Origin of the sequence: Micromonospora nigra, assembly GCF_900091585.1 — a bacterium.
GTDB lineage: Bacteria > Actinomycetota > Actinomycetes > Mycobacteriales > Micromonosporaceae > Micromonospora > Micromonospora nigra.
The window spans coordinates 5,046,565-5,161,907 of record NZ_FMHT01000003.1; the positions used below are offsets into that span (position 1 = coordinate 5,046,565).

Here is a 115,343-nt window from a genome sequence, read left to right on the forward strand (position 1 = left end):
GAACTGATCAGCGCGCTCAGCGGGATCTCCGTCGTGCTCTGGCGGGTGCCGTGGCTGCTCGCCCTGCCGACACTGATCGGCCTGCTCTGCACCGTCGAGCTACCCGTCCGGTCCCGGACTCTGCGCGCCGCGACCGGTGGGCTCGTCGCGGCGGCGGCGGTGGCCGTCTTCGCGGTGTGGGCCACCCCGATGTGGTCGCCCCGCAGCTACGTCGAGGTGTACGACCGGCCGGTATGGAAGATGCCGCAACAGCGCCAGGCGATCGCCTTCTGGATCAAGCGCCAGGACCGCCCCGACGGGTTGTTGCTGGCCCCCTCCACCATCATGCGGGCTTCACTGATGGTGACCAGTGAGGTCCGGGTGGTGCTGCCCCGGGACTTCTACCTGGTGGAATACGACCTGGAGTCCCAGTTCGCCAAGGACCGTCTGCTGCTCGCCGCGTTCGCCGACGGCCGGGTGGAGGACATCTCCCACCGCAGCGACGTGGCGGCGGCTCTCGACCGCCTGGAGGTGGGCACCATCTGCGTCTACCGGGGCAACCGGTACGCCCGTGAACTGGTGCCGGAGCTCGGCTTCACCCAGTTCGCCGAGCGGGGGCGACCGGGCGCGATGGTCTGCTTCCGACGCGGCTGACGGGCCAGGCGCACCAGGCTCCGTGCCGGGTGCGCTCTGGCTGTGAGGATGCTCGACACCCGAGCACCGTTCGGGCGACCCCTCGCGTTAAGGTCGCAGACACGCGCGGACGGCCTGACACCGCGGAGATCCCCCTGATCGATCTCATAGGGAGACGTACTTCGTTGTTCGCCTCGTTGACTGGACGCATCGGTGTCGCCCCGCGCGGTGCCCTGCTGGTGCTGTCCTACCTGGTCATGCTCGCCGCGGGAGCCCTCGGCTGGGTCGGGTTGTTCGCCGTCGCCGGGTTGGCGGCCGTGGTCGGGGAGTTCGCCCTGGAACGCTGGTCGCCGGCCACAGCGGTCCTGCTCCACAAGGTCGGCCTCAACCTGGGGTACCGGCAGCTCACCCGCGACCTCGCCGCCGTCCTGCTGGTGGTCGCCGAGGTGCCGCTCACCGGCTCGCAGCTGAGCCTGCTGCTCCTCCTGCCGGCCGCGGTCTGGGTGGTCGCCGTGTTCTCCGGCGCGTTCGCCAAGATGATCGAGCGGCGCAACCCCACCTCGGCGCTGGTGCGCAACATCGACCTCGGCCGGCTGCGGTCCGCGCCCACCCCGCCCGGCTGGGCGAACGAACTGGCCGGTGACCGGCTGCCGCTGGTCAACGTGGTGCTGGTCGCCGGAGCGGTGATCGCCGTGCTGGGCGACGACGTCACGCCGGTGCTGTTCGCCGGGGGGATCGCCGTCGCGGTGGCGGCGGTGGTCGGCGGAGTCATCGCCCTGACCTGGCTGCGGGGGCGCGGCACCGGCCAGGGCCCGCAACTGCCGGCGGTTCAGCGCTGGTTGAACGACTACCGTCCCGAGGTGGCGCTCTACTTCGCCGCGTCCGCCAAGGACATCTACCAGGCCAACATGTGGCTCGCCCCCATCGAGGCGCTGGGCCAGCGGGCGGTGGTGCTGCTGCGCAGCAAGGACTCGCTGCAGGAACTGGCCGACACCCGGCTACCGGTGATCTGCGTGCCGGCCGGCCCGGACTTCATGAACCTCGACAAGAGCAGCATCCGGACCGCCCTGTACGCCGCGAACGTCGGCGCGAACATCCACATGCTCCGCGAGCCGGGCATGAAGCACGTCTTCGTCGGGCACGGCGACAGCGACAAGGCGGCCAGCGTCAACCCCTACAGCAAGGTGTACGACGAGGTCTGGGTCGCCGGACTCGCCGGCCGGGAGCGCTACGCCCGTGCGGGTGTCGGCGTGCTCGACGCCGACATCGTCGAGATCGGCCGGCCGCAACTCGCCGGGGTGCACACCTTCGGCTCGGAGGCAGCCCAGGCCGACCGGCCGTTCACCGTCCTCTACGCGCCCACCTGGGAGGGCTGGCTGGAGGACGACCCGTACCACACCTCGCTGATGCTGATGGGTGTGAAGATCGTGTCGGGTCTGCTGGCCATCCGCCCCGCCGTCCGGCTGGTATACAAGCCCCACCCGCTGACCGGATCCCGGTCCAAGCAGGCCAAGTCCGTCCACGACAGGATCGTCGAACTGATCCGCGCGGCCGGCGGCGACACCGACGCCCGCGACCTGGCCGGCCCACGCCACCGGGTGGTCACCGGCCGCACCCCGGCGTTGTTCGACTGCTTCAACCAGACCGACCTGCTGGTGAGCGACGTGTCCAGCGTGGTGTCCGACTTCGTGCAGAGCCAGCGCCCGTACGTGGTGGCGAACCCGAGCGGCATGCCGGAGGACGAGTTCCGCCGCGACTTCCCCACCTCCCGCGCCGCGTACCTGCTGACCGCCGACTGCGGTGAACTGGAGAAGATCGTCGCGGTGACCCGGGCCGGAAACGACCCCTTGACCGAGGCCCGCCGGGAGCTGAAGACCTACCTCCTCGGCCCCGCCGAGGCCAACCCGATGGACCGCTTCCAGGAGGAGATCAGCCGCCTCTGCGGTCGCTGACGCTCGCTGCCCGGCCAGCGCGAACGATGCAGGTCGGCAGGGCCTGCACCCCGTGAGCGCGGAGGTGGGCGGCAGCCCCGGACACTCCGGCGGAGAAGGCCGACCTGTGTGCCCGCCAACCGCGACGACCCGGCGTTGCGGGGGGTTCGGCGACGGCCGCCGCGATGCCACCGCCGCGGAGGTCTCCGGCTGCTGCGGCCACCCGCGCTCCCGCCCGGCCGGCTCTTCTGCCACCATTCGGGGGCAACGCAGGCGACGGACGGGAGGCCCAGGGTGCGCATCCTGCTGGTCGAGGACGACCGTCGGGTGGCCGCCGCACTGTCGTCCGCGCTGACCCGGCGGGGCTACCAGGTCGAGCACGCCGGCACGCGGGCCGCAGCGCTGGCCGCGGCCCCCTGTGACCTGGTGCTGCTCGACCTGACCCTGCCCGACGGCGACGGCACCGAGCTGTGTCGTGAACTGCGTCGACGCGACCCGCAGCTCGGCATCATCGCGGTCACCGCCCGGGGCGAGGAACGCGACCGGGTCAAGGGTCTGCGGGAGGGCGCGGACGACTACGTCGTGAAGCCGTTTTCCATGGCGGAACTCCAGGCCCGGATCGAGGCGGTGCTGCGCCGCGCGGCGTACACCATGCCCCGGCAGGACCTGGTCGTGGCCGGGCCGGTCCGCATCGACGTGACCGCCCGCACCGTCACCGTGGGCGATGACGAGGTCTCGCTGACCCGCAAGGAGTTCGACATCCTGCTGTCGCTGGCCCGCCAGCCCGGCGGTGTCGTCTCCCGCGACCGGATCCTGCTGGACGCCTGGGGCACAGTCCAGCACGAGCGGCACACCGTGGACGTGCACATCGGCTCGCTGCGCGGCAAACTCGGCGACCCCCGGCTGGTGGAGACCGTGCGCGGGGTCGGCTACCGGCTGCGCACCGAATGAGGGGGCCGGGGTGCGACGACGCCTGGTGATCAGTTACCTGCTGCTGATGGTGCTGGTCCTGGTGGCGTTGGAGACTCCGCTGGCGGCGACCCTCGCCACCCGGGAGACCGACCGGGTTCGCGCCGACCGGCTGGCCGACGCCACCCGCTTCGCGTCGCTGGCCGGACCCGCCCTGCGCGGCGGCACCCCCGGCCCCCTCGACGGGGAGCTGAGCAGCTACGACGCGCTGTACGGCATCAGCGCGGCCGTCATCGACCGCGACCGGCGTACCGTGGTGGCGTCCGCGGGCTGGCGTCCCGGCTCCGGGACCGACGCCGCCCTGGACACGGCGCTGGCCGGTCAGCAGTCCAGCGGTCCGGCCTCGGTGTGGCCCTGGGTGGACGCACCGATCGTGGTGGCCGTACCCATCAACGACGGCGGCGAGGTGCTCGGCGCGGTGGTCACCGCCACCCCGTCCGGGGACGTGCGGCGCACCGTCACCACCTGGTGGCTGCTGCTGGCCGCGCTGGGCCTGCTCGCCGTCCTGGCCTGCGTGCTCACCGCGTTCGGGCTGGCCGGTTGGGTGCTGCGTCCGGTCACCGAGCTGGACTCGGTCACCCACGACATCGCCGAGGGCGACCGGGGAGCCCGGGTGCAGCACAGCCTCGGCCCACCCGAGCTGCGCCGCCTCGCGGCCAGCTTCAACCACATGGCCGACGTGGTCTCCGACCTCGTGGAGCGGCAGCGCGCCTTCGTGGCGCACGCCAGCCACCAGCTACGCAACCCGCTGACCGCGCTGCGCCTGCGGGTGGAGGAACTCGGCCCGAGCCTGACCGACCTCGACGGCCGCGCCGAGCACCGACTCGCGCTGGAGGAGACCGACCGGTTGGCGCAGGTGCTCGACGCGCTGCTCACCCTGGCCCGCGCCGAGCGGCGGGACAACGAACTGGTCGTGGTGGACGTGGTGGCCGCCGCCGCGTCCCGGGTCGCCGCATGGGAACCCCTGGCCCGTCACCGTGCGGTCATCCTGCGCCTGGCGGCCCGCGACGGGCCCGTGTACGCCCGGACGGTGCCGACCGCCGTCGACCAGGCCCTCGACGCCCTGATCGACAACGCGGTGAAGTTCAGCGGGGCCGGTGGGGCGGTGACGGTGACCGTCGGTGTCGTCGACGACGGGACGGTGCTGGAGGTGAGCGACACCGGGCCGGGCATGACGCCGGACCAGTTGGGGCAGGCCACCGAACGGTTCTGGCGCGCCCCGGAGGTGCAGAACGTCGACGGGGCCGGGTTGGGCCTGACCATCACCGCCGTGCTGGTCGACGCCAGTGGGGGCCGACTGACGATGCGCCCGAACACCCCGCGCGGGTTGGTCGCCACCCTGTGGTTCCCGGCCCCCGACGGTGGCCGGACCTGACCGTCAGGGTTTGCTGGCCCGATACCAGTCGGCGGCCCCCGGGTGCAGCGGCAGCGGGGTGGTGACGATGGCCGCGCGGGCACTGATCCGGCCGGCGGCGGGGTGCGCGGCCGACAGCTCCGCCCGGCGCTCCATCAGCAGCCGGGTCACCTCGCGGATCAGCGACTCCGGCAGGTTGGCGCGCACCACCAGGTAGTTCGGGTTCGCCACGGTGGTGACCGGCTCGACGCCGTACACCGAACGGGGCACGTCCCGCGAGACGTACACCTCGGGGTTGCCCCGGCGCAGCGGTTCGGTCCACTCGCCCAGATCCACGATCCGGATCGGGGTGACCCGGGCGAGTTCCGCGACCGCGGACACCGGCAGGCCGCCGGAGAAGAAGAACGCGTCGATCCGCCCTTCGCGCAGCGCGACGACCGAGTCGTCCAGCCCGAGCCGGTCCCGGCGCACCCGGTCGAGCCCGGCGGCGGCCAGCAGCCGGTTCACCGTGATCTCCGTGCCCGAGCCCGGAGCGCCCACCGACACCCGCCGGCCGGGCAGGTCCGTCAGCGACCGCACCGGGGCGTCGGCCCTGGTGACCAGGTGCAGCAGGTCGTCGTACACCCGGGCCACCGCCACCACCGGCGGGTCCGGACCCGGGTCGGCCGCCAGCACGTCGGCCTGGGTGAAGCCCAGTTCGGCCTGGCCGGCGCCGACCAGCCGGACGTTCTCGGCGGAGGCGGCGGTGACCACCACCTCGGCCCGCACGCCCGGCAGTTCCCGGTTGAGGATGCCGGCCAGCGACTGCCCGATGGCGTGGTAGACCGCCGTCGGGCTGCCCGTGGCGATCCGGATGCGCACCGGCTCGCCCGGCGACTCGCGGCAGCCCACGAGGGTGGGCGCGGCGGCCACCAGGACGGCCAGCAGCGCCGCCACGGTGTGCTGCCACCGGCGTGTTGCGGCGGACCTGGTGCGGATCACGGCCTGCACTCTGCGCGTCCGGGGCGGTCGACCGCAACCCCCGGGCGGTCGGTGTGGGGCACCGGCGGTGCCGACCGTGCGGGACCGCCGCGCGAGCGCGGCCCTGACGACCGGATCAGCTGGCGGCTGCGTCCCGGTCCGTGGCGGGGGCGAGCGCCGCGTGCTGGAGGATGCGGTCCCGCTCCGGCCCGTTGGGCACGCTGACCAGGAAACACCCGGTGCCCGGCCGCAGCAGCGCCGGAACGTCCAGCAGCGCCGCGCCGCGCACCAGCACCGCGGCCAGCTCACGGTCGGTCAGCCGCACCCCGAGGATGTGCCGGCGCACGTGCCGTCCCCCGGCGAGCAGGGCGGCCCGCCAGGCCGCGGCTGCCAGTCGGGTACGCCACAACCGGCGGGCCGCCGAGGCCCCCGGCACCGGCCCGCCGAGCAGCTCGCGCCGGCCCTGCCGCCAGCCGGCCTCGACGATCGAGGCGTACGCGGGCCGGTGCTCGCCGGGCACGTGCAGCCGGTGCAGCTCGTAACGGCGGCGCAGCCCGCCGACGGCCCGTTCGTGCACCACGGGCACGTCGAGGCGGGCCAGGAGTTGACGCATGCGCTGCGCCGCGTCCTCCCGGTTGAACTCCACGGCGGCGGACCGGCGTGGCGGCGTGGCCTGCCGGGTTCCGGTGCCCGCCGGTGGCGGCATGCAGCGCAGCAGGCAGGCGGCCTCGAAGGCGTCGCCGAGGGTCAGCCAGTCCAGCGGCGGCGGGGTCGACGGCAGGCGGGGCCGGTCGAGCATGATCGGTTCGGCAACCAACTCAGCGCTCCTTGCGGCGTCGGGTGCCCCTACGGTGACCCCCTGCGCCCCGCCGCGAAACCGATCCGGCCCGACCTTGAGGAAATCTTGCGACTGTCCTACAGCTCGGTGACCACCACGTCGACCTGGCGTGGCCGACCGGCTGGCGCGGGCTGCTCCAGCACCGGGTACTTCAGGTCGCGCAGCGCCTGCACCAACGCGTCGGCGGTGCGCGGCCGGGCACCGGAGAGCAGCAGGTCGCGCACCAGCCGGCCCTTGGTCGCCTTGTTGAAGTGGCTGACCACCGACCGCACCGGCACCCCGTCGACGTCCCGTTCGTGCAGCACCCGCACGGTCACCGTCCGGGCCGCCGCCACATCCCGGGGGGTCCACGTCGCCGCGTACGCCCCGGAGCGCAGATCCAGCACCGGCCCGTCGCCGGCCGCCCCGGCCATCGCCGCCGGCAACGCCCGACGCCACCACGTCGACAGCGCCCCCACACCGGGCAGCCGCGCCCCGATCGGGCAGCGGTACGGCGGGATCCGGTCGGTCAGCCGCACCGCCCCCCACAGCCCCGAGGCGACCAGCACCTGCCGTCCGGCGGCCCGCTGGGCGGCCGGGGGCAGGGACGCCAGATCCAGCGCCGCGTACAGCACCCCCGTGTAGATCCGCCCGGCCGGAGCGCACGCCGCCTCCCGCAGCCGGACGTTGCGCCGCAGCTCGCCGCGCTGACCGGCGCCCAGCCCCAACGCGGCCAGGGCCGCCTCCTCGTCGCCGCTCAGCGTGACCAGCGCCGCCAGGATCTCCTCGCGGGCGGCGGTCAGCTCGGGCAGGCTGAGCCGGGACAGGTCGAGCCGCCGGCCGGCACCGGCGTCGGCCTTGCCCTCCGAGGGCGGCAACAGGATGAGCATGTGGTGACTCCTCGACCTCACCGACGCCCGCGCGTCGGATCCGGCCAGCGTACGACCCGGCCCTACCGCCACGGCCGGGGCGGCACCGCCGGGTGGTACACGCGATACCCGCCGATCTCGGCGCGCAGCGCCGCGTCGGCCTCCGCGCCGAGCAGGTCGCGCAGCCGGCGCTCGGCGGGGTCGTCAGCCACCAGGACGTACCCCGGTCGCTCGGCGCGGGCCAGCCGCCACCAGTACGCCGGGATGCGGTTGCGGCCGGGGGACAGGTCGTCGGCGAGCACCCCGCACACCACCTCCTCGGCGGTGTTGAACACCAGCCGGTTGCACGTCCAGTACTCGCCGTACACCTCGTGCAGTCCGGCGTCCCGCAGCGCGGCGGCCAACCGGCGGGCGTCGCGTTCCTCCACCCGCCCCGGCACGTATCCGCCGGTGGCGAACGCCACCGTCGCGGCCAGCGCCGTCGCGGCCAGCGCCGTCAGGGCCGCCCCGGCCAGCCCGCCGGTCACCCGGCGCACCGCCCCGGTGGTGCGCCGCCGGCCGGCGACCGCCGCCGACCAGAGCGGCCACAGCACCGCCGGCAGGGACAGGCTCAGCACCGACAGGTACCGCGCGTTGCCCAGCGGATCGGTGGCGGCGAGTGGGCTGCGCGCGTACGACAGCAGAGTCAACGCCGCCCCCGCGACCAGCGCGAGGTGCACGACCGGCCCGACCCGCCCACCCCGGCCGGCGGACTGCCGGTAGGCGACCACGGCGACCACGGCGGCGGCCAGCAGCAGCAGCGGGTACGCCAGGCCGAACCACCGTTGCCACCCGGAGCAGCCGTCGGCCGGGCACAGCCCGGTGGCCAGGGGGACCCCCTCCAGCAGGCTGCCGTCGAGCCGGCGCGACCACGACGGCACCGGCCCGTCCGTCGTGCTGATCTGCCGCAGCACCGACCACGAGTCCTGCCCGGGCGGGGCCACCAGGTTGTCCCGCACCATCGGGGCGACCCCCACGGCGAACCCGGCCACCAGCAGCGCACCCGCCCAGCCCAGCAGTTCCCGCCGCACCGCCCACAGCAGCGCCACCCCGGCCGTCGCCAGATAAGGCACGATCAGCCAGTCCGACCACAGGGCCAGGCCGGCGAGCAGCCCGAACAGCCCCACCGCGAGCCACCGGCGAGCGATCGTGCCGCGGGCCAACCCCACCACCACCAGCAGCATCAACGGCACCGCGACCTTGACCTCCGGCCGGCCCCCGACCGCCATCACCTGGTCGCGGACCACCCGTTCCGAACCCAGCGCCAGCAGGCCGACGACCAGTACGGCGAACCACGGCGAGCAGATCCGCCGGGTCAGCCGGTACATCAGCCAGAGGAAGACGGCGTACAACGCCAGCAGCGGCAGCCGCAGCACCGGCCAACTCGGCCCGGTGACCGCCAGCAGGGGGGCGGCGAGGTAAGACTCCAGCGTCCCCATGTACCGCTGCCCGTAGAGGAAGACGGGTAGCTCCCGACCCTGCGCGATGTGCAGCGCGGCCAGCCCGAAGGTGGCCTCGTCGCTGTTCGAGGCCGGCACCGTGTACCACGTCAGCACCAGCCGGTAGCCGACCCCGAGCACGCCGACGACCAGCGCCACCAGCGCCGGCCGGTCGAGCCGTGGACGCCGGAGTCCTCGTCGCCGCGCTGGTCGCGGCGTACCTGGTTGCGGCACGACCATCGCCCCCGTCGTCGTCCCGCCCGCAGTCTCGCACGCCCCGACAGACGGCCGGGGCCGATCGGCACAGCCGGACCGGTCGGCCGGTGGGCTGGGGGCCGGTCGGGCGTCCGGCTCGCGTGGCCGAGGTCGCCGACCTGTGGCAGGGTTGCAGCGTGCCACCCACTCCCGCAGGCCAGCTGGCCGTACCCACCCTGCACCGGGCCGCACGGATCGAGGACGCGGTCCACCAGTTGGTGGAGCGTCGGCTGCGGCGCACCGGCTGGCGGATGAACGTGATCGCCTACACCGGCTACGGCGCCCCGGGCTGGGTGCGGGTGATGTGCCGGGTGCTGCTGGGGCGGCCGGACACCCGCCAGAAGGGCCGGCTGGAGAAGGTACGCGGCTGGCGCAGCTTCACCACCCTGCCCGCCAAGCACGCCACCGTCACCATCGAGACGGGTGGCGTACGGTGCGAGGCGCGGGCCGACCGCAGCGGATTCGTGGACACCGTCGTGGAGGCACACCTGCCGCCCGGCTGGGGTTCGGTGCGGATCAGTGTGCCCGACGCCGAACCCGTCGAGGCCCCGGTGCGCATCCTCGACCCGAACGTCCGGTTCGGCGTCCTGTCCGACATCGACGACACCGTGATGGTCACCGCGCTGCCCCGGCCGCTGCTCGCCGCGTGGAACACCTTCGTGCTCGACGAGCACGCCCGCGCCGCCGTCCCCGGCATGGCCGTGCTGTACGAGCGGCTGGTCACCGCGCATCCCGGCGCGCCCGTGTTCTACCTCTCCACCGGCGCGTGGAACGTCGCACCCACCCTGACCCGGTTCCTGTCCCGGCACCTCTACCCGGCCGGGCCGCTGCTGCTGACCGACTGGGGTCCCACCCAGGACCGCTGGTTCCGCAGCGGGCGGGAACACAAGCGTGCCACCCTGGCCCGGCTGGCGAAGGAGTTCCCGGAGGTCAAGTGGCTGCTGGTCGGCGACGACGGGCAGCACGACCCGGAGATCTACCGCGAGTTCGTCGCCGACCACCCGGACAACGTGGCCGCGGTCGCGATCCGCAGACTCTCGCCTGCTCAGGCGGTTCTCGCGGGCAGCCTGCTGCCGCACGACAACCGCGAGGGGCCGGTGGGGCAGAAGTGGCTGTCCGCCCCGGACGGGGCAGGACTTTGGCGGTTGCTGCGGGACGCGGGCCTGGTCTGACGGACGACCCTCCGCTGTGCCCGGACACCATCGGACGCGGCGGGAGCGCCTTCGCCGGCCTCGGCCCGGGGTCGTGGTCTGATCGCCGGCGGCAATCTCTGAATCGTTCCTGACGTCCGTCAAGGGATCGCAAGTCGAGAGGATTCTCGAACGTGGGTGGGCCGAGCCTGGCGGCTCGACCCACCCGTCGTCAGCTCACCAGCCCGAGGCGATCTGCGTTCGCGAGTTCAACATCCCGCCCGACGCCCCCGGATACATCCAGAGGATGCCGGTGGAGTTCGACCGGGCGAGGACATCGACCTTGCCATCCCCGTCGAGGTCGGTCAGTCCGAATGATGTGAGGGTGGCCCAGCCATCGCCCACCAGGGTGATCGATCCGGCCGGGAAGTCGTACAGTCGCAGGTGGCCGGTGCTCGTCCGGCGAGCGTAGACGTCCGGCGTCGAGTCGCCCCTCACGTCGGCTGCGCCGTAGGGCACATAGTCGGTGGTCCAGCCGTCGCCGACATCGATGCGGGGCAGCGTGCCGCCCTGCAAGTCACCCGGATAGACCCATAGGTCGTTGGTCGCACCGGCGGTGATGACGTCCTGGTATCCATCCTGGTTGTAATCAGCGAGGCCGAAGGGACGGTTACTGCACCACTGGTTGCCGAGGGCGGTTGGCGTCGGGCTGAGATCGTCAGCCATTCCGAGGAAGACAAGGAGCTTGCAGGAGATGTTGTCCCTGACGACAAGGTCCGGGTAGCCGTCGTGATCCCAGTCCGCCACGCCGAACGCGGTGAACTGGTTCCAGCCGGTTCCGATCAACCGTGGCGCCTCGAGCGGATTCGACGGGAGCGGCGTTCCCGGAGCGAGGTTTCGCCTGCGGTGCGACCACAGGTTGCCGCTTCCGTCTGCGGCGTAGATCTCCGTTCGCGTGGTGCCGGTTCCTGGCGGCGTCCACGTGGTGGCTCCGAACGGAATGAGGGTGCCCGTCGTTTCGGCATTGGTGGCACCGATCTGGGTCGGCGTCAGCGCCCGCTTCCACACCTGCAGGTTGCTGACCATGCCGGCGTAGTGTGCCGTGGGCACCCCCTGATAGAGGTACCGCCCGACGACGAACTTCCCGCCGGTCGGCCAGGTCGGCGTCGCCGTGTACTGGGCACTGCCCTTGAGGGCTCCATCGACGTAGAGCGAGATCGTTCGGGTGTCGACGTTGTACGTGGCTACCAGATGCGTCCACACGCCGAGCGCCGTCCCAGCCGATGCGATGACCTGTGTGTAGGACCAGCCGCTGTCGGCGTTGCCGAGCCCGAACCGCCAGGTGTTGTCGCTCGCGTTGTTCCACAGCAGGAAGCGCGACGCGTTCGCCCCGTCCTCGCTGACGATGACACCACCGGCGGCGGTGGGCTTGGCCCACACCGAGATGCTGAAGGACTTCGAGGTGTCGACCAGCGGTTCATTGATCGACAGGGCACCCTGCTGAGACGTGTCCACGTCCGTCCCGGCCGCGTTCGTGTTCATGATCACGGCAGGGCTGTAGAGGTCTCCGGTACGCCAGATGACGTTGGAGTTCTCCACGGCGAGCGGCTTGTTGCCGGAGATGTCCCGGGCGGTGGCGACCGCTCCGTCACCCTGGTCGTCGAAAAGCCAGGTGTGGTCGGCGGTCAGCAGGGTCTGCTTCGGCTGCGCGCTGATGGTGCCGGTGCCGGTCTGCAGGTCACTCACCAGCCAGGTGGTGACGGCAGCCTGCGCTCCGACGGCCCACAGGTCCGGGATGCCGTCGTCGTCGGCGTCGCCGGCCCGCAGGCGTAGTGACGCGCCGGTGTTCCAACCGGAGGTGGCCAGCGTCCGTGCGGTGTAGCTGAGCTGGCTGCTTCCCTCGTCGTAGGAGAGCCCGGACCACAGATGCAGCGCCCCGGTGGTGCGGTTCCACAGGAACATGGCGGTGCCGTCGGCCAGCTGGGTGGTGGTGATGGTCCAGTTGTTCCAGTCGGTGCCGCCGGTGGGGGTGAGCGCTCCGGTCGAGGTGGCTCCGTAGTAGACCCCGATGATGTCGCCGTAGCTCGGGTAGTACGTCAGTTGGTAGCCGTTGGCGTCGCCGGTGATGCCGATGAGGTCGGGGTAGCTCACCGGGTCGAGACCGCGGCTGTTGCCGGCGTTGGCGAGCTGAAGTGCTGGTCGCGCCTGGTCGTCGAGGAGAAGCTCCGCCATGACGTCGTGTTGCATGCCGCTCTGGTCGGCCATCAGCCCGGAGCCGTCGCCGTTGCCGGCGAGAATGGCCGCAGTGCCGTCGTTCGGGTGGTAGACCAGGACGTCCTGAAGACCGCTGCCGGTGAACTGGCCGGTCACGACCTGGGTGTCGTCGAAGTCGGAGGGCGACGTCGTACCGCTGAACCCGTTGCCTCGGGTGCCGATGTTGGTGACCGCCGGATTGACGGTCCCGGTGCCGTCGTTGCGCCCCAGCCAGAGACCGGACGAGAGGTTGTGCGCCCCGCCCGGGATCAGCAGGTCGGCTGCGCCGTCGCCGGTGAGGTCGCCGTCGGGGGCCGGCGTCTGTGGCGCCGAGGCGGTGAACAGGACGGTCGAGGTCTCGCCGAAGTTCTGCCCGCCTCCCGTGACGCTGGTGACCGCGAGGGTGTTGCTGAATCGGGTGGGTGCCACCGTGATGGATGCGGTTCCGCCGCTGCCCGCCGTCACCGTCTGCGGTGAGCCGGAGTTCAGTTGGTAGGTGTAAGCGGTCGGCACCGGGCCGGAGGGCGGCGTGACGGTCACGGTGACCGGCTGGCCGATGACGGCCGGGCCTGAGGGCTCGGAGAGCACGGGCGGGCCGGCCCGGGTCGCGTCGAACGTGAAGCGGCAGGTCACCGACCAGCTGCTGGTGCGGTTGAAGTCGGTGGCCTGAACCTTCCACGCGAAGGTGGTCGGCACACCCTTGCTGGTTCCGACGACCCCGGCTGCCGTGGCAAGGACGCCGCGGGGGACCAGGAAGACCGCGGTGCTGCCGGACGGGTAGGTCAGCAGGTCGGGGTCGGAGGACGCGAGCGCGGTCTGCGTCGCGTCGTCGTCCTTCCACAGCGTGAAGCGGACGCCCAGCGTGCCCCTGTTCGGGTCGGAGACCGGCGCGAACAGCGTCACACCCGTGTCACCGACGATCGTCGGGGTGGCGGCGGGGCACGAGGTCGACGGTGAGGTCTTGAGCCCGGTCGGGGTGGCGGGGGTGTGGTTGTACCGGATGGTCAGGGTGGGGCTGGTCTCCAGGAACTCTTTCCAGCTCTGGGTGTCGCTGGCCTCGTTGGCGGCCACCATCCACAGGGTGCGGACGCTCCGCTTGGCGGCTACGTCATCCTTGATCCTGTTGGTGATGTTGAAGGACACGTCGTCGGCTGCGCAACCGCTGTAGCCGTACGCGAAGCTCTTGGAGGCGATCGCGCTGCCCTTGCTGACACCCTCCCAGTGGTTCCAGGTGGCGTTGGCGGCGGACAGCGTGGTGCCGGGACCGTAGACGTGGACGGTCCTGGGGGTGCAGTTCCACGATCTTGTGTTGGTGATCTTGAATATCGCGTCGTGGATGACGGCGCCGGTCAGGGTGCCGTGCGGGACCGCGAAGTTGATCAATGTGTTGGAGCGCTGCACGCCGGAGTTTCCGACCTGCATGCGGTCCAGCGGGTCCGGGGTGTTCTTCCAGTAGTTGGTGGACTGGTGCTGGTACGAGATGGTGGCCCAGCCGGACATCCTCGGCCCGACCGGTGTCCAGGTGAACGTCGGATCGATGTAGACCGGGTAGACGGTGTCCGCCGCGGTGAGCAACGTCCGGTCGGGCGTGAGGCCCAACTTCCCGCGACCCACCTTCACCTTGATCGGGGCGGTGCGGGCGGCGCGACCCGGTGCTGCCGTCGTCGACTCTGCCCGCTGACGGCCCGACGGGGCCGCTGCGGCGGTGGTGCTGGAATCCCACATGATCGGGGCCGGCGCGGTCAGGACCGTCCTCTTGAGCCGGTCACGGCCCGTGATGTTGCCGGCCGCGTCCGCCGCGAGGCTCACGCCCTTGGTGGTGGTCGTGAGGTCGAGGGTCGCGAGGGCGGGTTGCGTCGCGGCCTTGCGGGACTTCACCACGAACACGTGGGAGAACCCGCCCTCGGCAGTGACCCGGACGGTCAGGTCGACCCCGGGCAGGACCTCACGGTAGGTGGCGGTGGCGCCGTCCAGGGTCGGCGCGGGCAGCGGCATCGGCGCGGTGAAGCTCACGGCGCGGTCGCCGCTGGTCATCTCGGCGAGTGGGCCGGTGCCACCGGGGGAGACCCTGACCGGGTTGGCGGTCACGGCGGGGACGATGCTGCCGTCCGGTCGCCGGGTCAGCGTGGGGTCGAGGTCCTTCCACTTCCCGTCGACCCGGGTCCGGGTCGGCGTGGCGGACTGGGTCAGCTCGACGGTGCCGTCCGGTCGGGCCGTGACGACGGAGGTGGCGGTGCCGGCGGCGGTCGCTTCGACCGGCTTGCCGGTCCGCCGCGCCTCGGCCATCGCCGAGTCCACAGTGCCGGCCCGGGCTTTCGGCGCGGACGACGGCGTCGCCGGTGCTGCGCTGGCCGGCGTGGCGCCGAACGGCAGGCTGGCGGCCAGGACGACGGCCGCGGTGAGGCCGGCTCCAACGGCGCTCTGCTTGCGCGGATTTCGGAACGATCTGGATCTGGACATGCGAGGTGCCTCCCCCGTGTGTGGTGCCACCGAGCGCGGGTGTCGCGCCTTTCGGCGGCCACAGTGAAGCAGGGCGACCCGGCGGGAGGGAACGTCGCGGTGACTCCTGGTCGCCCCATTGGCACCCACTGCGACCGAATTGGACGGCAAGATCGTCGATCATCGTTACCTCGCCGTGACCTGAGTTGACGGCTGAACGTGAAAGATTGTCAGCGCCACGGGGGTGTGCAACCGAACACTGAGCGTGGTCTGTTGTCGATCATCGCTTGAGTGAGGTTGCATGAACAGGCACGGCCGATTGCGTCTGACCACTCTGGCGCGGGCGACGACCGCCGCACTCACCACCGGGGCGATGGCGGCGAGTCTCCTGACCGCCGTTCCGGCTCAGGCCCGACCAGCGGATTCGCCGGCACCGGCCCGCCCGTCACCGGGACCCTCGGTCAACGGCGTCAAGCCGCTGCCCACGAAGTTCGTGACGCCGCCGGACGCGGCCCGGGGCACCCACCGCCCCGACCGGACACGGTGGCCGAAGGCGGCCTCCTCCACGCTCGACCTCGCCGCCACGACGGCCCGAGCGGCCTCGCCCGCGAAGGCCCGCGACGCCGACAGTCCCGTGTGGGTGCAGCCCAGCGCCGGCTATCGGGGCCCGCAGCGCGTCGACGTGCAGGTGGCCGACCGTGCGACCACCGAGGCCGCCGGTGTGCAGGGTGTCCTGCTGTCGGTCCGGCCCGACGCGGCGGAGGCCGGCGGCACGGTCCGCGTCGGCGTGGACTACGCCGACTTCGCCGAGGCCTACGGTGGCAACTACGGTGCCCGCCTGCGGCTGGTGCGCCTGCCGGCCTGTGCGCTGAGCACGCCGAAGGCGGCGGCCTGCCGGACACCCGTCCCGCTGGTGTCGACGAACGACGTCGCGTCGAAGTCCGTGTCGGCGGAGGTGCCGCTGACCGCTACCGGCGCGACGCCGCGGTCGGCCGGGGGCACCACGCTGGTGCTCGCCGCCGTGGCGGGCGCCGGTGAGGAAGGCGGCGAGGGCGGCACCTACGCGGCCACCGACCTGAAGCCCTCCGGCTCCTGGTCCGGCGGCGGAAGCGCCGGGGCGTTCACCTACTCGTACCCGATCACCCTGCCGCCGGCGGCCTCGGGGCTGGCCCCCTCGGTGGCGCTGTCCTACGACTCGAGCAGCGTGGACGGCCAGACCGTGGCCACGAACGCGCAGGCGTCGTGGGTGGGCGACGGCTGGTCGTCGCCCCGCTCGTTCATCGAGCAGTCGTTCGCGTCCTGCCAGGACGACCCCGGGGGCACGGCATCGCCGGTCAAGACCTACGACCGTTGCTACGACGGCCCGGTGTTGACGATGTCGCTCGACGGGTCGTCCACCTCCCTGGTGTGGGACCAGGCGAAGTCCGTGTGGAAGCCGGAGTCGGACAACGGTGAGGTGGTCACCAAGGTGCCGACCGGCGCCAACGGCACCGGCACCGAGGACACCTACTACTGGCGGGTCAAGCTGCGCGACGGAACCGTCTACGAGTTCGGCCGCAACCGGCTGCCCGGTTGGGCGACCGGCAAGGCGGAGACCAAGTCGGTGGACACGGTTCCCGTGTACTCGCCGCACTCCGGCGACCCGTGCTACGACTCGGCGGGCTTCTCGGCGTCGGTCTGCACGATGGCGTACCGGTGGAACCTCGACCACGTCGTGGACGTGCACGGTAACGCGATGGCCTACTACTATGGTCAGGCGAGCAACCACTACGGCCGGAACAAGGGTGCCTCGGACGTGTCCTACGTGCGGGACAGTTGGTTGGCCCGCATCGACTACGGCTTCCGCGACGGCGGAGCGTACGGGACGGTGCCGAACCGGGTGCTGTTCCACACCGGCGATCGCTGCCTCGCGGGCACCTGCCAGCCGCTCAACTCGGCCAACAAGGCCAACTGGCCCGACGTGCCGTTCGACCTGATCTGCAACTCGGGCACGGACTGCGACGCCTGGAGCCCCTCCTTCTTCTCCACGGTGCGACTCACGTCGATCGAGACGCAGCAGTACGACACCGCGACGACGCAGCACGAGAAGGTCGACTCCTACGCCCTGGCCCACACGATGCCGGCCACCGGGGACGGCACCGCGCCGACCCTGTGGCTGTCGTCGATCACCCGTACCGGGCACGATCTGAGCGCCGGCGGGTCGACCGCGGCGATCAGCCTGCCGTCGGTGAGTTTCAGCGGCATCAAGCTGCCCAACCGGGTCGACGTCACCGGTGGTCTCCCGTCGTTCTACCGCCAACGCATCTCGGCCGTCACCACCGAGACCGGGTCGGTGATCGCACCGAGCTACGAGCTGCCCGTGCCGTGCACCGCGCCGGTGTCGGGGTCGCCCGCCTCGAACACGAAGTCGTGCTACCCCGTCTACTGGACGCCCGACGGCTTCACTGATCCCTTCCGGGACTGGTTCCACAAGTACGCCGTCACCCGGATCACCTCCACCGACCCCACCGGCGGCGCCCCCGCCGCCACCACCAGCTACAGCTACCTGGGCGGGGCCGCCTGGCGGTACGACGAGAACGAGGTCGTCAAGGCCAAGTACCGCACGTACGGCCAGTTCCGGGGCTACGGCAAGGTGCAGACCCTCACCGGCGACGGCGTCAACGACCGCCGCACCCTCTCCGAGGTCGCCTACTACCGGGGCATGTCGAAGAACAACAACACCACCGTCGTGAACGTCACCGACTCCGCTGGCGGGGTGCACGAGGACGTCGACGAGTTGGCCGGCCGGGAACTGGAGTCCACGGGGTACCTGGGCGAGGGTGGTCGCGTCGACTCCTCGACGATCACCTCGTACTGGGTGTCCGGGGCCACCGCCACCCGGTCGCGTACGGGCCTGCCGGCGATGACCGCGCAGTGGACGCAACCGGTGAAGACGTACACCCGGCAGGCGGTGACCAGCGGCGCGTCGCCGACGTGGCGCTACACCGCGACGGACCACAGCTACGACGCCGACACGGCCAGTGCCACCCTCGGCTCGCTGAAGCACACCTACAGCTACACGGTCCCGGTGAACGCGAGCCACGACCGGTGCACCAGCTACACGTTCGCCCCCGCCAACGCCAGCAAGAACCTCGTCGGCCTGGTCAGCCAGGTCGAGACCGTGGCGGTGGCCTGCGGAGGCTTCACCCAGGGCAGCCCGGCCTCGGAGCCGGGCAGCGTGAACACGCTGACGGCCCCGACGTCGGTGAACCGGCCGGCGCAGGTCGTCAGCGCCACCCGCACCCACTACGACGACCACGCCTTCGCCACGACGTTCCCGCAGCCGGCGCCCACGAAGGGCACCGTCACGATGACCCGCCAGGCCGCCGACCACACCTCCGGCAGCTACACCTGGCAGACCACCGCCCGCCGCACGTACGACTCCTACGGCCGGGTGGTCGACAGCTACGACGCCCGGGGCAACAAGTCGACGGCCGGCTACACGACCAACAGCGTGCACCTGGTGACCGGCACGTCGAGCACCAACGCGTTGCAGCAGTCCGCCTCGACCACGGTGAACCCGCGCCGAGGCAGCACGCTGACCAGCACCGACGCCAACAACGTGGTGACCCGTCAGCAGTACGACGCGTTGGGCCGCAGCACGAAGGTGTGGCTGCACTCCCGGCCGACGAGCAGCGCCGCCAACCAGGTGTTCGACTACACGGTGTCGAAGACCGGCGTCACCGGCGTCACCAGCCGGCAACTCAACAACTCCAACGGCTACCTGACGTCGGTCACCCTCTACGACGCGATGCTGCGCAGCCGGCAGACCCAGGCGATGACGCCCCAGGGCGGCCGGATGATCACCGACACGTTCTACGACACCCGGGGCTGGACCCGCGCGTCGTACAACGGCTGGTGGGACGACGGCACCCTGCCGACGGTGAGCGCGCCGGTGTCGGCGGCCAACCTCAACAAGCAGGTGCCGAACCAGACGTTCACCACGTACGACGGTCTCGGTCGGCCGATCGTCGTCGAGGCGGCGAAGAACGGGGTGACGGTGTCGAGCACGACCACCGTGCACCACGGCGACCGCACGACGGTCGTCCCGCCGGACGGCGGCATCGTCACCACCACCGTGACCGATGCCCTGGACCGCAAGACGCAGCTGGTCGAGTACAAGGCCCGGCCGACCGTCACCACCCCGGCGGACACGTTCACCGGCACGTTCACCGTGGCCGGCGGCGAGGGCGTGACCAGTTCCTACGGCTACGACACGCGCGGCAACCAGTCGACGCTGACCGACGCTCAGGACAACGTGTGGACCAGCACCTACAACCTGCTCGGCCGGGTGGAGGCGAAGTCGGACCCGGACGCGGGCGACAGCACGCTGGGCTACGACGCCAACGGCAACCTGGTGCAGGTCACCGACGGCAGCGGGAAGACCCTCTCCTTCACCTACGACGCGCTCAACCGCAAGACCGGTGAGTACGCCTCGACGGTGGCCAACCAGTCCGCCGCCAACCAGCGGGCCGCGTGGGTCTACGACAACAGCAACGGCGTCGCCGGTGTCACCAACCCGATCGGGCAGTTGACCACCACCGTTGCCTACCGGGGTGGGCAGTCGTTCACGACCCAGCAGAAGGCGTTCAACGTCTTCGGCAAGTCACTCGGGTCCACTGTGACGATCCCCGCCAGCGAGGGTGCCCTCGGCGGTTCGTACGTCTTCGGCCACTCCTACACCTCGGTGCTGGGCCTGCCGCTGATGGACACCTACCCGGCCAAGGGCAGCCTGCCCTCCGAGGTGGTGATCCACGGCTACCAGGGTGCCTTCGACCTGCCCAACCGCCTCGGCGGTGCCGCCGGCTACGCCCAGAACGTGACCTACGACGCGTGGGGCCGGGTCGTCGGGCAGCGCGTCGGCTCGTCGACCAGCTTCGCCACGGTCACCAACGTCTACGACCCCCACACCGGTCGGATCACCAACCAGGTGGTCGACCGCAACACGGGCACGCCGACCCGCGTCGACGAGCAGGAGTACCGCTACGACCTGTTCGGCAAGATCGACCGGAAGACCAGCACGCGGTACGGCACTGCCACGCCGGCCGAGACCCAGTGCTACGGCTACGATGGCCTGAACCGGCTGGCCGAGGCGTGGACCGCGACCGACGAGTGCGCCACGGCTCCGACCAGCAGCAACCGTGCCATGGTGGGCAACGCTGCGGGTGGCGGCAGCGCCTACTGGACGAGCTGGAAGGTCGACACGATCGGCAACCGCACGGAGCAGGTCGAGCGCAACCTGACCGGTGGCGCGGACATCACCACGGCCTACACCTACGACGGCAACGGCCAGGGGCAGCCGCACATCCTGACCTCCGCCACCAGGTCCGGCGGTGCCACCGGCACGACCAGCTACACGTACGACGCGGCGGGCAACATGACCGGGCGTGACGCCGCCGAGGGCAACCAGACCCTCGGCTGGGACGACGCCGGCAAGCTCGCCAGCGTCACCGGCGGCACGAGCGGAAACAACACCTTCGTGTACGACGTCACCGGTGACCTGCTGCTCCAGAAGGAACCCGGTAGGACGACGCTCTACCTGCCGGGGCAGCAGCTCACCCTGAACACCGCCACCGGTGTGATCGACGGTGACCGCTACTACGCGCTGCCCGGCGGCGGGACGTGCATCCGTTCCGGCAGCGGTGCCAACTACACGTTCGCCATCGCCGACCACCAGGGCACGCCCACGCTCTACCTCGACAACACGGCGCAGAACCCCACCTGGCGGCAGTACACGCCGTACGGCGGGCCGCGTGGCGCTGCCGTGACGGCTCCGGACAACCGTGGCTTCCTGAACAAGCCGATGAGCCCGACCGGGCTGACCATCATCGGAGCTCGTGCCTATGACCCGGTCATCGGTCGGTTCATCTCGGTCGACCCGATCATCGACAACAAGGACCCGCAGCAGTGGAACCCGTATTCGTACGGCCACAACAGCCCCATCCACTACAGCGACCCGACCGGCCTGAAGGACTGCGCGGACGACCAGTGCAGCACGTACTCCACCCCCAACTCCGACGGCGGCCGGACCATCCATGAGCCGGGCGGCAAGAAAACCGATTATGATGAAAATGGCAATAAGCGTGGGCAGCGGAGCCCGAAGAAGGGTAAGGGAGGAAACAAGCCGATTCCCGGAGCCTGCGGCACCGGAACCCCTGAGTACTGCCATGCTCCAGGTACACGCAGCGAGGGGCCGTACGACATCTTCCGCATGTGGCTTGAACTTCTCGCGACGGGCTACCTGGATCCGCAGAAGCGGAAGCTGTGTCAAATGTACGCCCCGGCCTGTAGGCACATCGAGTACTTCCGCGATGGAGACCGGATGACCCAGTTGCTACTGGCGACCGAGTCGTTTGCCATCGTGCAGAACGATGTAAGGCGGGAAATTGCAAGAGGTAGGCGCAGCGGAAGCGCGGACTGGCACTACTCGGATAAGGGGAATGCCTACTCCTACCAACAAATCATGAAAGACATGGGTGTTCATGGCCTGACTGTCCTGGGTGGAAGCCCCAGTGAGGCTGACCAGTGGACAGCGGTCACCGGATCCTATGACGTCAGCTGGGAATACATCGGCTGGGAGGCGAAGGGTAGGGGGCCCGTCATTGAATACAGGGTGCGAAACGCCACAACCATCTACTCTGGAACTCGTGTACCAGGAATTTCGCCGCCGCGCGGCGATGGGAGAGCGGGAAGTGGCGCAGATGCCCGCAAGGGCGAGCACTACCTGATCCAGAGCTACCGCTTCAGGGCCTATTCATGGTAGACGCAGTCAAGGCCACTGGGCCTACTCGTGCAATTAGCGGGGGTGGCCAGTAAATGCGGCGCCGATGGACGCTCGGAGCAGCCGCCGCAGGAGTTGCGTGTCTCGTGCTTATGGCGTCGGGCTATGCGGTCAGCGAGTTTTTTGAGGATAATCGTCCTGTCCTATCGAGCGAGATGGTGGAAGGCTCCTGGCGCGGCATGGGCGGCGGCTGTGAATTCACATTCAATAGTGATGGCACTTTCCACGGGACGCAGATTCCGGTCTCGCTCTTCAGTCCGCCGCAGACCGCGAATGCCACCCGTACCACGATCTCCGGAGCGGGGACTTGGGAGTTAACCGCAGCCTTGGGCGATAGTTCTGGCAGGACCACTCAAGTGAGGCTTGGCTTCGACTCATTAGAGGGAGGTGGGTTCAGAGCCCCCTTCTCGGCAAGACTGCGGTCGGACCGGGTGCGCGGGGAAGTGCTACTTTTCTGGTTCGTTGATGACCCAGACCTTAACCAGCGAGTGGTGCTCGAAAAACTCTGACGGCTTTCGCGTGCCGCCCGTCGCCATCAATCCCCAGATCTACACCGGTCCGCCGACCCGCTTTATCGACAGTACTGCGCAGGTCCTGAGTTCAGCCACATGTTTCGCGGTTGATCTTTCTGCTCTTCCTTAGAAGATCGTCGAATGACTCTGATAGGTGGCGGAGATGTCGCGATGTGGCGAGGCGTGGTGGGGATCCTGTGGGGGCGTCTTGCTGATTGCGGTCGGGTCAGCCCTTGCGGCTGACTATCGAAGAGTCGCGACGAAACACATCCATCTTGCTTCGCATCTGGTGCGCCCATTGAGCGCTGCCAAGAAGATGAGTTGGTCCAATGCTCGCCTCGTGAGGCGTCGCGCTCGATTCGTTGCCCTCGACCGGGCCTTCGGTCTCGTAGTTGTGTTGCTGGGCGCCGGATCGCTGATCACGGGCGGCCACCTCTCGGTGAATCGCTTCTGACGGGCAACCCGAGTCACAGTTAGGGTTTTGCGTTCGCTGCGGGCTTGGTCTGACCGCTGGCAGCCCGAACGTGGCCGCCCAGCGTGGCCGCTCGGCCGGTGGTGCGCCGGCCACCTCTTGAAGGTTACTTGCGCAGCGGCTCGACAGGGCTGAACATACCTTCATGCCCAGAGAGCTTGGTCGATTCCTCCCCGGCGTGGCGCTGACGGTGGCGCTGTTGCTCGGCGCGGCCGTCCCCACCTCCCGACCCGCCGCGCCGGACACCCACCCCGACACCCGACCGGACCCCGTGCCGGTGAGCGCCCAGGCGACCTGCGTGACCGATCCGGCCACCCCGAAACGACAGATCCGGGGCATGTGGATCGCCAGCGTGGCCAACATCGACTGGCCCAGCCGCACCGGGCTCACCCCGGCCGCCCAGCAGGCGGAGTACCGGGGCTGGCTCGACCTGGCCCAGCAGCGCCGGATGAACGCCGTGGTGGTGCAGATCCGGCCCGCCGCCGACGCGTTCTGGCCGTCGACGTATGAGCCGTGGTCGCAGTGGCTCACCGGCACCCAGGGCGGAAATCCCGGCTACGACCCGCTGGCCTTCATGGTTGCCGAGGCGCACGCCCGCAACCTGGAGTTCCACGCCTGGTTCAACCCGTACCGGGTGGCCAACCACACCGACCTGAGCAAGCTCGCGGCCAACCATCCGGCCCGCAGGAACCCGGGCTGGGCGGTCGCCTACGGCGGGCACCTCTACTACAACCCCGGCATTCCGGCCGTACGCGCCTTCGTGCAGGAGGCGATGATGGACGCCGTCCGGCGCTACGACATCGACGCCGTGCACTGGGACGACTACTTCTACCCGTACCCGCTCAGTGGGGTGGCCTTCCCCGACCAGGCCACCTACGCGCAGTACGGCGGTGGTTTCAGCAACATCGCCGACTGGCGGCGAAACAACGTCAACCTGCTGGTGCAGGAGATGCGGGCCAAGATCCGGGCGGCGAAGCCGTGGGTGAGGTTCGGCATCAGCCCGTTCGGCATCTGGCGCAACGCCGGCACCGACCCGCTCGGCTCACGCACCAACGGCCTCCAGTCGTACGACGCGATCTATGCCGACACCCGACGCTGGGTGCGCCAGGGCTGGGTCGACTACATCGCCCCGCAGATCTACTGGCACATCGGCCACTCCGCCGCCGACTACGCGGAGCTGGTCCGCTGGTGGTCGGAGACGGTGACCGGCACGAACGTGCACCTGCTCGTCGGGCAGGCCACCTACCGTGCCGGCGCGGCCGGGCAGGACGCCGCCTGGCAGGACCCGACCGAGCTGACCGACCACCTGACGCTGAACCGCAGCCACCCGCGCGTCGTCGGCGACATCCACTTCAGCGCCAAGGACGTCCGCGCCGACCGGATCGGCGCGGTCAGCCGGGTGGCGACCGACCACTACCGCCGGCCCGCGCTGGCACCGGCCGGCACCGGCGGCGCGGCACCGGCCGCCCCGAACCTCACCTCGGCGGTACGCGGCACCGGCGGCGTGACGCTGACCTGGCAGCGCGGCACCACCGGCAGCACGACCGCGTACGCGGTGTACCGGCTGCCCGGCAGCGGCACGGTCGACCCCTGCGACCTGGCCGACGCCCGGCACCTGCTCGGCACCGTGCGCGCCTCGGGCAGCGGCGGGACGTTCACCGACGCCACCGCCGCAGCCGGCTCGACCTACCGTTACCTGGTGACCGCCCTGGACCGGCGGCACCACGAGAGCCCGGCCAGCAACGTGCGGGTGGTCACCGGCAGCGGCGGCACATTCAGCGTGGTCGTGGACAACGCCACCACCGGAGGCTTCACCGCCGCCGCCACCTGGGGCACGTCGTCCTACCTGCCGACCCGGTACGGCGCCAACTACCGGTTCGCCCAGCCGCAGGCGATCAGCGACCCGGCCTGGTTCAGCGCGACGCTGCCCGCCACCGGCTCGTACCGGGTCGAGGTCTGGTACCCGTCCGACCCCGGCTACAACAGCGCCACGCCCTTCCTGGTGGCGACGGCTAACGGCACCGTGACGGCCACCGTCGACCAGCGCGTCGGCGGCGGGCAGTGGCGGGTGCTGGGCACCTACGACCTCGCCGCCGGCACCCGCCAGGTCGTCGGGGTCAGCCGCTGGACCAGCACCCAGGGGTACGTCATCGCCGACGCCGTCCGGATCACCCGCCTCTGAGGCCGCTGCTCCCCCGGGGCGGTTCGCTGCTCCCGGGGGAGTACGGCGCTGATCCCGTCTCCTCGGGTGTCTGCGCAGCAGCTCTCTGATACGGTACGGAACGTGTCGTATCCAAACCGGCCCGGTGCCTCGGATCCCCCTGCTGGTGCCCGTGGGGGACGTCCACGAGACGAGCGGCGGGAGCGCGAGATTCTCGCGGTCGTTGGTTCTCTGCTCGCGGAGTCGGGCTACGAAAGCGTCACCTTCGAGGAGGTCGCCCGGCGCGCGGGCGCGTCAAAAGCGACCCTTTACCGGCGCTGGAAATCCAAGCGAGACATGGTGATCGCCGCGCTCAAGGCAGGACCGGCGTACCGGGAGGGCCCGGACGAGATCGACACGGGCAGCCTGCGAGGCGATCTGTTGGCCCTGTGCCAGCGACTCGACCGGACCATGCGCTCTGCCGACGGCCAGACAGCGATGCTCCTGCTCCAGGCGGGCCTGGAGGACCCCGACCTGTGTGAGGAGATCGAGAGGTCGGTGGGGCCGACGGGTGCGCGACTACCCGCGAGCGTGGTCGAGGCAGCCGTCCGCAGAGGAGAGCTGCCTGAAGGTGTCGACCCCTTCCCCTACGAAGAGGTCACCGGCGCGGTGCTCCTGCTCCGTCGGGTCAACGGGCTGCAGGCCGACGACCACTACCTCGAAACGTTGATCGATGTCGTCCTGATTCCAGCCCTGCACGCCACGACGACCACCGGCCCCCCGATGCCAGCCGGCATCTTCTCCGGACGGCCCGCAACCCAGCCGATCCCCAGACACAGTGGAGGAACACCATGAAGCCGATGACCATCGAAGGATTCCGCTATCAGCTCCTCCCCGGGGAGCAAGGTGTCGCCATCAACGTCGCGGTCTCCGGTGACGGCCCCGCGGTCGTGCTGCTCCACGGGTTTCCCCAGACGCACTACATGTGGCGGCACGTCGCACGGGAACTCGCCGAGCGACACACCGTGATCGTGCCCGACCTGCGGGGCTACGGCGAGAGCGCCAAACCTGCCGCCGCCGGTCCCGAGACCTACTCGAAGCGGGCCATGGCCCGCGATGTGCTGGCCGTGGCGCGGGAGTTGGGACACGAGCAGTTCGGGCTCGTCGGGCACGACCGGGGCGCCCTCGTCGGGGTCCGAGCCGGCTTGGACCACCCGCAGGCCGTGGCATACCTCGGCGTCCTCGATGTGCTCCCCACTCTGGACACGTGGGCGGTCCTCCAGGGGGTGAACGCCAAGGTCGCCTGGCATCTCTACCTCATGGCGCAGCCAGCCGGCCTGCCGGAGAAGATGATCACCGCAGTGGCCCCGGAGTTCTTCAGCTCGTTCCTCGACGCGTGGGACACCGACGGCACGACCTTCACTCCTGAGGCGCGCCGGCACTACATCGACAGCTCGGTCAACGCCGTCGACTCCATCGTCGCCGACTACCGAGCCACTGCGGGCATAGACCTGGAGATGGATCAGGCCGACCGCGACGCAGGCAGGCGGTTGACCATGCCGGTCGGAGTCATCTCCCAGGACTGGGGCTCGCAGCTCGGGTTCGACGCAGCGTCACTCTGGGGAGCCTGGGCTCCCGACCTGACATACCAGGCGATCCAGGCTGGCCACTTCATGGCCGAGGAGAAGCCCGCAGAGATCGTCCGTTTCATCGCAGACCTCGCTGCCCGCGGCGACGCCTGACGTCGACCACCTGCGGGTACAGCGCACCCAGGCGTGCAGGAGGGTCAGGCGGGACGGAGCCAGAGAGCGCCCAGCGGCGGGACCTGAAGGGCGACCGAGGCCGGCAGGCCGTGCCACGGGACGCTCTCCGCGTGCACACCACCGAGGTTGCCCACCCCCGAACCGCCGTAGTGGTGGGCGTCGGTGTTGAGCACCTCCGCCCACGCGCCCCCGGCCGGCAGCCCGATCCGGTAGTCGTCCAGCGGCCGGGCCGAGAAGTTGACCACGCAGACCAGGGTGGCCCCGTCGGGCGCGATCCGGACGAACGAGATGGCGTTGTTGGCGACGTCGTCGCCGGCGAGCCAGCGGAACCCGGCGGGCGTGGTGTCCTGCGCCCACAGGGCGGGGGTGTCCCGGTAGACCCGGTTCAGGTCGCCGACGAGGCGCTGCACGCCGGCGCGGGCGGGGTCGTGCAGCAGGTGCCAGTCGAGGCCGCGTTCCTCGCTCCACTCCCGGTCGTCGGCCAGTTCGCAGCCCATGAACAGCAGTTGCTTGCCGGGGTGCGCCCACATGTACGCCAGCAGCGCCCGTACGGTGGCCAGCCGCTGCCACGTGTCGCCGGGCATCTTCGCCGCGAGGCTGCCCTTGCCGTGCACCACCTCGTCGTGGCTGATCGGCAGCACGTAGTTCTCGCTCCACGCGTACGCCAGCGAGAAGGTGAGCTGGTGGTGGTGGTGCTGCCGGTAGATCGGGTCCTTCGAGGTGTAGAGCAGGGTGTCGTGCATCCAGCCCATGTTCCACTTGAACCCGTAGCCGAGCCCGCCGTCGCTGGTGGGGCGGCTCACGCCCGGCCAGGCGGTGGACTCCTCGGCGATCATCACCACCCCGGCGTGCTGCTTGTAGACGGTGGCGTTGACCTCCTGCATGAAGGCGATGGCCTCCAGGTTCTCCCGGCCGCCGTGCACGTTCGGCTCCCACTGGCCGTCCTGCCGGGAGTAGTCCAGGTAGAGCATCGAGGCGACCGCGTCGACGCGCAGCCCGTCGACGTGGAACTGGTCGCACCAGTACAGCGCGTTGGCGACCAGGAAGTTGCGCACCTCGCGGCGGCCGAAGTCGAACACGTACGTGCCCCAGTCGGGGTGTTCGCCCCGGCGCGGGTCGGGATGCTCGTAGAGGGGGGTGCCGTCGAAGCGGGCCAGGGCCCACTCGTCCTTCGGGAAGTGCGCCGGCACCCAGTCGAGGATCACCCCGATCCCGGCGGCGTGCAGCCGGTCCACCAGGTACCGGAAGTCGTCGGGGTCACCGAACCGGGAGGTCGGCGCGTAGTAGCCGGTGACCTGGTAGCCCCAGGAACCGCCGAACGGGTGCTCCATCACCGGCAGGAACTCCACGTGCGTGAAGCCCAGCTCCGTGACGTATGCGGTGAGCTGCTCGGCCAGTTCCCGGTAGCCGAGGCCGGGCCGCCACGAACCGAGGTGCACCTCGTAGACGCTCATCGGCTCCTGGTGCACCTGCCGCTTCGCCCGGCCCGCCAGCCAGTCGGCGTCGCCCCACTCGTACGTCGAGTGGTGCACCACCGACGCGGTGGCCGGCGGCACCTCCGCGTACGCGGCCAGGGGGTCGGCCTTGTCCCGCCAGTGCCCGTCGGCGCCGAGGATGCGGTACTTGTAGCGGGCTCCGACCCGCGCGCCGGGCACGAAGATCTCCCACACGCCGCTGGAGCCCAGTGAGCGCATCGGCCAGCCGTCGTCGGGGGACCAGCCGGTGAAGTCGCCGACCACCCGCACCCCGCGCGCGTTGGGCGCCCACACCGTGAACGCGACGCCTTCGTCGAACACCCGCGCGCCGAGGGCCTCCCACAGCCGCTCGTGCCGGCCCTCGCCGATCAGGTGCAGGTCCAGCTCGCCGAGGGTGGGCGGATAGCGGTACGGGTCGTCGTGCGGCTGCCCGTCAACCTCCACCCGGTAGTTGAGCACCTCACCCGGCACGGTCGCCTCGAAGACGCCCACGTCGTGCACCCGCTTCATCGGGTGCCGTTCCCCGTCGACGAGGACGGCGACGTCCCGGGCTCCGCGGCGCAGCGTGCGGATCACCGTCTTCCCGTCGGCCGGGTGCGCGCCGAGCACGGCGTGCGGGTCGTGGTGGCGGCCGGCGATCAGCTGGTCCATCGGGTGTCGTCCTTCGAAGCGGGAGTGGTCGGGGCCGGCGGGGTCGCGCCCGGCCGGCGCACCGTGAACACGTGCGCCGGTTGCAGGTACGGGTCGAGGCGCACCGCGTTGTGCTGCCCCCAGTCGTAGCTGGCCCCGGTCAGCTCGTCGTGCACGGTGAACCGGTCGTGCCAGTCCATGCCCAGCGCCGGCATGTCGAGGGTGGTGTTGCCCCACTGCACGGTGTGGGAGTCGAACGTGCACACCACCAGCACCGTGTTGCCGGTGTCCGGGTCGTGCTTCGACCAGCACAGCAGCGCCGGGTTGTCGATGTCGTGGAAGACCAGGTTACGCAGCCGGTGCAGGGCCGGGTTGTCGCGGCGAACCCGGTTGAGGGTGGTGATGAACGGCGCGAGGCTGCGGCCCTGCGCCTGCGCGCCGGCCCAGTCACGGGGGCGCAGCTCGTACTTCTCGTTGTCGAGGTACTCCTCCGCGCCGGGGCGGGCGACGTGCTCGAACAGCTCGAAGCCCGCGTACATGCCCCAGGAGGGGGACAGCAGCGCCGCCAGCACCGCCCGGATCTTGAACATGGGCGGGCCGCCGTGCTGCAACGAGGAGTGCAGGATGTCGGGCGTGTTCGGCCAGAAGTTCGGCCGCATGTAGTCGGCCGCCGCCACCAGCTCCGCGCAGTACTCGCGCATCTCGGCGGGCGACGTGCGCCAGGTGAAATAGGTGTACGACTGGGTGAAGCCGACCTTGCCCAGCCCGTGCATCATCGCCGGCCGGGTGAACGCCTCGGCCAGGAACAGCACGTCCGGGTCGACCTTCTTCACCTCGCCGATCAGCCAGTGCCAGAAGTCGACCGGCTTGGTGTGCGGGTTGTCGACCCGGAAGATCTTCACGCCCTCGCCGACCCAGTGCAGCACCACCCGCAGCACCTCGGCGCGGATGCCCTCGGGGTCGTTGTCGAAGTTCAGCGGATAGATGTCCTGGTACTTCTTCGGCGGGTTCTCCGCGTACGCGATGCTGCCGTCGGCCCGGGTGGTGAACCACTCCGGGTGCTCGGTGACCCACGGGTGGTCCGGCGCGCACTGCAACGCCAGGTCGAGGGCCACTTCCAGGCCCTGCTCGGCGGCGGCGGCGAGGAAGTCGCGGAAGTCCTCCGGCGTACCCAGGTCGGGGTGGATGGCGTCGTGGCCGCCCTCGGCCGCGCCGATCGCCCACGGCGAACCCACGTCGTCGGGCCCGGCGGTCAGCGAGTTGTTGGGGCCCTTGCGGTTGACCCGACCGATCGGGTGGATCGGCGGCAGGTAGAGCACGTCGAAGCCCATCGCCGCCACGCCCGGCAGCCGCTCGGCGGCGGTGGCGAACGTGCCGGACCGGGCCGGCACGTCGGCGGTGGCCGGGATCGCGCCCTCGGATCGGGGGAAGAACTCGTACCAGGCGGAGAACAGGGCGCGCGGCCGGTCCACCCAGATCCGATACTGCTCGCCGGTGGTGACCAGCTCCCGCACCGGGTGGTCCCACAGCAGCTCGGCCAGCTCCAGCGCCGGGGCGACCCGCCGGGGCAGCTCCAGCTTGTCGTCCCGCAACGCGGCCACCGCCGCGCGCACCCGCGCGACCTCGGCCGCCGGCACCAGCTTGCGGGCGGCCTTGAGCACGCGTACGCCCTCAGCCAGGTCGTTCGCCAGCTCCTGCGGGCCCTGCCCGGCATCGATCTTCTTCGTGACCGCGTTCTGCCAGGTCAGGTACGGGTCGGAGAACGCCTCCACGGTGAACGCCCAGTCGCCGACCGCGTCGGGGCGGATCACCGTGTGCCAGCGGTCCTGCCCGGGTTCACCGGGCCGCATGCGGGTGAACGGGCGGGCCCGCCCGTCGGGGCCGAGCCACACCACGTTGCAGCCCAACGCGTCGTGGCCCTCCCGGTAGGCCCGCGCCGACACCGGCACCAACTCGCCGACCACCGCCTTCGCGGGGTAACGACCGCAGGAGACGGAGGGGGAGACGTCTTCGATCGGGATCCGTCCGCTCACCGGTCCAACCTACTGTGCGAGATCGCTCCGCGCGCGGTGAGTCAGGCGGGCGGCTCGGCCGCCACGAACGACCCCTTGCCCTGCCGGGTGACGATCCAGCCCCGCTCCTCCAAGATCCGTAGGGCGTAGCGAACCGGCCAGGCGCTCGACTGATACTGCTCGCGCATCTCCGCGATGGACGGCAGCTTGTCACCGGGCTTCAGCGTGCCAGCGCGGACCGTAGCCACGACGTCATTGATGATCCGTTCGTAGAGCGTTGTTCGCGACATGATGGCGGGCCTTCGCGCGATAGGTACGACTGCTGCTGTTCAGGGGGGCGGTTCCGTTGCGACGAACGACCCTTTGCCCTGGTGCACCTCGATCCAGCCCCGTTCGTCGAGGATCCAGAGGGCGCGCTTGATCGGGTTGTCGGATGAGTTGTACTGCCGGGCAAGTTCGGCGATCGTCGGGAGCTTCTCGCCGGGCTTGAGCGTCCCGCTGCGGATCGACGTGGTGATGTCGTCGACCACCTGTTCGTACACGGGCTTGCGGGGCATGTGACCACCTCTCGTCAGCCCCTCAAGATTCTCACCAACCGCGACACGGTGTGGATCCTGTGTTGACTCTGGCTACTTAGGGTCCTAAGTTCCCTCGTGTCAGTGGCCTCTCGTCAGCAGCGGAGTGCCTCCGACCGGGGCGGGGTGGTTCCCGTGCTGCCCCGCTCTGACCTGCACCTCCCTTCCCTCGCAAGGAGGCTTCGATGCGTGAGCGTCCGCATGACGGGCCGCTGCCGCAGGCGCACCCGTCGCCGGGGGCCGGGCCACGGCATCCCGACGGCGACCGGGTGCCCTGCCCGCCCCGGCCCGGTCGTGCAGGACCCACCCGGCGGCAGTACGCCTACGGGATCGTGGTCGCGGTGGTCGTACTCCTGCTGTTCGTGGCCGGGGTGTTCCGGTGAGCGCGAGGGGCCGGCGGTGAGCGCGCTGCCGGTGGGCCGGCGGGTCGCGCAGTGGCGGGTGCGGCGGAACCTCACCCAGCAGCAGTTCGCCGACCGGCTCGGCAAGTCCAAGAGCTGGGTCGACAAGGTCGAGCGCGGGGCGCGCCGGCTGGAACGCCTGTCCAGTCTGCGGGAGGTCGCCGACGCGCTGCGGATCGACGTGGCGACCCTGCTGCCGGAGCGGGCCGGGCCGCCGGCCCCCGCCGCCGGAGTGGAGCGGATCCGTGTCGCCCTGGCCCGCTACCACGTCGAGCCACCGAACCGGCCGCCGGATCTCGCGCGGGTGCGGGCCGGGCTCGACCACGCCGAGCAGACCTACCGGCATGCCCGGTACCCGGCGCTGCGCGACCTGCTGCCCGGCCTGCTCGACACCGTCCGGCGTGCGCAGGCCGCCCGCCCCGGCCGGGCCGCCGACGAACTGCTGGTGTCGGCGTACGGGCTGGTCGCCCTGGCGCTGGTGAAGGTCGGTCAGGGCGAGTCGGCGTGGCTGGCCGCCGACCGGGGGATCGCCGTCGCGCTGGCCGCAGCGGACGCGCGGCTGGCCGCCGCAGCCACCGTGCCGCTGAGCCAGGCGCTGCGGGCGGTGGGCCGGCGGCGGTCCGCGATGGAGGCGGCGATGCTGGCCGCGCAGCGCCTCGGGCCACCCAGGCGAGACGCCTCGGCCGACCCGCCACCCCGGAGCGGTCTCTCGGCCGACGTGCCATCACGGTGCGGCCTCGCGGCCGACGCGCCGCTGCGCGGGACGCTGCTGCTCCAGGCGGCGCTCGCGGCGGGCGGCCTCGGAGACCGTGACAGCGCCCTGGCGTTCCTCGACCAGGCCGATGCGGTCGACCACGACGTGCCGGGCGGCGCGCACGAACTGCCGGGCGGCGCGGGTTTCGGCCCCGCGTCGGTGGAGGCGGCCCGGGTGGTCGTCGAGGCGGCCCTCGGCGACGTGGCGCTGGCGACGGCACGACACGAGCAGTTGGTGGCCGGCGATCGGTGGCGGTGGCTGCCGGTCGAGCACCGGGCCGCGCACCTGCTCGACGTGGCCCGCGCCTGCGCCACGGCCGGCGACATGTCGCGGGCGGGCCGGGCGCTGCTCGACGCGGAACGCACCGCCCACGCCGAGATACACGACCGGCCGGTAGCCCGGGGCGTCGTCGGCGTCGTGGCCCGCGCGGCCACCGCCCCGGCCGACCTGCACCGCCTCGCCGCCACCCTCCACGTCACGTAAGGTCAACAGCCATGCGCGACGTGTCAGGAACCGGGAATCAGTCTGGCGGTGGCGAAACCAGGGGACAACGCCTGGTGCGGCACATGCGCGGTCGGGGCAGCGCGAAGCAGACCGAGGGCCTGTCCACCGATGAGCTGATGGAGTTGCTGCGGGGCTGAACAACAGCCGTTAGCCGGTCGCGCCCACCGATCGGTAGACGTCCAGGGTCTGGCGGGCGATGGCGTCCCAGGAGAAGTGTTCCACCGCGCGCTGGCGGCCCGCCGTGCCGAACCGGGCCGTACGCGCCGGGTCTGCCAGCAACTCGTTCAGCCGGGCCGACAGGTCGGCCTCGAACCGGGCCGGGTCCAGCGGGGTGCCCGAGCCGTCGGTGGCCTGCTCGATGGGCACCAGCAGCCCCGTCTCGCCGTCGGCCACCACCTCGGGGATGCCGCCGGTCGCGGTCGCGACCACCGCCGTCTCGCAGGCCATCGCCTCCAGGTTGACGATGCCCATCGGCTCGTACACCGACGGGCAGACGAACACCGTGGCATGCGTGAGCACCTGGATCACCTCGTGCTTGGGCAGCATCTCCGCCACCCACACCACCCCGGAACGGTTGGCCCGCAGCTCGCCGACCAGCCCCTCCACCTCGGCGGCGATGTCCGGCGTGTCGGGTGCCCCGGCCAGCAGCACGAGCTGGGTGTCGGCCGGCAGGTCCCGGGCGGCCCGCAGCAGGTAGGGCAGGCCCTTCTGCCGGGTGATCCGCCCGACGTAGACCACGCTGGGCAGCGCCGGATCGATCCCGAGCCGGTCGACGACGTCGGTGCCGTGATCGGGGGCGTACTGCGCGGTGTCGATGCCGTTGTAGACCACCCTCACCCGGTCGGGGTTCACCGCCGGGTACGCCGCCAGCACGTCGCGGCGCATCCCCTCGCTGACCGCGATCACCGCGTCGGCCGCCTCGAAGGCGGTGCGCTCGCACCACGACGACAGCGCGTACCCGCCGCCGAGCTGCTCGGCCTTCCACGGCCGCAACGGTTCCAGGCTGTGCGCGGTCGCCACGTGCGGCACCCCGTGCAGCAGCTTCGCGGTGTGCCCGGCCAGGTTCGCGTACCAGGTGTGGCTGTGCACCACGTCCGTGCCGGCGCAGCCCGCCGCCATCTCCAGGTCGACGGCCATCGTCCGCAGCGCGGCGTTCGCGCCGGTCAGGCTCTCCGGTTCGGAGTACGCGACGACGCCCGGCTCGGTGCGCGGCCCGCCGAAGCAGTGCACCCGCACGTCGGCGAGCCGACGCAGCTCACGGGCCAGATACTCGACGTGTACGCCGGCCCCGCCGTACACCTCCGGCGGGTACTCGCGGGTGAGCAGGTCGACGCGCAGGGGGGCGGAGTCGGTCATGCCCGGCACCCTAGTGCAAAGTGCCCGTACGAGTGGTGAAGTGGGACCGGGATGGATAGCGTCTGGTCATGGCTGCCAAGGTGCTCGCGATCGTTCTGGCCGGCGGAGAAGGCAAACGCCTCATGCCGCTCACCACGGACCGGGCCAAGCCGGCCGTCCCGTTCGGCGGGATGTACCGCATGGTCGACTTCGTGCTCTCCAACCTGGCCAACGCCGGCTATCTGAAGATCGTCGTGTTGACCCAGTACAAGTCCCACTCGTTGGACCGACACATCACCAAGACCTGGCGGATGTCGACCCTGCTGGGCAACTACGTCACACCGGTGCCGGCGCAGCAGCGCCGTGGCCCCTGGTGGTTCGCCGGTTCCGCCGACGCGATCTACCAGAGCTTCAACCTGATCAACGACGAGCAGCCGGACTATGTGATCGTCTTCGGTGCCGACCACATCTACCGCATGGACCCGCGCCAGATGGTGGAGGACCACATCGCCTCCGGCGCCGGGGTGACCGTGGCCGGCATCCGCCAGCCGCTGTCGAGCGCCGACCAGTTCGGGGTGATCGAGGTCGGCGAGGACGGCCGGCGCATCCGCGCGTTCCGGGAGAAGCCCACCGACGCCGTCGGCCTGCCCGACGCCCCCGACCAGATCTACGCCTCGATGGGCAACTACGTGTTCACCACGAAGGCGCTGTGCGAGGCGGTGGAGTGCGACGCCGAGGACCGCACCAGCAAGCACGACATGGGCGGCAGCATCATCCCCATGCTGGTCGAGCGCGGCGAGGCCAACGTCTACGACTTCCGCGACAACGAGGTGCCCGGCAGCACCGACCGCGACCGCGGCTACTGGCGGGACGTGGGGACGCTCGACTCGTTCTACGACGCCCACATGGATCTGATCAACGTCCACCCGGTGTTCAACCTCTACAACTTCGAGTGGCCCATCTACACCGAACAGCCGCCCTACCCGCCCGCCAAGTTCGTCCACCAGTGGGGGGAGCGGGTCGGGCGGGCGGTCGGCTCGATGATCTCGCCGGGCGCGGTGGTCTCCGGCTCCCTGGTGGAGAACTCGATCGTGTCACCGAAGGTGAAGGTCCACTCCTGGGCGCACGTCGACGGCGCGGTGCTCATGGAGGGCGTCGACATCGGGCGGCACGCCGTGGTGCGTCGGGCCATCATCGACAAGAACGTCCACGTGCCCGAGGGGGCAGAGATCGGCGTGGACCTGGAGAAGGACCGGCAGCGTTACACCGTCTCCGACAACGGCATCGTCGTCATCGGCAAGGGGCAGCGCGTCGAACCCTGAGCAGCGCGTCGAAGCCTGAGCAGCGCGTCGAACCCTGAGCCGGGTGTGACCCGACGCCCGCCGGGAAACAGTGCATCCACCCGTACCCGAGGAGGTTCCCGCAGTGGCCCACCCCCGTGCCGGCCAGCCCGCCGAGCCCGCCGACCTGGTCGACGTGCCGAGGCTGGTGACCGCCTACTACGCCGAGCACCCGGATCCGGCTGACCCGGCGCAGCAGGTGTCCTTCGGCACCTCCGGGCACCGGGGGTCGAGCCTGCGCAACGCCTTCAACTCCGACCACATTCTCGCGGTCACCCAGGCGCTGTGCGACTACCGCCGTGCGCAGGGCCTCGACGGCCCGCTGTTCCTCGGCCGGGACACCCACGCGCTGTCCGCGCCGGCCGCCGTGGACGCCCTGGAGGTCCTCGCCGCCAACGGGGTCACGGTGCTGCTGGACAGCCGGGACGGCTACACCCCGACCCCGGCGGTGTCGCACGCGATCCTCACCCACAACCGGGGCCGCACGTCCGGCCTCGCCGACGGGATCGTGATCACCCCCTCGCACAATCCGCCCGACGACGGCGGCTTCAAGTACAACCCCACCAACGGCGGGCCCGCCGACTCCGACGTCACCCGCTGGATCCAGGACCGGGCCAACGAGATCCTCGCGGCAGGGCTCACGCAGGTCGAACGCATCCCGTACGCGCGGGCCCGCGCCGCCGACACCACCGGCGCGTACGACTTCCTCGGCCGCTACGTCGACGACCTGCCGGCCGCGATCGACGTCGACGCGATCCGCGACGCCGGGGTGCGCATCGGTGCCGACCCGCTCGGTGGGGCCAGCGTGGCGTACTGGGGGGAGATCGCCGACCGGCACCGCCTCGACCTGACCGTGATCAACCCGACGGTCGACCCGACCTGGCGGTTCATGACCCTCGACGGCGACGGCAGGATCCGGATGGACTGCTCCTCGCCGAACGCGATGGCGTCGCTGATCGCCGCCCGCGCCGACTTCCAGGTCTCCACCGGCAACGACGCCGACGCCGACCGGCACGGCATCGTCACGCCCGACGGTGGGCTGATGAACCCGAACCACTTCCTGACCGTGGCCATCGCCCACCTGTTCCGTACCCGTGAGAAGTGGGGCCCGGCCGCCGCCGTCGGCAAGACCCTGGTCTCCTCCTCGATGATCGACCGGGTCGCCGCCGACCTGGGGCGACCGCTGCTGGAGGTGCCGGTCGGCTTCAAGTGGTTCGTGCCCGGACTCCTCGACGGCACGGTGGGCTTCGGCGGCGAGGAGAGCGCCGGTGCGTCGTTCCTGCGCCGCGACGGCGGCACCTGGACCACCGACAAGGACGGCATCCTGCTCTGCCTGCTCGCCGCCGAGATCATCGCCACGACGGAACGTACCCCCAGCGAGCACTGGGCCGAGCTGGCCGAGCGCTACGGCGCCCCCGCCTACGCCCGCATCGACGCCCCGGCCAGCCGCGACGAGAAGGCCGTGCTCGGCAAGCTCTCCCCGGAGCAGGTGACCGCCACCGAACTGGCCGGCGAGCCGATCACCGCGACGCTGACCACCGCGCCGGGCAACGACGCCTCGATCGGCGGGCTGAAGGTCACCACCGCCTCCGGCTGGTTCGCGGCCCGCCCGTCCGGCACCGAGGACGTCTACAAGATCTACGCCGAGTCGTTCCAGGGCCCCGACCACCTGGCCCGCATCCAGTCCGAGGCGCAGGACCTCGTCTCGGAGGTTCTCGGTAGTGCCGCGTCGTAGGTGGCCGACGGCGATCCGCCCGGCGGCACTGGACAAAACGCTCGCTAGGACGCGGGCACCCACACCGTCCTGTGGCGGCGCGTGAGCGGTACGGGTGACAGCGGGAACACCGGCGTGGGACATGCCGGTGGCATCGGGCCATGCCGGTTCAGCGGGGCGGAGGCAGATCTCGGCGGTCGAGTTGGCGACGCAGGTTCTCCGGTAGCAGCTCGCGTAGCTGCTCCGGCAGCAGGGGCAGGTCCAGCAGGCTCAGCTTGAGCTGGTTGCGTTCCTGGTAGCGCCGCGCGTCCAGACGGACCACCAGGCCGGCGTCGCGACGGTAGCGGATGTGCAGCTCGCCCTCCGTCGCCGCCTCCCGAATCACCATGCCGTCCATCTCCACGACCGCTGGCGCGGAGTCGGGGCGCAGCTCCAACCGGACCGCCTCGCCGGGGGAGAGCACCACCGACCGGGAGATCCCGGCCATCGGTGCCGAGGGCGTGACCACCACCGCCTGGGTGGCCGGGGACACCAGCGGCCCACCCGCCGCGTAGCTGTACGCCGTCGAGCCCATCGGCGTGCTCACCACCAGCGCGTCACACCGGTAGTAGCCGTACTGCTGGCCGTCCACGGCCAGGGTGGCGGCGACGAAGCCCTGCCCCGGCCGCCGCACGAGGGCGACGTCGTTGAACGCGACGATGTTGTCGCCGCACACGTCACAGGCCAGGCAACTGTGCGTCTCGACGGTGAAGTCCCCGGCGGCCAGCCGGTCCAGCGCCCCGGGCAGCTCCGGTGCCTGCACCTCCACCAGGAAGCCCAGCTTGCCCAGGTGTACGCCGAGCACCGGTTTCGGGTCGGCGACGGCCGAGCGCAGCGCCCCCAGCATCGTGCCGTCACCGCCGATGCTGATCAGCGCGTCGCAGGCCGCGGCCAGTGCTCCGGGCGGCAGCGCCTCGACGCCCGGCGGCACGCGGTGCCGGTCCTCGGCACGGACCGCCAGGGCCACCCCCTGCCGACCGGCCCAGTCGACGATGGTGTCCACCACCGGGGACACGTCCCGGGTGGGATGGAGCACCAGCCCGAGACGTCGATGGTCCATGCCTACAGCACACCACATCGCCCCGCCCCGTCAGGGGCGTACGCGAAGGTGCGCCGGCGGTGCGGACACCGCCGGCGCACCCGTGAGCACCACTACCGGCGCGGACCGCCGGAGAGGTGGGTCAGCGCCCGCGCGACCAGGTCGTCACGCGCCGCCGGAGCCAGCCCCTCCAACCCGAAGCCGAGGTAGACGGTGTCCTCGGTGACCACCACCGAACCCTCCTCGAACGCCTGCTGGCTGCGCGACCAGTCGACCGCCGCCGGGCTCGATCCGGTCGGCGGACCGGCCACCGTCCAACCACCGAGATCGTCCGACTCGAACGAGGTCTGCGTGACCGTCACCCCGTCGACGACCACCCGGGTGTCGTCCAGGAACACGCCCAGGCCCTGGGTGCTCCAGTCCGAGACGTACGAGATGGAGACCTCGACCTGCTTGCCGGCGTAGGCGGACAGGTCGACGACGAACTCCTTCCAGCCACCGGAGTTGCCGGTGGCCGCGTGCCACTGCCCGGTCGTGCCCGTGGGGGAGCAGTCCGCGCCCTGGTAGTGCGCCAGGAACGGGTGCAGCTGCGCCACCCAGCCCGACTCGCAACTGTCCCCGGTGACCTGGGTGGTCAGCCCGTTCGCGTCCGGCAGCGTGGTCCAGTCGTCGCTGCCCACCTCGTGCGCCTCGACCATCATGAAGTCCCAGTTCGCCTCGATGTCGAACGAGGTGTGGAACCGCAGTTCCCCGCTGTCGGCCCCGGTCAGGTCCACCGTCCGGGTGAGCCGCTTGTAGGTCTCGTCGGACTGCCCGCTGAACAGGTACCAGTCCCCGGTGCGCGGATCGTACGGCGCGCCGCCAGGGCGCACCCAGCCCGCCGGCGCCGAGCTGCTGAACTGCGGGAACTGGTCGACGGGCAGGAAACTCGACGTGGTCAGGAACGACGCCGTGTGGTCCTGGTTGCCCGCCGAGCCCGGCGCGTTCAGCTCACCGGCGAACCCGCCGAACGGGCCGTCGTCGCCCCGCACCCCGTACGGCTGCCCCTCGGGGGAGGTGCCGCCGTCGCTGACGTAGCCGTAGGCGCCCAGCCAGTACTGCTGGAAGTCGTTGAACAACGGCAGGCAGGTCGGGTCCGCCGCGTCCGTGCACTCCGGCGGGGCGTCGGGACGGTACCCGTAAGCGCCGTTGGCGGACTGGGCGAACAGGGCGTACTTGCCGCTGACCAGCAGCTTGCCGCCCTCGTTGAGGTAGTCCCGCACCGCCAGTTCGGTGTCCAGCGCGGCCTTCGCCACCGTGCCGGGCACCTGCCCGGGGGCGCGCATGATGATGTCGTCGCCGGTCTCCCAGACCACGGTGTCGTAGTGCGACAGCACCCCGAGGTGGTGCGGTGCGGTCCGGTCCATCGCGTCGACGTCGTACACGTCGCTGCTGTGCCCGGCGGCGGCCAGCGACGCCGCGATCTCGTCGGCGTACTTCGCGGTGGTCGCGTCCTGGGTGGGGCTCGGCCCGGTGACGTCCTCCACGGCGAGGACCAGCACGTCCCCACCGATGTCGTCGTGCACCCGGTAGGTGAAGTGCTCACTGGCCACCACCCCCGCGCCGCGCTTGCGGGCGGTGAACCACACCTCGACCCGGTCCCCGGGCCGGGTGCCGGTGACCTTGCCGCGCAGTTCGGCGTAGTAGTCGTTGTGGGTGTCGCCGTAGCGTTCACCGCCGCGCCACTGGCGGACCGACGTGGTCTTCGGCCGGGCACCGTTGACCGTGTAGTGCATCCGCACGTTCGTCAGCGACCTGCGGGCGATCGTGGCCACCTGCTGGCTGCGCCCGTACGAGGTGTCGAACGCATCGACCACGAAGTCGGCGGTGTCGCGCCCGACCACCGACGCCGGGTCGTCCGGGGTGCGCGCCGACGTCGCCACCGACAGGGCGAACGGCAGGTTCTTCGCCACCTCGGCGGCGATCAGCTTCTCGTCGTCGGGGAAGATGAAGCCGCTGACGCAGTCCTCCGGCAGCCACTCGTCGTCCGGGTCGGAGGCCGCCGCCGCCTGACAGGTGGACATCTCCGGGGTGAAGCCGAGCGTGCCGTGCCGGACGGTGGCGTGCGTGTCGGTGTCACCGTTGGTCGTGTACAGCTCGGCCGACAGGTCCGGGTCGTAGCCGGGCACCGCCGGGTTGGCGTCGTCACCGACCATCGCCTCGTAGATCACGTCGTCCGGGGTGGGGGTGGAGACCTGCCAGCCGACGCCGTAGAGCAGCAGCTGCGCCGCCGAGTGGTAGTTGACCAGGAACTCGAACCCGACCCGCTTGAACAGCCGGTTGAGCGCCTTCGTCTCCGGCTCGGAGTTCGGGCCCGGGCCCCGGTAGGTCTCGCTGACCGGATCCGGTGAGGAACCCTCGTTGTCGTAGCCCCACTTGTAGGCGAAGTTGCGGTTCAGGTCCACGCCGTCGCCGGAGGTGATCCGACCGTCGCCGTCGTTGTCCCGCAGGTTCTTGCGCCACAGCCGGTTGCCGGGGGTGAAGGTGTGGTCGTAGCCGTCCGGGTTGGCCACCGGCAGGAACCACAGCTCGGTGGTGTTGACCATGCGGGTGATCTCCGGATCGGTGCCGTAGCTGTCGAGCACGTGGTGCATCAACCGCCGCGTCATCTCCGTGGTGATCCACTCGCGGGCGTGCTGGGTGCTGGCGTAGAGCACGGCGGGGCGCTGGCCGTCCGGCACGTTCTTCGCGTTCCTGGTGACCTTGACGGCGAGGATCGGCTTGCCCTGCCACGACCTCCCGATGGTCTCCACCTTGGTCAGCTTCGGGTGCCGGGCCGCCGTCGCGGTGATCTCGTCGCGGATGCCGCCCGGCGCACTGTACGAGCGGAACGCCGTCCAGCCCGTCGCGGCCTGCTCCCGCAGCACCTGCGAGGCGGCCTTGCCGCGTACCTTCTTGACCTTCAGCTCGACGCCCGCGCGGCTCAGCTTCTCCGCCTGCCCCCGGCTGAGCACCGTCTCGATCTCGGTCCTGCCGGAGCTGTCGGTGCCGCCGTGGTCGTGACCGAGGTCGACGCCCACCCGGCGCAGCTCGTCGAGCTGCCCCGCGTCGACCGTGCCGACGTACACCTCCAGGTTGTCGCGGCCGCCCGGATCGGACGGTGGCCGGGCAGTCGCCGGTGTGGTCAGCGCCAACGCGCCGACGAGAGTGAACACGCCGGCGATCGCCAGCCGTGTGCGCCTCATTGCGCCCCCTTCGTGGAAGGACCTGTCGGCGCGAGCCTTCCGGGGGTGAGGCAAGCATGTCAATACGTTGATGAGCTGAACGTTTCGTCTGCCGCAGTCGTGCCCGCCCTCAGCCCGCGCCGACGAACCGGGCGATCACCTCGGCTATCCGGCTGCCGGCCCGACCGTCCCACAGTGGCGGTGTCGGCCAGCCCGCGGCGGGCCGTTGCGTCACCAGCAGCGCCCGGACCGCCTCCGCCAACTCCTCCCGGGTCACCAGGCGGTTCGTGCCGTGGCTGATGGTCACGGGACGCTCGGTCTCGGCGCGCAGGGTGAGGCACGGTACGCCCAGCACCGTCGTCTCCTCCTGGACACCGCCGGAGTCGGTGACCACGGCGCGGGCCCCGCGCACCAGGCTGAGAAACTCCACGTAGCCCTGCGGCTCGACGACCCGGATCCGCGGGTGGGGGAACAGCCCCGCGGCGGCCAGGCTGGCGCGGCCCCGGGGATGCAACGGCAGCACGATCAGAACCTGGTCGGCCACCGTGTGCAGCGCCTTGGTGAGTTCCGCCGCGTCGCCGGGATCGTCGACGTTCGCCGGCCGGTGCAGGGTGGCGACCACGTACCGCTCGGGCAGGGAGAGCTGCTGGCGGACGAGCGGGACGTCGAACAGGTGCAGGTTGGCGAGCAGCGTGTCGATCATCGGGTTCCCGACGAAGTGGACCCGTGCCGGGTCCACCCCCTCGTTGCCCAGGTGGACCAGCGCATCCGGACTCGTGGCGAACAGCAGCTCCGACACCCGGTCGGTGACCAGCCGGTTGATCTCCTCCGGCATCGACCGGTTGAAGCTGCGCAGACCCGCCTCGACGTGCGCCACCGGGATGCCGAGCTTCGTGGCCACCAGGGCGGCGGCCAGCGTGGAGTTCACGTCGCCGTAGACGACCACCAGGCCCGGGCGCGACGCCACGAAGAGCCGTTCGAGACCCACCATGACCTCGCCGGTCTGACCGGCGTGGCTGCCCGAGCCGACGGCGAGGTTCTCGTCGGGCTCCGGCAGGCCGAGCTGCCGGAAGAAGACGTCCGACATGCGTTCGTCGTAGTGCTGCCCGGTGTGGATCAGGCGCTGCCGCACCCCCCGGGCGCCGAGCGCCCGCACGACCGGCGCCGCCTTGGGGAAGTTGGGCCGGGCACCCGTGACGTGGACGACCTGGACCGGGACGTCGGAGTTCACAGCAGCCCCCTGGAGTGGCTCGAAGGAACCGGCGAGGACGGCTGCTCGCCGGCGGCGGTCAGGAGACGCTTCTGCAACACCGACGTCTCCGCCTCCCAGACGAACTCCGACCGGCCGGTCACGTAACAGTGCTCAGCCATCGCCCGCACGCCGGGAAGATCCGCCGCGAGTTCGCACAGCAGCGCACCCAGCGCGGCGGGCTCGACCGGGATCGACCAGCCGACCGCGAACCGTTCGATCAACGCCCGGTTCTCGGCCAGGTCACCGGCGATGACGGGACGCCCGGCGACCACCCCCTCGAACAGCTTGTTGGACAGCGAGTCGTTGGCCGGGTCCACCGCCTCGTACAGCGCCGTGGCGACGTGGGCGCGCTGGATGCGAGCGGCCACCTCGGTGGGCGGGCACGGCCCGGGCAGCGAGACGTACGCTTCGGCACCCGCGTCGCGGATCCGGTCCAGCAGGGCCGTCCGGTACTCCTGGCTCGCCGGGCCGGTGACCTCGAGGCGTACCGCAGCCCCGGCGGCCCGGGCGGTGACGGTGGCGTCGATCAGCGCCTCGATGCCGCGCCCGGGGTAGAGGGTGCCGACGCAGGCGACGACCAGGTCCGGCCCCGGTGGCGGGGGTACGAAATCCGGCGCGAACGCGGCGAGCGGGACGTTGCGGATGACGAGCACGTCGTCGAGGCCCAGCCTGCGGAACTGCGTCGCGTGACTCTCGCAGACCGCCACCACGGTCACCGGGGCGCGTCGGGCCACCAGCCGGAGCAGGACGGGTTCCACCCGCGAGAACCAGGTGGCGAGCGAGCCCCTGGTGCGGATGCCACCCGGGCGTTCGCGTCCGTTCAGGATCACCTGGCTGCCCCAGCGTCGACGGTGCGCCAGGCCGATCCAGAACAGCGCGATGTGCCCCACGAAGACCGTCCTGGCCCGGGTGGCGAGGACCCGCCGCCGCAGGTGCCACAGGGCGGGGAGGTAGACGGTGGCCAGGTTGCGGATCGAGGCGGTCAGCCGGCGTCGCTGGTCGATGCGACCCACCGGTAGCTGCTCCACCTCGATGCCGTCGATCCGTGACAGCCCGGGATCGTCGGCCGCGCCGTTGCGGCCGACCTGGGCGAGCGTGACCGCCCGCACGGTGCCGGGCAGGTGGGGCGCGGCCGTCACGGCGATCTTCCGCGTCCTGGTGGAGTGCCGGAAGGGGGAGAGGTCACACAAGATGAGACTTGTGTCGGTCGTCATGCGAGAACCTATTCTTCTGGGTCCGCCGCGCTGGTGTGCGCAGCGGCCGCACCGGTGGGGAACGGGGTCGGAAGGCGGTCGCGCGGCCAGCCGGGCCGGCGACGGGGGCCCCTGGCTCAACGAACCAGAGGGTCCCCGCGTTGCGTGCAGCCTCGCCCGGTGCGGCCGGCCGGCCGCCGGGGTGTCCGCAGCCATCGCGCTCACCGGCTGTGGGCGAGAGTCGGCGGCACGGGCTCGGGTTTCCGTGGCGGCCCGTGCCGGTGTGCCGTGGTGACGACGTGGAACGAGAGCAGCCAGGACACCCCGTAGGCGGCGGCGGCGGAGAGGCCGAAGGCCCACACCGCGGCCAGGGCCGAGCCGCCGGCCAGGGCGGTGGCCGTCACCGCCGCCGCGACCAGGATCATCCGTCCCACGTCCCAGGCGAGCTGAAGACCCTGCCTACCGAAGACGATCAGGGTCTGGGACAGCGGTGAGCCGACCAGTTGCGTCGCCGTGAAGACCGCCAGCGCCTGAACGTAGCTGCCGCTCGTGCTCCACTCGGGTCCGAACACCATCGCGAAGGCGGGTGGTGCGGCGAAGACGATGAGCAGCGCCCCGGCCGCGGCGACCATCCCCAGTTGCCGGCTGGCCTGGAGGAAGAGCGCCGCTGCCCGTCCGCTGCCGGTGCGCGCGGCCCGCGACAGCTCGGCCAGGTACACCTGCGCGACGGCCAGACCGAGCAGCGCGACGGGTATCGCGAGCACCCGCTGGGTCAGGCCGAACCATCCGGCCACCGCGCTTCCGTAGAAGTAGGCGATGAGCAGGACGGGCAGTTGCAGACCCAGCACGTTGATCAGCCCCGACGGGGCGAGCAGCAGGGGGAACCTACGGTGGTGCAGGGCCGTCCGCCACAGGCTGCGGCGGTGGGTGCCGGGATCCTCGTCCGCCCCCCGCCGGCGCATGCCGGGCAGCAGACTGAGCGCGCCCACGGCCTGGCCGACGCCCAACCCCAACGCCATGCCCCCGGAACGCAGTCCCACCAGGCCGGCGCCGAGCTGCGTCAGGAGGGTCGCACCGGCCTGGAGGAAGTTGCGTCGGCCGATCGCGGAGTACCGCCGGTACCGGATCGCCAACTGGTTGAGCACCTGGACGGCGGCCATCGCCGCCGCCGTCCACGGTGTCAGCCACAACCACGACGACAGTGCCGGCTGGTCGAACAGTGCCGCGATCCCGTCCCTGGCAACCAGGACCACGACCGTGCCGGCCAGCGCGGTGCCGAGGGCCGTCACCAGACCCACCGCCACCAGGTCGTGGGCCTCACGGTCCCGCTCCGGCAGCGGCACCGCGAGTTCGAAGCGGCCGGACGCCACCGCGCCGAGGGTGGCGGCGAGCGTGCCGAGCACGGCGAAGACCCCGAAGTCGGCCGGGCTGTACATGCGGGCGAGCACCGGTGCGGCGAGCAGCAGGAGCACCTGTCCCCCGGCGCTTCCGGCGGCGATGTTCAACACCCCCCGTCGGCTGCTGGCCACCCGACGGCGGTGGCGGGGGGCGGCCCGGTGCCGCCGGCGAGTCGTGTCGTCGGACGTCGTGTCGTTGCCGGTGTCGCTGCCCGACCGCGCTCGCATGCCGGTCAGACCCGCCCGGCGACCTGCTGTCCGGGTACCCGGTGCCCTGGCCGGCGGCCCTCGGGTAGCGGCCCCCAGGTGCGCGGGCCGGCCGGTAGCGCCGTGGCCGCCGCCGGGTCGGCGCGGACGACCGAGTGCCGCCCGGGGCCGCCCATCCGTCCGCCCCAGTACCACAGGCCGAGATAGCTGAACAGGCCGACGTTCATGGGCGTCTCGATGCCCCCGGCGATCCAGGTGCCGAGAACGACGGTGATCCCCGCGAACCCCACCAGTTGCAGCGAGTTGTACCGCCCCCTGCGCAGGGACCGCTGGGTGAGGATCTGGAGCAGGACACCGAACAGGACGGCCAGGAAGATCAGACCGACCGTGTCGAAGTTGTAGTGGATCGAGCCCCAGAGCGACGGCGGGGAGGTGCCCCGGGTGGACCAGTAGACCGTGTAGAAGATCTCGGAGCTGAGCGTGCTTCCCCGGTGGCCGGGCAGGATGCTGAGCAGCCCCTCCAACCACTCGCCGCCGTTGCGGACCGGCAGCATGGACGTGTAGTTGAACGCCGCGATACCCGATGCCTGGTTGTCGTGCACGAAGCGGTCGACGAGGTCGTTCGTCACCGCGCGCAGCGGACTGTCGGCCTGCCCGTCGCGCCGGGCCAGGACGTAGGTCGACAGCATGACCAGCGGCAGCCCCAACACGATCGGCAGGACGGCCGCCCGGGGCAGGCGGCGCCGGTTGTGCAGGTACGCGTAGACGATCGCGGTCGTCAGGAACACGACCATCGCGCCGCGTTGCCCGGTGCCCAGCAGCGCGACGGCCGACAGCGCGATGAGGACGATCGAGCCGGCCCGGGCGAAGAGACCGCCCCGGCTGAACGACCACACCGCCACCACGAGGGTCAGCGCGGGCAGGATCGCGTTCTTGAACTGGTTGACGAAGCCGGGGAACAGGTAGTCCTCGCCGGCGTACGAGTCCAGGCGCAGGTTGGCGATGTCCGCCGGTGCCCCGTCGAGTTGGCCCTGCAGGCCGAGGAAGAAGGCGCTGTAGCCGACGGCGGTGAAGTACGCGACCGTCACGACGGCCGAGACCGCGATGACGAACAGGATCGCACCGGTGGGTGCCACCAGGGTGACCGAGTAGTCGGAGTAGGCGGCCCGGACGCCACGTCGGCGCGAGGTGCGCTGCATGACCACACTGGTCGTCATGCTGGCGACGAGGTACAGGGCGACGGCGGCGGCCATCAGCCGTGCGTAGAACACCTCCGTGTCGGAGTCGGTGTCGACCAGGCGCACGGTGCCGTAGAGCATCAGCAGTTGGCAGACCACGAAGAGGCCGTCCGGGGTGAGCAGGCCGTACCGGCGCATCGCCACCGAGTAGTGGACGGCGGCCAGGACGAGGACCGGGAGGAACAGGGTGATCATCTGTGTCAGCTCCGCGATCGAGGTGCGGGGGGTGAACCGGATGGCCCGCCCGGTGACCGGGGGCGGTTGACGGCTCCCGGGTAGACGGGAGGGACGCCGCCGCGCGCCCACCGCGCCCGCGCCGCCACCAGCTGGGAGATCATTTCCGACCAGGACGGCGGCCGGTATCCGGTGGCCTGCGCCAGCGCCTCGGCCGACATCGAGCGGTCGCAGACGAAGCCGTCGTGGGGGACGATCCGCCCGGCCCACCCGTACGCGGTGGCGACCAGCTTCAGCAGCTCGTACTTCGAGATGGGTATCGCCGCGACGTGGTACAGGCCGGTGAGGTCCTCCCGGGACAGGACGACCGACCTCAGCAGCCGCGCGAACTCGACCGTCGTGACGCCGCTGTAGATCGCCTTGGTGTAGCCCGACACGATCGTGTCCTGGGACAGGAACCAGTCGACGAGGGACCGGTGGCCGGTCAGCTCGTGCCCGATGATCGAGGTACGCAGCGTCAGCGCCGGTGGGCGGTGGACCTCGCCGAGCAGTTTCGAGCGGCCGTACAGGTCCGGCGGGTCGGGGATGTCGGTCTCCACGTAGCCGCCCCGGTCGCCGGAGAAGACGCAGTCGGTGCTGACGTGCACGAGGCGGACGTCCCGGCGGGCGCACTCCTGCGCCAGCTGGTGGGGAAAGAGCGCGTTGACGGTGATCGTGTGCACCGCGTCCTGGACCTCGGGACGCTGCTTGATCACGCCGACGCAGTTCACCACCACCTCGGGCCGGACGTCGTCCACCAACCGGCCGACGCGCCCGGGGTCGCGCACGTCCACGCCGGTCGTGATCCGCTCCACCAGCTCCGGCGGCAGACCGGCCGCGCCGGTTCCGCGCACCGCGCCGTGCACGTCCAGGGCGGCGACGTCGTGCAGTTCCCGCATGAGGGTGTGCCCGAGCATGCCGGTGGCGCCCAGGACGAGTATCCGTCGGCTCATCGTTGCTCCCGGTTTCGGCGTGGTCTCCCGCGGCCCTTCGCCGCGGCCTCGGCCAGCAGGTCGGCGAGGAGCCTCGCGTTGGCTGACTCGCTCATGTGCAGCCGGTAGTGGTCGTGTCCGGCCCGGCCCATCGCCCGCAGCCGGGCGCGTGGGGTGGCGTGCGCGAGCCGGACGGTCTCGGCCAGCCGCGCCGGGTCGCCGGGCGGGGAGGTGAATCCGGCGTCGGCGTCGCGTACCGCCCGGGCCGCGTCCCCCGGCGCGCAGGACAGGACGGGCTGCCCGCAGGCGAAGATCGTCTGGACCTTGCTCGGCATGGTGATCCGGAACAGCGGCTCGTCGGCGAGACAGACGAGCTGGATGTCGGCGGCGGCCGACACGGCGACCATGCGTTCCGGGGTGACCTGGTCGACGAAGTGCACCGTCCGCAGGCCGAGCTGGTCGGCCCGGGAGCGCAGGGCGTTGCGGCTCACCCCGTCGCCGACCAGCACCAGGTGCACGTCGGGCAGGTCACGCAGGCCGTCCATGGCGTCGATCGCCACGTCGAGGCCCTGTGCCGGGCCGTGGTTGCCGCCGTACATGACCACGAAGTCGTCGGGGGTCAGGCCGAGGCGGGCCCGGAAACCGGGCTCGGGTTCGGCCGGCTGCATGATCTTCTCGTCGGCCCAGTTGTAGACGACCGACACCTTCCCGGCGGGCACACCGCGCGCGACGAGGGTGTCCCGCAGGCCGGGGGAGGGGACCGTGACGTGGTCGGCCCAGCGGTAGGTCAGGTCGGTGAACCGGCCCAGGGTTGCCTGTGCCGCCCGGCGGGCCGGGCCGTGGGTGAGGAATCCGGTGGCGAAGACCGAGTCGGGCCACAGGTCCATCACCATCAGCACGTACGGGGTACCCCAGCGCAGCCGCGCCGTCAGCGCCGCACAGGCCGCCGTCGCCGGGGAGGAGTAGACCAGCGCCACGTCCGCCGTGCGCAGCAGCGGCGAGCCCAGCAGGGTCGAGGACGCCGCCCAGCTCAGGTAGTTGGCGACCCGGCCGACCGTGGACCGGTCGTGGCTGGGGTGCAGCGGGGTACGGAGCACCCGGACGCCGTCGAGGCCGTCGACCGTCCGCCGCCGGTGCGAGTAGCCCGGGTGGACGGTCCCGGTGGGATAGTTGGGCACCCCGGTCAGCACGTCCACCGCGAACCCCAGCCGGCGCAGGCAGCGGGTCAGGCCCAGCGGGATGGGCACCGGTTCCGGCGGGAAGAACTGACTGACCAGGGTGACTCTGGTGGCTGCCGGGTCGCCGTCCCGGCTGGCCCCGCCGGGCCCGGTCACGCGCGACGGGTGGCGGTCGGCTGGCCGATCCCGTCGAGCTGCGCCCGGATCTCCGGCAGGGTCAGCAACAGCGACATGATCTCCGGTACGTCCAGCCGCCGGGCGTTGTGCGAGTGGTAGTCGGCGACGTGTTCCTGGCGGATGTCGCCCTCGTCGAAGTACAGGGCGTAGTTGAGGTCGCGGCTGTCGACCGGTACCCGCAGGAAGTCACCGAAGTCCTCGGCGCGGGCCAGGTCCTCCCGGCTGGCCAGGGTCTCGAACAGCTTCTCGCCGTGTCGGATGCCGAGGACGTCGAACTTGGCCGGCACCCCGAACAGGTTGCACAGGGCCGTCGCGAGGTCTCCGACCGTGCAGGCGTCGGCCTTGCGGATGAAGACGTCGCCGGGCTGGCCGTGCCGGAAGGCGTGTTCGACCAGGTCGACCGACTCGCCGAGGGACATCAGGAACCGGGTCATCGTCGGTTCGGTCACCGTCGGTGCCAGGCCGTTGCGGATCTGTTCGACGAACAGGGGGATGACCGAACCGCGGGAGCACATCACGTTGCCGTAGCGCACGCAGCAGACCCTCGTACGGGCCGCCGGGTTGTTGCGCGCGTGTGCCTGGGCGACCTTCTCCATGAGGGCCTTGGTCATGCCCATCGCGTTGACCGGGTAGACGGCCTTGTCCGTGCTGAGCAGCACGAGGGTCTCGACGCCGTTGCGTTCGCAGGCGTCGACCACGTTGGCGCTGCCGAGCACATTGGTGCGGACCGCTTCCAGCGGAAAGAACTCGCAGGAGGGAACCTGCTTGAGGGCCGCCGCGTGGAACACGAACTCGACGCCGCGGGCGGCCTTGAAGACGCTGTCGAGATCCCGGACGTCCCCCACGTAGTAGCGCACCCGGTCGTCGCGCAGCCGGTGGCGCATCATGTCCTGCTTCGATTCGTCCCGACTGAGGACGCGTACCTCGGCGGCACCGGCGTCGAGCAGCCGGGACACCATCGTCTGCCCGAAGGAACCCGTGCCGCCGGTGATCAGGAAACGTCGGCCCGAAAGTGAGGAAATCACGTCTCCTCCTGCCTTTCCCCACTGTTCCCAGGGGAGCTGTCGATTCACGTCGAATCGGACCATACAACTCGCCGGGTGACGGCGTACGGATAACACGGAAATGGGCCTGGTGGCTCTGGCGCGACAATTACTCGCACTTATCGGTGGCGTTACCGAGGTTCGCTCCGAATCGTTGGACCCTGGTCCGTTGCCGGCGCATCGTCGAAAGCCGGCCGTGTGAAGGGTGGGGCCATGACGCGGGTCATGACGGTGGTGGGAACGCGGCCGGAGATCATCCGGCTGTCCCGGATCACCGATCGACTGGACCGGACGGTCGAGCACGTGCTCGTCCACACCGGGCAGAACTGGGACCGGTCCCTGTCCGACGTCTTCTTCACCGAGATGCGCCTGCGGGAACCGGACCGCTTCCTGCGGGTCGACACGTCCTCACTCGGCCGGGTCCTCGGTGGTGTCCTCGTCGGTGTCGAGGAGGCCGTCCGCGACCTGCGACCGGACGCGCTGCTCGTGCTCGGGGACACCAACAGCGCCATCGCGGCGCTGATGGCCCGGCGGATGCGGGTGCCGGTCTACCACATGGAGGCGGGCAACCGGTGCTTCGACCTGAACGTGCCGGAGGAGACCAACCGCCGCCTGGTCGACCACGTCGCCGACTTCAACCTCGTCTACAGCGAACACGCCCGGCGCAACCTGCTCGCCGAGGGCCTGCACCCCCGGCGCATCCTGCACACCGGCTCACCGATGCGGGAGGTGATCGAGCACTACCGGCCCCAGATCGAGGCGTCGTCGGTCCTGCGCCAGGTGGAACTGGACGCCGGGAGCTACTTCGTGGTCAGCGCCCACCGGGAGGAGAACGTGGACCATCCGGCCCGGCTGCGGCGGCTGCTCGACTGCCTGCGCGCGGTCCGTGGCGAGTGGGGACTGCCGGTGCTGGTGTCGACCCACCCCCGCACCCGCAAGCGGCTGGAGTCGCTGACCGACGACGCCACCGACCTCGACGGCATCGCCTTCCACGAGCCCTTCGGCTTCTTCGACTACGTCCACCTGCAGACCCGGGCCCGGTGCGTGCTGTCCGACAGCGGCACCATCAGCGAGGAGGCGGCGATCCTCGGCTTCCCCGCGGTGACCCTGCGGGACTCGATGGAGCGGCCGGAGGCGCTCGACGCCGGCGGCATCATCATGACCGGCCTGGACCGGGACGGCGTCGTCGAGGCCGTCCGGGTGGCGATCGACCAGGTGGCCGTGGACGGTGTTCCCTGCCCGGCCGACTACCAGGTCACCGACACCTCCCGGCTGGTGGTCAACTTCATCCTGTCCACGGTGCGCCGGCATCACGACTGGGCCGGCATCCGCCGCTGAACAGCGCGACGGGCCGGTGACCCCGTGGCGGGGGCACCGGCCCGTGGGTCGCGGGGCGTCAGCGGGGCAGCGGCAGGCCGTCGGGGACGCTGTCGTCGACGTGGTCGACGGGCTGGGCGCAGATGCGGGCCAGCGCGGCGATGACCTTGGCCGGGTCGTCGAACGGGTCGAGACCGCTGACCTCCATCGGGTCGAGCGGGGGCACCGCGACGTGCGACACCAGCGGGTGCAGCGGGCGGACGTCGGTCTCACCGGTGCCGAGCAGGTCCTCGTGCAGCTTCTCGCCGGGGCGCAACCCGGTGTAGACGATCGGCACGGTGCTGGCGGCCTGCTCCACCATCTGCCGGGCCAGGTCGGCGATGCGTACCGGCTCGCCCATGTCGAGAACCAGCGCCTCGCCGTCGCGGCCGATCTCGGCGGCCTGGAGGACGAGTTGCACCGCCTCCTGCACGGTCATCAGATACCGGGTCACCTCGGGGTGGGTGACAGTCAACGGCTTGCCCATCTCGATCTGCCGCTGGAACGCGGTGACCACCGAGCCCCGGCTGCTCAGCACGTTGCCGAAGCGGACGCTGAGGAAGGTGCCCGGGAAACGCGAGGCGGTGTGGGCGGTCAACCGCTCCGTGATCCGCTTGGAGTAGCCGAGGACACTGGTCGGGTCGGCGGCCTTGTCGGTGGAGATGTTCACGAACTTCGCCACGTCGCGGCAGGCGTCCAGCACCGTCAGCGTGCCCCAGACATTGGTCTTGATGGCCTCGCCTGGGTGCCGTTCCAGCAGCGTGAGGTGCTTGAGTGCGGCGGCGTGGAAGATGATCTCAGGGCGGCGTTCCCGGACGATCCGCCGGATCGCCTCGTCGTCGCGCAGGTCGGCGAGAATCAGTTCGGGGCCGTCCAGCAACGCCCGGCCGTCGAGCGACATCTGCAACGCGTGCAGGGCAGACTCGTCGCGGTCGAGCATCATCAGCTCCCCGGGTTCGCCTTCATCACCTGCCGGCACAGCTCGGAGCCGATCGAGCCGCCGGCACCCGTGACCAGGACGCGCCGGCCGGTGAGGCTGTTCGTCCGCACCGCCATGTCGGCCACGACCTGCCGGCGGCCGAGCAGGTCGCTGATCTGGACGTCGCGTACGTCGGTGACCGTGATCCGATGGTCGACGAGGTCCCGCACCGGCGGCAGCACCTTGAACGCCGCCCCGGCGTTCAAGGTGCTCTCCCGGATCTGCCGGATGAGGGCGGCGTCGGCGTTGGCCACCGAGAAGATCACCGTGGCGGCGCCGGTGCGGCGCACCGCCTCGGCGACGTCGTCGCGCCCACCGAGCACCCGCACCCCGTCGACGGCGAGGTTGCGCTTGTCCGGGTCGTCGTCGAGGGCACCGACCGGCAGGTACCGGCCGCGCGGGTCGGTGAGCAGGGCGCGCAGCAGCCCTCGCCCCGCGCTACCCATGCCGAACAGCAGGACCGGGGTCGACGAGCGGACGTCCGGGCGCAGGCGCAGGTCCCGGTGGTGCCGGTAGGCGACCCGCACGACGAGCATGGACAGCAGGGCGAGCGCGCCGCCGACCAGGGGGGTGCTCGCCGGCACCGGCCGCTCGGTGACCGGAAGTACGCCGAGCAGCATCACCGCGGCAGTGGTGAGCGCGGTTCCCGCCAGCCCCTGCACCTCCTGGAGGCTGCCGAGCGGGTGGCGGCCGGAGCGCACCCGCCGCGCCGCCACCACCGCCACGTGCAGGCCGGCGGCGAGCAGGCCGCAGCCGGCCGCCCGGGTCAGCTGTGCGGTGGTCAGGGCGAACTCGTAGCGGGTCCAGGCGGCCCCGACGAACCCGCCGACCCAGGCCGTGGTGTCGAGGGCGAGGAACGCGAGGGCGCGGTACCGGGCCCTGGTTCGGCGTCGCCTCGGGTCGGCTCCTCGGGTGCTCTGTGTGTCCCGCGACATGTGCGGCTCCCTGTTCCGGTCGACCACCTCCGCCCGGGGCGAGCGAAAGGGGGAATTACACCTCTGTCCTTGTTACATGCTTTAGGGGCCTTATGTGCCGCTTTCACCATTGGTGGGAGGATTCGTGCTCCGTGCCGGGGTTGGGTAACCTCAACGGGCCGGAACGCCCTTGACCACGACGCCCTCGGGCACGTCCCGCACCACACACGCGCCCGCGCCGACGGTGGCGTCCCGGCCCACCCGCAGCCCCTGGAGGACGGCGGCGGTGGTGCCGACGAGCACCCCGTCGTCGAGCCGGCAGTCCCCGGAGACGGCGGCCAGCGGATTCACCGACACGTGGTCGGCCAGCACGCAGTCGTGGCCGACCGTGCAGTTCTGGTTGAGGTGCACGTGGCGGCCGACGGTGACGTTCGTGGTGACCCGGGCACCCGGGAACGCGACGAAGCCGGGGCCGTGCCGCAGGTCGTCGCCGAGCGTCGCGTCAGGGTGCACGAGGCTGGCCGCCGGGACGCCGTACCGGTCGATCCGCTGGGCGACCGCGCGCCGGACCCGCGGGTCACCGATGCCGATGACGTGGTGGGTGTCGCCGGGGGCGTCCCGCAGCCACTCGACGCCACCCAGCCAGGGCACGTCCAGCCGGTGCACCCGCTTGAGGTTCTCCTCGCCGGGCCGGTCGTCGACGAAGCCGAGCAGCCGCCAGCGGGGCGGTCCGGTCCCCGCGTCCATGGCACGGGCGATGGTCAGGACCTCCCGGCCGTGCCCGCCACAACCGACGATCACCAGGGGTACGGTCACGCCGCCGGAGCCCCCGTGCGCGCCGTCAGGAACTCGTCGATCGCGGAGAGCACGGCGGTGACCTCCCGCTCGCCGAGCACGCTGCCGCTGGGCAGGGTCAGCCCGTCGGCGAAGAGCCGCTCGGCCGCCCCGGTGAGCAGGCACTCGGCGTCGGCGTACGCCGGTTGCAGGTGCATCGGCTTCCACACCGGCCTGGTCTCGATGTCCCGGGCGGCCAGGTGGGCGGCGAGGTCCGCGGCACACCAGCCCGACCGGTGCCGGTCCACCCGGATGCTGGTGAGCCAGCAGTTCGAGCCGGTGTCCTCGGCGCCGATCAGGTCGACCCCGGGAACCGGGGCGAAGAGTTTCGCGTACCGGTCGCGCAGTCGCCGGCGGCGGTCGATCATCCCGTCCAACCGCAGGAGCTGGGCGCGGCCGAGCGCGGCGAGCAGGTTGCTCAGCCGGTAGTTGTAGCCGGTCTCCCGGTGTTCGTAGTGGGGCACCGGCTCGCGCGCCTGGGTTGACAGGTGCCGGGCCCGATCGAGCAGGGCCACGTCGTCGCCGACGAGCATCCCGCCCCCCGAGGTGGTCATGATCTTGTTCCCGTTGAACGACAGGGCAGCGACCCGGCCGAAGGAACCCGCGGGACGGCCGAGGTGCGTCGCGCCCAGCGCCTCCGCGGCGTCCTCGACCACCGGGACGTCGGCGGCGGCGCAGACCGGCAGCAGCGCCGGGTAGTCCGCGCAGCTGCCGAGCATGTCGACGGGGATCACCGCACCCACCCGCTCGCCCCGCGAGCGCAGTCGGTGCAGCACCTCGGCGACCAGCGCCACGTCGATGTTGCCGGTGTGCGGGTCGCAGTCGACGAAGACCGGCCGCGCACCGGTGTAGCGGACCGCGTTGGCGGTGGCGACGAACGTCAGGGTCGGCACCAGCACCACGTCTTCCGGGCCGACACCCAACCCCAACAGGGCCAGGTGCAGCGCCGCGGTGCCCGAACTGACCGCCACCGCGCCACGGGTGCCGACGCGCGCCGCGACCTCCCGCTCGAACGCGTCGAGGTCCGGCCCGACCGGCGCGACCCACCCGGACCGCAGGGCCGCGATCAGGTACGCCTCCTCCAGCGGCCCGACGTCCGGCGCGGACAGGTGGATGACGCCGCTCATCGCCGGCTCCCGAGGAACTCCGGCGCGGTCGCGCTGCCGGTGGCGGAGATGCCCTCCCGGCCCAGCACCGTACGGACCGTGGCCACCAGGATCGACAGGTCGAGGCGGAGACTGCGCCGGTCGACGTACTCCACGTCGAGCGCGAGCTTGTCGTCCCAGTCGAGGCTGTTGCGCCCGCGTACCTGGGCCAGGCCGGTGACGCCCGGACGGACCTCGTGCCGGCGGGCCTGGGTGGGGGAGTACCGGCCGAGGTACTCGGGCAGCAGCGGTCGGGGGCCGACGATGCTCATGTCGCCCCGCAGCACGTTCCAGAGGGTGGGCAGCTCGTCCAGACTGGAGGCGCGCAGCCAGCGGCCCAGCGGGGTGAGCCGGTCGGCGTCGCTGACCAGCCCGCGGGCCGGGTCCGGCTCGCGCATGCTGCGGAACTTGACCAACTCGAACAGGCGGTCGTCCCGGCCCACCCGGCGCTGCCGGAACAGCACCGGCCGGCCCAGGCCCACGGCGACCACCACTGCGACCGCCGCCATCAGCGGCGCGGTCAGCAGCAGCAGTGCCGCCGCGAGGACCACGTCGAACAACCGCTTGACCGGATCGACCCGCCGCGCGGGCGGGGTCGGGCGTACGGGCGCGGTCAACGAGGTTGCGGGCACCGTTCTGACCTCCGTGAGTCGACCGTCGAAGCAGACCAACGGGTCGTGTCACGTGATCCCCTCCCAGCAGGTGGAAGCGGCGACAGTCACACGAAACCCGACACCTCAACTCGCGAGGGCACGGAAAGGACACGGCGCATGGGCGCGCCACGTGCGGGCCGGAGTGTCGTCGTGGCTGGTCAGCCCGGACACGTGGCCGAGGGCGTCGCGTCAGCGGGCGGGCCGACCCGCCGGCGGCGTCGCCTCAGGAGTCGGCGTCGAGCCGACGTTGCAGCAGGACCCGCAGCGGCACCGACTCACCGTCGCGACCGCCCTCGCCGACCACCAGCGGCGCCGGGCCGGGCTGCGGGTCGGCCCCGAGGAACCGGGCGCGCAGCGCGCGGGGCACGGTCAGCAGGTGGAACCGGCCGTCCACGTCCACGGCCCGGGTCCGGGCCCGGTCGATGTACCAGCCGTGCAGGCGGGTGCGGTAGCGGGCCCGGCCGTCGTGTGACCGGGCGACGAGCCGGGTGGTGGGCAGGCCCCGCCGCCGCGCCTCGGCGACGAACGCGCTGACCAGCCGCGCCGCCTCGGCCTGTTCGGCATGCCGGCGCCGCTCCTGGGCCGCCGCGTGCGCCAGCACCGCGTGCCGCCGCGTCTCCCGCCAGTCCGGGCCGTCGTCGGTGACCACGACCCTGACGGTACGCCGGCCCGCCGCCGCCGGCCCACCTGCCCTCGCCCCCGTCCTCGCCCCTTCCTCCGCGCGGCGTCAGCCTGCGAGTCACCGGTGGTGATGCCCGACGACCCTCGGCTCAGAGCAGACCGGCACGCCGTAGCGCGTCGGCCATCGCCCCGTCGGCGGGCGCGCCCGCGCCGCCCCGGCCCTGGCCGCCGCGTCCCTGGCCGCTGTGACTACCGCGCCCCTGGCCAGCCTGACCGCCGCGCCCTTGCCCGCCCTGGCCACCGCGTGCCTGCCCGCCCTGGCCGCCGCCTCCGCCGCGGCCCTGCCCGTCGCGTCCCTGGCCTCCCGGCCCGCCGCGTCCCGGCCGCTCGCCGCCACCCCGGCCGCCGCGTCCGCCGCCCGGCTCGGCCTCGTCCTCGAGACGCAGGGTCAGCGAGATGCGCTTGCGGGGCACGTCCACGTCCAGCACCTTGACCTTCACCACGTCGCCGGACTTCACCACCTCGCGTGGATCCTTCACGAAGGTGCGGGACATGGCCGACACGTGCACCAGGCCGTCCTGGTGCACCCCGACGTCGACGAAGGCCCCGAACGCGGCCACGTTCGTGACCACCCCCTCCAGCACCATGCCCGGCGTGAGGTCGCCGATCTTCTCGACCCCCTCGACGAAGGTCGCCGTCCTGAACTCGGGACGCGGGTCACGACCGGGCTTCTCCAACTCGGCGAGGATGTCGGTGACGGTGGGCAGGCCGAACGTGTCGTCGACGAAGTCGGTCGCCCGCAGCCCGCGCAGAATGGCCGACCTGCCGATCAGCGAGCGCAGGTCCTGGCCGGTGCTGGCCAGGATGCGCCGCACCACCGGGTACGCCTCGGGGTGCACGCTGGAGGAGTCCAACGGGTCGTCGCCGCCGGGGATGCGCAGGAAGCCGGCGCACTGCTCGAACGCCTTCGGGCCCAGCCGGGCCACCTTCCTCAGCTCCGACCGGGTGCGGAACGGGCCGTTGGCGTCCCGGTGCAGCACGATGTTCTCCGCCAGTCCCGCCCCGATGCCGGAGACCCGGGTCAGCAGCGGCGCCGACGCGGTGTTCACGTCCACGCCCACCGCGTTGACGCAGTCCTCCACCACCGCGTCCAGCGACCGCGACAGCTTCACCTCGGACAGGTCGTGCTGGTACTGGCCGACGCCGATCGAACGCGGGTCGATCTTCACCAGCTCGGCGAGGGGATCCTGCAACCGCCGGGCGATCGACACCGCTCCCCGCAGGGAGACGTCCAGGCCGGGCAGTTCCTGGGAGGCGTACGCGGACGCCGAGTAGACCGACGCCCCGGCCTCGGAGACCACCACCTTGGTCAGCTTGAGCTGCGGGAAGCGCGTGATCAGGTCACCGGCGAGCTTGTCGGTCTCCCGGCTGGCCGTGCCGTTGCCGATCGCCACCAGCTCCACCTGGTGCGCGGCGGCCAGCCGGGCCAGGGTCTCGATCGAGGCGTCCCACTGCCGGCGCGGCTCGTGCGGATAGATGGTGTCGGTGGCGACCACCTTGCCGGTGGCGTCCACCACGGCCACCTTCACGCCGGTACGCAGGCCCGGGTCCAGCCCCATCGTGGGCCGGCTGCCGGCGGGTGCCGCCAGCAGCAGGTCCCGCAGGTTGGTGGCGAAGACCCGCACGGCCTCCTCCTCGGCGGCCTGCCACAGCCGCATCCGCAGATCCGCACCGAGGTGGATCAGGATCCGGGTCCGCCACGCCCACCGCACCGTGTCGGCCAGCCACCGGTCGGCCGGCCGCCCCCGGTCGACGACGCCGAACCGGCCCGCGATCACCGCCTCGTAGCGGGTCGGCCCGGCCGGCGTCGCGTCGGAGTCGCCCTCGGCCTCCGGATCCATGGTCAGATCGAGCACGCCCTCCTTCTCGCCCCGGAACATGGCCAGGATCCGGTGCGAGGGCAGCTTCGGGTACGGCTCGGCGAAGTCGAAGTAGTCGGCGAACTTCGCCCCGACCGTCTCCTGCCCGTCGCGTACCCGGGCCACCAACCGACCCCGCGACCACATCTGCTCGCGCAGCGTGCCGATCAGATCGGCGTCCTCGGCGAACCGCTCGATCAGGATGGCCCGCGCGCCGTCCAACGCGGCGGCGGCGTCGGCCACCCCCCGGTCGGCGTCGACGAACGCCCCGGCCGCCGTGCGCGGATCCTGCGTCGGGTCGGCCAGCAGCGACTCCGCCAGGGGCTCCAACCCCGCCTCGCGGGCGATCTGCGCCCGGGTCCGCCGCTTCGGCTTGTACGGCAGGTAGATGTCCTCCAGGCGGGACTTCGAGTCGGCCGCCATGATCTGCGCTTCCAGCGTCTCGTCGAGCTTGCCCTGGGCGCGGATCGACTCCAGCACCGCCGCACGCCGCTCGTCCAGCTCGCGCAGGTAGCGCAGCCGCTCCTCGAGGGTGCGCAGCTGGGTGTCGTCGAGCAGGCCGGTGGCCTCCTTGCGGTAACGGGCGATGAACGGCACGGTGGCGCCGCCGTCGAGCAGTTCCACGGCCGCGCGTACCTGCCGCTCGGCTACGCCGAGCTCCTCGGCGATCCGCTGGTGAACAGACTGGGTCACGATCTCGCTCCGCCTCCGGGTCCGGGTTACGCCGTGCATTGTGCCCCGCTAGCGTGGCGATCATGGAACCACCTGCCGAGCCGCGTGCCCGCCGGCTCTTCGGCGGCAGCGCCCGGACCCTCGGTGACCTGGCCGCCAGCCCTTTCCGGGCCGACCGGGACCGGATCGTCGCCTCGCCGTTCTTCACCCGCCTCGGCGGGGTCACCCAGGTGGTCAGCCCGGGCGGGTCGGGCCTGCTGGTGCACAACCGGCTCACCCACAGCCTCAAGGTGGCGCAGGTCGCCCGGGCGATCGCCGAACGACTCACCGCCGACGACACGCACCGGAAGCTGCTGGAGAAGCTGGGTGGCTGCGATCCGGACGTGGTGGAGGCCGCCGCCCTCGCCCACGACCTCGGTCACCCGCCGTTCGGGCACCTGGGGGAGCGGGTGCTGGACCGGCTGGCCCGGCAGCGGCTCGGTCTCACCGACGGGTTCGAGGGCAACGCCCAGTCGTACCGGATCGTCACCTCCACCGAGATCCGGGGCGCGGCCACCACCGGCCTCGACCTGACCGCGGCGGTGCGGGCCGCGATGCTGAAGTACCCGTGGACCCGGCTCGACCACCCGGACCCGCACCCCCGGCTGCTGGACCCCGCCCCGCGCGGGGCCGCCGTCCCGCCGGACGACCCGGACAGCGGCTCGGCGAAGTTCGGCGCGTACCGCACCGAACTGGACGACCTGCGGCAGGCCCGGGAGCCGTTCGTCGGCCGGATCCTCGACTGGCAGCAGACCGTCGAGGCGTCGGTGATGGACACCGCCGACGACGTCGCGTACGCCATCCACGACGTCGAGGACTTCTACCGGGTCGGGGTGCTCCAGCAGGGCACGGTCGCCGCCGAGCTGATGGCCTGGCAGCGCGAGAGCGGGCACCTGCGGGCCGTCACCGACGCGGCCCTGGCCACCGCCGCCCGCCGGCCCGGCTCGGCGATCGAGCGGCTGCGCCGCCACCTGCACCGCAAGGACGGCTGGATCGCCGACGACGAGGCGTTCGCCGCCGCCGTGGAACACGTCCGCCAGGAACTGGTCGAGGGGCTGCTGGCGCTGCCGTTCGACGGCTCGATCGAGTCCGAGCAGTACGTGGCCCGGTTCAGCGCCCGGTGGACCACCCGTTTCGTCGACGCCATCACGGTGGTCGAGCAGCCGCACCTGCGCTCCGGGCACGTCCTGCTGGCCTGTCCCCAGTGGCACGAGGTGCAGGTGCTCAAGTTCGTCCACCACCGGTTCGTGCTGGCCCGCCCCGACCTGGCCCTGCACCAGCGCGGCCAGGCCCGGCTGCTGGGCACCCTGGTCGAGGCGCTGCTCGACTGGCTGCTCGACCCGGAGGAGGAGTCCCGCCTGCCCCGTCGACTGCACGACCTGGTCGAGCTGGCCGAGGCGGAGCTGCACCCCCGTACCCCGGACCGGATCGGCCGGGCCCGGGGCCGGGCCATCGTGGACTTCGTCGCCCAGCTCACCGACGGGCAGGCGGTAGCCATGCTGGACGCGCTGTCAGGCCGCTCCGGCGCCCTGTGGACCGACGCCTTCGTGCTCTGAGGCGGCCCCTCCGCAACGGTCGGCCCTTCAGCCACGGCTGTGCTCACGCCACGGCTGTGCTCACGCCACGGCCTGCCACCAGCCGTCGACCGGCACCGGATCGTCGACCACCACCCGCTCACCCGGTCGGGGCACCGCCAGCCGCACGTCGCGTGCCTTCGCCTCGGCCCACAGCCGGTTCACCGGCTCCGACCAGTCGTGCAGGGCGAGGTTGAACGTCGCCCAGTGCACCGGAATCAGCAGCCCGCCACGCAGGTCCAGGTGGGCGGCGACCGCCTCCTCGGGGAACATGTGGATCGTCGGCCAGGCCCGGTCGTACGCGCCGATCTGCATCAGCGTCACGTCGAACGGGCCGTGCTGCTCGCCGATCTCGGCGTACCCGTCGAAGTAGCCCGAATCGCCGGTGTAGAACACCCGGCGGTGTGCACCCGCCACCACCCAGGAACTCCACAGTGTGCCGTCACGGCGCAGCCCCCGCCCGGAGAAGTGCTGTGCGGCGGTGGCGGTGAGCGCCAGCCCACCCAGGTCGTGGGTCTGGGACCAGTCCAGCTCCACGATCCGGTCCGCCGGCACGCCCCAGCGGTCCAGGTGCGCGCCGACGCCCAGCGGCACCACGAACGGGGCCCGCTGGCGGGCCACCAGCTCCCGTACCGTGGCCATGTCGAGGTGGTCGTAGTGGTCGTGCGAGATCAGGATCGCGTCCACGGTGGGCAGCTCGGCCAGCGTCACCGGCGGCTCGTGCAGCCGTTTCGGGCCGACCAGCGCCGACGGGGAGCACCGCTGGCTCCACACCGGGTCGACCAGCACCCGACGCCCCTCGACCTCGATCAGCGCCGAGGCGTGACCGAACCAGACGACGCTGAGGTCGTGGCTGGTTCCGATGGTCGTGTCCCCTGGGCGCACCAGCGGCACCGCCGCGCTCGGGCGTCGCTTCTGCTTGCCGAAGATCAGCTCGCGGAGCAGGTTGCGACCGGGGTCGGCGACCATGGTGCGGGTGCTCGCCCGGTTGTGGAACGTGCCGTCGCGGAACTGGGGGGATCGGGTGACCCGCTCGGCCCTGGCCCCGGTCAGCCGGCCGCCCAACGCCGCCGGAACGTCCCGGGCCACCCACGCCAGCCCGGCGAGGGCCGCCACCGCGGCGATGCCGCCGATCCGCCCGCCTGACGTCCGCCGCCCCGTGGGCTCCTGCTCCGCCCGCATACCTGTCCTCCCGCCGTGTCCGTGCTCCACCGTAGCCCGCCCTGGGCGGCGGTGACCCGGATGCCCCGACGGGCCCCGACCGCCCGCCGGGTGCGCGAGCGGGACCTGGCGCTCGCGGGCGAAACCCGCCAGGGCGCGGCGAACCCACCGGTCACGGGCGGGACCCGGCGGTCGCGGCGGCCTCAGCCGCCGTCGCCCCAGGGCAGCCGAGATGCTCCGGGCAACCGGGGCAACCGGGGCAACCACCCGCCCCGCACGGCCTCGCCCGTCGGGTTCGGCGTGAAGACCGTGCCGTCGTGCGGCTCCACCGCCTGCCCGGTCAGTCCGCCCCATCGCATCAGTGGGCCGACCAGCAGGTCGTAGACCGTGGGCAGGGCGGTGAAACCGGCCCGCATCAGCAGGTTGATCCGACCCACGGAGACCTCCCGCCGGGGCCGGTCGGCGCAGGCCACGACGGCCCGTGCCACCCGTTGCGGGGTGGCGATCGGCAGCGGTGGGCGCCCCAGTCGACCCAGGTAGTTGGCCGCCTGCTGGTAGACGGGGGTGTCGACGCTGCCGGGGGTCACGAGGCTCACCCGCACGCCGGGGGTGTCGCGGGCCTCCTGCTGCAACGCCCGGACCAACCCCCGCAGCCCCCACTTGCTGGCCACGTACGCGCTCATGTACGGGGCGGTGACGTGCCCCAGCACCGAGCCGATGAGGATCAGGGTGCCGCCGCCGTGGCGGGCGAAGTGTCGCAACGCCACCCGGGCGGAGTTCGCCGCCCCCAGCAGGTCGGTGCGCACCACCTGGTCGAAGACCCGTGGAGGCAGGTCGGTGAACCGGCCGTACGCCATCGTCGCCGCGCTGTGCACCCACACGTCGATGTGGCCGAACCGGTCGAGCGCCGCGGCGGCGAGGGCGTCCAACGCGCCGTCGTCGGTGACGTCGGTCGGCACGGCCAGTGCCTCGACGCCGGCGGCGACGCACTCGTCGCGGACGTCGGCGAGGGTGGCGGGGGACCGGGCGGCGAGGATCAAACGGTCCCCGCGCCCGGCGAACTCCCTGGCCGCCGCCCGTCCGATCCCGCTGGTCGCGCCGGTCAGGACGACCACGCGACTCACGGCGCGAGGACGACCTTGACGCAGCCGTCCTGCTTCTTCTGGAACATCTCGTACGCCTGCGGGGCCTGCTCCAGCGGCACCCGGTGGGTCCGCAGGTCCGCCACGCCCAGTGGGTCGTCGTCGCCGGAGAGCAGCGGCATGATCTCGTCCACCCAGCGCCGCACATGGCACTGCCCCATGCGCAACTGGATGCCCCGGTCGAACATCTCCATCAGCGGCATCGGGTCGACCTCACCGCCGTACACGCCCGAGACGGACACGGTGCCGCCGCGCCGTACGCTCTTGACGGCGGCCTTGAGGGCGGTGAGGCGGTCCACCGCGACCTTGTCGACCAAGGTCTGGGCGAGCTTGTCCGGCAGCAGCCCGACGGCGGCCTGGGCCGCCTTGGCCAGCGGCGCCCCGTGCGACTCCATGCCGACCGCGTCGATCACCGCGTCCGGTCCGCGCCCGTCCACCAGGTCGATCAGGGCACCCGGTACGTCGTCGAGCTGGGAGACGTCGAGCACCTCGATGCCGTGCCGGCGGGCCATCTCCAGGCGCTCCGGCACCAGGTCCAGCCCGATCACCCGGCCCGCGCCCAGGTGCCTGCCGATCCGGGCGCTGAACTGGCCGACCGGGCCGAGCCCGAAGACGGCCAGGGTGCCGCCGGGCGGGGTGTCGGCGTACGTCACCGCCTGCCAGGCGGTGGGCAGGATGTCCGACAGGTACAGCCAGCGCTCGTCGGGGCCGACGTCCGGGACCTTGATCGGGCCGAACTGGGCCTGCGGCACCCGAAGGTACTGCGCCTGCCCGCCGGGCACCGAACCGTACAGCGAGGTGTACCCGAACAGCGCCGCGCCCTTGCCCTCGGAGGTGACCTGGGTGGTCTCGCACTGCGCGTAGAGCTGCCGCTGGCACATCCAGCACGTGCCGCAGGAGATGTTGAACGGGACCACGACGCGATCGCCCGGCTTGAGTCGGGTCACCCCGGTGCCGACCTCCTCGACGACGCCCATCGGTTCGTGGCCGAGCACGTCGCCGGGCTTCAGGTACGGCCCGAGAACCTCGTACAGGTGCAGGTCGGAACCGCAGATCGCGGTGGAGGTGATCCGGACGATCGCATCGGTCGGCTCCTCGATCCGCGGATCGGGCACCTCCTCGACCCGTACGTCCCGTTTGCCCTGCCAGGTGAGTGCCCTCATGCCGGATTCCCCCTCCGTGTGCTGTCCTCCGGGCTCTGCTACCCGGCGACGCCCGGTTGAACCGGCGATCGGGAAACGTGTCGGGCCGCCGGGCAGGTCGGGGCCCCAGCCCCGGTGCCGGCGTCGGGGAGAGAGTGACCGCCCTGCCGGCGGGGCAGGGCGGTCACGTGCGGGTGGGCCGGTTCAGGAGCCGGGGGTGTTGTCGCCCCGCTTCGAGGTGGCCTGGAGGTAGTCGCGGTTGAGCCGGCCGATGGTGGTCAGCGGGATGCCCTTCGGGCAGACCGAGGTGCACTCACCGGCGTTGGTGCAGCCGCCGAAGCCGGCCTCGTCGTGAGCGTCGACCATGCCGACCACCCGGGTGAACCGCTCCGGCTGGCCCTGCGGGAGCAGCGAGAGCTGGGTGATCTTCGCGGCGGTGAAGAGCATGCCGGAACCGTTGGGGCAGGCCGCCACGCAGGCGCCGCAGCCGATGCAGGCGGCCGACTCGAAGGCGGTGTCCGCGTTGGCCTTGGCCACCGGCACGGAGTGCGCCTCCGGGGCGCTGCCGGTCGGGGCGGTGATGTACCCGCCAGCAGCGATGATCTTGTCGAACGCGCCGCGGTTGACCACCAGGTCCTTGATGACCGGGAAGGCCCGGGCCCGCCAGGGTTCGATGTCGATCGTGTCGCCGTCGGAGAACTGTCGCATGTGCAACTGGCAGGCGGTGGTGCCGCGCTGCGGCCCGTGCGCGTCCCCGTTGATCATCAGACCGCACATGCCGCAGATGCCCTCGCGGCAGTCGTGGTCGAACGCGACCGGCTCGTCCCCGTCGAGGATGAGCCGTTCGTTGAGCACGTCGAGCATCTCCAGGAAGGACATGTCGGGGGACACGTCGTCGACCTGGTAGGTCACCATCCGACCCTTGTCCTCGGGACCGGACTGACGCCAGATGCGCAGGGTCAGGTTCACTTGTAGCTCCGCTGCGTGGGGTGGACGTATTCGAAGGTCAGGTCTTCCTTGTGCAGCACGGCAGGCGTACCGGCGGCGGTGTACTCCCACGCCGCGACATAGGCGAACCGTTCGTCGTCGCGCTGCGCCTCGCCGTCGGGGGTCTGGTGCTCGGCCCGGAAGTGACCGCCGCAGGACTCCTCGCGGTGCAGCGCGTCGATGCACATGAGCTCGGCCAGCTCGAAGAAGTCGGCCACCCGGCCGGCCTTCTCCAGCGACTGGTTGAGCCCCTCGCCGGAGCCCGGCACCTTGACCCGCTGCCAGAACTCCTCGCGCAGCGTCCGGATCTCGTCGATCGCCTTGCGGAGGCCGGCGTCACTACGCTCCATGCCGCAGTGCTCCCACATGATCTGGCCCAGCTCCCGGTGGAACGAGTCGACGGTCCGGTCGCCGTCGACTGCCAGGAGCCGCTGGATCCGGTCCTCGACGTCCGCGCGGGCCTCGACCGCCGCCGGATGGCTGGCGTCGACCTTCTCCAACGGCCCGGACGCCAGGTAGTTGGCGATGGTGCTGGGCAGGACGAAGTAGCCGTCGGCGAGTCCCTGCATCAGGGCCGACGCGCCCAGCCGGTTCGCGCCGTGGTCGGAGAAGTTCGCCTCGCCGATCACGAACAGGCCGGGGATGGTCGACTGGAGGTCGTAGTCGACCCACAGGCCACCCATCGTGTAGTGCACGGCGGGGTAGATCCGCATCGGGACCTCGTACGGGTCCTCGCCGGTGATCCGCTCGTACATCTCGAAGAGGTTGCCGTACTTGGCCTCGACGGCCTTGCGGCCGAGCCGCGTGATCGCGTCGGCGAAGTCCAGGTAGACCCCGAGCTTGGTCGCCCCGACGCCGCGGCCCTCGTCGCACACGTTCTTCGCGGCCCGGGAGGCGATGTCGCGGGGCACCAGGTTGCCGAACGAGGGGTAGATCCGCTCCAGGTAGTAGTCCCGCTCGTCCTCGGGAATCTCGCGGGGGTCGCGGTCGTCGCCCTTGGTCTTCGGCACCCACACCCGGCCGTCGTTGCGCAGCGACTCGCTCATCAGGGTCAGCTTCGACTGGTGGTCGCCGGAGACCGGGATGCAGGTCGGGTGGATCTGCGTGTAGCAGGGGTTGGCGAAGTACGCACCCTTGCGGTGCGCCCGCCAGGTGGCCGTGACGTTGCAGCCCTTGGCGTTGGTGGAGAGGTAGAAGACGTTGCCGTACCCGCCGGAGGCCAGCACCACCGCGTCGGCCATCTCGGTGGTGATCTCGCCGGTGACCATGTCCCGCACCACGATGCCGCGGGCCCGGCCGTCGACGACGACCAGCTCCAGCATCTCGTGCCGGGCGTTCATCTCGACGTTGCCCAGGCCGATCTGCCGTTCCAGGGCCTGGTACGCGCCGAGCAGCAGCTGCTGGCCCGTCTGACCGCGGGCGTAGAAGGTGCGCTGCACCTGGGCGCCACCGAAGGAGCGGGTGTCGAGCAGGCCGCCGTACTCGCGGGCGAACGGCACGCCCTGGGCAACGCACTGGTCGATGATGTTCACCGACACCTCGGCCAGCCGGTGCACGTTCGACTCCCGGGAGCGGAAGTCGCCGCCCTTGACGGTGTCGTAGAACAGCCGGTGCACCGAGTCACCGTCGTTGCGGTAGTTCTTGGCGGCGTTGATGCCACCCTGCGCGGCGATCGAGTGCGCGCGGCGGGGGCTGTCCTGGTAGCAGTACGACTTGACCTGGTAGCCCTGCTCGGCGAGGGTCGCGGCGGCGGAGCCGCCGGCCAGGCCGGTACCCACCACGATCACGGTCATCTTGCGGCGGTTGGCCGGGTTGACCAGCTTGGCGGAGAAGCGGCGGCGCTCCCACCGGGTCTCGACGGGGCCGTCGGGGGCCCTGGTGTCGGCGATCGGGTCGCCCTCGGTGAACAGATCCATGGTCAGGACACCAATCCGGTGAGTACGGCGAACGGGACCACCAGGTAGCCGGCGCAGAGCGCGACGGCGAAGCCCAGCGCCACGAGCCGGGCGCGCTGCTCGCCGCGCGGGGTCTGCTGGCCGAGGCTGCGCAGCGCGCTGAAGAGCCCGTGGCGCAGGTGGAAGCCGAGGGTGACGACCGCCAGGGTGTAGAAGAGCGTGACGTACCAGCGCTCCGGGGCGAAGTCGGCGACCACGTTGGCGTACGGGCGGGTCGGGTCGCCGACCGGGTTCAGCGTGCCGGTGGTCAGGTCCAGGATGTGGTAGATCACGAAGAGCAGGATGATCACGCCGCCCCAGCGCATGGTGCGGGCCGCGTAGCTGCCCCGGACCTTCTTGCGGTGCGCGTACCGCACCGGGCGGGCGGCGCGGGCGCGCAGCGCCAGGGCCGTGGCGGCCCAGATGTGACCGAGTACGGCGACCACCAGCCCGATCCGCAGGATCCACAGGCCCCAGACGCCCGGCAGCACGGGGGCCCCCAGCTCGCGCAGCCACTCCGCGTAGTGGTTGAACGACCCGGCGCCCGCGAAGATCTTCAGGTTGCCGAGCATGTGCGCGATGAGGAACAGCACCAGGATGATGCCCGTCACCGCCATGACGGCCTTGAGGCCGACGCTGGAGCGGATGGGCGACCGGGTTCTCGTCGTGACTACCACCTGATCGACGCTAGGAGCACTTTGATCAGTCGTCCAATGCATCGACCTCGCAGTCTTGATAGCCGTAAGCTATCTGGATGCAGCTCCACCAACTCAGGTACTTCGTCGCGGTGGCCGAAGTGCGACATTTCACTCAGGCGGCCGATATCGTCGGCATAACCCAGCCCTCGTTGAGTAAGCAAATTCACGCCCTGGAGGGCACCCTCGGGGCGCCCCTGTTCGAACGGGTAAGGGGCAACATCACCCTCACCGCCGCCGGAAAGGTGCTGCTGCCGCTGGCCACCCGGATCCTCGCCGACGTCGACACCGCCACCCGCGAGGTGCAGGAACTGGTGGGCCTGCGGCGTGGCCGGGTCCGGCTCGGCGCGACCCCCAGCCTCGCCACCTCGCTCGCCCCGCCCGTGCTGCGGCGGTTCCGCGACGCCCACCCCACCATCGACCTGCGGGTCGAGGAGGGCGGCTCCCAGGACCTGGTCCGTGACCTGCTGCACGGCGACCTCGACCTGGCACTGATCATCATGCCGGCGCAGGGCACCGACCCCGGGCTGCGCGCCGACCCGATCCTGCGCGAGAGCCTCGTGGTGGCCTCCGTCGACCCGGTGCCCACCGTCGCGCCCGGCGGCGACCTGCGCATCACCGACCTGCGCGACCAGCCACTGGTGATGTTCCGGGAGGGCTACGACCTGCGCGACGCCACCCTCCAGGCGTGCCGGGACGCCGGCTTCGAACCGACCCTGTCCGTCGACGGCGGCGAGATGGACGCCGTCCTCAGCTTCGTCGAGGCGGGGCTGGGCATCGCCCTGGTACCCGGCATCGTGGTCGCCCGGCGACCCGCCATCCGGGTCACCCGCCTCGCTCCGCCCGGCGTGCGGCGCACCATCGCCGTGGCCCGCCGCCGCGACGCCGTGCCCACCCACGCCGGCCGGGAACTGCGTCGCATCCTGCTCGAGTACGTGCACGAGGCGACCGCCACCGACGACCTCCCGCCCGGCGTCGAACCACTCTGAAGCTGAGCATGCCGGAAGACGACCGCCTGCGCCGCCCCGCCTACGCTTGCGCGCATGACGTCGCAGCGCGCCGTGGTGATCGGCGCCAGCATGGGTGGCCTGCTCACCGCTCGCGTCCTCGCCGAGGTGTACGACGAGGTCCTGCTCGTCGACCGGGACACCGTCCCCGACCAGGCGACCAGCCGCCGGGGCGTCCCACAGGGACGGCAACTGCACGTCCTGCTGGCGCGCGGCCGGCAGGCCCTGGAGGAACTGTTGCCCGGCGTCGGCGGCGAACTGACCGCCCGCGGCGTCCCCACCGTCGACCTGCACGGGCAGGTGCACTGGTACAACGACGGCTTCCCGATGCGCCGTGCCCCGTCGCCGTTGACCGGCTTCGGCGTCAGCCGACCCCTGCTGGAGCAGGTGGTCCGCGCCCGCGTCGCGGCCCTGCCCGGGCTGCGGATCAGGACGGGGTGCGAGGCGACCGGGCTGACCAGCACCGCCGACCGGCGGCGGGTCACCGGCGTACGCCTGCACCCGCGCGACGGCGAGCCGGAGACCGTCGACGCGGACCTCGTGGTGGACGCCGCCGGGCGGGGCACCCGCAGCCCCCGGTGGCTCGCCGAACTGGGTCACCGACCGGCCCCCGAGGAGCAGGTCCGGGTGGACGTGACCTACCTGACCCGCACCTACCACCGGGAACCGCACCACCTCGACGGCCTGCTCGGGACGCTGGCCAACGCGACACCCGGCCGACCGCGCGGGGGCATCGTCGCCGTGCAGGAGAACGACCGTTTCGCGGTGGCCCTCAGCGGCATGCTCGGCGAGGAACCCCCGGCCGACGAGGCGGGCATGGTCGAGTTCGCCGACACCCTCGCCGCGCCACAGATCGCCGAGCTGCTGCGCACCGCCGAGCCGGCCGGGCCGGGGGCCGTCATGCGCTTCCCGGCCAGCGTCCGTCGCCGCTACGAACGGCTGCGCCGCTTCCCCGCCGGCTACCTGGTGGTCGCCGACGCCCTGTGCAGCTTCAACCCCCTGTACGGGCAGGGAATGACCGTGGCCGCGCTGGAGGCGCTGCTGCTGCGCCGGCTACTGGCCCAGCAGGCCCCGGACCGGCTGGCCCGGCGGTTCTTCCGCGGCGCCGCCCGGATCATCGACGGGCCATGGGCCATCTCGGTCGGCACGGATCTGCGCTTCCCCGAGGTGCCCGGTCGCCGGTCGCCGCGGGTGCGGCTGGTCAACGCGTACGTCCACCGGCTGCACGCCGCCGCGACCCGCGACCCGGCGCTCGGCGCGGCTTTCCTGCGGGTGCTCAACCTCGTCGACCCGCCGACCCGGCTGCTCACGCCCGGGGTGCTGCTGCGGGTGCTGCGCGGCCCCCGCCCCGCCGCCGCCCCGCGGGGTCAGCGGCCCTCCGCGTCGTCCATCGCCCGGTAGATGCGCTGCTCCGACACCGGGTACGGGGTGCCCAACGCCTGCGCGAACACGTTCACCCGCAGTTCCTCGATCATCCAGCGGATCTGCCGCACCGCCGCCGACCGCCGCCGCGCCGGCGGCAGTGCGGCCAGCAGGTCGTCGTACTCCTTCTGCACCACCGCGATCCGGTCCTGCTGCTGCTTGTCGCGCGCCGGATTGCCCGGCAGCCGGTCCAGGCGACGCTCGATCGCCGTCAGGTAGCGCAGCAGGTCGGGCAGGCGGGCGTACCCGGCCTCGGTGACGAACCCGGCGTGCACCAGGCCGGACAGCTGGCCGCGGATGTCCGCCAGCGCCGCCACCACCGCCAGGTTCCGGGTCGCGCCGAGCCGCTGCTCCACGGCGTACGCGGCGGCGAGCACCCGGCGCACCCGGTCCATCACCTCCACGATGGTGTCCACGAGGTCGGCGCGGACCCTGTCCCGCAGCGCCGTGAAGCCCTCGGCGTCCCAGGCGGGCCCGCCCGCGTCCGCGATCAGCCTGTCGATCGCCGCCCCCGCCGCGTCCTCGATCAGTGCCTGCACCCCGCCGTGCGGGTTGCGGCTCAACGCCAGCTTCGCCTCGTTGGACAGCCGCCCCTGGAGGAACTTCGCCGGTGACGGCACGGTCAGCCGCAGCAGCCGCCGGGTGCCCGCCCAGTGCGCGGCCTCCTGCTCCGCCGCGGAGTCGAACACCTTCACGCCCACGGTGGCGCCCTCGTCCACCAGCGCCGGGTACGCGGTCACCGCGTACCCGGCCCGCACCTGCTCGATGGTGCGCGGCAGGGTGCCGATGTCCCACTGCGTCAGGCCGGTACGCGCCACGTCCGGCGCGGCGGCGGCCACCACCTGCCGTACCTGGGTGGTGAGCCGGCGTTGCAGGGCCGGCAGGTCCTTGCCCTCGGCGACCGGCTTGTCGTCCTCGCCGAGCACCCGGAAGGTCACCCGCAGGTGCGCGGGGAGCCGCGCGGTGTCCCACGCGTCACGGGGCACGGTGACCCCGGTCATCCGGCGCAACTGCCGGGTCAGCGCGTCGAGCAGGGGCTCCTGCCCCGCCGGCATCGCCGCGAGGGCGGCGCGGGCGAAGTCCGGCACCGGGACGAAGTTGCGCCGGATCGCCTTCGGCAGCGACCGGATCAACGCGATCACGAGGTCCTCGCGCAGGCCGGGCACCTGCCAGTCGAAGCTCTCCGCCGGCACCTGGTTGAGCAGCGGCAGCGGGATGTCGACGGTCACGCCGTCGGTCGGGGTGCCCGGGTCGAACGTGTACGTCAGCGGCAGGGTGACCCCGTCGGCCCGCCACTCGTCCGGGTAGTCGTTCTCGTCGACACCGCCCCGGCCGGCGTTGACCAGCAGCTCACGGGTGAAGGTGAGCAGGTCGGGCCGCTCCCGGCGGGTCTTCTTCCACCAGGCGTCGAAGTGTCGCCCGGAGACCACGTCGGCCGGGATCCGCTCGTCGTAGAACTGGAAGATCGTCTCGTCGTCGACCAGGATGTCCCGCCGCCGGGCCCGGTTCTCCCACTCCTCGACGTCGGCCAGCAGCGCCCGGTTGTCCTGCCAGAAGCGGTGGTGGGTCTGCCAGTCGCCCTCGACCAGAGCGTGCCGGATGAACAGCTCCCGGCTCAGCGCCGGATCGATCCGGCCGAAGTTGACCTTGCGGGAGGTGACCAGCGGGATGCCGTACAGCGTCACCTTCTCGTACGCCATCACCGCCGCCTGTTTCTTCTCCCAGTGCGGCTCGCTGTAGCTGCGCTTGACCAGATGTTGTGCCAGCGGCTCCACCCACTCCGGCTCCACCCGGCCGGCCACCCGGCCCCACAGCCGCGACGTCTCCACCAACTCGGCGGCCATCACCCACCGCGGCGGCTTGCGGAACAGCGCCGAGCCGGGGAACAGGGCGAACCTGGCCCCCGCGCGCCCAGGTACTCGTGCTTCTGCGGATCCTTCATCCCGACGTGGGACAGCAGCCCGGCCAGCAGCGCCTGGTGCACCTTCGGGGTGTCGATCTCTTCCGGCAGGTCCGCGCCGGCCCGCCGGCCCGCACCCCGGCCGGCCTCCGTGCCGGTCGCGGTGTCGCGCGCCGGTCGCCCGCCGCGCCCGCCACCGGATTCCGGGGTACGCAGCACCTGGCGGAGTTGGCTGACGATGTCCTGCCACTCGCGGACCCGCAGGTAGTTGAGGTATTCCGCCCGGCACATCCGGCGGAATGCGCTGGACGACAGGGCGCGCTGCTGCTCGCGCAGGTACCGCCACAGGTTGAGCAGCGCCACGAAGTCGGACTCGGCGTCGGCGAACCGGGCGTGTGCCTGGTCGGCCTGGGCCTGCTTCTCGGCCGGACGCTCCCGCGGGTCCTGGATCGACAGGGCGGCGGCGATCACCATGACCTCGGTGGCGCAGCCGTTGCGTTCGCCCTCCAGAACCATCCGGGCCAGCCGGGGGTCGACCGGCAACTGCGCCAGCCGCCGCCCCAGCGGGGTGAGCCGCTTCGCCGGGTCGGGCTCCGTCGGGTCCAGCGCGCCCAGCTCGTGCAGCAGGTTGACGCCGTCGGATACGTTGCGCCGGTCCGGCGGGTCGACGAACGGGAACGCGGCGATGTCGCCCAACCCGATCGCGGTCATCTGGAGGATGACCGAGGCCAGGTTGGTGCGCAGGATCTCGGGGTCGGTGAACTCCGGCCGGGACAGGAAGTCCTGCTCGTCGTACAACCGGACGCAGATGCCGTCCGAGGTACGCCCGCAGCGGCCCTTGCGCTGGTTGGCCGACGCCTGTGACACCGGCTCGATGGGCAGGCGCTGCACCTTCAACCGGTTCGAGTAGCGGGAGATCCGGGCGGTGCCCGGGTCCACCACGTACTTGATGCCGGGCACGGTCAGCGACGTCTCCGCGACGTTGGTGGCCAACACCACCCGGCGTCCCGGGTGCGGGGCGAAGACCCGGTGCTGCTCGGCGGTGCTGAGCCGGGCGTACAGCGGGAGGATCTCCGTGCCCAGCAGCGACCGTTTCGACTGCACCAGCTTGCTTAGCGCGTCGGCGGTGTCCCGGATCTCCCGCTCGCCGGAGAGGAAGACCAGGATGTCGCCGGGCCCCTCGGCGGCGAGTTCCTCGACCGCGTCGCCGATGGCCTGGATCTGGTCGCGGACGTTCTCCTCGTCGGCCTCCTCGGTCTCCTCGCCGTCGGCCACCTCGACCAGTGGCCGGTAGCGCACCTCCACCGGGTACACGCGCCCGGAGACCTCCACGACCGGCGCCGGCCGACCTTCGGGGTGCTCCTCGGTCGGCGGGCCGGCGAAGTGCCGGGCGAACCGGTCGGTCTCGATCGTCGCCGAGGTGATGACGACCTTCAGGTCGGGTCGGCGGGGGAGCAGCTGCCGAAGGTAGCCGAGGATGAAGTCGATGTTCAGGCTGCGTTCGTGCGCCTCGTCGATGATCAGCGTGTCGTACTGACGCAGCATCCGGTCGGTCTGCAACTCGGCCAGCAGGATGCCGTCGGTCATCAGCTTGACCAGGCTGCGGTCGCTGACCTGGTCGGTGAAGCGCACCTTGTAGCCGACCACGTCGCCCAGCTCGGTGCCCAGTTCCTCGGCGATGCGGTCGGCCACCGTCCGGGCGGCCAGCCGCCGGGGCTGGGTGTGCCCGATCAGCCCGTGCACGCCCCGACCCAGCTCCAGACAGATCTTCGGTAGCTGGGTGGTCTTCCCGGAGCCCGTCTCGCCGGCCACGATGACGACCTGGTGGTCGCGGATGGCGGCGGCGAGGTCGTCCCGCCGGTCGCTGACCGGCAGGCCCGCCGGATAGGTGATCGCCGGGACCGCCGCCCGACGCTGCTCCAGGCGGGCCTCCGCGGCGGCCACGTCGGCCACGATCTCTCCCAGCGCCGCCGCGCGCCGGTCGGGGTCACGCAGCCGGCGCAGCCCGTCGAGCCGTCGGCGCAGGTGGCGCTGGTCGCGGAACAGCAACGGGGAGAGGCGGCGGTGCACCTCGCGGACGGGATCGGCCGCGGCGGGTGTGGCTGGATTCTGCATGGCGTGCCAAGGATAGGCAGGCCGCCGGTCGAGCCGCCTCCTGGTTACCCGCCCGTGCCCGGCCCGTCGGCATCCGGCGGACGGTGCTCGGGTGCTCGGGTGCTCGGGTGGTCCGACGGTCGGTCGGTCCGGCGGTCCGGCGGTCGGTCGGTCCGGCGGTCCGGCGGTCGGTCGGTTCGGCGGTTCGGCGGTCGTCGGGCGGCTGCCGGCGGTCGGGGGCCGATGCTCGGCGGTCTAATGTTGACCGACGGGCCAGGAACGGACACGGGGACGCCGATGACGATGCGTGACACCGATCGGGCGCTGGTGCAGGCCGCCACCGCCGTGGTGAAGCTGCGCTGCCGCAGCGACCGGCACACCGTGGCCACCGCCGCGCGGACGGCCGACGGGCGGGTCTTCACCGGGGTGAACGTCCGCCACGCCAGCGGCGGGGCCTGCGCGGAACTGGTGGCCGTGGGTGCCGCCGCCACCCAGGGCGTCACCGACCTGGAGACGATGGTCACCGTGGGGGACCGGGGGCGGGAGGTGCTTGCGCCGTGTCACCGGTGCCGGCAACTCCTGCGGGACCACTTCCCGTCGCTGCGGTTGATCGTCGGCCCGCTGGACGCGCTGCGCGTCGCGCCGATCGCCGACCTGTCGCCCGGGACGGGTGTGCCCGCCGCCGGGACGCCGACGCCCTGACCGGGGCGACCCGCCTCGTCACCCGCCCGACGGGGGATCCTGGTCGGATTCGGCCCCCGAGCCCCGGCGCTGGCGTAGCCACACCACGCCGCCGGCTGCCGCCCCCAGCACCAACAGGCCGATCTTGAATCCGGTCCGGCCGATGGCGAGGTGGCCGAGGCCGGTGATGACGACCCCGCCCAACCACGACGGGTCGAGAAAGCGCCATCGGTCGGTGTTCCACTCCCAGTCGCGCAGCCACCAGCCGACCGCCACGAGCCCGAGCCCGAGCGCGCCGGCGATCAGCGCCGAGAACAACAGGGTGCGGCGGGACCCGCCGTCAGCGACCGTCATGCCTGAAACGCTAGGCGACCGGCGGGGTGGGACCGTCCAAGGGAGGACGGTCCTGTCACCACCTGTGGGCGTACCCGCAGCCCGGCACGCGGCGTGGAGCCGCGGACCGGGCCGGGGGCCGACCGTTCGCACTGGTCAGGCGGCCGTGGACCAGATGGAGCGGAAGGCGGCGGCCTCGCCGGCGAGCCAGCGTTCGATCTCGTCGGTCTTCGCCCCGGCCGGCGTGCGGTGGGCCTGACCGCGCCGCACGTCGACCAGCACCGGGGTGGCGTGCGGGAGCATCGCGTCCATGTGTCGGGCCATCAGGTGCAGGGTGGCCAGCACCGCCTCCCCGCTCGGCGGCGCCTCGTCGAAGTGCAGCCGCACGGCCTCGGCGTGACCGTCGGCGTACCGGACGCCGAAGTGTGGATTGATCTTGACGGGCAGATCGCCGAGCATGGCGATCGCATCGCGGGTCTGGGCCAGGTCGACGCCGCGGGGCTCGCCGAGGGAACGCAGCCAGGCGGTCGCGCCCGGCACCAGGGCCTGGTAGAGCGGACGCCAGCGGGGCTTGACCACATCGACCACCTGTTCCAGGTGGGTGCCGCCGGTGTGGAAGGCGATGTCGGCCTTCAGCGCCTTGACGAACTGGCCGTGCGGGTTGAAGCCGGAGCGGCTGGCCCGCTGCCGGCGCAGGCCACCGACGAAGGTGGCCTTGGTGGGGCCGGTGCGGTCGACGTAGCGGGTGAAGCCGAGCAGCGTCGCGTACGGCGTGAGGGGGGTGGAGGCGGGCGTGGTCACGGGCTTCCTCCCAGGTCAGGAACCTGATTAGTACATACATTCTAATCGACGGGCCTGACATCGCCCAGGGTAGGAAAGGGGCCGTCCGGGCATCCCGGACGGCCCCTTCGAAGAAGTTCCTACAGCTGCCCGACGTCCGTGATCCGCACGACCGCCGCGCCGGCCTCGTCGGAGGCGGCCAGGTCGACCTCGGCGCTGATGCCCCAGTCGTGGTCGCCGTCGGGGTCGTCGAGGATCTGCCGCACCGTCCAGCGCTCCCGGCCCTGCTCGATCATGAGCAGCGCCGGCCCGCGCGCGTCCGGCCCCACCCCGATCGCGTCGTACGACTCGAAGTACGGCTCCAGCGCGTCGGCCCACGCGTCGGCGTCCCACCCGGACGCGGCATCCAGCTCGCCGAGCAGGTCCCAGCGGCGCAGCGCGGCCAGCTCGACCCGACGGAACAGCGCGTTGCGCACCAGCACCCGGAAAGCTCGGGCGTTGCGGGTGACCGCCGCCGGCCGGTCGTCCAGCGACGAGGCCACGTCCGCCACGTCGGACGGGTTGCGCAGCCGCTCCCACTCGTCGATCAGGCTGGAGTCGACCTGCCGGACCAGCTCGCCCAGCCACTCGATGAGGTCGACCAGCTCCTCGGTCTTGGCGTCCTCGGGAACGGTCTGCCGCAGCGTCTTGTACGCGTCGGCGAGGTACCGCAGCACGAGGCCCTCGGAGCGGGTCAGCGAGTAGAACTGCACGTACTCGGTGAAGGTCATCGCCCGCTCGTACATGTCCCGGACGACGGACTTGGGGGAGAGCTGGTGGTCGGCGACCCACGGGTGGCCCTGCCGGTACATTTCGTACGCCGCGTCCAGCAGCTCCGCGAGGGGCTTGGGCCAGGTGACCTCGTCGAGCAGTTCGAGGCGGGCCTCGTACTCGATGCCCTCGGCCTTCATCGCGGCGACCGCCTCGCCGCGGGCCTTGAACTGCTGGGCGGAGAGCACCTGACGCGGGTCGTCGAGGATCGACTCGATCACCGACAGCACGTCCAACGCGTACGAGGGGGCCTCGACGTCGAGCAGCTCGATCGCGGCGAGGGCCAGTGGCGACAGCGGCTGGTTGAGGGCGAAGTCGAGCTGGAGGTCGACGGTGAGCCGGACCCGCCGGCCGGCCTCGTCCGGTTCGTCGAGCTGCTCGACGACGCCACCGGCCTTCAGTGCCCGGTAGATCGCGATGGCCCGGCGGATGTGCCGGCGCTGGGCGGCGCGGTCCTCGTGGTTGTCGGTGAGCAGGTGCCGCATCGAGGCGAACGCGTCGCCGGGGCGGCCGATGACGTTGAGCAGCATCGAGTGGCTGACCTGGAAGCTGGAGGTCAGCGGCTCCGGTTCGGCCTCGACCAGGCGCTGGAAGGTCGGCTCGCCCCAGCCGATCGAACCCTCCGGCGGCTTCTTCTTGACGACCTTGCGGCGCTTGCGCGGGTCGTCGCCGGCCTTGGCCAGGGCCTTCTCGTTGTCGATGACGTGCTCGGGTGCCTGCACCACCACCCGGCCGAGGGTGTCGAACCCGGCTCGGCCGGCCCGCCCGGCGATCTGGTGGAACTCGCGGGCCTTGAGCAGCCGGGTCCGGACGCCGTCGTACTTGGACAGGCCGGTGAACAGCACCGTGCGGATCGGCACGTTGATGCCGACGCCGAGCGTGTCGGTGCCGCAGATGACCTTGAGGAGGCCGGCCTGGGCGAGGGTCTCCACCAGGCGGCGGTACTTGGGCAGCATGCCCGCGTGGTGCACCCCGATGCCGTGCCGGACCAGTCGGGACAGGGTCTTGCCGAAGCCGGAGGTGAACCGGAAGTTCCCGATCGCGGTGGCGATCATGTCCTTCTCGGCCCGGGTGCAGACGTTGACGCTCATCAGCGCCTGCGCGCGTTCCAGCGCGGCGGCCTGGGTGAAGTGCACGACGTACACCGGGGCCTGCTTGGTCTGCAGGAGTTCCTCCAGGGTCTCGTGCAGCGGCGTCATCGCGTACGAGAAGAGCAGCGGGACCGGCCGCTCGGCCGAGCGGACGACGGCGGTCGGCCGGCCGGTGCGCCGGGTCAGGTCGTCGACGAAGCGGGTGGTGTCGCCGAGCGTGGCCGACATCAGCACGAACTGCGCCTGCGGCAGCTCGATCAGCGGCACCTGCCACGCCCAGCCCCGGTCCGGCTCGGCATAGAAGTGGAACTCGTCCATGATCACCTGGCCGACGTCGGCCCGCGTGCCCTCGCGCAGCGCCAGGTTCGCCAGGATCTCCGCCGTGCAGCAGATGATCGGGGCGTCGGCGTTGACGCTGGCGTCGCCGGTGAGCATGCCGACGTTCTCCGCCCCGAACACCTCGCACAGGGCGAAGAACTTCTCCGACACCAGCGCCTTGATCGGCGCGGTGTAGAAGGTGGTGCGGTCGTCGGCCAGCGCCGTGAAGTGCGCCGCGATCGCCACCAGGCTCTTGCCGGAACCGGTCGGCGTATTCATGATCACGTTGGCGCCGGAGACGATCTCGATGACCGCCTCCTCCTGGTGGGAGTAGAGGTCGAGGCCGCGCTCGGACGCCCAGCCGGCGAACGCGTCGAACAGGGTGTCGGGGTCGGCGCTCTTCGGCAGCGCGGCGGTGAGAGTCATGGCGCCCCCATCGTGCCTGGCGCACACCCTTACGCGCCAACCCGTCCGCCGCCTGTCGACCGGGGCGGGCTCGTCGGCGGCGCCGGCACCGGGCGGTGCGCCGGCACGCCGCGCCGGATCAGGCGCGGCGGTAGATCAGATCCGCGACGGGCCGCCCCGCGACGATCGCCCGACGCTCGAACTTGGTGACCGGACGGTGCGGGGGGCGGGAGGCGAAGCCCTCGTGGGTGGCGACCAGGCCCGGATCGGCGTCCAGGGTCATGCGCATCGCCGTGGCGTACTCGGCCCAGTCGGTGGCGCAGTGCAGGACCCCGCCCGCGGCGAGCCGGGAGCGCAGCAGTGCCACGTGCCGGGGTTGGACGATCCGCCGCTTGTGGTGACGGGACTTCGGCCACGGGTCGGGAAAGAACACGTGCACCGCGTCCAGCGACCCGGGCGGCAGGCCCGCGACCAGGTCCAACGCGTCCCCCTCGGCGACCCGGACGTTGGTCAGGGCCCGGCGTTCGGCGAGGTCCAACAGGTTCGCGATTCCCGGGGTGTGCACCTCGACCGCCAGATAGTCTCGACCCGGGTCGGCGGCGGCCATCGCGACGGTCGTGTCACCCATTCCGGAACCGATCTCCAACACCACCGGTGCCCGGCGGCCGAACAGCCCGGCCAGGTCGACAGGTGCGGCGTCGCCGCCCGGCACGGTCAGCCCGTGCAGCGGCCAGAGCCGCGCCAACGCGTCGGTCTGCCGGGTCGTCATCCGGCCGCGGCGCGGGTGGAAGGTGCGGATCGGCCGCGCGGGGTGCGACGCGCGGACGGCGGTGGGGCTCGGGTCGGTGGAGGTCACAGCAAACCGAGCGTACGCCACGGCCGGAGCCGATCGGATGTGATGTACGACGAGGGGTGGGAGAATCCACCCCGTACGGCAGACCGGGCGTCCGGGCGGCGTCCGGCCACAGCTCCGGCGCGCCGGAAGGGGGCATCGTGCCAGTGACCCGCGTACGCCTGGCGCTGACGGCGGCCGCCCTGCTCACCGGTCCGCTCGTCGCCGCCGCGCTGCCCGTGGCCCCGGCGCTGGCCGGCGCCGCACGGTTCGCGGCCCCCGCCGCGCAGCCCGTCCCCGGGCCGAACGTCTTCGTCGAGGTGAGCCCCAGCATGGTGGAGCCCGGCTACCTGGTCGGCCTGCGGGCCAGTTGCCGGGACAACTCCGTCGGCGCGACGGTCGTGTCGGACGCCTTCGGCCGGGTGGCCGTCTATCCGCAGCGCGGGCTGCTGACCGGCACCGCCCAGGTGCACGAGCGGACCCTGCCGGGCAACTACCGGGTCAAGCTGGAATGCCGCGGCGGGGAGACGGCCTCGACCATGGTGCAGGTGGTCCGCCAGGTGAAGCCGAGCCGGGGCCCGGCGACCGGGTTCGGCGGCGCGGCCGGCGGGGTCACCGGCGGCCTGCTCGTACCCGGCGGACTGGCGTTGACCATCACCGGCGTGGTGCTCGGCGTGGCGGCCTCGCGCCGGTCCCGGGGCGCGGCCAGGGGCTGAGGGGCCACATGGACACCTCCCGAACCCCGGCTCCGGGCGTGGCCGCGCGACGACGGCGGGAGGGTGGGCGCAGCCCCTGGTCGGTGCCGCTGGCCGTGTTGCTGGTGCTGGTCGGCGTCTTCGCCACCGGGGCGGGCCTCGGCCGCTCGGTCGGCCCACTGGACTGGGCGGCCTCCGGCGGCCACCGGGCGCAGACCGGCGGTTCGGGCGGGGCGGGCACGATGGCCGCGAGCCGACCGGTGAGCCTCGCGGTGCCGGCGATCGACGTACGCGCTCCGGTCGCCCCGGTGGGGCAGGCCCGGGACGGCTCGATCGCCGTCCCGCCGTTGGAGCGGCATCACGAGACCGGCTGGTACGACCGGGGGCCGACCCCGGGCGAGCCAGGCTGGGCGGTGATCGTGGGGCACGTGGACACCAGGAGCGGGCCGTCGGTCTTCCACGACCTGGGCCGGTTGCGCCCCGGGGACCCGATCGAGGTCACCCGGGCCGACGGATCGGTCGTGGTGTTCAGCGTCGACTCGGTGGAGCACTTCCCCAAGGACCGGCTCCCCGCCGAGCGCGTGTACGGCGACGAGGGTCCGCCCGGCCTCCGCCTGATCACCTGCGGCGGTGACTGGGTCGGTGGAGGCACCGGCTACGCCGACAACGTCATCGCCTTCGCCAGCCTGCTCTCCTCGCGCGCTCCCTGAGCGTCTCCCACCTGCCGCCATCGCGGACTGGTTCGGCATCGATGGTGACAGGTGACAGTGACAGACGAACGATGGGTCCGGGCAGTTCGCCCGGACCCATCAGGTACACGTGCGGGGTCAGCTGACGTAGTTGCCGAAGTAGCCCCGGCTGTCACCGTTGCCGTAGACCACCTGGGTCGAGGTCCGGTAGGCCCGGTCGGCGGTGAACCAGCTCACGATCGGCAACTCGGCGGTCTTCCAGGTGGTCGACAACTGGGTGAAGAACCGGCCGTCGGGTTGGTTGTTCCAGGTGCGGTAGCCAGCCAGAGGAGGGCTCGTGCTCACGTGCTCCATGCCGAACGCCTCACCGAGAACGGTCAGGCGGATGTTCTGGACGACCGCCGGGTTCGGCGCTCCTCCGGAGCGCTTGAACACCTTGGAGTTGTGGTAGCAGAAGTCGGTCTTCATGTCGTAGCGCGCTACTTCACGGTAGCTGCCGAGGAAGGCAGCCAGGATTGGGAACGTGTAGGTGGCGATCTTGCAGGGTGCGTAGATGGTGCCTCCGGCGGAGGCGATCGGTGCGCTGCCGCGCGGGTCGTCGGCGATGTACTTGGAGGTCGTGCCCGCAACGAACGTGACGCTGTTGCACGGGTCGTTGACGAACCGCCAGTAGTTGTCACCGGTCAGGCCGAAACTGCTCGCGAGGCTTCTGGCCTGCGCCCTGCTCAGGTTGGTGGAGCCCCCGCAGTTGTGTGAGGTGGGGGAGGTGATGGTGACCGTCACGGTGTAGCCGTACCCGGAGTTGTCGCTGTAGAGGCTGTCGCCGAAGAAAAAGGCGAGCGTGCCCCAGGTCGTGGCGGTCTTGGCGACCGGGGCGCCGTAGGTGAAGTCCGTGGTGCCGATCCTCGAGTGCAGGCCCTCGCCCGGCGTCCGGTTCGACGGCCGGCCGCTGTAGAAGTAGCAGAGGCCGGACGCGCTCACCGAGACCTTTTCATTCTTGTAGACCTTCAGGCCGGTGCTCTTCACATTGCCGAAGCAGTCGACGACGCCGGTCCAGGTACGGGTGATGGCGTTGGCGGCAGCGGGCTTCGCCGCCGGCAGCGCCACCGCCACGACGAGCGTGGACAAGAGCCCCAGAATCGCGAGGGCCGCAATTCTGCCACTCAGCCTTCCTGACATGGAGGATCCCTTCGGAGATGTGGGAGGGTTCGCCACCGGCTCGGTCGAGCCTCGGCGGCACCGGGATGGAACTACCGGAGTGGTGATTCAACAAGTGCCGGGCCGGACGCTCTGACTATTTGCCGGCGTCACCTGCTGCCAGATTTATTGGAGCAGATCCCGGTTGCTCGGAGGGAATACCAAAGAGGTGCGGCGCCCATACCAACCGTGGTGGCGCCGGGCCGGGCCGGCCTTGCCGGGGGCGCATGGCCGCTCGGTGCCCGGGGCGGCAAACGGATCAGCGCCCTCCGCCCGGTCGGACCCCGCTCCGAGTGGGTGGAGGGCGCAGGCCGCTCGGCATACAGTCTCCAGTCGTGGACAGTGGGGATCTGCGGCTGCTGCTCGGGGTGGCGGAGGGCGTTGACGTACCGGCCCTCGCGGAGGACCTGGGAGTGAGTGCGACCACGGTGCGTCGGCGACTCAGGCGCCTGTGCGGTCCGGGGGCAGCCGGATGGCTGCGGTACTCCGAAACGGATGGCTACGCGGTGACCGATCGGGGCCAGGCCGCAGTGGGCCCGGCCAAGAAGGCGGTCACAGCCCTGGACCGGATCGCCGGGTCCCTCGGCGTCGACGAGGTGTCACTGGCCCACGTCGAGCTGATCATGGCGGTGGTCGCGGCCGGGTCGATAAGTAGGGCCGCCCGTCGACTGCAGCTGCCACAGTCCTCGGTCAGTGCCAAGGTGTCCCGCGTCGAGGAACGGTGGGCAACCACGCTGTTCGTCCGGGATCCGACCGGGGTGCTCTGTACGGCGCCGCTGGCCAAACTGCTGCCGCAGATGGCTCTGCTTGAGCAGGCGGTCGCCCGGTTGTCCAGGAGCCGGCCGGGTGACGTTCCGGACGGACCCGTGACCGTGCCGGGTTTCGAACTGGCCGTCGAAATAGGGTTCCTGGGCCTCATCGACGCGCTTTCCGCGGATGGTCTGAACGTTCGCCAGCATGTCATCGACATACCCAACCGAGTGTGGACCCGGGCGATGTGTCAGGCCGACATCTGTATCTATCTGGATCTTCCGATGGTTCGCCTGCCGGTGCCCGCCGACCACGAGACCACCGTCGCGTTCGCCGACCCGGTGTACGCCTTCCTCCCGGCGGGACTCGCCGCCGGGCGGTCGTCGGTGGGGCTGGGCGAGCTGGCAGACCAGGACTGGATCACCGGTGCGGTGGGTAGCCGCAACCACAGTTCGGTACTGGCACTGTGCCGGGCGGCGGGCTTCGAACCCGCGGTGAAGTTCACCTCTCCCCACACCATGTACGCCCGGCGCCTCCTCGAGGCTGGCCTCGCGGTCGCCCTGACCAGCGCGACCTTCGCCCCTGGTCCGGCCGTGCACGCGGTGCGACTGGCCGAGGACGTCGAGGTGCGGGTGACCGTCGGCTGGCGACGCGGCGGTACCGCGACGGACGTCGCCCACCGGATCGTCCACTGGCTGCGCAACTCCCACGTCCGCCGCCTCTCCGACATCCGTCCGGAACTCCTCGCCGAGATGCGGGCCGATCCCGACCGCTGGCCCCACCTCGTCGAGGTGTGACGGTGGCGCGGCTGATCGCCGGGTAGCATGCGCGCGTTATGTCGGGACCAGCGGTGGTCTCGGGGTCAGCCCCGGATCGACGCGGCCCGCTCCGGGTCGGGGCGGTTGTCGGCGTGGTGGTGCGACGCCGGGGCGGAGGATCTAGCTCCGGTCGCGAGCGGGAGTGACCTGTTGGACGACCTCGAACTCCAGGAGGGTGGCTCCGGAGGCGACCGGGGGACGCTGCTGTTCACCGGGCGCGGAGGCGTGGGCGGCGCGGGACGGGCCGCTGGCCCAGGCCTGGTACGCCTCCTCCAACTCCCGCCCATGCGGCGGTAGTCCGCCCAGGGCTCTGTACGTCGCCCGGTCACAGCGAACGTCCAACGCGAGCCGGCCCCGCTCCCAGGCAGGGAACGGGGCCGGCGGGGTGGGTCAGCTCGGCTGCGTGGTCAGCACCCGCAGCTTCGGCGGGTCGGCCGGCTTCGGGGCGGTCGCGGCGAGCGCATCGCGCAGCGTCCGGCGCGGGACACCGATCAGCTCAGCGATATTCGCCTGCGACCGGGCGGGGTTCTCGGCGTTGAACGCCTCGGCGCGACGGCGGATCTCCGGGTACCGGTTCGGGTCGCCGGGCTCGGGCAGGGGAGCGAAGTTGTTGAGCGCGGTCACCATGCGCGGGTCAGTCGGGGCCTCGGGCTCCGGGGCCTCGTCCTGCCCGCTGTGTGAGTTGCTGACGGGCTCTACCGGCTCGGGGGTGGCGTCGGCTGGGGCTGGCTCGACGATGGGCTGAGCATTCGTCTCAGCGGGCACGCGAAGCTCTTCGGCCCACTCGTCCCAATCGGCCTCGGTGGGCGACTCCTCGGCAACCCGCCCGCGCTTGTTCGCAGTCAGGATCAGCGCCGCCGAGCAGACCGCGAGCAGTCCGTCTACCGCCAGCGGCCCGTACGCGACGGTCACCGGATCCTCCCCGTAATGCTCGAACAGCCCCGACATGTGCCGGTAGGACACCACTGCGGCGACCAGGGCCACACCGCCGACGCCAACGAACCGCAGCGCGGCGTACCCGATACCGCGCGGGAACACCACCCGCGCCAACACCTCGATACCGACGAAGAGCAGCACAGGCCAGGCGACGGAGAAGACCACCTTCAGCCACGACGGGTCACCAGCGATGTAGGAATGGGCGACGTTCGCGGCGATCGACAGCGCGCCGCCGAGGATCGCGCCGAAGTAGGCCCAGCCGCGGCCGGTGGGGGTGGGAGACATGGGGAGTCCTTTCGGGGTCAGGCCGACGGCCAGGCGAGGAGGGACGATTCGATGTACAGCGACCCGCGGGCGACGCCGACGGTCTGCGTCGTGCGGGTCTTCGTGCCGGTGCCGAAGGTGGCGAGGACGTCCCGCGCGAAGCGCTCGGCGCTCGGCCAGTGCCAGTCGTGGCAGCGTCCGTTCGCGACACTGTTCGACCCGTCGCAGCCGTCGGCACCCTTCACGCTCTTGCCGTGCCCGTACCGCAGGGCGCACGGCTTGCGGCGCGGGTCTTCGATCTCGCACGGGCACGCGGGCAGAATCGCTCGGTACCCGGTCGGGGTCGTGACCTCGAAGCGGACGGGCACCGCGCCGTCGGCTGCGATCGTCACGACCTCGCGAACGGTGACCGAGCCGAAACCCTTCGGGTGGGCGAAGTGCTTTTCCGCGGGGAGTCCTCTCGGGGGTCAGCAAGCCGGGGGCGGCGGGGCCCCCGGCAGGGGAGGGGTCAGGCGAGCGGGAACAGCCGCTCGGCCAGCTCGGGGCCGTAGGCGACCCCCTCGAACTCGCCGGTCAGGCTGAAGAGGTGCCAGGCGGCGCGCATGCCCGCCCACGGCGCGCAGTAGACGACCCGGGCGACCACGCGGTGCGCGGAGTCGAGGACGTCGCAGGTCTGCTCGTCCTGCGGGGACACCCCGCCGCGAACGGTGACCATCCCGCCCCGCTCGGCGTGGGTGATGGTGAGGTCGCCAGCGATGGCGACGAAGGTGAAACCGGCCTGGTCGCGGATGATGGTGGTCATTTTTGGTCCTCCTCGGTGGGGGTGGTCTCGCTTACGAGGAGAACGGTACACCACGTTGAACGTTTAACGCAACGTGTAAACGCCCCCGACCACGAACCCGCAGGTCAGGGGCGTCTACGTGCGCCGTCAGGCTGCCGGGCGGACCTGGCAGACAGCGGTGCCGTCCTTCAGCGTCCAGCGGGACGCGGGCTCGTAACCCAGCTCGGTCAGCGCTGCGCGCAGACGGACCGGAGCGAGGGCAGCCCCGGGGACGGGTTGCATGCCGTCAGGGGTGTAACCCGCGTGCTTAGGGACCACAGTTGACCGCTCGCACACCGTGACCCTGCTGTCGGCGGTCAGCCGGCCCGCGGCGTCGAGGTTGACGGTCGCGGTCACGGTCGCGGTCTCGGGCGCGGCCGGCGGCGGGACCGGGTCGGGGTCCGGCGTGGGATCCGGGTCGACCGGCGGGGCGAGGACGACCTTCGTCGTCGCGCCCGCCTCGATGTCGCCCAGGTCCGTCCGGATCAGCCGGCGGCGACCCGCCTTCTCGTTCGCGGTCACCACGGCCGCACGGCCCCCGTCCGGGCCGCTGGCGAACGCTGCCGGGGTGTGCAGGTCCATCGTGACGTACACCCGCGTGCCGGGCGTCAGCTTGCCTGCGGTGGTCATCTCCATCGTGGGGATGGTCCTTTCAGGAAAGGGAAGCGGGGACCGGAAGGCCCGGCCCCCGCGCGGGCGTCAGTCGCAGATCGGCATTTCGGTCTGGCAGCGCGGGCAGATCGGGGCCCCGACCTCGTCCAGCCACTTCCGCGAGGTCCGGGCAAGGTAGCCGCAGGCACACTCACACTTGATCATCCGGGTCGTTTGCTTCTTCTCGCCCTGCCCGGCCCGGTCGCCAGCCGACAGCCGGGCGTGCGGGTACGGGCCGAGCTGCGCGGCGATCTCGTCGAGCTTCGCCTTCAGGTCGTCGCCCGCGACGGTCGAGGTCATCTTGCCGGTCAGACCGATCCGCTTCGCCAGCTTGCGAAAGTCGCCCTTGTGGCCGCTCTTACAGTCGTCCCATGCGTGGATCAGCTCATGGGCGAGGGTTTCGAGCACCTGACCGGCGTCCGCCAGCACGGGCGACACGAACACCTGCGGCGTCTTGTCCGCCGTGGTGTGCGAAGCCCAGCACTGACCAATGACCTTGTTCAGGCCCTTCCGGCTGGACACACCCGGCCAGCCGACGGAGACCCGCACGGCCGGGATCGTCGCGCTGTGCTCGGCGAAGATCGGGCGCAGGGCGTCGACCGCGCCGGTCAGCCAGGCTTCGCGGGTGGCGATCGTGGCGGCGGGAACCTCTTCGGTGAGTGGGGCCGGGGCGACCTCGGCGACCAGGTCCGCCGAGGCTTCGGCCCTACGCTCGCCGAGCCACGCCAGGCCCCGCCGCAGCTCGGCGACGCCGTCGGCCATGCCGCCCGTCGGGGCCGGAAGGTCCGTCCGACCGGAACGGCGCATCATGTCCGGGGCGATACGTGCGCCGGCTTCCCGCTCGCGCCGGTTCGTGCGAAGCGCGTCCTCCATCCGGGCCTCGACGTGCGCCTGCTCGACGTCGTGCCCCCGTCCGGCGTCCTCCGGGCGGGCACCGATCGCGGCCAGGCCGGCGGCGGTCGCCGACCAGTGCAGCGACGCCCCGCCCCGGTCCTCTGCCGTTACCCACCCGGCAGCTTCGACCTTGTCCAGCACGTCGCCCCGGGGCGGAAAGATCGTGTGGTCGATCCGCGCGGCCCACCGAATCGCGTTGGCCTGCGCCCGGGTCGGCTTACGGGCCGGAGTGGTCGCCAAGGGCTGCTCGGTCGAGGCGGGCTCGGCGACCTCGGCGACCACCTGGCGGGTGACCGCCGCACGACCCGCGTCGGTGACCGTGTACAGGCCGTCGACATCAGCGGCCCAGCCGTTCGGGATCAGTGACCGGCGGGTGTTTCGGTGTGCGACGCCCGCGAGGTTAACCGGGCGGTCGGCCTCGATCAGGGCAAGGATCGCACGGGCCTGGGCGGGGGTCGGGCGCTTCGTGGTCATTCGGGGGGCTCCTTCGTTCGGCGGGGCGTGTAAACAGAGTCTAGGCCACGTTAAACGTTCAACGCAAGTCCGAGTTTGCGAGATCCGCCAGCGCCGCCGCCAACATCGGCCGCAACCGCCGTGACCAGGCATTCGCCAACCCGCCCGGACTCATGCCCAACTCGGCCGCGACCTCGACCATCGGCCGGTCGTCGAGGAGCCAGCGCACGACGAAGGCCCGTTCCCACGGGGCCAACGTCGCCAGCACCCGGGCGACCTCGACCCGCAGCGCGACGGCGTCCGCGTGGTCTGCCTGCGGGTCGCCGTCCCGGTCGGCGTCGACCTCGGCCCACCCGCCGACCCGCAGGGGGTCACGCGTCACCCCGCGCCGGCCCTGCTCGCCGGTCATCGGACGGCCAACCGCAACCGCCCGCACCGCCCGCCGGGCAACGACCGTCAGCAGCGGCCCGAGCGGGCGCGGGTCGTCGGCGTGCGCCTGGGCGGCCTGCCACACCGCGATACGCGCCTCTTGCTCGGCGTCGGCGCGCAGAGACGGGGCGACCCGCTCAGCCGCCATGATGCGAATGAGCGGGTCGAGCCGGGCGACGTGGTCAGTCGCGGTCGTCACGGGTCGGCCTCTCGGGGTACTGGACGAGGAACCCCCACGGTTCGGCGATCCGCTCGGCCTGCCACTGGCGCAGCGATTGCCGGCCGTGGGCCCGGTAGTACGCCGGGAAGTCGAGGAGGTGCCCCGTGTCCTCGACGGACTGCGACCCGTCCCGGCGCGGCTGGTAGCCGGGCGTCGGGCTGGCCTCCTCGCCGGCTGCGTGCCGGGGCGTGTACGGCGGGGGCTCGGGCAGGGTGCGCGGGGTGACCTGGGCGCGCTCGGCGGTGTGCTCCCGCACGATCCGTGCCAACTCGTCGCGCATCTGCGGGGCGTCCCACCCGGCGGGCACCTGGGCGGCCTCGCGCCGCTCGGCGAAGTAGCGGCGCAGGCGCGCGAGCGCTGTGCGGATCACCGCAGCGTCCCCGGACGTGCCGGGAGACCGGTCAGGGCCGCCCGCAGGTCGTCGGCGTACGACTCGTCGAGTACGTCGCGGGCGTCGAAGTCCAGCCAGTCATAGTCGGCGCGGGCGTCCGGCGCGGTGGGGAAGCTGTCGGTCTCGAAGACGTCCATTGTGCACTGCCTTTCGTGGGATCTTGCTGACACAAGGGGAGTGGGCCAGGCCGGGCCGAGGTGTTCAGAAATTCCTCGGCCCGGGTATCAGCGTTGAACGTTCAACGTCACGCGCCCAAAGCGTCGGCCATCTTCGCCAGCGCACGGGTGCGGGTCCGCTGCACCTTCAGACGCGGCATTCCGCCGAGGCGAGCGCCGATCTCGGCGTCAGGCTGCGGGTCGAAGTCTGCGAAGCCGTAGGCCAGCCGGCAGACGTCGCGCTCAACGTCCGTCACCGCGCGGAACGCGGCCTCACACAACACCCGGTCTTCGGCGTCGGCCACCCCGCGCGGCGCAGGAAGGTCGCCGATCGGGGACACGTAGGTTTCCTGCTCGTGGGCAAGCGCCTCTTCGAGGCTGCCGTTAGCCTTCACCGCCGCCCACACCGCCCAGAACGTGTCGGACGCCATCTCGAACGACGGGGCCAGCTCGGCGGCCGCGACCGCGCAACCCCCGGCGCGGCGCAGGATCCCGAAGTACCGCTTCAGGGTGCGGTCGGGGACGCTGAAGCCTCCATTCGCGGCCCCGGTCGCCTCGGCCAGTGCGTCCGCGATGTGCTGGCGCATGATGCCCGCCAGCCGGCCCCCGCCGTCGGCGTCGGGTTGCCACGCCCGGACCGCCAGCAGGAAGCCGACCGTCGCGGCCTGGCGGGCGTCGTCGGCCGGGATCGACGTGACCGCCCGGACGGCGGCACGCAGCGCGGGCTGATACGCCGAGAACAGGCGCAGCGTCGCCGCGTTGTCGCCTGCCTGGGCGTCGCGGATCGCGGCGGCCTCCTCGGCGGCGTCGCGGATCGGCTTCGGCGTACCAGTCCAAAGCTGGGCGATAGTGGACATTCGGTGCCCTCCTAGGGCGTGCGGAGACCGCCGGGCGTGCGCCGGCCTGCCTCGAACGGGTGTGCGAGTTGCGCTCTGTCAACGACACTACGACGTTGAACGTTTAACGCGAAAAGATTCGGCGATGTCAGGCTGACTGGTGGGTGCGTCCTGACCGGACGGTTGACCCGCCCAGGCTGATCGGTCAGTCAGTGGGCAGCAAACAGGCCCCGAGGCAGTCCCCGGGGCCTGTTTGCGCTGCTAGGTCAGGCTGACTGCCTGCGGCCCGCCCACGCATCGAAGGACGTCACGGGGATGCCGAGCGCCCCAGCGATCGGAAGCTCCCAGAGGTCCGCGGACCCGGGCAGCGTCACGACCACGTCCGCCGCCGCGAGGGCGTCAAGGTCGGCGTCTACAACGGAGAGTAACGCCGCAGTGTCGTCCGGGGGCGCGGAGGCCCCGGGGGCGTGCACCGTGAACCCCGCCGCCGTGAGTGCCCCGACCGCCGCCCGGAACCGTGCCGCGCGGTCGGCGTGAGCGCCGTGGGAGGGCCCCAGGAGGTAGGCCCGTCGCGGGGTGAGTCCCGCTGGCGGGACCGGCGCGGGGACCTCTGAGCGGCTAGCCATTTCCGGTGTCCTCCCCGTCCCACGGCGCGAGCGCGTCGACCAGCGCCCGCCGCGCTTCCCGTAGGGCAATAGTCCCACCGTGAAGCACTCGGGCCGAGCGTACAACCTGTTCCCGCAGGCGCAAGCGGTCCGGATCTAGCACGACCGCCGCCGTAGGGTCAGACCGAGTGTTTTTCATCCTTTCGGACGTATCATCTCTCGGCCGAGCGACCGGCGCGGCCGTCCACTGAGCGTCGATCGCAGCCGGGAGGACGGATGTCAACGCGTCCAGCTCGTCCCGTAAGCGGGACACGAGGTCAGCCATCCGGACGGCGTCGCGGTCGGTGTCAAGTTCAGCAGGTGTCATCGTTCCCCGCTCTCGTCAAGGTCAGCATCGTACAGGTGTTCGACCCGTCGCGGGTCACTCCGGAGCGCCGTACCCGTGGCCCCAACTCGGGCCGTACACCTCGGGGTCACTGGCGATGCGCACGCCGTAGAATGTGCTCTCCATCGCTCGGCCGACCTCCCGAATGACCTCCTCGGCGTCCGCCGTCGGGGCCTGGGCGATCAACTCGTCATGCACGGGCAGTAACAGGTGGTCGCCGAGACCCGCCGCGAAGATGTCCACGATGGCCTGCGCGAGCAGGTCACGAGCGGTCGACTGAACGACGTAGTTTGTCGCCGCGTACAGACGGTCACGGTCGAGCGGGAGGTGACGCCCGGACGGCGTCACGACCTCGCGCCTGCCGAACTCGGCGCGCTCCATCAGTCGGCGGGAATACCGCTTGATCCCTGGGAACGTCGCGTCATACGCCGCGAGCGCCCGCTTCACGCTCACCAGATCCGCGCCGGTCTGCCGGCAGATCGTCGCCGCACCGCCCCCGTACACCTTGCCGAAACCTACGGCTTTAGCGATCTTCCGATGCGCTTTCGTGAAGTCCGGGCCAAAGACCCGCTCAGCCGTGAAGCTGTGCAGGTCGACGCCCTCGGCGATAGCCCGCTTCATCGTCTCGTCGTCCGACAGCGCCGCGAGCACCCGCATTTCAACCGCTTGGTAGTCGGCCGCGATGATGCTCTGCCCCGGGTCCGCAACGAACGCGCGCCGTACCCGCCAGTCCGACGACGGGAGTTGCTGAAGCGGCGGCCGGCTGATCGACATGCGCGCGGTCCGGGCCTGAAGCGCGCCGATCGACGGGTGAAGCCGGTCGTTGGCGTCCCGCAGAGTCAGAAACGCGTCAGCGTACGCAACCGCCCACTTCTCGGCCCGCTTCGAGCGCAGCACCGCATCCGCGAGTGGGTTCGGCGTCCGTACGTCGAGGCGTTCCCAACTGAGCGAGAGGTCCGCCAGCGGCAGCAACACCCCCTTATCGACCTTCGTCGCGCCGGACGCCGTCCGCTCGGTCAGCTTCTCGCCCATCGCTTCGAGCGCCGCAGCGACCTGGGCGGTCGAGTTGACGTTCTCGACGCCGTACCGGCGGGCGACCGCCCGGCCCCGCTCGGCCTCGCCGAGGAGGTCGGCCTTCAGCCGCTCGACGTACGGGACGTCCAGCCGGAAGCCCTTCCGTTGCAGGATCGCGAGCAACACCTGAAGGTGATGCTCGAACTTGCTCAGCCGGTCGAGGCCGATGTCACGAACCATCGGGCCCAGCTCGCGGAACAAGCGGTGCGTCAGGATCACGTCGAGGCCCGCATACCTGACGTAGGTCTCGTTATCGACCGGGATGCCCGCCCAGCCGGTCGCCTTTGTCAGCCCGAGCGACCGGAAGACCGCCGTCAGGCCCTCTTGCGTGTCCGGCGCGTCCGGGTCGACGTACACCGCGCTGAGCGGCTTCAGACCCAGGCCGATCCCGCCCTCTTGCGGGGCCCGCGGGTCGAGGAGGTGAGCCAGAACCCGCGTGTCGAACGTCCGGGCCCCGAGGTCTTCCAGCCGCACGCCTAGGTGCCGGTCGACGGTCAGGAGGTCGAACGGGGCGTTATGCATCACGAACGGGCGCGGCTGGCGCAGCGCGGCGGCGGCCTCCTCGGCGAAGAGGTCAGTCCGCAGCACCCACGCCTCCCGCGAGTTACCGAACTGGGCGAGTCGCAGCCGGTGACCGGGCGTGTAAACGTCCAGACCGATTCCTTCGGTGTCGAAGGCGAGCACCTTGTCACCGCCCGCCAGGAACGCGCGGAAGCCGTCGAGGTCTTCGCGCCGCTCGGGAAAATGGATACCGACCGTCGAGCCGGCAACCGTGTGCGTCAGGGTCCGCATGGGACTCCCTTCAGGTACGGCGGAAGGGCCGACCCTCCGCACGGGAGAGCCGGCCCTTCAGCGGGTCGGGGTGGGTTAGTCGAGGCGTTCCCAGGTCGCCGACTCCGTGTAGCCCTCGGCGAAGTAGGAATCTTCGGTGAACCACGACGCGGCGCGTGCCTCGTCGTCGAACTCGCGGACGATCGTTTCCGGCGCGACCGTGCGGCCGTTCCACGCCACCCATCGGCGACGGACCAGCGTCACGCGGATGACCGGCTTAGCCACCGCACCCACCCCCGCAGCACCCAGCCCCCTCGGGCGTCGGCTCGGCCGGGTCGACGTCGGGGGCGTCGGGGTCGACCAGCACCCCCGCCGCCTCGGCGACGGCGGTCAGGTCGTTGGCAGGGCAGTCCGGGCACCCCCGGCCCGCGCACACTCCGCACGGATCCGGCCATTGCTGTCCTTCGGGAACCGGACCGCACCCGTACGCCAGCGGGGCGCTCGGGCACTGCCACGGGTCGCCGTGGTTCCGACAGACCAGGGCCGGCGGCGCGTGCCGGTCGGTCGCGGTGCCGTCGCCAGCCACCGAGAAGCGGGCCGGGTACAGCAGCCGCGCCAGCTCGCGAGTCAGGTAGGCGTCGACCAGCGCCCCCCAGTCGGGCTCGGCCCGCCGGAATGCTCGTGGCTGTGCTGCCTGCTCGGCCAGCCGTGGAGCGTGGTCCGGAAGACCGGGCCCCGGGTCGCCGCACACGTTCGCGGCGAACAGTGGACACGCCTGGCACCCGCCCGTGACGCCGCAGTCGTCGGCGGGGGTGGTCACGCGGCCACCTCCTCGACCACCAGCGACGGCGCTCCCGGGCGGTTGCGGCCCGCCTCGTCGAGGAGGTCGGCCACGAAGGCGAAGGCGTCGGCCTCGGCCTCGGTCAGCGAGACGATCGTTTCGGCGACGTCGTCGCCTGCGACGAAGATCCGATACGGCTTGCGTTCCATGCGGGTACTCCTAGAAAACGTCGTCGAGGCTCGGCCCGGCGGAAGGGGTGTCACTAGGGGAGTGGGCCAGCGGACCCGCAGGTGTTCTTTCCTCGGTCGAGGTTTCTTCGGCCGTGTGGTCGGACGGCCGCGCGAGGCGGATCCCCTCGAAGACGACGCCGATGTTGGCGCGTTTCTTCGTCGCCTTCCGGGCCTCCAACTCGCCGAAGAACGCACGCCGCGTCCAGCGCTCCCGCGCCGGAAGGGCCTCGTCTTCGCACCACTGGCGGTAGGCGTCCCACGCCACCCGGGCAGTGATCTTCGCGCCGGCCTCCATGACGAACGTTCCCGGGAACAGTCCTGCCAGCGCGTCGGATGTCTCCCGGTACTCGCGGGTGGCGTCGCGGATCGCGTCCGGGTCGCCGAGGCCGTCCCGGTACCACTCGACCGCGCCGCGCACCGCCCAGGCGAGGATGCCCGGGGCCTCAGCGAGCAGTTTTTGCCCTAGCTTGTGGTCGCGCTCCTCGGGCTTGAAATACCGCTCCCAGGGGATCAGCTTCACGCGCCGCCACAGACCTTCGTCCTGCCCGCGGAACTGTGGCTTGAAGTTCGTCGCGAGTTGCAAGAGGAACGTCGGCCGGAACTCGAAGAACTCCTTCCGCATGAACCGCGCCGAAATGCTGTCCCGGCCCGTGACCCGCTTCAGCACCGCTTCGGCCATCGGCTTGCCCTGCTCGCCCTCGGCGGCGAAGACCAACCGCGCGGCCTTCAGCGCCGCGAGGTCGTTGGGGATGCCACCGGACGGCTTCTCCTCGAAGGTGGCGAAGGGCGTCGTCACGACCAGCTCGCGGAAGACCTCCGTCAGCGTGTCCGTGTAAACGCTCTTACCGTTCGCGCCCTGTCCCCAGTGCACGACGAAGCACTGTTCCCCGGTCTCGCCCGTGATGCCGTACCCGACCAGCCGGCGCAGGTACCCGGGCAGGCCCGAGTGACGGGCGTGCGGGAACACCTCGCGAAGGAACGCCTCCCACCTCGGCGCGGACGCCGCGGGGTCATAGTCGAGGTCAACCATGCGGGTGAGCAGTAGCGCCGGGTCGTGAGGGCGCAGCTCACCCGTCCGCAGGTCGATCACACCGTTACGCGCGGCGAGCAGGTGGTGATGCCGGTCGAACGCCTCGAAGTCGACGGCCACGCCGCGAAGGGCCTTCAGCTCCCGCACCATCGCGTCGATGCCCTTCGAGCTATTCGCGGCCTTCGCGAACGCCTTCAGCTTCGCCACCCGCGCGCCCAGCTCTTTCGCGTCGGCCTTGTCGCCGGCCTGGGCGACCTCCTTCAGCGCCTCGGCCAGCTCGAACGCCTCGGCCCAGATCGACGCGGCGACGTCCTGGGCGGCGGTCCGGACCTCGTCGAGCTTGTCCGCCCTCCACACGCCGTCCCGCAGGATGAAGAACCCCGCCTCGGGCGAGAACCGCACGCCCGACCCGGTCTCTTCGAGGTGGTCCCGCAGCCGGCGGGCGGACGCGACCTCGGTCAGGTCGGCGTCCGTCCATGCGTCGAGGCGGTTCTTCAGCCCGCCCGGATCCTGGGCCGACACGACCGCCCGGATGAACTCCGTCGCGAAGCCGTCCGGGTGCCGCTTCCGCCAGTCGGTCAGGTCGTCGCCGTCGACCGGCGGCCGGACCGTCCGCGCCGAGAGGCCCCGCTTCGCCAGCTCGGCCGCGAGCACCCGGGCGAAGCGGTCGCCGGACGGGTCGGCGTCGCCGCACACCACGACCGGGCGGCCGTCGGCCAGCGCGGCGACCTCGTCCGCGACGGACGCGGCCAGCCCCGCGCCGCGCACGAACGCGACGTCATAGCCGGTCGCGCACGCGGTCAGCCCGTCGCCGGGGCCCTCGGTGACGACCAGTTCGGCCCAGCCGGCTTCGCCCGGGAGGTAGCCGACCTTCGCCCAGGATTCGCCTTCGGGTGACTTCGCGCCCAGCCACCGAACCTTCGCCTTCGGGTCGAGCGCGCGAGCCTGGTAGCCGCGCGGGACGCCGTCCCGGTCGCGGAAGGGCACGACGAGGCGGGGGCCGCCGCCGAGGTCGGTCGCGAGGCCCAGGCCGAGGCGGGCGAAGTCGGCGGCGTACAGGCCGAAGCGAGTCGCCGCGTACTCCGCAGCCGCGCGAGCGTCGTCCGTCGGCTCAGCCGCAGCCGCCGCCCACCGGTCGAGCTGCGCCGCCAGCGCCGCCACCGCCGCAGGGCTGGCCGGGGTCGACGTCGACCGGGCGCGCGTCGGGGCGTCGGTGGTGTCGATGTTGTGCAGCTCGGCGACGGACATACCGAGCGCGAGCAGCACCGCGCCGGGGCGCAGCCGGCCTGGCTCGCCGTCGACCGTCGAGCAGCCGGCCCGGCACTTCAGCAGCACCGCGCCGGACTCGCCCACGGCGACCCGCAGGGACGGGCGGCTGTCGGCGTGGGCCGGGCAGACGGCAAGCCAGCCGTCGGCGTCGTCGGTCGCCTTCAGGCGGTCGAGGAATTCGGTCAGGGTCACAGGGGCGGCCTTCCGTCGAGCAGGCAGGGACACAAGGGGAGTGGGCCGAGGGCGGGGCGGGTGTTCAGCGGGCACAGAAAAGCCCCCGGCATCACGCCGGGGGCTGTCTGCGGAACGTCGACTCAGGCGGCCTTGTTGCCGGTCGCCTGCTCGAAGGCGGCCTTCACGCTGGCCGGGATCCGGCCGCGCTCGCCGATCGCGTGGCCGTTGTCGCGGGCCCAGGCCCGGATGGTCGCCGGCTTCGCGGTCAGGGTGTCGGTGGCGGCGGTCTCGACGGTCTCGCTCACGGGGTCTCCCATGCTCGGTCGGTGCCCTGGGCGGGCGGGGTTACTTGGTTAGTGGGCCAGCGGGGCGACAGGTGTTCAACGTGACCGCTACACTGTCCACATGACTGTCCACCTGCGAGAGTGGATCAACCTTCTAATTCAGCCGATCGACGACGACCCGATGAGGTTCGGATACGCCATGATGGCGGCGGGCGCGTTCTCGCTCTGCGTCTGCGTGCCGCTCATGGTCGTGGCGTCGCTGGTGTTCGACCTCGGGTGGATCTAGACCCGCTCGGTGCCCGACGGGAACGGCTGCGCCAGCTCGGCGGCCGTCGCCCGGACATGCTCGGCGAACGCATCCGGCGCGTGCTCGGCGAGCAGGGATTCCGCACGCCGCAGCCGGACGTACACGCGGGCCCAGGTCGCGAAGGTCTGAACGGCGTACGACTCGCCAACCGACCGGCGGACCCGCTTGACGAAGGCCACGCCGTACGACTCGCGGGCGTGTAAACGTTGCTTCTCTGCGCCGTCAAGGCCGAGACGGATCGCGTCTTCCCACGAGCGATACGCCTTGCACTGCCCGACCCACGGGGAAACCCCGTGCAGGTCACCCGTGTCTGTGTAGCCCTCCTGGGCGACCCGCCGGGCGTCGATACCGAAGGCGCGAAGGGCGCGCACGCAGAGGGATTCGTACGCAGTTCCTTTCGCTTTCGCCGCGCTCACCGTGGCTCCGCACTCAGGTAGTGGAACGCCCGCGACGCGCCGCGCATCATGGCGAGGTTTCGCCGCAGGGCCGCGCGTACCTCGCAGAACCGTTCGCCCCGCTGGGCGTCGGGCGTGACGAACACGACCGTCACCCGAAGGCCCTCGACAAGGCGCGGACCCTGCTCGACGGTCAGCACGACCCGATCCGCGGCGACGTACCCGCGCCAGTGCTGGGCGTCGTCCTCGTTCAGCGCGACCAGCACCGCGCAGCGATAGGCGCTCACAACGCAGCCCCGCACATCGGGCACGCCGCGAACGCCCCGCCCGGGTGCGCCGGGTCGAGTGTGTCGTGAGGGAAGTCGCAGACGATTTGCCCCTGCGCGCGGGCGGCGTACTGCTGTGCGCCGGGGTCGCCACCCTGCGACATACCCGCCGCGAAGGCGTCGAGCGCGCCCCGCCCGAGATACGCGAGGTCGATGTCCGTCACGCCTCCACCTGCGTTCCCGGGACGACGTTCCAGACCGGCTGGCAGACCTCGACGCGGACGAAGCCCCCGCGCGGCGGCCGGGGTCGCTGCCTCGCGGCTGCGCCCTTCGTGGTGTACGGACCGACCGACCGGACGCAGTTGCCGGCGGCGTCGTATGCGGCAGCGCGGTACATTGCGCCGTTTGGGGCGACGTACGCCCGGGTGTGGCTGCTCACTGGGTGCCCTCCCCACGCAGGTATGCCGCCGCCTGGCGCAGCTCGTCGGCCAGCGCGTCGGCTACGGCCGGATCGGTGATGGACAGCGCGCCGGACGCCGTCCGGGGGTGGAAGTAGAACGACGCGGCGCGCACCTCGCCACCCGGGCGGAAGCCGAAGCGGGTCGAGACCTCGCCGTTGTTGACGGTCCCGGTCAGGGCGTGGGTGGTCTGTCGGATGGTCATTCGGTCACCTCGACCCAGGTCTGTTCGGCGCGGAAGACACGTGCGCCCGGGTATCGCGCCGCGTAGTCGCGGGCTCCGCGCTCGCTCGTGTAGGTCCGGCCCGCGGGCGTGGTCTGGTAGCCCGACCGGCGCGGGATAGCCACCCGCCACACGACCGGCGGAAGATACAGCTCGTTCACAATCCCTCCAAACGAGGCGGGCCCCGAGACCGGCAGCCCTTTGGCAGTACCGGCCCCGGGGCCATTCGACTAACTGATCAGTGCCACTCGATACCGCGCATGGCGCTCCCCTCGCGCTGAACGTTCAACGTCGTACGTCAGAACGGGATCTCGTCGTCGCCGACGGCGGCCGGGGCCGCGCCGATGACCTCGACGACCGGCTTCGTGAACTGCTTCGTCTTGCCGGTCTTCTTGTCGTCGTACTTCACGACCTCCAACGACAGCCAGGCGAAGGCGGGACCGTCGATCTTGGCGAGCGCCTTTTCCGCCGTCACCAGGTCGCGGACCAGGGACCACGAGGCAGAGTTGAACTTGAACCGGCCCAGGTCCGGGGCGTCCGCCAGCGTGAAGTAGATGGTCGTCGAGGGCTGGCACCCGCGGCCCGCCCGCGCGGCGTCCTTCCGGTCCTGGAAGCTCGCCGGGCACTCGCACGGCTGACCCTTCGCCGGGTCGTCGGCGTCGGTGCCGGTCTGGTCGACGCCGTCACAGCGCCGGATCGCGCCGGACCGGCCCCACAGGACCATCTCCTGACGGATCGCGCGGGGACCGTCGAGGACGACCTTCACCTTGTCGGCCGCGGTGAAGACCTCCAACTTGTCCTCGCCCGTGGTCTCCCACGCCTGCGGCTTGTCCCCGCCCAGTAGCCGGCGGACCTCCTCGGCGACGGCCGGGTCACCGGTCGTCACCCGCCACTGTTCGAGACTGGCCGGGCGTCCGCCGATCTGATGACCGGAGCGGAACCGGCCGACGAGGTCACGCGCGAACGACTGCCGCGGCTTCGGCTCGGCCTCGGGGTCGGTCTCCCAAATGCGTAGGCCCATGTACGGGCCTCCCTTCGAGTCAACACGCGGGGCCCAGGCGGCAGGCCCAGGCCCCGCGTAAGGGGCTGTCACATGGGTTAGTGGGCCAGCAGGGGCCGAGGTGTTCAGGCGGCCTTGTCGAGCGGCAGGCCCGGCGGGCGGGAGATCGGGACAGGGGTCTTCGACGTCTTCGGGGCGTGGCCGAGCACCTGAGCGATACGCGCCGACCGGCGGGCACCCATGTGCGGCAGCAACGCGCGAAGGACAGCCTCGGCCTTCGGGCCCTGGGCCTCGGCGTGGAACATCGCCGCGTGCGGGGCCGGGCGAAACGACACCCGGACCGACACGCCCATGAGGGTCGCGACGCGGCCGACCACGTCCCGGTCGGTCATGCCGATTCGGATACGCGGGTACCGGCCGCGGTGAAGGTCGATGCACGCTTCGCCCTCGGCGACGCCCGCGAGCCAGATCACGTCTTCGCGGGTGGCTTGGCTGATCATGACGCCCCCTCGACCTCGACGAACTCGCCGCGGAAGTGGCGGGTCCGCCCGCCCTTCGTGAGCTTGGCGACCAGCGCGGTTCCGTCGTGGGACACGGACCACCAAGCGTCCATCTCGTCGTCGTACGTCCCGTCCGCGCTGATCGCCAGGGACTCGACAACGTCCGTGACGTCGACATTGGGTAGGTTGCCGGCCATCACGCCGCCACCTTCCGCGGCGCAGCCGTCCGACGCGCCGGGAGCGACCCGGGGCGCTTGTTGATCGGCTTCCCGACCACGGTCTCTTTCACCGTGCGCTCCCAGTCGAACACCCGCCGCAGCACCTTGAAGTACTCGAACGTCTCGGCGTCGGCACGGACCGGGAAGAACCCCCACCCCTCCGGGCGGACGTGCAACACCCCGCCGCCGGTCGAGCTAGGCTGCGGCACGCGCGACCCGTCCGGGCGAATGATGTAGTCCGCGAACCGGTACGCGGCAAGCTGAAGCGCGACCTCGGGGTGAACACCGGACCGGGTCGTCTTCCAGTCGAGGAACACGCGCTCGCCGTCAATGACGGCGTAGGCGTCGAACGACCCGGCGTAGTCGAGCGATTCCGACCAGACGGTTTCTTCGAGGAACACGAACTCGGGCTCGAATTCCTTCAGGAACTCGTCGAAGTGGTCGAGGAACACCCGGTACTCCGGATGCACGCGGCCGACAGGCTCGCCCTTCGCGACCCGCTCGAACAGGTCGTGCACGGCGCTACCGGTCTCGGCGGCCGAAGCGGTCGAGCGGCGCGGCGCACCCTTGAGAAAGTCGATGACGCCCTGACGCTCGCCGCGCAGCCGCAGCCCGACCAGCTCGCCGAGGTTGTCCGTCGCGTACTCGGCGACCGTCTTCGCGGCCCAGTGCTGAAGGAACGGCTTCGGCAGCATGCCGAGGATGGACGTCACGCCGGGGGCTTTCTCGCCGGTCTCCGGATTGACGTAGAACCGGGATCCGCCCCGGCTGATGGTATGGAGTTTGGGCGTGGTCACGCTGGCCTCCCGTGCCCGGAAAGAGTGGGACACGGGGTTAGTGGGCCAGTCGGGGGCTAGGTGTTCACGCCGGGTTGGCGGTGGGGCCGCGTGTAGAAGTGACGTACGTTTCTACATTCTCTTATTACTCTTCTAGGAGGAGAAGAAGCCTCTATAAAAGTAATAGGGAAGTGTAGAAACGTCGGTCACTTCGTCACTCCTCGGCGTCTGCCACCGCGCGAAGCTCGCTCGCTCGGCGCGCGAGACGCGCCAGCACCGCCCGCGCCTGCGTCCGCGCCGTACCCTGCAGCTCGGCGACAGACTCGGGCGTGACCCGCTGAAGCACGACCAGCGCGCCTGCCAGCGCCCGCGCCACGTCAGGATTGCTGTCCTGCCCGCGAAGGGCCTTCAGCTCGGCTCCCTGGGCTGACCGGAACTCACGGACCCGCTCGGCGATCGGCTCAGCCCGTAGGCCCAGGCTTTCGAGCTGCGCCCGCGGCAACCGCTCGCGCAGGTGCGCCGAGACGTGATACCGCACCGCGTTCTGCGTCGCGGTCATCTCGTCGTGTGTGTACTGGGCTTTCGCGTAGCTCTCCCGTACCCACTCTTTGTAATCCCGCGTGCGGCCCTTCCAGTCCGGCTGGCGGGCGGTCTTATCCTCGAAGTGCGCGCGGACCTCGACCAGGCACGCCGCGATGTCGCGGAAGAGGGCCGTCCGCTGCTCGCGGCTGTCGCCGACGCGGCGCAGGGCACGCAGCGAGTGCACCAGCGCGCTTCGAATCTCGTCCGGCGTGCGCGTCGGGTCCATGTTTCCGCCCTCGTGTCGGAGTGATGGGGCCAGCCTATCCGCGTTGAACGTCCAACGCTGACCCGTTCCCTTAAGTCTGTCTTAGGGTTGCCTTACGGTCTACCCGCGCGCCCCCGAAACGCCGAAAGGCCCCCACGGCGGGTCAGCGTATGCCGACCTACCGCAGGGGCCTAGGGGCTTGATCAAGACGTGACGTGTATTACAAGCGAAGTGCCAAGGCGTCAACCTCTTTCATCAGAGAGTGAACGTCGGAGTCGTTCGTCAGCGTGGCGTCCGCCCGACGGTCGCTCAGCGCGACCTCGCTCACGTGTTGGTCCGACTCGTCCTGACCAGGCCGGACGACCCGCCAGAGCGCGCCGCCCATGATCTCGACGGCATCGGCTTCGTTGGGGAAGCGCACGTCGGTGATGACCACGGGCTGTGACCGGTGCCGGACCTCGTCCATCACCACATTGACCCAGAAGTGCGGGTCGAGGTGGCGAATGCCGATGCCGAACTGCTGAAGGGTGCGCCGCACCTCGCGGTGCGCCTTCGCCCCCTCCCAGCCGACCTCGGCGACCAGCTCGGACAGCCGGACCGACATGCCGACGGTCCCTATCGGAATGACCAGGGGGTCAGCGATCAGCGCGGCCTCGCGCAGCGCGTCAGCGAAGGCGTACCGCCGGAAGCCGTGTGCCTCGACCAGGCGGGCGGCGACCGTGTCTTTCCCGGCGCGGGCCCGGCCCATCATGCCGACCAGGGGCGGGAGGGGGCCGGGAAGGTCGGCCAGCTCATCGAGCGCGTCGGCTGCGCGGTCGAAGGAAGCGGTCACAGCCGCCCCCCGTCGAACGGCTCCCCGCCAGCCTGAAGAACCGGCGTCGCGCGGCCGGCGTCGACCTGGGCGGTCATCCACTCGTCCGCCTTCGGCTCGCGGCCCTTCTCGACCAGCCACCCGCCGTTGCCGCGGACGTACGTGTACGGCGTGGCACGCGGGCCGTAGCGGACCACGACCACGTCACCCGGCTTCCAGATCGGGGCGGGTCGCCGCAGGGCGTGACCGCTGATGACGAAGTCACTCCCGCCGTTGTCCGGGCGGACCTGACGCAGCCCGCCGCCGTAGCGGTCGACGATCCGTACGGTCCCGCCGCCCAGGTCGTCGCGCAGCCGGGCGCGGGTGCCGGGCGGGAACGGGTCGCGCAGCGCGGCGCGGGTGGGCGGCTTCTCCTGCTCGTACACCCACGGCGAGCCGTAGGCGTCGTGATAGCTGAGTGCCACGCGGGGCCTCCTCGTGTCGGGGTTGGACACAAGGGGAGTGGGCCAGGTGGGCGGCAGGTGTTCGCGGCGGGGGAAAGAAAAGACCCCGGCGGTTGCCGAGGTCAGTTCCGTGCGCGAGTCGTCAGCAACTCACCCGCCCCATGCTGGGCACCATCGCGTCCTGTTCGGGCAGGGGCTGCGCCGCTGAGATAGCCGCTTCGGCGACCTCCCGGGTGTCGAACGCACCCAGGAACGCCCCCGGCCGCCGCTGGCGGAGTACCCCGATCGGGGACCAGTAGAGATCGGGAAGCTGACTCACGATCCACCGGCCGTCGTTATCGGCAAACCCGATGTTGCGCTGAGCAATCGCAAACTCGGCGGCGTCGGTCGTGATGGTGTCTTCGTGGTTGCTGACGTAGCTCACTGGCGCTCCTCAAGCGGTGCGGTGTTTACACGCCTGACGATACCCGCGTTAAACGTTTAACGCAACTGCGGGCGGGGCGGGGTTACACCTTCCGCCGACGGCCGCCCACGCCGGGCCGCGGACGCCCGGCGTGCCACTCGCGTACCCGGGCGGGACGCCACATATGCGTACGCCCGATCGTCTGATCCGGGGCGGGCATCCGCCCGTCCGCCCGATAGTGCGAGACGGTCGACGGGCGGACGCCCAGGAACGCCGCCACGTCCGCCGTAGTCCACCATTCCGGGTCGCCCATGCCGCCCAGTATCCGCCAGGCGGGCACGGGCGTACGCCACGGCACCGCCCACCGCCGCCGGGCGACCCGCCCACCAACGCCAAAAGCGCCCCGCCGATCGCCGGGTGGGCGACGGGCGGGGCGCTGGGCGGATCAGTACAGGAACGGGCCGGCGGAAGCGTCCACCTCGGGCGACTCGCTGCCCGCCCCGGCCCCGCCCGAGGTCTCGTGACCTGCGGCGGGATCCGGAACGAGCGGCGTGCCGTCGGCGTCCCGCGGGTCGGAAATGGGCGTGGTCCGGCGGGCGGCCCACCACGCCACGGCGACCGGACCGGCGACGATGGCGAATTCCTCGACCCGCTCGGCGATTTCGGGCGGGAGCACGATGCCGAAGTGGGCGAGAATGGCGAGCACCAGCACCACGCCCGAGACGATCAGGGCGCGGGACAGGATGGGATGGCGGGACATGGGCGTACCTCCGGGCGGGTGGGTGGTCACTGGGCGAGGTTGATCAGCACGCCCACCGCGCCGATGGCGAGCGTGCCCACGGTGCCGACCGCCGCCCAGACAGCGCGGGGCGTGACGACCGGGCGGGACTCGACCGCCCGAAGGCGGGTGTCAACCTCGGGGGCGGTCGCCGGGCGTGCCTCCTCGGCGCGAAGGCGAAGCTCGACGTCGTTCAGCCGGCGGGCGTGTTCGTCGAGCTGCGCCCCGTGCTGCGCGGTCACGACGTCGACCTTCCCTTCCAGCCGGGCGAGGATGATCAGCATGGAAGCGGTCCCGTCGTGCGGCGACCCGCCTTCGGGGGTGGCGGTGACGTGCACGGCCATCGTGCCTCCTTACGCGGACATGCGGCGGGCGTGGTCGTCGTTGACGGCCTGCGCGAGCGCGGACCTGAAGCCCTCGTCGCCGGCCAGCGCGGCGGCAACCTGGGCGGCGTCGACCACGACCGGGGCCGGCTGGCGGAGCTGGGCCTGAACCTCGTCGAGCTGGGCCGCGAGACTGGTCAGCGTCGGGTGCATCACAGGCTGCGCGTTGGCAGCGTGGTCCCTGCCGACCGCCAGCCGTAGATACGCCTGCCCGATCGGCTCCCGCCCGTCGAGGCGCGTCAGCGCGGCGTGTACGGCCTTGATCAGCGGCAGCGCGGCGTGCACCTCGGCGAGTTGCCGGGCCTGCGTGGTGTCCATGTCAGGGGCCCCCTTGATAGCGCCAATGTGGACGAGATACCGGCGGAAGACCGGCGTCAAGTCGCGCCCGGCCCTCGTCGCATCACGGAAGAAGCTGATGTGCGTGTGCCAGAGGTGCGAGCTGTCGCCCGACGTCCGGCGGCCGAGGCGGTCCCACCGCCGGACGACCTTCCCGTCCGGCGAATAGATCACCTCGCGAACGTCGCGGGTGTCGGCGGTGCCGGCCGCGCATTGCTTCACCAGCCAAACTGAGAAGGTGTGAAGTGTGTGCGTGCGGCCCAGGGCGTCGCGGTAGCTGAAACTCCCGACGTCGAGCGCAGAGGCGAAGTCGCTCAGCCCCACCCGGTCGCGGGACGACTCGACCACGGAATAGTCGTTGCGGACGACCCGGTCCTCTCCGCAGTGGTAGCCCCCGCGGTGGTCGGCGTCACCCACGATGCCGACCTCTGCCGGTTCGAGGTCGTCAGTGCGGACGCGGGACGTGTCGACGTTCAGGTGGTCGAGCAGTAGCCGCCGCACGGCGAGCAGATTCGACGGGGCGCGCGTCACGCTGGCCTCCTCACTCGAAGACGATCACGGTCAAGGTCGTGTGCGTGGCGTTCACCCGCACGGTCCCGGTGCCGACGGCGCGGCTGGCCTGAAGCTTCATGACGTGCTCGCCGGCCGCGCCGAGCGTGCCGATCGCGAACTGTGCCGCCGACATGCGCGCACCGGTCGTGACGTTCGCGAAGTTGGCAAGCGCGAGCTGCGGGAGCACCGTGCCGGCAGCGTCCAGCCGGACCGTGGCCGTCGCCGAGCCGGTCGCGGTCAGCTCGCAGTCCGCCGACCAGAGCGCGAGGTACATCGCGCCGGGACGAAGCGTGGTCACCGTGACCGCCGCGCCCGTCAGATCGTTGTACGTCGTCGAGGTCAGCGACCGTGCGGAAGTCGACGCGGCGTGGTACTGGGCGGAGGCGAGTCGGCCTTCGGCGAACAGGGCGGGGCCGTCGGCGGTCAACGTGCCGGTCACCGCAGCGTCACCCTCGACGGTCAGGTCTTCGTCGATCGTCGCGCCGGCCTCGACGTAGAGGCCCGAGGGTCCGGCGACCGTCAGGCCGAAGTAGGGGGTCACCGTGACGTAGTCGGCGTTCATGTCGATGGTCCCGTTGAACGACCGCCCGGTCAGGATGATCTCAGCGGCGGTCTCCGGGGTGCCCACCCCGTTGTCGACCTTCGGGCCGCGCAGCACGGTACCGACGTCCGACCCGTCCGGGGCCCGCCAGGTCGCCAGGGCCGCCGGGGTCATGCCCGCGGGGGCGTCGCCGGGCAGCATGGACACCACCGCGCCGTCGACCGGGTCTTCGTAAAGCCGGACGCGGCTACCGTCGGCCCCCTCCATGATGACCTCGCCACCGACCAGGGTCGCGCCCGTGATCGTCTGCCCGTCGATCGCCCCGGCGCTGATCGCGTCCGCCGTCACCGCGCCGGCTGCGAGGGTGTCCGCCGTGACCGAGTTGGCGCGCAGCTTCGGCGTCGAAATCGAGTCGTCAGCGATGTCGGTCTCAGTAATCGACCCCTCGGGGAGGTCGAGGTCGTTCGCGACGATCAGCGCACCCGGGCCCGCGGCGACGGTCGCGCCGTTGTAGGCGGTCAGACCGGCCGTACCGTCGCCCTGGTCCCCGAGTACGACGACCGGGAAGCCGTCAGCGTTGTTGATCGTCAACGCGCCGCCCTCGATCGAGGTACGCGGGGCCTGGGCGGTCCGCTCGACGGCGGACAGCCGGCGGTCGAAGTCTGCGAGCTGGCGGGCGATGGTCTGGGCTGAGGTCACTCGGGCCTCCCGGCGTAGGTGAAGGCGTCGGAACGCCGTAGGGAAAGGGCGGCCCGGTCGTCGCTGGTCATCGACCAGCCCACAATCCGGTGCCAGATTGCGACGTCGCCGAGCCACGGTACGTACGCGCGGATCAGGACGTCGTCCCCCAACGCCCACGAACCGATCGGGGCGTGCGGGTGGTTGGCGACCTCGACGGACTCGATTTCGACCACGTTTCGGCGGGTGGCAAGCTCAGCGCGAGCGAGCGCGGTCAGCCGCTCGGTCGTCGTGATCGTCTTGTCCGTGAACACTGCCGTTCGGCGCAGCCGACCGTCGCGCTCGACAAGGTCCGTGACAACGACCTTTCGGCCTTCGCCCGCGCCGAGACCGTGAATGGCGTTGGCGAACTCGCCCCCGTCGCGTTGGACGACGACCGGGGCGACAATGTTCACGCCCTGCTCGAAAGCCAGGTCGTCGCGTCGCCGGCCCAGACGGGGGTACCCGATCCGTAGCCGGTGGGCGACCTCGTCGCCGGCCCAGGTGTGCTCTTCGGCGAAGTCGAACGGGGTCTCTTGCGCAAGCTTGCCCAGCTCGCTACCACAGTCCGCGGCGTCCCACCACGCGAGCGCGTACGGCTCGGCCGGCTTCGCCGGGGCCGTGCGCTCGGGCGTGCCGCCCGTGAACCGGACGTACGTCCCGGCGTTGTGCGGGGCCGCGCTCGACGACCCGTAGCCGCGGGTCAGGCCCGTCAACGTCTTCCCCGAGCGACCGGCGACGCGGACGGTCTCGGATCCGATCGTGACGAAGTACGGCGCGTCGATCTTGTCGAAGTCGCCGATCGTGAGCAGCGTCAGCGACGTTGCGGACGCCGTTATACCGTCCTTCAGCTTCGCGGCAGCGTTAGGGATGATCTGTGACGCGGGGACCGAAGATTTCGGAACCCAATCGCCCCCGATCTGCACCTCTTGGTATGCCTTCTCGGCAGGCTTCCCGAGGCGAACCGGCGTGGTCGTCGGGTCGATGACCAGCCCGAGGTTTCCGTCTTCGTTCGTCTGGACGTAGGACCAGATCGCGCGGAAGGCGTCCGCCGGGTCGATACCGACGGCCGAGATGTTCCCGCCGAACGGGAGGCCCGCCGGGTACGACGTGAACCCCGACGCCTCGACTGCCCACGCCGCGCCGTTGAACTCAGACCGCACGACGATGCCGCCCCAGCGGATCTCGCCGTCAGCCTCGGCATACAGCAGCGTCCCCCACTCGTCGAGTAAGGGACGCCCGTCCGGCCCGCGCAGCCGGCCCACGTCCGGTGTGACCGTGCCGCGCAGCGACCCGGGCCCGGACAACGCCCAGGTCAGCTCGTCGCGGCTGAGTGGTATGTCCCAATCAAGCCACTCTCCGGTTAGGGCCCGCTGGGCGATGTACCGCCACGTCATTCGGGTACCTCGACGAACTCGATATCGGTCACGATCGTTGTCGCCACGGTGGCGCGCAGGATCGCGGTCCCGGTCGCGCCTCGGTACGTCGTCCGGGCCTGAAGCGCGACATCCTGCGTCGTCCCGCGCATTGCCGACGGCACGGCCAGCGTGTCGGCGGTGACCATCGTCTTGTCGAGGGCGTCGCCCCCAACGACCGAGTTGGTGTCGTACAGGGTCGGCTGACCGTAGAGCGTGCCCAGGCGGACGCGGGTCTCTCCGTTGACCTTGTCCCAAAACGCCAGGCAGCCCGCGATGGTCTGGACAATCCGAACCTGAGTTGCCCAGGTCGGCACCGTGACGGGCTTGACCGCCGCCGACGGCCAGTCAGCGAACGTCGAAAGCGCGATGTCGTGGTTACTGGCTGGCGACGACACGATCAGCCGCCGCTCCCGGCGCGGGTTGGCGACCCGCCGGAGGTCGGTGATCATCGCCTGCGTGACCGTGCCGGTCGACGCCGGGAGGTCGATCCGTGCGAGCGCGATTGCGCTGTACCCGAGGCCCAGGGCGTCGACAGTGGTCGTGCCTGCGGGTACGCCCGAGATGACGCGCGGGAAGATGTACGGGCCGGCGGTCACGTCCGGGGGTTCCGACCAGGGCTCGCCCGGCATGAACGGGTCCTCGACGCGGGCAACGATCAGGTCCGACCGACCCGCGCCCGAGCCGGTCGACCCGATCTCGACGAGGGATTCGGACGGGGCCCGACCGCCGTAAGCCTGGTACGCGCCGCCCACCGCGCGGGAGTTGATCGCGCACGCACCAGGCATGACCCGGACGGACGTGCCCGGCACGTCGAGCGCTTTCACCGCGAGGTCGCCTGCGGCCATGACGCCCTCGTTACCTCGGAAGGCCGAATAGGCGATCATCCGGGCGACCTCGGGCGAGTGTTCAGCGCCGCCGCCGATGAACCACGGAACAGGATCGAACGCCACGTTTACACGCTCCTAAGGGGACGGATACGACTCGCGCCAGGCGAAGCGAACGGAAGAGGTGCCGGTTTCGTCGGTGCCGCGGTACGCGACCTCGTGTGACCCGGGCGGGAGACCCATCGCGGCCAGCCGCGGCGACGTGCGCGAGAGCGCGCCGGCCAGCGACCCGCCGCCGTTCAGCAGCACGGACCGCGACCACGGCCGAGGGTCGACCGTGACCGAGCGGTCGTACGCGAGCGTCGTGCGCAGCTCCAACCGCCAGAGGCCCAGCACCTCGACCACGGGATTCGTGACCGGGCCCTGAATAGTCAGGACCGGCCAGGCGTCCAGCTCGCCCCCGATGTCGAGCACCGCCGAACGATCCGACGTGCCCGTGGTCGTCAGCGGCGCGGCGAGGGCCCCCGTCAGCCCGCCGCCCAGGGGCGGGGCGAGGCCGATCGTGCGGGAGTCCTCGGCGGGGCCGTAGAACACGTCGTCGACCGCCGCAAAGTCGCAACCGACGAGGGCCACGCCCTCGCTGATCTCGGCTTCGCTCGATGCGAACCGGCGGGGGCGACCGAAGACGACCCGCTCGCGGCCCGCGTGGCGCATTGCCAGCTCAGCGACCGCGCCGGGCGACCGGCGGACAGCGTCCCCGCGCCACGCCCGCGCCAGGTCGGCCAACGTCGACCGGGCGTCAGCCTCGTCGGCACCGAAGACGCCCAGCTCGAACGTGATCGACCGGCCCCCGCGGAAGTCCGAGCCGAAGGCCCGGCCATCCTCTCGGGGCCGGTCGGCGTCGTCGGCCCGGGTCTCGACGTCGCCCAGGTCCGGGGCCACCATGTTGACGACCGGTAGGTCAGCAGGGCCCCACGTCAGCGAGACCCCGGGGTACGTCAGCGACCACTCGCCGTCACGCATAGACACCCCCTCGGCTAATGCGCCGAAGCGCCCAGGTGACCTCGTCGAGTTGGTCGCGGACCCGCTCGCCCGACGGGGCGAGGGTCAGAGACCCGATCAGCGGGGCCGCGCCGGGAGCGCCGCCCGCGCGTGCCGTAACCGCACCAACGTTGACCGTCGCGGCGTCGGGGACCTTCGTCAGCGCGGCGACGGCCTTCGTCACCGCGCCGGCCCGCTGGCCGATGCCCCGTGCCATGCCGTCGGACACGTTCCGGCCGAGGGCCATGAACACCCGCGAAGGGGAGCGGATCCCGAGGGCTTTCGCTACGTAGTCGGGCAGCGCGTTCGTGATGGTGTCACGAACTGCCGCGATGATCCGGCCAGCGCCGGCCCGGATACCGTTGATGAAGCCACCGATGACGTCGCCCGCGATGGAGCGAAAACGGCCGATCAGCTCACGGACCGGCGCGAGTAGGCGGGTCGCCATGTTGCGGACGGCGCTGACGACCCGCGCCGCGCCGGACGTCACCGCGGACACGCCGCGGGAGAACATCGACCGGAAGAACCCGACCACCCGCGCGACCAGCCCTGAAACGGCGCTGATCATCCGCCCACGCAGCAACAGCGCACGTGCCAGCAGCGTGTTAACCCACGACAGCGCCCAGCCCTTGATCTTGCTGAACATGCCGGCAAACCAGCCGCCCAGCTTGCCGAGCAGGCCCTTAGCGACCCCCCCGAGCCGGCCGACAATCAGGATGTTGAACGCGCCGACGATCGCGGACCAGACGCCCGAGGCGATCGTCTTCACGCCCTCCCACATCTTGCCCCAGTCGCCGGTAAAGATGCCGGCCAGGAGGGTGAACAGCCCTCGGATGATCCGGACCGCGCCCGTGATCACGCCGACGATGCCGCCGAACACGCCCTTGACGACCCCGAGGACGACCGAGCCGAGGCCCAGCTTCGTCCAGAGGAAACCGAACACGTCGGCTACGCCGCTGATGATCGGGGAGAGGTTCCCCAACACGGACCGAACGGTCTCGCCCCACTCGCGGAACAGCGGCATGGCCTTCGCGCCCAGCTCGGCGAAGAACGGCTGAAGCTGGGAGCGCCACACACCCCCGATCCGCCCGCCGACCTCGCGGAACGTCGCGCCAAGCTGCGACAGCGGCTCGCGCAGCGTGGCGAAGTAGCCGCGCAGCCGGTCAAACACACCGCTGCCCTTGACCGCACCAAAGAGGCTGGTCACGGCGTCACGCACCCGGGCGAACGCCGGGGCGACAGCCGCCTTGATCTGCCGCCCAACCTCGACCAACTGGAAGAAGCGACGGGTCAGGGACACGAGGTGCCGGGCCAGCCCCGGGAGCCAGTCCTGAAGGCCGCGGAACACCCCGCCGAGGAACCGACCCGCCTCGGGCGCGGCCTCGGCGAGCGTGGCGAACATGCCGCCCAGGCCCTTACCGAGCGCGCCGAAGTCCAGGCCCTCGAACACCGGGGCCATGGCCTTGACCGCCGCGGTCAGGCCCGGCATGAGGTTCTTCGCCATGTCGGCCAGCGACGGAGCCAGGATGTCGACCAGGGGGGCCGCAGCCCTCCCCAGACCCTTGAACTCAGGCGCGAGGCCCTTCATCGTGTCGCCGAAGGTCTTCGCCGCGCGGATCAGCGGGGCCTCGAACGGCTGCGCGAAACCCGAGAGGGCCGTCTTCGCGGTCGACGCGAACCCCGCCCACGCTTGCTTCACGGCCGGGTCGCGGACCGCCAGCGCGACGCCAGCGGCCACCACCCCGCCACCGACAGCGGCGAGCAGGCCCGCCGTCAGGGCAGCGCCGAGAACCGTGCCCGCGGCGGCGACGATCGCCAGAATGGGGCCCGCCTTGAACGCCAGCGAGAACGCCGACGTCACGCCGGACGAGAGGACACCCCCGAAGCCCCCGACGAAGTTCCGCGCGGCCGTCAGACCGCCGCCGCGGGTGCTGCCGTCGGCAGACCGGGCGAAGGCCCGTCCGAAGACGGACCCGCCCTCGACACCAGCGGTGGTGAGGGGTTGCTTCAGCTCACGCCGGGTGTTCTTCCCGAAGTTCTTCGCGCTCGGAATGAGTTGGATCGTCGCCCAACCGACGCGGGTACTCATGGTGTCTCGCTCTCTGCTGGGCGATTCGCTCGCGCTGCGCCTTCAGGCGCGCGATGACTCCGGACGCAGCCGGCTTCGCGACGGCGGTCGGGCGCAGGGGATGCGGCTCGCCGGTCAGCGCGCCGTACACGTCGGCCAGCAACGCGACGACCGGGTCAGCGCCGAACGTGACGCCGTGGTCAGCGGCCCAGGTCGCCGACCCGGGCGGTAGGTGTTCGACGTAGACGCCCAGCTCGCGCCAGGTCAGCCCGCCGCGCCAGAGGTCCGCCAGCCGGACGCCGTAATACCGACGAAGGTCGGCTTCCAGCGCCCGGCGGCGGTCACGGTCACGCAGTAGCGCGGCGAGCTGCGTCAGTTTGGGACGTCGGCCGCCGTCTGAATTGCGTCGAACAGCCCGCGCAGGTCCGCGAGGGTGCGCTTCGCGCCGGCCGGCTTGAACTTCCGGTACTGGGCCTCGCCGATCAGCAGCCGGACGCAGGTCACGATGTTCCCGGCCTCGTACGCCTCCATGGCGTCCACGTCCCACTCGTCGGTCGGTGCGACGCTGTAGGTCTCACCCGCGTACTCGAAGGTGATCGGCTGGCCGGTTGCCTCGGCCTGGGCAGGGTTGGACACGGGGTCTCCTCGGGGAGTTGACGCGGACGGCGCGGAAGAGGGCCCCGAGACCGTCCGCGCGGCGGTCCCGGGGCCCGGGTGGATCAGCGGTGAACGTTCAACGTCACACGACGGTGCCGGAAAGCTCCGTGTAGAGCGTCCCGTCGGCCTCGGGGTAGAGGGTCACGAGGAACGACGTCGCGGTCAGGTCGGTCTCGTTTTCCTTGACCTCGCCGTCGACATCGGCGGTCGCGCGGTCGACCCACCGGCGCTTCACCTTGTCGCCGTCACGCAGCTCGAAGCCGATCGCGAAGTCTGCCGACTGCGGCACCTTCACGACGGACGTGGTAACCCCGTCCGTCGTGGTCCGCGAGCTGCCGGGGTTCGCCAGCTCGAAGACGACGTCGTTGTCTTCGAGGGCCACGAACTTGACGGTTCGCTTGTGCTTCGACCGGGTCTTACGGACGAGGATGCCGCCCCAGGCGTAATGCTCGGACTCGTCCATGTCGCGCTCCCAGGTGAACCCCTCCTCACCGTCGAGGAGACCGGCGACCTCCCAGTCCACCCCCCACGGGGTCGTGAGGTCGGCGGGGCCGGCGGTGCCCACCGGAGCGATGAAAACGTCAGCGCCGGCCCACTGACCGGCGTTCGTCGGGTCGCCCGCCATCGGGCCTCCTTACGTGGCGCGCGGACGCAGCCGCGCGGAAACAGTGAATGAGCAGAGGGGGCGGCCCGTGTCCGGGTCGTCAGTCGGTAGGGGGCCGGTCAGCGGTCCGAAACCGTGCACGTCGGCGTTGCCTTCATGGGCCATCAGCGAGGCGTGGGCGTTAGCCGCCAGGTCGTACCCTGCGGCGTCGCTCTCGGCCCAGACCGTGACCCGGACCGTCGCCCGCTGACTAACCCGCAGGCGGCTGAAGGTGCCGTCACAGGACACCCGGGCGTACGGCAGGGCCGGGACGTCGCCCTGTGCGAAGTCGTCGAGGCGCTTCGTGCCGAAGGTCACCGCGGGGAAGGCACCCCGCAGGACCGCCAGCGTCGCGGTACGCGGGTCAGGGTGACGGATCATCAGGCGTCGTCCGCCGTCCGCTCGGTCACTTCCAGCCCGACCGAAGCGGCAGCCTGGGCCAGCGCCCCATACTTCGCCTCGACGGCCAGCCCGCCCGCGTGGGCGATCGTCACCGCGCCGGCCTCACGGTCGGTCTGGTAACGGTCGGACTCGACCGGCATCCGATGGCGGACCACCGATTGATGTGTGGCGGCCTGGGCAGCGACCGCCGAGGTCGCGCCGTCGATCAGCGCGCCGACACCCGCGCTCTTCAGGATCTCGCGCACGCCGTCATAGTCGATTCTGACCTTCACGGGCGGTCACCTCCGTCTGAGTTGGACGCTGACGCGCGTCATGACCTCGCGCGTGGGCGACCGCAGCCGCTTCGGGTCGCCTTCGACGTCGTACGTCTCGGCCCCGATCACGAGGCGGTCGCCGCGCTCGACGTCCGCGCCGGGCGGCATGAACACCGCCGACCCGGACAGGAACCCCCGCAGCGTCGCGACGGGGGCGTGAGGGCCCGCGCCCGGGTTGCCGTACTCGTCGGCGGTCGTCTGCCGCAGCACGGTCACGGTGTCGGGGTAGTTCACTCGACCACCGCCAGCGGGAAGGGCTCGGGTGCGTCGGGGTTCACGTACGCCGACGGCGTCCGGACCGTGTAAACGCCTGAGCCAGCCAGCTTCCCGGCAGCCCGGCGGACTATCGCCACCTCGGCCGACGTCAGGTAGCCCGACGTCGCCTCCCGGGCGTACTGGTAGCTGTACTCGCCGACGGACTCGCCGGAGTAGCCGTCAGGGTTGCGGTAGGCCCGCAGGGCAGCGCCGAGGACGACCGTCAGCACCACGGCGGGGGCCGTGACCGTGACGCCGTCCTCGGCGAGCCAGTCGGTACCGGCCTCGGCCCGGACGAGGGTGGACGCATCTTCCAGCGCCACCCCCGCCCGGACGAGGTCCGACCCGGCCAGCGTGCCCGGGGCCAGCCCTAGCCGCCGCTCAAGCTCAGCGACCGGGGCGAGCGGGGGCAGGGACATAGGGCTACCCCGATCAGGCCGGGTCGGTCGAAGTCAGCACACGCAGCGCCGGGGTCACCAGCGAGGTCGTGCCGTCCGCGGCCAGCCGCTTGACCTGCATGGCCTTCGCACCGATGTAGGTCTGGAAGACCGACCGGTCCTTCAGGACCTGGGAGTCGTAGTCCTTCACCCAGGTCATCGCGAAGCCGTTCGCGGCCTCGGACGCCGAGAAGGCCGCGCCGTCCGGCGGGAACGGGGCCCGGATTGCCAGCGTGAAGGAATCGCGGCCGTAGAACACGATCTCGTCATCCGCCAGGCGGTTGTTCTCCATCGTGTTGAACCCGCGCACGCGCCGGACCTCGGCGTTGACCAGGGCGTCGCTCGACCCCGACTGCGAGGCGTCCGTGAAGGCGCTCGCGTCGACCAGCTCGGCGTACACGCCGGTCCCGACCGCGGCCCACAGACCGTTCGGGGACAGACCCAGGTCCCGCAGGACCTTCCGCGCCTGCGTGAACAGGAGCTGCGGCTTCGTCGGGTCGTACGCGAGACCGGTCGACTCGGGC

General features: G+C 71.5%; 106 protein-coding genes and 2 pseudogenes (2 of these 108 only partly in view). 24 read left to right on the top strand and 84 right to left on the bottom strand.

Features of this window, described 5'->3' with window-relative positions; all coding sequences use genetic code 11:
* The 4 genes from GA0070616_RS22135 to GA0070616_RS22150 form a co-directional block, all read left to right on the top strand.
* A protein-coding gene (locus GA0070616_RS22135; RefSeq protein ID WP_091086552.1) for a DUF6077 domain-containing protein crosses the window boundary here: on the top strand, positions 1-633 show its 3' portion. 1,464 nt of this gene lie to the left of the window's left edge; the window shows 633 of its 2,097 coding nt (coding positions 1,465-2,097); its start codon lies off the left edge, out of view; its stop codon occupies positions 631-633.
* 164 nt (positions 634-797) lie between these two features.
* Positions 798-2,564, top strand: a complete 1,767-nt coding sequence (locus GA0070616_RS22140) for a CDP-glycerol glycerophosphotransferase family protein (protein WP_091086556.1) — start codon at positions 798-800, stop codon at positions 2,562-2,564.
* A 273-nt stretch (positions 2,565-2,837) separates the two neighbouring features.
* Positions 2,838-3,494 (top strand): response regulator transcription factor, encoded by a 657-nt coding sequence (locus GA0070616_RS22145; RefSeq protein WP_091086560.1) that lies wholly within the window; start codon positions 2,838-2,840, stop codon positions 3,492-3,494.
* A gap of 10 nt (positions 3,495-3,504) precedes the next feature.
* On the top strand, positions 3,505-4,887 hold the full coding sequence (locus GA0070616_RS22150) for a sensor histidine kinase (protein ID WP_091086563.1): 1,383 nt from the start codon (positions 3,505-3,507) through the stop codon (positions 4,885-4,887).
* A 3-nt stretch (positions 4,888-4,890) separates the two neighbouring features.
* Here GA0070616_RS22150 and GA0070616_RS22155 read toward each other — a convergent pair whose 3' ends face one another.
* The 4 genes from GA0070616_RS22155 to GA0070616_RS22170 all read right to left on the bottom strand — a co-directional run bounded on the left by GA0070616_RS22155 (position 4,891) and on the right by GA0070616_RS22170 (position 9,230).
* Complete coding sequence (locus tag GA0070616_RS22155) at positions 4,891-5,856, bottom strand: TAXI family TRAP transporter solute-binding subunit (RefSeq protein WP_091086567.1); 966 nt, start codon at positions 5,854-5,856, stop codon at positions 4,891-4,893.
* 106 nt (positions 5,857-5,962) lie between these two features.
* Complete coding sequence (locus GA0070616_RS22160) at positions 5,963-6,625, bottom strand: hypothetical protein (protein ID WP_091091381.1); 663 nt, start codon at positions 6,623-6,625, stop codon at positions 5,963-5,965.
* Positions 6,626-6,741: 116 nt separating this feature from the next.
* Positions 6,742-7,533 (bottom strand): peroxide stress protein YaaA, encoded by a 792-nt coding sequence (gene yaaA, locus GA0070616_RS22165; protein ID WP_091086570.1) that lies wholly within the window; start codon positions 7,531-7,533, stop codon positions 6,742-6,744.
* A gap of 62 nt (positions 7,534-7,595) precedes the next feature.
* Positions 7,596-9,230 carry a hypothetical protein gene (locus tag GA0070616_RS22170; RefSeq protein WP_091086572.1) on the bottom strand — a complete coding sequence of 545 codons (1,635 nt, stop codon included), beginning with the start codon at positions 9,228-9,230 and terminating at the stop codon, positions 7,596-7,598.
* A gap of 152 nt (positions 9,231-9,382) precedes the next feature.
* Here GA0070616_RS22170 and GA0070616_RS22175 point away from each other — a divergent pair, with 152 nt between their 5' ends.
* Positions 9,383-10,417: an App1 family protein phosphatidate phosphatase gene (locus tag GA0070616_RS22175; RefSeq protein WP_091091385.1), complete on the top strand. Its 1,035-nt coding sequence runs from the start codon at positions 9,383-9,385 to the stop codon at positions 10,415-10,417.
* A gap of 195 nt (positions 10,418-10,612) precedes the next feature.
* Here GA0070616_RS22175 and GA0070616_RS22180 read toward each other — a convergent pair whose 3' ends face one another.
* Positions 10,613-15,088, bottom strand: coding sequence for a LamG-like jellyroll fold domain-containing protein (locus tag GA0070616_RS22180; protein ID WP_091086575.1), 4,476 nt, complete (start codon positions 15,086-15,088; stop codon positions 10,613-10,615).
* Positions 15,089-15,386: 298 nt separating this feature from the next.
* On the opposite strand from GA0070616_RS22180, the gene GA0070616_RS22185 reads away from it, so the two are divergent.
* From GA0070616_RS22185 to GA0070616_RS22200, 4 genes are all read left to right on the top strand, one after another.
* Positions 15,387-21,869, top strand: coding sequence for an RHS repeat-associated core domain-containing protein (locus GA0070616_RS22185; RefSeq protein ID WP_245712858.1), 6,483 nt, complete (start codon positions 15,387-15,389; stop codon positions 21,867-21,869).
* A 1,147-nt stretch (positions 21,870-23,016) separates the two neighbouring features.
* Positions 23,017-25,053 carry a family 10 glycosylhydrolase gene (locus GA0070616_RS22190; protein WP_091086582.1) on the top strand — a complete coding sequence of 679 codons (2,037 nt, stop codon included), beginning with the start codon at positions 23,017-23,019 and terminating at the stop codon, positions 25,051-25,053.
* A 102-nt stretch (positions 25,054-25,155) separates the two neighbouring features.
* A complete protein-coding gene (locus tag GA0070616_RS22195) occupies positions 25,156-25,866 on the top strand; it encodes a TetR/AcrR family transcriptional regulator (protein ID WP_091091390.1) in 711 nt (236 codons plus the stop codon).
* 5 nt (positions 25,867-25,871) lie between these two features.
* The gene (locus tag GA0070616_RS22200) at positions 25,872-26,753 is read left to right on the top strand and encodes an alpha/beta fold hydrolase (RefSeq protein WP_217628221.1); all 882 of its coding nucleotides are present in this window, start codon (positions 25,872-25,874) and stop codon (positions 26,751-26,753) included.
* A 44-nt stretch (positions 26,754-26,797) separates the two neighbouring features.
* Here GA0070616_RS22200 and glgB read toward each other — a convergent pair whose 3' ends face one another.
* Genes glgB through GA0070616_RS22220 form a run of 4 tightly spaced genes read right to left on the bottom strand, consistent with a single transcriptional unit; the run spans position 26,798 to position 31,448 of the window.
* Positions 26,798-28,900 carry a 1,4-alpha-glucan branching protein GlgB gene (gene glgB / locus GA0070616_RS22205; protein WP_091086589.1) on the bottom strand — a complete coding sequence of 701 codons (2,103 nt, stop codon included), beginning with the start codon at positions 28,898-28,900 and terminating at the stop codon, positions 26,798-26,800.
* The gene (locus GA0070616_RS22210; RefSeq protein WP_091086593.1) at positions 28,888-30,912 is read right to left on the bottom strand and encodes an alpha-1,4-glucan--maltose-1-phosphate maltosyltransferase; all 2,025 of its coding nucleotides are present in this window, start codon (positions 30,910-30,912) and stop codon (positions 28,888-28,890) included. Before GA0070616_RS22210 ends, glgB begins: the two co-directional genes overlap by 13 nt.
* Before the next feature lie 41 nt (positions 30,913-30,953).
* Entirely contained in the window at positions 30,954-31,181 is a 228-nt protein-coding gene (locus GA0070616_RS22215) for a winged helix-turn-helix domain-containing protein (protein ID WP_091086597.1), read from the bottom strand.
* Positions 31,182-31,220: 39 nt separating this feature from the next.
* Positions 31,221-31,448, bottom strand: a complete 228-nt coding sequence (locus GA0070616_RS22220; RefSeq protein ID WP_091086600.1) for a winged helix-turn-helix domain-containing protein — start codon at positions 31,446-31,448, stop codon at positions 31,221-31,223.
* Positions 31,449-31,651: 203 nt separating this feature from the next.
* On the opposite strand from GA0070616_RS22220, the gene GA0070616_RS28315 reads away from it, so the two are divergent.
* The 3 genes from GA0070616_RS28315 to GA0070616_RS22230 are packed head-to-tail and all read left to right on the top strand — an operon-like array spanning position 31,652 to position 33,262.
* A complete protein-coding gene (locus GA0070616_RS28315; RefSeq protein WP_175440174.1) occupies positions 31,652-31,849 on the top strand; it encodes a hypothetical protein in 198 nt (65 codons plus the stop codon).
* 16 nt (positions 31,850-31,865) lie between these two features.
* Positions 31,866-33,104: a helix-turn-helix domain-containing protein gene (locus GA0070616_RS22225; RefSeq protein WP_175440175.1), complete on the top strand. Its 1,239-nt coding sequence runs from the start codon at positions 31,866-31,868 to the stop codon at positions 33,102-33,104.
* 11 nt (positions 33,105-33,115) lie between these two features.
* Positions 33,116-33,262, top strand: a complete 147-nt coding sequence (locus GA0070616_RS22230; RefSeq protein WP_217628222.1) for a hypothetical protein — start codon at positions 33,116-33,118, stop codon at positions 33,260-33,262.
* Between the two features lie 10 nt (positions 33,263-33,272).
* On the opposite strand, the gene glgA is transcribed toward GA0070616_RS22230, so the two are convergent.
* Entirely contained in the window at positions 33,273-34,481 is a 1,209-nt protein-coding gene (glgA, locus tag GA0070616_RS22235; protein WP_091086607.1) for a glycogen synthase, read from the bottom strand.
* A gap of 68 nt (positions 34,482-34,549) precedes the next feature.
* Between glgA and glgC the strand changes: the two genes are divergently transcribed.
* Entirely contained in the window at positions 34,550-35,782 is a 1,233-nt protein-coding gene (gene glgC / locus GA0070616_RS22240) for a glucose-1-phosphate adenylyltransferase (protein WP_091086611.1), read from the top strand.
* Positions 35,783-35,885: 103 nt separating this feature from the next.
* The gene (gene pgm / locus GA0070616_RS22245; RefSeq protein ID WP_091086614.1) at positions 35,886-37,535 is read left to right on the top strand and encodes a phosphoglucomutase (alpha-D-glucose-1,6-bisphosphate-dependent); all 1,650 of its coding nucleotides are present in this window, start codon (positions 35,886-35,888) and stop codon (positions 37,533-37,535) included.
* A 148-nt stretch (positions 37,536-37,683) separates the two neighbouring features.
* On the opposite strand, the gene GA0070616_RS22250 is transcribed toward pgm, so the two are convergent.
* From GA0070616_RS22250 to GA0070616_RS22290, 9 genes are all read right to left on the bottom strand, one after another.
* Positions 37,684-38,613, bottom strand: a complete 930-nt coding sequence (locus GA0070616_RS22250) for an NAD(+)/NADH kinase (RefSeq protein ID WP_091086618.1) — start codon at positions 38,611-38,613, stop codon at positions 37,684-37,686.
* Positions 38,614-38,705: 92 nt separating this feature from the next.
* Entirely contained in the window at positions 38,706-41,816 is a 3,111-nt protein-coding gene (locus GA0070616_RS22255; protein WP_091086621.1) for a M14 family zinc carboxypeptidase, read from the bottom strand.
* Between the two features lie 109 nt (positions 41,817-41,925).
* Positions 41,926-43,026, bottom strand: coding sequence for a non-hydrolyzing UDP-N-acetylglucosamine 2-epimerase (gene wecB, locus GA0070616_RS22260; protein ID WP_091086626.1), 1,101 nt, complete (start codon positions 43,024-43,026; stop codon positions 41,926-41,928).
* Positions 43,023-44,261: a glycosyltransferase gene (locus GA0070616_RS22265; protein ID WP_175440176.1), complete on the bottom strand. Its 1,239-nt coding sequence runs from the start codon at positions 44,259-44,261 to the stop codon at positions 43,023-43,025. Before GA0070616_RS22265 ends, wecB (GA0070616_RS22260) begins: the two co-directional genes overlap by 4 nt.
* 200 nt (positions 44,262-44,461) lie before the next feature.
* Positions 44,462-45,865 carry a lipopolysaccharide biosynthesis protein gene (locus GA0070616_RS22270; RefSeq protein WP_091086632.1) on the bottom strand — a complete coding sequence of 468 codons (1,404 nt, stop codon included), beginning with the start codon at positions 45,863-45,865 and terminating at the stop codon, positions 44,462-44,464.
* Between the two features lie 5 nt (positions 45,866-45,870).
* Positions 45,871-47,277 (bottom strand): O-antigen polymerase, encoded by a 1,407-nt coding sequence (locus GA0070616_RS22275; protein WP_139128974.1) that lies wholly within the window; start codon positions 47,275-47,277, stop codon positions 45,871-45,873.
* A 5-nt stretch (positions 47,278-47,282) separates the two neighbouring features.
* Complete coding sequence (locus tag GA0070616_RS22280; protein ID WP_091086639.1) at positions 47,283-48,248, bottom strand: dTDP-4-dehydrorhamnose reductase family protein; 966 nt, start codon at positions 48,246-48,248, stop codon at positions 47,283-47,285.
* A complete protein-coding gene (locus tag GA0070616_RS22285; protein ID WP_091086642.1) occupies positions 48,245-49,561 on the bottom strand; it encodes a glycosyltransferase family 4 protein in 1,317 nt (438 codons plus the stop codon). Before GA0070616_RS22285 ends, GA0070616_RS22280 begins: the two co-directional genes overlap by 4 nt.
* On the bottom strand, positions 49,558-50,607 hold the full coding sequence (locus tag GA0070616_RS22290; RefSeq protein ID WP_281188336.1) for a polysaccharide biosynthesis protein: 1,050 nt from the start codon (positions 50,605-50,607) through the stop codon (positions 49,558-49,560). The genes GA0070616_RS22285 and GA0070616_RS22290 overlap by 4 nt, the downstream gene beginning before the upstream one ends.
* A 231-nt stretch (positions 50,608-50,838) precedes the next feature.
* Between GA0070616_RS22290 and wecB (GA0070616_RS22295) the strand changes: the two genes are divergently transcribed.
* Positions 50,839-51,963 carry a non-hydrolyzing UDP-N-acetylglucosamine 2-epimerase gene (gene wecB, locus GA0070616_RS22295; protein WP_091086649.1) on the top strand — a complete coding sequence of 375 codons (1,125 nt, stop codon included), beginning with the start codon at positions 50,839-50,841 and terminating at the stop codon, positions 51,961-51,963.
* A 58-nt stretch (positions 51,964-52,021) separates the two neighbouring features.
* Here wecB (GA0070616_RS22295) and GA0070616_RS29490 read toward each other — a convergent pair.
* The 6 genes and pseudogenes from GA0070616_RS29490 to GA0070616_RS22325 all read right to left on the bottom strand — a co-directional run bounded on the left by GA0070616_RS29490 (position 52,022) and on the right by GA0070616_RS22325 (position 59,739).
* Positions 52,022-53,895, bottom strand: a pseudogene (locus GA0070616_RS29490) (polysaccharide biosynthesis protein).
* A 150-nt stretch (positions 53,896-54,045) separates the two neighbouring features.
* Complete coding sequence (locus GA0070616_RS22305) at positions 54,046-54,690, bottom strand: acetyltransferase (RefSeq protein WP_091086653.1); 645 nt, start codon at positions 54,688-54,690, stop codon at positions 54,046-54,048.
* Positions 54,687-55,835, bottom strand: a complete 1,149-nt coding sequence (locus GA0070616_RS22310; protein ID WP_091086656.1) for an aminotransferase class I/II-fold pyridoxal phosphate-dependent enzyme — start codon at positions 55,833-55,835, stop codon at positions 54,687-54,689. Before GA0070616_RS22310 ends, GA0070616_RS22305 begins: the two co-directional genes overlap by 4 nt.
* Positions 55,832-56,485: a sugar transferase gene (locus GA0070616_RS22315; protein ID WP_281188338.1), complete on the bottom strand. Its 654-nt coding sequence runs from the start codon at positions 56,483-56,485 to the stop codon at positions 55,832-55,834. The genes GA0070616_RS22310 and GA0070616_RS22315 overlap by 4 nt, the downstream gene beginning before the upstream one ends.
* Positions 56,486-56,729: 244 nt before the next feature.
* Complete coding sequence (locus GA0070616_RS22320) at positions 56,730-57,155, bottom strand: hypothetical protein (protein WP_091086659.1); 426 nt, start codon at positions 57,153-57,155, stop codon at positions 56,730-56,732.
* Positions 57,156-57,276: 121 nt separating this feature from the next.
* Positions 57,277-59,739 carry a Tex family protein gene (locus GA0070616_RS22325; RefSeq protein ID WP_091086663.1) on the bottom strand — a complete coding sequence of 821 codons (2,463 nt, stop codon included), beginning with the start codon at positions 59,737-59,739 and terminating at the stop codon, positions 57,277-57,279.
* Positions 59,740-59,801: 62 nt separating this feature from the next.
* Between GA0070616_RS22325 and GA0070616_RS22330 the strand changes: the two genes are divergently transcribed.
* Entirely contained in the window at positions 59,802-61,313 is a 1,512-nt protein-coding gene (locus GA0070616_RS22330) for a deoxyguanosinetriphosphate triphosphohydrolase family protein (RefSeq protein ID WP_091091394.1), read from the top strand.
* Between the two features lie 60 nt (positions 61,314-61,373).
* On the opposite strand, the gene GA0070616_RS22335 is transcribed toward GA0070616_RS22330, so the two are convergent.
* The 6 genes from GA0070616_RS22335 to GA0070616_RS22360 all read right to left on the bottom strand — a co-directional run bounded on the left by GA0070616_RS22335 (position 61,374) and on the right by GA0070616_RS22360 (position 68,374).
* Entirely contained in the window at positions 61,374-62,513 is a 1,140-nt protein-coding gene (locus tag GA0070616_RS22335) for an MBL fold metallo-hydrolase (RefSeq protein WP_091086667.1), read from the bottom strand.
* Between the two features lie 182 nt (positions 62,514-62,695).
* Positions 62,696-63,616, bottom strand: a complete 921-nt coding sequence (locus GA0070616_RS22340) for an SDR family NAD(P)-dependent oxidoreductase (RefSeq protein WP_091086669.1) — start codon at positions 63,614-63,616, stop codon at positions 62,696-62,698.
* The gene (locus GA0070616_RS22345; protein WP_091086672.1) at positions 63,613-64,797 is read right to left on the bottom strand and encodes a zinc-dependent alcohol dehydrogenase; all 1,185 of its coding nucleotides are present in this window, start codon (positions 64,795-64,797) and stop codon (positions 63,613-63,615) included. The genes GA0070616_RS22340 and GA0070616_RS22345 overlap by 4 nt, the downstream gene beginning before the upstream one ends.
* A 183-nt stretch (positions 64,798-64,980) precedes the next feature.
* On the bottom strand, positions 64,981-65,745 hold the full coding sequence (locus GA0070616_RS22350) for a succinate dehydrogenase/fumarate reductase iron-sulfur subunit (protein ID WP_091086675.1): 765 nt from the start codon (positions 65,743-65,745) through the stop codon (positions 64,981-64,983).
* The gene (locus tag GA0070616_RS22355; protein WP_091086678.1) at positions 65,742-67,679 is read right to left on the bottom strand and encodes a fumarate reductase/succinate dehydrogenase flavoprotein subunit; all 1,938 of its coding nucleotides are present in this window, start codon (positions 67,677-67,679) and stop codon (positions 65,742-65,744) included. Before GA0070616_RS22355 ends, GA0070616_RS22350 begins: the two co-directional genes overlap by 4 nt.
* A 2-nt stretch (positions 67,680-67,681) precedes the next feature.
* Positions 67,682-68,374 (bottom strand): succinate dehydrogenase cytochrome b subunit, encoded by a 693-nt coding sequence (locus GA0070616_RS22360; protein WP_281188341.1) that lies wholly within the window; start codon positions 68,372-68,374, stop codon positions 67,682-67,684.
* A gap of 77 nt (positions 68,375-68,451) precedes the next feature.
* Here GA0070616_RS22360 and GA0070616_RS22365 point away from each other — a divergent pair, with 77 nt between their 5' ends.
* Both GA0070616_RS22365 and GA0070616_RS22370 read left to right on the top strand, forming a co-directional pair.
* Positions 68,452-69,381: a LysR family transcriptional regulator gene (locus GA0070616_RS22365; RefSeq protein WP_091086687.1), complete on the top strand. Its 930-nt coding sequence runs from the start codon at positions 68,452-68,454 to the stop codon at positions 69,379-69,381.
* Between the two features lie 54 nt (positions 69,382-69,435).
* The gene (locus GA0070616_RS22370) at positions 69,436-70,800 is read left to right on the top strand and encodes an FAD-dependent oxidoreductase (protein ID WP_091086690.1); all 1,365 of its coding nucleotides are present in this window, start codon (positions 69,436-69,438) and stop codon (positions 70,798-70,800) included.
* Here the strand turns inward: GA0070616_RS22370 and hrpA are convergent.
* Positions 70,767-74,836: pseudogene (gene hrpA, locus GA0070616_RS22375) on the bottom strand (ATP-dependent RNA helicase HrpA). The gene GA0070616_RS22370 and the pseudogene hrpA sit on opposite strands and share 34 nt — an antisense overlap.
* 282 nt (positions 74,837-75,118) lie before the next feature.
* Here hrpA and GA0070616_RS22380 point away from each other — a divergent pair.
* Positions 75,119-75,517 carry a cytidine deaminase family protein gene (locus tag GA0070616_RS22380; RefSeq protein ID WP_245712859.1) on the top strand — a complete coding sequence of 133 codons (399 nt, stop codon included), beginning with the start codon at positions 75,119-75,121 and terminating at the stop codon, positions 75,515-75,517.
* An 18-nt stretch (positions 75,518-75,535) separates the two neighbouring features.
* On the opposite strand, the gene GA0070616_RS22385 is transcribed toward GA0070616_RS22380, so the two are convergent.
* The 4 genes from GA0070616_RS22385 to trmB all read right to left on the bottom strand — a co-directional run bounded on the left by GA0070616_RS22385 (position 75,536) and on the right by trmB (position 80,089).
* Entirely contained in the window at positions 75,536-75,850 is a 315-nt protein-coding gene (locus GA0070616_RS22385) for a hypothetical protein (RefSeq protein WP_091086700.1), read from the bottom strand.
* Positions 75,851-75,985: 135 nt separating this feature from the next.
* Positions 75,986-76,630 carry a hypothetical protein gene (locus tag GA0070616_RS22390; protein WP_091086704.1) on the bottom strand — a complete coding sequence of 215 codons (645 nt, stop codon included), beginning with the start codon at positions 76,628-76,630 and terminating at the stop codon, positions 75,986-75,988.
* A gap of 119 nt (positions 76,631-76,749) precedes the next feature.
* Positions 76,750-79,254 carry a DEAD/DEAH box helicase gene (locus tag GA0070616_RS22395; protein WP_091086709.1) on the bottom strand — a complete coding sequence of 835 codons (2,505 nt, stop codon included), beginning with the start codon at positions 79,252-79,254 and terminating at the stop codon, positions 76,750-76,752.
* Positions 79,255-79,372: 118 nt separating this feature from the next.
* On the bottom strand, positions 79,373-80,089 hold the full coding sequence (trmB, locus tag GA0070616_RS22400; RefSeq protein ID WP_091086712.1) for a tRNA (guanosine(46)-N7)-methyltransferase TrmB: 717 nt from the start codon (positions 80,087-80,089) through the stop codon (positions 79,373-79,375).
* Positions 80,090-80,223: 134 nt separating this feature from the next.
* Between trmB and GA0070616_RS22405 the strand changes: the two genes are divergently transcribed.
* Positions 80,224-80,781: a hypothetical protein gene (locus tag GA0070616_RS22405; RefSeq protein WP_091091397.1), complete on the top strand. Its 558-nt coding sequence runs from the start codon at positions 80,224-80,226 to the stop codon at positions 80,779-80,781.
* 8 nt (positions 80,782-80,789) lie between these two features.
* Positions 80,790-81,470 carry a class F sortase gene (locus tag GA0070616_RS22410; protein ID WP_091086716.1) on the top strand — a complete coding sequence of 227 codons (681 nt, stop codon included), beginning with the start codon at positions 80,790-80,792 and terminating at the stop codon, positions 81,468-81,470.
* 117 nt (positions 81,471-81,587) lie between these two features.
* On the opposite strand, the gene GA0070616_RS22415 is transcribed toward GA0070616_RS22410, so the two are convergent.
* Positions 81,588-82,577 (bottom strand): hypothetical protein, encoded by a 990-nt coding sequence (locus tag GA0070616_RS22415; protein WP_091086719.1) that lies wholly within the window; start codon positions 82,575-82,577, stop codon positions 81,588-81,590.
* A 404-nt stretch (positions 82,578-82,981) separates the two neighbouring features.
* On the opposite strand from GA0070616_RS22415, the gene GA0070616_RS22420 reads away from it, so the two are divergent.
* Entirely contained in the window at positions 82,982-84,193 is a 1,212-nt protein-coding gene (locus GA0070616_RS22420; protein WP_175440178.1) for a LysR family transcriptional regulator, read from the top strand.
* 141 nt (positions 84,194-84,334) lie between these two features.
* On the opposite strand, the gene GA0070616_RS22425 is transcribed toward GA0070616_RS22420, so the two are convergent.
* The 17 genes from GA0070616_RS22425 to GA0070616_RS22500 form a co-directional block, all read right to left on the bottom strand.
* A complete protein-coding gene (locus GA0070616_RS22425) occupies positions 84,335-84,490 on the bottom strand; it encodes a hypothetical protein (RefSeq protein WP_281188344.1) in 156 nt (51 codons plus the stop codon).
* Between the two features lie 114 nt (positions 84,491-84,604).
* Positions 84,605-85,435 carry a DUF2637 domain-containing protein gene (locus tag GA0070616_RS22430; RefSeq protein ID WP_091086727.1) on the bottom strand — a complete coding sequence of 277 codons (831 nt, stop codon included), beginning with the start codon at positions 85,433-85,435 and terminating at the stop codon, positions 84,605-84,607.
* Positions 85,436-85,452: 17 nt separating this feature from the next.
* Complete coding sequence (locus GA0070616_RS22435) at positions 85,453-85,806, bottom strand: hypothetical protein (RefSeq protein WP_091086731.1); 354 nt, start codon at positions 85,804-85,806, stop codon at positions 85,453-85,455.
* A 116-nt stretch (positions 85,807-85,922) separates the two neighbouring features.
* Positions 85,923-86,216 carry a hypothetical protein gene (locus GA0070616_RS22440; protein WP_091086734.1) on the bottom strand — a complete coding sequence of 98 codons (294 nt, stop codon included), beginning with the start codon at positions 86,214-86,216 and terminating at the stop codon, positions 85,923-85,925.
* Between the two features lie 126 nt (positions 86,217-86,342).
* A complete protein-coding gene (locus tag GA0070616_RS22445; RefSeq protein WP_091086738.1) occupies positions 86,343-86,870 on the bottom strand; it encodes a hypothetical protein in 528 nt (175 codons plus the stop codon).
* Between the two features lie 63 nt (positions 86,871-86,933).
* Entirely contained in the window at positions 86,934-88,253 is a 1,320-nt protein-coding gene (locus GA0070616_RS22450; RefSeq protein ID WP_139128975.1) for a SprT family zinc-dependent metalloprotease, read from the bottom strand.
* A gap of 58 nt (positions 88,254-88,311) precedes the next feature.
* Entirely contained in the window at positions 88,312-88,860 is a 549-nt protein-coding gene (locus tag GA0070616_RS22455; protein ID WP_091086745.1) for a sigma-70 RNA polymerase sigma factor region 4 domain-containing protein, read from the bottom strand.
* Positions 88,844-89,251 carry a hypothetical protein gene (locus GA0070616_RS22460; RefSeq protein ID WP_091086748.1) on the bottom strand — a complete coding sequence of 136 codons (408 nt, stop codon included), beginning with the start codon at positions 89,249-89,251 and terminating at the stop codon, positions 88,844-88,846. Before GA0070616_RS22460 ends, GA0070616_RS22455 begins: the two co-directional genes overlap by 17 nt.
* Positions 89,248-89,409, bottom strand: coding sequence for a hypothetical protein (locus tag GA0070616_RS28320; RefSeq protein WP_175440179.1), 162 nt, complete (start codon positions 89,407-89,409; stop codon positions 89,248-89,250). The genes GA0070616_RS22460 and GA0070616_RS28320 overlap by 4 nt, the downstream gene beginning before the upstream one ends.
* 107 nt (positions 89,410-89,516) lie before the next feature.
* Positions 89,517-90,284, bottom strand: coding sequence for a hypothetical protein (locus GA0070616_RS22465; protein WP_091086751.1), 768 nt, complete (start codon positions 90,282-90,284; stop codon positions 89,517-89,519).
* A gap of 597 nt (positions 90,285-90,881) precedes the next feature.
* Positions 90,882-91,235 (bottom strand): DUF7169 domain-containing protein, encoded by a 354-nt coding sequence (locus tag GA0070616_RS29495; protein ID WP_091086757.1) that lies wholly within the window; start codon positions 91,233-91,235, stop codon positions 90,882-90,884.
* A gap of 54 nt (positions 91,236-91,289) precedes the next feature.
* Positions 91,290-93,119, bottom strand: a complete 1,830-nt coding sequence (locus GA0070616_RS22480; RefSeq protein WP_091086761.1) for a DNA polymerase — start codon at positions 93,117-93,119, stop codon at positions 91,290-91,292.
* A 75-nt stretch (positions 93,120-93,194) separates the two neighbouring features.
* A complete protein-coding gene (locus GA0070616_RS22485; RefSeq protein ID WP_139128976.1) occupies positions 93,195-93,383 on the bottom strand; it encodes a hypothetical protein in 189 nt (62 codons plus the stop codon).
* Positions 93,376-93,918, bottom strand: a complete 543-nt coding sequence (locus GA0070616_RS22490) for a hypothetical protein (RefSeq protein WP_091086768.1) — start codon at positions 93,916-93,918, stop codon at positions 93,376-93,378. The genes GA0070616_RS22485 and GA0070616_RS22490 overlap by 8 nt, the downstream gene beginning before the upstream one ends.
* Positions 93,915-94,088: a hypothetical protein gene (locus tag GA0070616_RS28325; protein ID WP_175440180.1), complete on the bottom strand. Its 174-nt coding sequence runs from the start codon at positions 94,086-94,088 to the stop codon at positions 93,915-93,917. The genes GA0070616_RS22490 and GA0070616_RS28325 overlap by 4 nt, the downstream gene beginning before the upstream one ends.
* 10 nt (positions 94,089-94,098) lie before the next feature.
* Entirely contained in the window at positions 94,099-96,600 is a 2,502-nt protein-coding gene (locus GA0070616_RS22495) for a phage/plasmid primase, P4 family (RefSeq protein WP_091086771.1), read from the bottom strand.
* A 122-nt stretch (positions 96,601-96,722) separates the two neighbouring features.
* Complete coding sequence (locus GA0070616_RS22500; RefSeq protein WP_217628223.1) at positions 96,723-96,887, bottom strand: Lsr2 family DNA-binding protein; 165 nt, start codon at positions 96,885-96,887, stop codon at positions 96,723-96,725.
* Between the two features lie 100 nt (positions 96,888-96,987).
* On the opposite strand from GA0070616_RS22500, the gene GA0070616_RS28330 reads away from it, so the two are divergent.
* Entirely contained in the window at positions 96,988-97,152 is a 165-nt protein-coding gene (locus GA0070616_RS28330) for a hypothetical protein (protein WP_175440181.1), read from the top strand.
* Here GA0070616_RS28330 and GA0070616_RS22505 read toward each other — a convergent pair.
* The 23 genes from GA0070616_RS22505 to GA0070616_RS22610 form a co-directional block, all read right to left on the bottom strand.
* Complete coding sequence (locus GA0070616_RS22505; protein WP_139128977.1) at positions 97,149-97,589, bottom strand: hypothetical protein; 441 nt, start codon at positions 97,587-97,589, stop codon at positions 97,149-97,151. The two genes, GA0070616_RS28330 and GA0070616_RS22505, sit on opposite strands and share 4 nt — an antisense overlap.
* Positions 97,586-97,855 carry a hypothetical protein gene (locus GA0070616_RS22510; protein ID WP_091086781.1) on the bottom strand — a complete coding sequence of 90 codons (270 nt, stop codon included), beginning with the start codon at positions 97,853-97,855 and terminating at the stop codon, positions 97,586-97,588. The genes GA0070616_RS22505 and GA0070616_RS22510 overlap by 4 nt, the downstream gene beginning before the upstream one ends.
* On the bottom strand, positions 97,852-98,058 hold the full coding sequence (locus GA0070616_RS22515) for a hypothetical protein (RefSeq protein WP_091086784.1): 207 nt from the start codon (positions 98,056-98,058) through the stop codon (positions 97,852-97,854). The genes GA0070616_RS22510 and GA0070616_RS22515 overlap by 4 nt, the downstream gene beginning before the upstream one ends.
* A complete protein-coding gene (locus tag GA0070616_RS22520) occupies positions 98,055-98,273 on the bottom strand; it encodes a hypothetical protein (protein WP_091086787.1) in 219 nt (72 codons plus the stop codon). Before GA0070616_RS22520 ends, GA0070616_RS22515 begins: the two co-directional genes overlap by 4 nt.
* Positions 98,270-98,497 (bottom strand): hypothetical protein, encoded by a 228-nt coding sequence (locus tag GA0070616_RS22525; RefSeq protein WP_091086791.1) that lies wholly within the window; start codon positions 98,495-98,497, stop codon positions 98,270-98,272. The genes GA0070616_RS22520 and GA0070616_RS22525 overlap by 4 nt, the downstream gene beginning before the upstream one ends.
* Complete coding sequence (locus GA0070616_RS22530; RefSeq protein WP_091086795.1) at positions 98,494-98,676, bottom strand: hypothetical protein; 183 nt, start codon at positions 98,674-98,676, stop codon at positions 98,494-98,496. Before GA0070616_RS22530 ends, GA0070616_RS22525 begins: the two co-directional genes overlap by 4 nt.
* Before the next feature lie 137 nt (positions 98,677-98,813).
* Positions 98,814-99,536 (bottom strand): recombination directionality factor, encoded by a 723-nt coding sequence (locus tag GA0070616_RS22535; protein WP_091086798.1) that lies wholly within the window; start codon positions 99,534-99,536, stop codon positions 98,814-98,816.
* Between the two features lie 104 nt (positions 99,537-99,640).
* On the bottom strand, positions 99,641-100,015 hold the full coding sequence (locus tag GA0070616_RS22540; protein ID WP_091086802.1) for a hypothetical protein: 375 nt from the start codon (positions 100,013-100,015) through the stop codon (positions 99,641-99,643).
* On the bottom strand, positions 100,012-100,215 hold the full coding sequence (locus GA0070616_RS22545; protein WP_091086806.1) for a hypothetical protein: 204 nt from the start codon (positions 100,213-100,215) through the stop codon (positions 100,012-100,014). The genes GA0070616_RS22540 and GA0070616_RS22545 overlap by 4 nt, the downstream gene beginning before the upstream one ends.
* Positions 100,212-101,030, bottom strand: coding sequence for a hypothetical protein (locus tag GA0070616_RS22550; RefSeq protein ID WP_091086810.1), 819 nt, complete (start codon positions 101,028-101,030; stop codon positions 100,212-100,214). The genes GA0070616_RS22545 and GA0070616_RS22550 overlap by 4 nt, the downstream gene beginning before the upstream one ends.
* Before the next feature lie 193 nt (positions 101,031-101,223).
* Positions 101,224-101,817 carry a hypothetical protein gene (locus GA0070616_RS22555; RefSeq protein ID WP_091086813.1) on the bottom strand — a complete coding sequence of 198 codons (594 nt, stop codon included), beginning with the start codon at positions 101,815-101,817 and terminating at the stop codon, positions 101,224-101,226.
* A gap of 199 nt (positions 101,818-102,016) precedes the next feature.
* The gene (locus GA0070616_RS22560) at positions 102,017-102,628 is read right to left on the bottom strand and encodes a deoxynucleotide monophosphate kinase family protein (RefSeq protein ID WP_091086816.1); all 612 of its coding nucleotides are present in this window, start codon (positions 102,626-102,628) and stop codon (positions 102,017-102,019) included.
* Positions 102,625-103,071: a hypothetical protein gene (locus GA0070616_RS22565; RefSeq protein WP_091086819.1), complete on the bottom strand. Its 447-nt coding sequence runs from the start codon at positions 103,069-103,071 to the stop codon at positions 102,625-102,627. Before GA0070616_RS22565 ends, GA0070616_RS22560 begins: the two co-directional genes overlap by 4 nt.
* Before the next feature lie 121 nt (positions 103,072-103,192).
* Positions 103,193-103,474: a hypothetical protein gene (locus GA0070616_RS22570; RefSeq protein WP_091086822.1), complete on the bottom strand. Its 282-nt coding sequence runs from the start codon at positions 103,472-103,474 to the stop codon at positions 103,193-103,195.
* Positions 103,475-103,556: 82 nt separating this feature from the next.
* On the bottom strand, positions 103,557-103,766 hold the full coding sequence (locus tag GA0070616_RS29520; protein WP_139128978.1) for a helix-turn-helix transcriptional regulator: 210 nt from the start codon (positions 103,764-103,766) through the stop codon (positions 103,557-103,559).
* A gap of 132 nt (positions 103,767-103,898) precedes the next feature.
* Positions 103,899-104,213, bottom strand: a complete 315-nt coding sequence (locus GA0070616_RS22575; RefSeq protein ID WP_091086827.1) for a hypothetical protein — start codon at positions 104,211-104,213, stop codon at positions 103,899-103,901.
* A 26-nt stretch (positions 104,214-104,239) separates the two neighbouring features.
* Positions 104,240-104,575 carry a hypothetical protein gene (locus tag GA0070616_RS22580; RefSeq protein ID WP_091086831.1) on the bottom strand — a complete coding sequence of 112 codons (336 nt, stop codon included), beginning with the start codon at positions 104,573-104,575 and terminating at the stop codon, positions 104,240-104,242.
* 9 nt (positions 104,576-104,584) lie between these two features.
* Entirely contained in the window at positions 104,585-105,481 is an 897-nt protein-coding gene (locus GA0070616_RS22585) for a hypothetical protein (RefSeq protein ID WP_091086834.1), read from the bottom strand.
* A gap of 10 nt (positions 105,482-105,491) precedes the next feature.
* On the bottom strand, positions 105,492-106,742 hold the full coding sequence (locus GA0070616_RS22590) for a hypothetical protein (RefSeq protein WP_091086838.1): 1,251 nt from the start codon (positions 106,740-106,742) through the stop codon (positions 105,492-105,494).
* Positions 106,739-108,157, bottom strand: a complete 1,419-nt coding sequence (locus GA0070616_RS22595; RefSeq protein WP_091086841.1) for a hypothetical protein — start codon at positions 108,155-108,157, stop codon at positions 106,739-106,741. The genes GA0070616_RS22590 and GA0070616_RS22595 overlap by 4 nt, the downstream gene beginning before the upstream one ends.
* Positions 108,154-109,128: a hypothetical protein gene (locus tag GA0070616_RS22600; RefSeq protein ID WP_091086844.1), complete on the bottom strand. Its 975-nt coding sequence runs from the start codon at positions 109,126-109,128 to the stop codon at positions 108,154-108,156. The genes GA0070616_RS22595 and GA0070616_RS22600 overlap by 4 nt, the downstream gene beginning before the upstream one ends.
* 12 nt (positions 109,129-109,140) lie before the next feature.
* Positions 109,141-110,025, bottom strand: a complete 885-nt coding sequence (locus GA0070616_RS22605; RefSeq protein ID WP_091086848.1) for a hypothetical protein — start codon at positions 110,023-110,025, stop codon at positions 109,141-109,143.
* Positions 110,018-112,132: a phage tail protein gene (locus GA0070616_RS22610; protein ID WP_091086851.1), complete on the bottom strand. Its 2,115-nt coding sequence runs from the start codon at positions 112,130-112,132 to the stop codon at positions 110,018-110,020. Before GA0070616_RS22610 ends, GA0070616_RS22605 begins: the two co-directional genes overlap by 8 nt.
* Here GA0070616_RS22610 and GA0070616_RS28335 point away from each other — a divergent pair.
* The gene (locus GA0070616_RS28335) at positions 112,131-112,343 is read left to right on the top strand and encodes a hypothetical protein (protein ID WP_175440182.1); all 213 of its coding nucleotides are present in this window, start codon (positions 112,131-112,133) and stop codon (positions 112,341-112,343) included. The two genes, GA0070616_RS22610 and GA0070616_RS28335, sit on opposite strands and share 2 nt — an antisense overlap.
* Positions 112,344-112,483: 140 nt before the next feature.
* Here the strand turns inward: GA0070616_RS28335 and GA0070616_RS28340 are convergent, their stop codons facing one another.
* The 7 genes from GA0070616_RS28340 to GA0070616_RS22645 all read right to left on the bottom strand — a co-directional run.
* Positions 112,484-112,747 (bottom strand): hypothetical protein, encoded by a 264-nt coding sequence (locus GA0070616_RS28340; protein ID WP_175440183.1) that lies wholly within the window; start codon positions 112,745-112,747, stop codon positions 112,484-112,486.
* 103 nt (positions 112,748-112,850) lie between these two features.
* Entirely contained in the window at positions 112,851-113,393 is a 543-nt protein-coding gene (locus tag GA0070616_RS22620; protein WP_091086855.1) for a phage tail tube protein, read from the bottom strand.
* A 9-nt stretch (positions 113,394-113,402) separates the two neighbouring features.
* A complete protein-coding gene (locus GA0070616_RS22625; protein WP_091086858.1) occupies positions 113,403-113,792 on the bottom strand; it encodes a hypothetical protein in 390 nt (129 codons plus the stop codon).
* The gene (locus GA0070616_RS22630) at positions 113,792-114,085 is read right to left on the bottom strand and encodes a hypothetical protein (protein ID WP_091086862.1); all 294 of its coding nucleotides are present in this window, start codon (positions 114,083-114,085) and stop codon (positions 113,792-113,794) included. The genes GA0070616_RS22625 and GA0070616_RS22630 overlap by 1 nt, the downstream gene beginning before the upstream one ends.
* Before the next feature lie 6 nt (positions 114,086-114,091).
* Complete coding sequence (locus tag GA0070616_RS22635) at positions 114,092-114,361, bottom strand: hypothetical protein (RefSeq protein WP_091086865.1); 270 nt, start codon at positions 114,359-114,361, stop codon at positions 114,092-114,094.
* Positions 114,358-114,801 (bottom strand): hypothetical protein, encoded by a 444-nt coding sequence (locus tag GA0070616_RS22640; RefSeq protein WP_091086867.1) that lies wholly within the window; start codon positions 114,799-114,801, stop codon positions 114,358-114,360. Before GA0070616_RS22640 ends, GA0070616_RS22635 begins: the two co-directional genes overlap by 4 nt.
* Before the next feature lie 13 nt (positions 114,802-114,814).
* Positions 114,815-115,343: the 3' portion of a major capsid protein gene (locus GA0070616_RS22645; RefSeq protein ID WP_091086869.1), read on the bottom strand. Its footprint extends 389 nt past the window's final position; the window shows 529 of its 918 coding nt (coding positions 390-918); its start codon lies beyond the right edge, outside the window; its stop codon occupies positions 114,815-114,817.

What these genes read in the sequence shown, in the direction of transcription:
- GA0070616_RS22160 (WP_091091381.1), bottom strand. Translation starts at nt 6,625, where the DNA reads ATGCTCGACCGGCCCCGCCTGCCGTCGACCCCGCCGCCGCTGGACTGG.
- yaaA (WP_091086570.1), bottom strand. Translation starts at nt 7,533, where the DNA reads ATGCTCATCCTGTTGCCGCCCTCGGAGGGCAAGGCCGACGCCGGTGCC.
- GA0070616_RS22170 (WP_091086572.1), bottom strand. Translation starts at nt 9,230, where the DNA reads ATGGTCGTGCCGCAACCAGGTACGCCGCGACCAGCGCGGCGACGAGGA.
- GA0070616_RS22180 (WP_091086575.1), bottom strand. Translation starts at nt 15,088, where the DNA reads ATGTCCAGATCCAGATCGTTCCGAAATCCGCGCAAGCAGAGCGCCGTT.
- GA0070616_RS22190 (WP_091086582.1), top strand. Translation starts at nt 23,017, where the DNA reads ATGCCCAGAGAGCTTGGTCGATTCCTCCCCGGCGTGGCGCTGACGGTG.
- GA0070616_RS22200 (WP_217628221.1), top strand. Translation starts at nt 25,872, where the DNA reads ATGACCATCGAAGGATTCCGCTATCAGCTCCTCCCCGGGGAGCAAGGT.
- glgB (WP_091086589.1), bottom strand. Translation starts at nt 28,900, where the DNA reads ATGGACCAGCTGATCGCCGGCCGCCACCACGACCCGCACGCCGTGCTC.
- GA0070616_RS22215 (WP_091086597.1), bottom strand. Translation starts at nt 31,181, where the DNA reads ATGTCGCGAACAACGCTCTACGAACGGATCATCAATGACGTCGTGGCT.
- GA0070616_RS22220 (WP_091086600.1), bottom strand. Translation starts at nt 31,448, where the DNA reads ATGCCCCGCAAGCCCGTGTACGAACAGGTGGTCGACGACATCACCACG.
- GA0070616_RS28315 (WP_175440174.1), top strand. Translation starts at nt 31,652, where the DNA reads ATGCGTGAGCGTCCGCATGACGGGCCGCTGCCGCAGGCGCACCCGTCG.
- GA0070616_RS22230 (WP_217628222.1), top strand. Translation starts at nt 33,116, where the DNA reads ATGCGCGACGTGTCAGGAACCGGGAATCAGTCTGGCGGTGGCGAAACC.
- glgA (WP_091086607.1), bottom strand. Translation starts at nt 34,481, where the DNA reads ATGACCGACTCCGCCCCCCTGCGCGTCGACCTGCTCACCCGCGAGTAC.
- glgC (WP_091086611.1), top strand. Translation starts at nt 34,550, where the DNA reads ATGGCTGCCAAGGTGCTCGCGATCGTTCTGGCCGGCGGAGAAGGCAAA.
- GA0070616_RS22250 (WP_091086618.1), bottom strand. Translation starts at nt 38,613, where the DNA reads ATGGACCATCGACGTCTCGGGCTGGTGCTCCATCCCACCCGGGACGTG.
- GA0070616_RS22255 (WP_091086621.1), bottom strand. Translation starts at nt 41,816, where the DNA reads ATGAGGCGCACACGGCTGGCGATCGCCGGCGTGTTCACTCTCGTCGGC.
- GA0070616_RS22265 (WP_175440176.1), bottom strand. Translation starts at nt 44,261, where the DNA reads ATGACGACCGACACAAGTCTCATCTTGTGTGACCTCTCCCCCTTCCGG.
- GA0070616_RS22270 (WP_091086632.1), bottom strand. Translation starts at nt 45,865, where the DNA reads ATGCGAGCGCGGTCGGGCAGCGACACCGGCAACGACACGACGTCCGAC.
- GA0070616_RS22275 (WP_139128974.1), bottom strand. Translation starts at nt 47,277, where the DNA reads ATGATCACCCTGTTCCTCCCGGTCCTCGTCCTGGCCGCCGTCCACTAC.
- GA0070616_RS22280 (WP_091086639.1), bottom strand. Translation starts at nt 48,248, where the DNA reads ATGAGCCGACGGATACTCGTCCTGGGCGCCACCGGCATGCTCGGGCAC.
- wecB (WP_091086649.1), top strand. Translation starts at nt 50,839, where the DNA reads ATGACGCGGGTCATGACGGTGGTGGGAACGCGGCCGGAGATCATCCGG.
- GA0070616_RS22310 (WP_091086656.1), bottom strand. Translation starts at nt 55,835, where the DNA reads ATGAGCGGCGTCATCCACCTGTCCGCGCCGGACGTCGGGCCGCTGGAG.
- GA0070616_RS22330 (WP_091091394.1), top strand. Translation starts at nt 59,802, where the DNA reads ATGGAACCACCTGCCGAGCCGCGTGCCCGCCGGCTCTTCGGCGGCAGC.
- GA0070616_RS22335 (WP_091086667.1), bottom strand. Translation starts at nt 62,513, where the DNA reads ATGCGGGCGGAGCAGGAGCCCACGGGGCGGCGGACGTCAGGCGGGCGG.
- GA0070616_RS22345 (WP_091086672.1), bottom strand. Translation starts at nt 64,797, where the DNA reads ATGAGGGCACTCACCTGGCAGGGCAAACGGGACGTACGGGTCGAGGAG.
- GA0070616_RS22355 (WP_091086678.1), bottom strand. Translation starts at nt 67,679, where the DNA reads ATGGATCTGTTCACCGAGGGCGACCCGATCGCCGACACCAGGGCCCCC.
- GA0070616_RS22365 (WP_091086687.1), top strand. Translation starts at nt 68,452, where the DNA reads ATGCAGCTCCACCAACTCAGGTACTTCGTCGCGGTGGCCGAAGTGCGA.
- GA0070616_RS22370 (WP_091086690.1), top strand. Translation starts at nt 69,436, where the DNA reads ATGACGTCGCAGCGCGCCGTGGTGATCGGCGCCAGCATGGGTGGCCTG.
- GA0070616_RS22380 (WP_245712859.1), top strand. Translation starts at nt 75,119, where the DNA reads ATGCGTGACACCGATCGGGCGCTGGTGCAGGCCGCCACCGCCGTGGTG.
- GA0070616_RS22385 (WP_091086700.1), bottom strand. Translation starts at nt 75,850, where the DNA reads ATGACGGTCGCTGACGGCGGGTCCCGCCGCACCCTGTTGTTCTCGGCG.
- GA0070616_RS22395 (WP_091086709.1), bottom strand. Translation starts at nt 79,254, where the DNA reads ATGACTCTCACCGCCGCGCTGCCGAAGAGCGCCGACCCCGACACCCTG.
- GA0070616_RS22410 (WP_091086716.1), top strand. Translation starts at nt 80,790, where the DNA reads ATGGACACCTCCCGAACCCCGGCTCCGGGCGTGGCCGCGCGACGACGG.
- GA0070616_RS22430 (WP_091086727.1), bottom strand. Translation starts at nt 85,435, where the DNA reads ATGTCTCCCACCCCCACCGGCCGCGGCTGGGCCTACTTCGGCGCGATC.
- GA0070616_RS22440 (WP_091086734.1), bottom strand. Translation starts at nt 86,216, where the DNA reads ATGACCACCATCATCCGCGACCAGGCCGGTTTCACCTTCGTCGCCATC.
- GA0070616_RS22445 (WP_091086738.1), bottom strand. Translation starts at nt 86,870, where the DNA reads ATGGAGATGACCACCGCAGGCAAGCTGACGCCCGGCACGCGGGTGTAC.
- GA0070616_RS22450 (WP_139128975.1), bottom strand. Translation starts at nt 88,253, where the DNA reads ATGACCACGAAGCGCCCGACCCCCGCCCAGGCCCGTGCGATCCTTGCC.
- GA0070616_RS28320 (WP_175440179.1), bottom strand. Translation starts at nt 89,409, where the DNA reads ATGGACGTCTTCGAGACCGACAGCTTCCCCACCGCGCCGGACGCCCGC.
- GA0070616_RS22465 (WP_091086751.1), bottom strand. Translation starts at nt 90,284, where the DNA reads ATGTCCACTATCGCCCAGCTTTGGACTGGTACGCCGAAGCCGATCCGC.
- GA0070616_RS29495 (WP_091086757.1), bottom strand. Translation starts at nt 91,235, where the DNA reads ATGACACCTGCTGAACTTGACACCGACCGCGACGCCGTCCGGATGGCT.
- GA0070616_RS22480 (WP_091086761.1), bottom strand. Translation starts at nt 93,119, where the DNA reads ATGCGGACCCTGACGCACACGGTTGCCGGCTCGACGGTCGGTATCCAT.
- GA0070616_RS28325 (WP_175440180.1), bottom strand. Translation starts at nt 94,088, where the DNA reads ATGGAACGCAAGCCGTATCGGATCTTCGTCGCAGGCGACGACGTCGCC.
- GA0070616_RS28330 (WP_175440181.1), top strand. Translation starts at nt 96,988, where the DNA reads ATGACTGTCCACCTGCGAGAGTGGATCAACCTTCTAATTCAGCCGATC.
- GA0070616_RS22525 (WP_091086791.1), bottom strand. Translation starts at nt 98,497, where the DNA reads ATGACCATCCGACAGACCACCCACGCCCTGACCGGGACCGTCAACAAC.
- GA0070616_RS22535 (WP_091086798.1), bottom strand. Translation starts at nt 99,536, where the DNA reads ATGGGCCTACGCATTTGGGAGACCGACCCCGAGGCCGAGCCGAAGCCG.
- GA0070616_RS22540 (WP_091086802.1), bottom strand. Translation starts at nt 100,015, where the DNA reads ATGATCAGCCAAGCCACCCGCGAAGACGTGATCTGGCTCGCGGGCGTC.
- GA0070616_RS22555 (WP_091086813.1), bottom strand. Translation starts at nt 101,817, where the DNA reads ATGGACCCGACGCGCACGCCGGACGAGATTCGAAGCGCGCTGGTGCAC.
- GA0070616_RS29520 (WP_139128978.1), bottom strand. Translation starts at nt 103,766, where the DNA reads ATGGGCGACCCGGAATGGTGGACTACGGCGGACGTGGCGGCGTTCCTG.
- GA0070616_RS22575 (WP_091086827.1), bottom strand. Translation starts at nt 104,213, where the DNA reads ATGTCCCGCCATCCCATCCTGTCCCGCGCCCTGATCGTCTCGGGCGTG.
- GA0070616_RS22580 (WP_091086831.1), bottom strand. Translation starts at nt 104,575, where the DNA reads ATGGCCGTGCACGTCACCGCCACCCCCGAAGGCGGGTCGCCGCACGAC.
- GA0070616_RS22595 (WP_091086841.1), bottom strand. Translation starts at nt 108,157, where the DNA reads ATGACGTGGCGGTACATCGCCCAGCGGGCCCTAACCGGAGAGTGGCTT.
- GA0070616_RS22605 (WP_091086848.1), bottom strand. Translation starts at nt 110,025, where the DNA reads ATGCGTGACGGCGAGTGGTCGCTGACGTACCCCGGGGTCTCGCTGACG.
- GA0070616_RS28335 (WP_175440182.1), top strand. Translation starts at nt 112,131, where the DNA reads ATGGTGTCTCGCTCTCTGCTGGGCGATTCGCTCGCGCTGCGCCTTCAG.
- GA0070616_RS22610 (WP_091086851.1), bottom strand. Translation starts at nt 112,132, where the DNA reads ATGAGTACCCGCGTCGGTTGGGCGACGATCCAACTCATTCCGAGCGCG.
- GA0070616_RS22620 (WP_091086855.1), bottom strand. Translation starts at nt 113,393, where the DNA reads ATGGCGGGCGACCCGACGAACGCCGGTCAGTGGGCCGGCGCTGACGTT.
- GA0070616_RS22625 (WP_091086858.1), bottom strand. Translation starts at nt 113,792, where the DNA reads ATGATCCGTCACCCTGACCCGCGTACCGCGACGCTGGCGGTCCTGCGG.
- GA0070616_RS22640 (WP_091086867.1), bottom strand. Translation starts at nt 114,801, where the DNA reads ATGTCCCTGCCCCCGCTCGCCCCGGTCGCTGAGCTTGAGCGGCGGCTA.